Source organism: Enterococcus raffinosus (assembly GCF_018917525.1).
GTDB classification, from domain to species: domain Bacteria; phylum Bacillota; class Bacilli; order Lactobacillales; family Enterococcaceae; genus Enterococcus_A; species Enterococcus_A raffinosus_A.
In genome coordinates this window covers 57,672-173,014 of sequence record NZ_JAHLOS010000003.1, presented here as the reverse complement: position 1 = coordinate 173,014, position 115,343 = coordinate 57,672, and the positions used below count along the sequence as shown (strand labels likewise).

Here is a 115,343-nt window from a genome sequence, read left to right as displayed (position 1 = left end):
CCCTTATCTTTCCTCTTCAGCCCCATAATAAACTTCGAGATGCTGAGGTAATACTTTAAAGCTTAATGGCAGTCCTGGTCCTTCATCCCCATCAACACTCGGATGTAAGTCGACTGCTTCCTTCACTGTCAAACGTCCCTCTTTAAATGGCGTATACCCGATATTCTCGCTCGCCTGATCAACACCCTTGATAATATCTGGTACACTTTTCAATCGATCTGTAATACTTTGGTCCTTCAGATAAAGCAGATACAGCTGGCCGTCATTAATCTTAGCTTCAGGAACAATGTGTGTAAAACCGCCAATTGTTCGTGTCAACACGATAACAACTGCACTGCTTTCGACCTCGGTCTTTTCTCCGTCTATTTCTAAAGTAAAATGATAATTCTCATCATTAAAGACTTCTTTGACACCATTCACAAAATAAGCCAATTTACCAAATTTAGTCTTCTCTTCAACATCAACATCACTGATGGCTTCAGGAATACTTCCAACGGAAACAATATTCATAAAGTAATCATCATTGATTTTTCCAATGTCTAAAGACGTCTTACGTTCGATGGAGAAAGAATCAATGGCTTCTTTAGGATCCATCGGGATTTTCAAAGAACGTCCTAGATCATTGACCGTACCTAATGGGAAAAAACCAAATTTCGGGCGATAATCCTGTTCAGCTAATCCACTGATGGCTTCATTAACTGTTCCATCTCCGCCCATCGCAAAAACACTATCGACTTTTTCCTCTGCCGCTTTGCGAGCAAAATCTGTTGCATCGCCTTCTTTTTCTGTTTCCTGTACAGCCACCTCATCAAAAAACTGTTCTAATTTTTCTCGTGCTTGTCCGGCATATTCTTTTGCTTCCTCATTCCCAGAGCTGGGATTGACAATTAAGACTGCTTTTTTCATTGTTACACGCTCCCCTTTTCATCTATCTGGAAAAATGTTTCGTCGCTTTTTCTATTTCTTCTTTAGTATAACAGGCAAAGAACGTTTATTGGTTGAGGACGCTTTGCGGACAGGTGATGAAAAGCTGCTGGAAAGAAAAAAATCCTCCATTGACGTCGGAGGATTTCTTTTAGTCATTCAAATTGTAACGTAATTTCATATGTTCTGAGCCGGAGATGACCATGTCACCAAATAATTTGGTTTGACGCTTCAAGGATTCGTCTGCTAGTTTTTCATTGGCAGCTTCCAAGAATTTTTGTACATCAGATTGATCAGCAACCGCCTTATCCGTTTCATTTTGGATACCGCGATAAGCCGACATTGCTTCTAATTCGAAAGTATTACGGAAATCCACATAGAAATTATAATCCGTATCACCTAAGAGAGCAGTCGCACAGCTTAACCAGTACATATTATTTAGATCAAAGGTACCTGTCGCATCTTTGTAGCAAGCAGGTGTGTCGTTAACGTTTGAATAGAATGGTACGACCGTGTTAAAGGTATTGGCACCATAGGCTAACCAATGAACGCCAGCGATTTCAGCTGAAACATTGTTGCGAATTTGTAAAATGTGGACATTATGGTTCCGGTTGATACCGATTGGACGGATCAAGGTTTTTTCTGCTTCTGTACCGTCACCGTAAGGATCGTATTTGGTATTTTCAAAGTGAGAGCTTAACACGAATTTTACGTCTTCAATTGTGATCTTGCGGTTTGCTCGACAAATGAATGGCAGATCTTGATCCATTGGGTCTTGTTCTACTTCAGGAGTGAAGTATTTCTGACCGTACCAAGCCCGCGGATTGTTATAGACCGTATCCTTGATTGAAGAGCTGCCGAAAATATGACGCAAGTTATAGCCTTCAAAGTCTGGATTTAAATGATTATCATCAATCAATGCTTTTAAATCATCTGAACAAAGTGTATCAGCTGAGTCAAAATCAAAATCATTAATATTCATGCGGTTTGGCGCAACTACGTAAGCATCGTCTGGGATACGAACTGCTGCCCAATGATGTCCGCCAATGGTTTCTAACCACCATACTTCGTCCTTGTCAGAAAAAGCAATACCGTTTGGTTCGTAGGTTCCGTATTCTTTCAATAAAGAACCGAGACGTTCTACGCCTTCTTTGGCGCTGTGGATATAAGGTAAAACCAATGTCACGATATCTTCTTCGCCGATACCGCCTTCGACATAAGGATCAAGTCCTTGGATTCGTGGATTTGTGGTGATCGTTTCCGTTGCGGACATCGCAACGTTTTCGCTGTTAATCCCAGCCGCAGGCCAAATACCATTAGTTAAAATTGAATTAGGCATTGACGTGTAGCGTAATGGATTGTCAGGCAAGTCTACTTTCACGCCGCTGATTACAGCTTGATAGTTTCTTGGTTGATCTTCTGGTTGAACTACCACAAAACGTTGTGGGTCTAATGCTTCATGCCCATCATCGTTCCTTGAAATAATAGTTGAGCCATCAATTGATGCTTTCTTTCCGACTAGTACAGTGGTACATGAACCTTTTACTCTTTTTGTCATACTTGAAACACTCTCCCTTTTCATGGTAACTCAAGTATAACGCTAAAAAAATTAAACACCAAATGAAATCTTATCGCAAAATTTCTGCCAGCAATTCTCCGGTTTTTTCGGTTCCTTGTCTTTCTAGAGAGCTGACGATTTTAGATCCGATAACAACTCCATCGCAGACCTGCTGAAAGTTTTTGACATGCTCCTTCGTTGAGATACCAAAGCCAGCCAAGACGGGAATCTTACTGAAGGTTTTGACCTTCGCCAGATGCGTCATTAGATCATTGCGAAAATCTTGATCTGTTCCAGTAATCCCATTGACGGTAACGGCGTAGATAAATCCTTCTGCATTCGCTACTAATTCCTTAATCCGTTCTGTTGGACTAGTTAAGGATATTAACGATAACAAGGCCATTTCACCCAAATCCGAAAGCACCAAATCACGATGTTCATAAGGCAAGTCAGGAATAATGAACCCTTGGACATCGGTTCCATCTAAATCTTCCACGAGTTCCTTGATTCCATAATGAAAGAAAGAATTACTATAGCCCATCAATATTAGCGGGGCACCTGAACGAATCTCCTGCAATTTTTCGACCAGCTTCTTAAGCGTCACCTGTTGTGCAAAGGCCCGTAATCCGGCAGCTTGAATCGTCGGACCATCAGCGACTGGATCAGAAAATGGTACACCTAATTCGATCGCGGCTGCTCCTTGATCTACCAGCATTGCTATTTCTTCTTCTAGCTTATCTAATCCCTGAGCTCCTGCCATAATATATGGAACAAATAATTTTTCTGTTTCTGCTCTGCTTTTTAATGTTTCCGTCAAAGGTTTCATTGTGCTGCCTCCATTCGTTCTTTGATTTGTTGGACATCCTTGTCGCCGCGTCCTGAGAGATTCATTATGAGAATTTGATCCTTATCCATCGTCGGCGCCACCTTCATGACTTGTGCCAACGCATGAGAACTTTCTAGTGCTGGAATGATCCCTTCTAGTCGTGATAAATAATGGAAGGCCTCAACTGCTTCCTCATCATTAATCGCCGCGTACTCTGCTCGGCCGATGTCATGTAAGAAAGAATGCTCTGGCCCAATACCTGGATAGTCTAAACCGGCAGAAATCGAGAAGGCTTCTAAAACTTGACCATCGTCATCTTGCAGCAGGTGCATCTTCGCCCCATGTAAAATACCAACACTGCCTTTATTGATTGATGCCGCATGTTCTTCCGTATCCAACCCATGCCCAGAGGCTTCCACTCCCATTAATCGAACCTCTTTGTCCTCTATAAACGGATAAAACATGCCCATCGCATTACTGCCGCCGCCAACACAAGCCATTACTAAATCAGGCAGACGACCTTCAGCTTCCAGAATTTGTCGACGTGTTTCGATCCCAATAATACTTTGATAATCACGAACGATCTCAGGAAATGGATGCGGACCTAAAACAGACCCCATTACATAGTGAGTATCCTCCACTGTAGCGACCCAGTAGCGTAACGCCTCATTTACCGCATCCTTCAAGGTCTTACTGCCGGAGGTCACACTTTCGACTTTTGCACCTAACAGCTCCATGCGAAAAACATTCAGTGCTTGACGCTTCACATCGACTTCACCAATGAAAATCGTACATTCCATACCAAATAATGCCGCAGCCGTGGCTGTTGCGACACCGTGCTGACCAGCCCCTGTCTCAGCAACAACCTTACGTTTGCCCATTTTTTTAGCTAGCAGCACTTGACCTAAAGCATTATTAATCTTGTGTGCTCCTGTGTGATTCAAATCTTCTCGTTTTAAATAAATCTTAGCGCCACCCAAATTTTTCGTTAAGCGTTCTGCATAGTAGAGTGGGTTTTCTCGTCCTACGTATTGTTTCAAATAGTAGTTCAGCTCTTTTTGAAATTCTGGGTCATTTTTTGATGCTTCATAGGTTTCCTCTAGTTCTTGAATCGCGTACATCAATGTCTCAGGGACAAATTTCCCACCGTATTCTCCGTAAAAACCTGCTTTGTTAGGCTCTTGATACATATAATCGCTCCTTTTTTGATTGCATATTTATTTATGTAGCTTCATTTGTCTATCTATTGCCTTAACCGCTTGGCAAAAGGCATGAATCTTTGCGATATCTTTTTCTCCGTTCGTTTCAACACCGCTGGAAACGTCTACTACCCGTGGTTCGAAGTACTGGATTGCTTCGCCAACATTCTCAGTTGTCAGGCCCCCAGCCAACCAAAGTTTATCTTTAGGTAGATGGCGTTGATCGACTAAGTGCCAGTCAAACGTTTGACCATTACCACCCATCAGCTTGCCAGGTGGTGCATCCAATAAAAGATGCGGGTATTGATAGAAGTAAAAGATTCCTGATCTTTGATATTGAAGGCGCGAATGATTGGACGTGAAAGCTTGGTTAGATTCTTCTTACCATGAATTTGGATCAAGTCTAAACCAGCGATATCTGCGGTTTCTTCTACCTCGTTCTGTTTTGGTGAGACAAAGACACCGACTTTTTTTATCCCCTCTGGTAGATCACTCGTCAGTTTGCGCACTTCCTCTGGGACCATCTGTCGTGGACTCTCTGCAAAGACAAACCCTAGGTAAGTTGCTCCGGCCAACACTGCCGCCTCAATTGTCCGACGATTTTTCAATCCGCAAATTTTGATCATTGTCATTTTCTGCTCACCTGCAATTCAGCCACTTTGGTCGCCGGGTCCTTTGACCTCATCAATGTTTCTCCTACCAGCACCCCATGATAAGAATGCTTAACCTTTTCAACATCCTCAGCGGTCTTAAACCCGGATTCGCTGATGTAGATTCTCTCCCCTTCTGGTTGAGCTAATTTAAGACTAGTTTGTAAGGATACATTGAAGGTCTTTAGGTTACGATTGTTAACACCGATGATTTTGGCGCCGATTGCTTGTGCCTGTTTCATTTCATCTTCGTCATGAACCTCCACCAAAACTTCCAACCCACGTTTTTTTGCTTCTTGATAGAGCTCTGATAATCTTACAACAGAGAGTGCTGCAACAATCAGCAGTACAATACTAGCTCCGGCTTGCTTCGCCCGATCAAGCTGTCGTTCATCAATGATAAAATCCTTACATAAAATAGGAACCTCCACTACTTGGGCAACTGCAGCCAAATCATTGATGCGACCTTTAAAGAAAACTGGATCGGTTAAGACTGAAATGGCACTAACGCCAGCCTTTTCGTAACTTCTTGCCTGCTGTAAGATATCTACATTCTTATTAATCACTCCTTTTGAGGGAGAGGCCCGTTTAATCTCGCCGATCACATGCATTTTCTCTGGCTGCTCTTTGACAATATGATAAAAAGAAGGTCGTACTTTAGTTTTTACCGCTTGAACAGCTGTCAAGTTCTCTACCTCTTTTTCTTTTTCTAATAAAATTCTGGTCAAAAAATCCAACTATGCCACCTCCTGTTGTTTTGTGATAAGTTGCTGCAATCGATCATAAGCCGCTCCGGAAAGAATCGATTGTTCGGCTTCGGCGACTCCATCGGTCAATGTCTTTACTCGTCCGCTAGCTAGAAATCCTAATCCTGCATTCAAAAGTACCGTTTCATAGTGGGCAGACGGGATACCTCGTAAAACAGAAAGTAAAATATCTTTGTTTTTCTCAGCGGAGCCGCCAACGATACCTGCTAGTGGCACGCGTTTGAAGCCGGCCTCTTCAGGATCAAAAGAAAACTCTTCGACTGCACCATTTTGATAGATAGCGCAGTGAGTTGTCCCGGCTAGGTTGGCTTCGTCCATGCCGCCATGTCCATGAACAACGATTGCTCGTTCGCGCCCTAATTGCCCCAATGTTTTAGCAGTTTCAACGATAGAATCGCCAGCATAAGTGCCCATCAGCTGATGATCTAATGGGTAAGGATTGATAATTGGTCCTAGCAGATTAAAAATTGTCGGTGTCGCTAATTCTTTACGAATATGCATCACCGCGCCCATCGCTGGATGCAAATTTGGAGCGAACAAAAAGGCGATACCTGCTTCTTTCAACAAATAATCAATTTTTTCCGGACTAACAGTTAATGTAATCCCTAAAGCTTCTAAAATATCGGCACTGCCAGATTTGCTGGAAATACTGCGGTTACCATGTTTCGCCATAGGAATTCCGCCGCCAGCTAACACAAATGCCGCAGTAGTACTAATATTGAAGCTGTGAGAATGATCCCCGCCCGTACCGCAATTGTCCATAACCCCGACTGGTGCCGTCAGCATCGGTGTGCCTTTTCCCTGCATCACCTGTGCTAAGCCGGTCAATTCAGCTGCCGCGACACCTTTAATCTTCAGCCCAACTAATAAGGCGCTAATTTGACTGTCTGTTAATTGTTGTTCAAAGATCGCCTTTCCGATCTGCTTCATCTCACTAGTAGTTAAATCGTTACCACGATAGACTTTTTCAAATAACTCTTGCATTTATATCCCTGCTTTCTGTAAAAATTGATTAAGGTAACTGGTGCCGTCCTCTGTTCCGATAGATTCAGGATGGAACTGCAGCCCGAACACCGGATAACGTTTGTGACGAATCGCTATAATACAACCTTCTGCTTCATCTGTAACTTCTAAATCCTGAGGAATCCGCTCAGGATCGATCATCAGCGAATGATAGCGCATGACCTGCCTTTCAGACTGTCTTTGCAGGCGCGACTGCTTACCGTGCATGATCGTCGGTACACTGATAATTCTTCCTCCGAAAACTTCGCCGATCGCTTGATGCCCCAGGCAAATGCCTAAAATCGGTTTTCTGCGATAAAATCGACGAATCAGCATTTCGATCATCCCGGCTTCTGCCGGCCTGCCTGGTCCCGGAGAAAGGACGATTGTGGAGGCTTTTTCCGCTACGGCAAATAACTCTGGATCATCGTTTCGTAAAATCTTGATATTCTCTGGTAACAACTGAACCAAGTTATAGGTAAATGAATCATAGTTATCGACTAGTAAAATCATCGTCCCACCTCCATCAATGCTTTGGCTTTTTGCAAGGTTTCAAAATACTCGCTGGTCGGTTCAGAATCATATACAATTCCGGCTCCGGCCTGTACGTGGGCCTGCTTGTCCTTCACGACCATTGTACGGATCGCGATCGCAAAATCGGCCTGATCGTTCATGCCAAGAAAGCCAACTGCTCCGGCATAAATCGAACGTTTGACTGTTTCCCATTGATAAATGCGAGTCATCGCTCGGATCTTCGGCGCACCGCTGACTGTTCCAGCTGGTAAAGTTGCTTTTAAGGCATCCATCGCTGTGTGTTCCGGTTTTAGTTTGGCAGTCACTACTGATACAAGATGCATCACAAATCGATAACGCTCGATCGTTAAGTATGTCGGTACGATTACTGATCCACGAACAGCAACCTTTCCTAAGTCATTTCTACCAAGATCTACCAGCATGCGATGCTCCGCGATTTCTTTTGGATCAGTTCGCAACTCTTTGGCCAATGCTTCGTCTTCTTCTTGATTTACGCCCCTTTTTCTAGTTCCTGCGATCGGGTTTGTCGTAACCAGCTCAGCTTCGACAGTCACTAAACTTTCTGGTGAACTCCCAATTACTTGAACATCAGGGAAATCAAGATAATAGAGATAGGCGGAGGGATTGCTTTGCCTCAGCTGGCGATAATAACTAAAAGGATCAGTCGTAAATTTCGCTGACAAGCGTTGTGATGGGACGACTTGGAATAAATCACCTTCTACAATGCGTTTCTTCGCCTGTTTTACGATTGCTTCAAACTCTACTTGAGAGAAATTACTCGTAAAATGCAAGGAGCTCATTTCTAAATCTGGCAGCTGGGTTTCCTGAAGAAGTTTCTGCTCTAAATCTGCCATTCGTCTGTCCACTTGTACTTCTGTATCTTTGCTATAGCTATTTCCAACGACTAAGGTGGTGATTTGCTTTTGCTTATCAAAGATCACATAAGACTCATATAGGTAAAATTGCATATCCGGAACTCCTAGTTGATCCTTTGGAATCTCTCCGATAGCTTCGTAACAAGCGGCCACATCATACCCGACATACCCTAAAGCCCCACCTTGAAAAATCAAGCCTTCTTGTTCTTCTTCATCTACAAATACGTAGTTTTCTAATTCCTTCAGCGGATCGTCGCAAGGGTAGCTCTCATGACCGTTGTGAAATGATCCATTTTGAAAAATCAAATGCTTCACTGGATCAAAAGCGATGATTGCATAATCCTGAGCTTCAGACCTTCGTTCAAATAAACAGGTTCCGTGATTTTTCAAGTAGTAATAAATCGTCACTGGGGTTAAATGTTTTTCGAATAATTCTTTCGTTTTTCTCATTGTCTGACTCCTTAAGGGTAATTTTTAATGATGGATTGCTTAGCCTTTGGGGATTTAAGCTTGTTTGGTTTATCATTTCATTTTTTTCAAAACCATAAAAGATGAAATGATTTTCTTCCTACATAGAGTTTCACAGCGCTACTAAAAAACACAAAAAGCCCCCAAACCAAAATAAACTCTGGTTTGAGGGCGCAAGTAGCACGGTACCACCTCTTTTTACTGTTCGCAAACAGCAACTCTAATCGTCCAACAACGATCGTACTCTGTAACGGGAGTTCCCGTCGTTCCCTACTATGGTTCAAGAACGCTCCAATAAGTCCATTCACTAGGGAAAAAATGTTTCTTCTCATCAGCCGAAACTTTCTGTGATTTTTTCTATCCTAGCTACTTCTCTTAAAGACGATTTTTTTGATTTTCTAAAAAAATCCTGTCGTAACCAATGTTTTGTTCCTTTCGAACAAAAAAAGCCCTCAAACCAAATAAACTTGGTTTGAGGGCGGTTAATCCACGGTGCCACCTCAATGGTATGCCAAACAAGGCATTTCTCATTCAGTCGTCCAACAACGACCTTACTCTGTATCGGGAGTTCCCGGAAGCTCCTACTAGGTTTCAAAGCTTCGTCCAAAAGTCCATTCGCATAATTCATCCCTACTGATTCGCAGCACCATCAGCTCTCTGAAAAGGCTCATTTATGTTATTTCTCTTTTGTATGACTCTTATTTTTTTGAATATTACCCGTTTTTTTTCAACATGTCAACATTTTTTGGTAAAAAAATCGATTTATCTGAATTTCTTTGACTGTTCGTAAGGAAGATAAATTGCTAAAATAGAGACATTGGAGGCGAAATCGATGAAAAATAATCTTTTTAAATTAATTATTTGGTTACGCCATTTTTTAACAGGTTCATTTTACAATCATAAAAGCATTTGGCAAGCCTTTCCTGAGTTTTTCAATGCAGCTACTGAATCAAGTTTTCCCGTTCCAGGATTAAAAAAGGCGAGCTCTTTGAACTTAAGAAATGAAAAAGAACATTGCACATCGATGACACCGCAAGGCTTAACTTTGACAGAGGATTATTTGTTAATCTCTGCCTATTGTCACACACATCAGCATCATTCTATTATTTACGTCTTGGATCGTATTACCGGGGTCAGAATCAAAACGGTCATTCTTCCTGATTCACCACATGCTGGCGGCTTAGCCTATGACCCGTTTCATCGAAAAATCTGGATTAGTAATACTGCGGAAAAACACGCAGCGATTGCGGCAATCCGTCTTTCGGATATTGAAAAATATACAAAAGACCCAATAATGGTTGCTTATCAGCAAAAAATCGCTTTAAAAGAGTTACCTCGCGCTTCCGCTTTGACATACGATCAGGGCTATCTATATGTTGCTCTTTTTTCTTTAAATGAGCCCGGAAAATTCTGCTGTTACCCAATCAATGAAAATGGTGATCTGAAAAGAGACGAGGGCGATTCGTTGGTGAAGTCCCCTTTTGACACCTTGACGATTCCGCAAAAAATTCAAGGAGTGAGTATATACAAAAATTTGTTATTGCTGTCTCAATCTTGGGGAAAACAACCAGGAAAAATCTTTGTTTTCGATATTGAGAATACAATTGATTTTTCTAATTCTGAAGAAGCAATAAAAATTATCGAAACACCACCCTACTTAGAACAGATTTATGTTAAAGGCGGTCAGCTTTTTGCTCTATTCGAAAGTGGCGCTGCGGCTTACAATAAAAAAACTCCTTATGTGATGAAAGATGTATTACAAGTAGATTTGATGAAGCTGTTAGAGAAAACGTCTAAATAAACCGTTTCAAATAGGATAGGATGGCTAGTTCGCAAAAAAGTCCTCAAACCCATACGTGGTGGGCTACCCGTCAATAGGACAATGAAATAATGAATGATTTTTAGAACTACTCTTTCATCTTTCGAGAGTAGTTTTTTTTTAAAGCAATAACTACCGTGCTACCACTTGGTTGGCATGCTTTTCAAATACAAAACGAAAATTGTTTTGCGTTTGAAAAGCATGAGTGATTAGGCTGCTTCATAATATAAATGATGATATTCCATAGGCGTCAATACATGCAATTTTCGTTGATACCGTCCATTGTTGTAATAGTCCATATAATTCTCGATCATTGTGACTAACTCTGTACGACTCGTAAATTTCTTGCCGTAATACTTTTCTCGTTTAATCATTCCCCAAAAACCTTCCATCGGACCATTATCGATACATTTTCCAACACGAGACATGCTTTGGGTCATTCCAGCTTCATTGATTCTTTTATAAAAGTTCTGATGCGTGTATTGGAATCCACGATCACTATGAAAGAGTGGGTGCGCCTCTGGTTCTGCTTCGATTGCTTGATCGAAGGTATCAAAGGCAATATTCAAGTCATTGGTATCGCTAATGACATAAGAAACAATTCGACGATCATAGAGATCTAAGATGGCACTTAAATACACTTTATGGATTTCTGGTCCTTCATAATACTTAAATTCTGTCACATCAGTCAGCCATTTTTGATTCGGTGCTTCGGCAGTAAACTTACGATCCAAGATGTTTTCAGCAGTGTGGTACGGTTGATCTGCTCGTTTTGTAATACTGTTGGCAGAATGCTTGATGGTTGACTGAATCCCTTCATGTCGACAGATACGCAACACGCGTTTATCATTGACATGGATATCGTGTTCTCGATATAGGATATTGTTAATACTGCGGTAACCGGTTTCGGGAAGCGCATCATGGATGGTTCGTATGACTTTGGCTAACGCCATATTTTCTAACGCTCGTTCACTATACGGATGCTTGATCCAATGAAGATACGCAGAACGAGTGACGTTCATGATTTTGCACATTGGAAGAATCGCATAGCCTTTTTCTTCGTGAAGCTGTTTAATGGCTTCGTAAGCGACTATTTTTCTGACCTGTCCTAGCGATCCCTCCTTTCTAATTCCTTTACTTTTTTTAATAGATCAATTTCCATCTGTTGGTATTTTACTTGTTCTTCAAGTTGAGCGATTCTGATTTGTGCTTCTTCTTCTGGCGTCCGACTTTCTTGTTTGGCTTTTCTTTGTCCGCGACGATCTTCTAAACCAGCTTTGCCGTTTTCTTCATACCGCTTTACCCAATTGTAGAGATTGGTATATTTCACTTGGTATTTGACAGCAGTTCCACTGTAATCATAGTTGTTGGCAATGCAATAGAGGACCATTTCTACACGTTCTTCTAAACTGAATTTTTTTGTTTGACTCACTTTACTTCCACCACTTTCTGATTTGAAGTCTCCATGAGTAGTATATCTCTTAATCCAGTCTCGAAGTTGTGTTCTATTTCTTAAGCCATATCTTTTAGCGACTGTTCTTAAACCATCTGTACCATTCAGATAATCAAGTACAGCTTCAAGTTTCAATTCTTTGGAGTAGCACTTATTCCTTTTGGTAGGGAGTAATCCAGTAGGTCCTTCATTTTCATAAAGAGCGCACCAGTTCAAAATAGTAGTCTGGTCAACACCAACTTCTTTACTTGCTTGCCTTAATCCAACTTCTCTATTAAGAACCTTTTCTACAACACCAACTCGTTCTTCAACACTAAGCTTCATTTTTCTTTTACCCATAATAAATACCCCTAACTAGGACTTCATTATTTCTTTGTCCTAGTTAAGGGTAGCGTATCAACGTGTTTGAGGACTTTTTTATTTCACAGTTCCTACATAATGATGGCCATCTGGTGCAGCCGGCGCACCCTTACTGTTTACAAATTCAAATGGCTTTCCGCTATGCTCAGTCGCAACTGCCAAATGACAAAGGGCGATACCAATGTCTAATTCCGTCAGCTTGTACATCATTCCAGGAAGTCCGTTGATTTTTTTCTTTCGATAAACATAAATGGCTCCATTATTTGCGATGAAATACCACGGTTGTCCGTTCAAACCAGAAGGTGCTAAACGTGCAGCTTCGATTCTCGAATCCTTCCCCTCGGATATCTCTTTCAGAACCTTTCGATCAAAATCCTTCACTGTTCTACTACTTGGTTCAGCCGGTTCACCGAAAGCCAGTCCGATAATATAATCTTCATCTGGTTCCGCTGGTTTCATCATTCCAACCCAACGAGATGCATAACCTTTAGAAAATAGGAATAGATCGACATGCTGAAAAAGAAAGCCAGCACAGGTATCTCTTAAAGGCTGTTCCTTGCCATAAATCAAAAGATAGTGCGGCGCTTTTGGCGTTCCAATTCCTTTAACGCCTTCAGGACCGACAAGCTTATAAGTGATCTCAGCATTAGGCAAAAGTGGTTGGACTGTTTCGATAAAGTCCTTTATTTCTGTGAGTGTATTATCGGAGAGCGGCGCCATATGAAAGTTACGAGTTGACTTTCGAGTAAAAATACTTGAATACAAATCCATACAATAAACCTCCTAAACTAGAATACTTAATTTAACTATAGGTGCATCAGCTACCAATCGCAAGAAAAAACGTCAGGGATTGCTCCCTAACGTTTTTTAGTCAACATATTTTGAATCGGTTTTATTCAGCCACGCATAACCTAGTCCCATCACCAATCCACCACCAATGAAGTTTCCAATCAAGGTGAAGAACAAGTTATGAGCGACATTTCCTGCGGTCATTTCAGCGATCGTGCCATGAGAAGCAAAATACGCTAAAGAAAAAGCTGGGAAGTTAGCGATAACGTGCTCAAAGCCTAAGAAGGCAAAAATAAAGATGATAAAAATAATCGCCATTACTTTTGCTGCATCGTCCTTCATCCGTAAGCTGACTAGCACAGCAGTATTTACAACGATATTAGCAAACATTCCCTCAACTAGAATTTGACTTGTTGATTTTGTCAGCTTCGAAGCGATTCCAGTAAACATATAATTATCTGCTTCTAGGTGACCAAACGGTGCAGTCAAGGATAGTAAATATCCGCACAATACTCCGCCAATCAGATTGAATAAAATACAGGTGAATAATAACTTGATGGCAAATGATACCGACATTTTCTTTTTATAGACACCGATTGTAGTATATAACATATTTGAAGTTCCTAATTCTGCATTCATGAATAAGATCATGACTAGCGACCAACTAAACATAAACGCATAAGCCATTTTTTCCAAGCCGGGAATTGCTTCCTGCATGCGAATGGCGATATAAAAAGCAATAGCTGTTCCTAACGCTAAAAATAAACAAGCGAACATTGAACGTACTGCATAACGAGGCAAACTCGAATTAAACAAATCAATTTTTTTACTGATCGAATACTCCAGCTGAGACATTAAACCTGAATTGGTTTTCACATGCTTTTCGCTTTCAGTCACAGGTGTTTCCTCAATTTCCATAAATAAATCCGATTTCATAGGGTTCCTTCCTTCTTGGCAAAAGCCATAATGTACAGGTATCATACAAGATTTCCATACTATTTTCAATGAAAACTTGTAAAAAAATGAAATATTGAGAAAAATTGCACAAGTTATTTAATTTTTCGACCAAAAATCGTATGATTAAAGTAACAGATTGGGAGGGAAATGGATGGTTAAACAAATTTTGAAGGCAGAAGTAGAATCTTTAGGCGGTCTACAGCTGAAATGTACAGCTCGTGGCTTTGAATTCATTATTGATGAACCAGAAAATGTTGGCGGCACTAATGAAGCGATGAATCCGCTTGAGGCGCTACTCTGTTCCTTAGGCGCTTGTAAAATGATGGTGGTTCGTTTCTTTTATCAAGCGAAACAGTTTAAGCTGAATTCAATGCGTGTAGAAATCTTAGGAGAGATTGACTCTGATCGGCTAAAGGGAAAACCAGATGTAAAGGTAGGTTTTTCAAAAATCATCACGAATTATTACATTGACGCTGATAATACTGATGAAGAAATCAGAGATTTAGTGGCCTTTATTGAGCGGACCTGCCCTGTTAAAGACACCATCGTCAATGCCCCAGAGATGGAGCTGCATATCAATCCATAGAAAAGGGGCTGTGACAAAAGTCTTGTCACAGCCTCTTTAACCTTTTAGCAGTCCATCTTCATTTCAAATTGATCACAAAAATGATTAAAACCTAACTCCTCCATTTTTTTGATCCACAATTGATCGGTAAAATTAATATTATGCAGGTGAATGTTGCGATAACGTCCACTCAAATTAACCATCAACTCGCCCAACTCTGAAAGTTTCCCCTCACGTCTGCCCCACTGCTTTACATGGCCATTATCCCTTTGGTAAATAATAAAGGCATTGCATTCTTTCTCAGTGCCAGTATACATAATCTGATAATCATCTGAAAAAGCCTGTAGAATCTCTGTTCGATTTTCAAAAGAAGGGGCATCATGTCTCAGAGGTTCTAATGACTCTAGCGGAAACTCAGTGATAGGTAAATCTTGAAAATCCTCAGTTCCCTTCATTGATTCTTTTGCATTTCCCCGAAAACAAGCATACTCTTTAATAATCTCCAAGCCCATTTTACGATACGTTGCAACTGCCGGTTTATTGTTTTGAATCACTTCCAGACCATAATAAGCAAAGTCATGCTGTTTCAATATTTCCATACAAAAGTCCATCATCTGAGAATACAATCCTTTGCGACGATGCGCTGGAACAACACCAGTTGCAGCATCAAAAGCAACCTTTTCCCCATTGTATTCGCCAACTGCATTCAACAAAACGGCCACTAACTCATCCTCAAAAAAAGCCCCGCAGGACAAATCATACCGAACATTTTCACTCTGAAAACGATGATAGAGGGCTTCATCGCCTAGTTCCATTTTCACATAATAATCAGAAAATGCCTCCCGCATACAGACAGCGATTCGGGAAAACTCAACCTCTGATAAATCCTTGATTTCATACATCTTATTACCCCTTTCTTGATCATTCGATTAAATCCAGCATATCATGGAACCGTTTTATATAAATTTAAATGAGGAGTTTCTTAGCATGAGAAAAAGCTGCCTCACAAAGCGAGACAGCTTTTCATAATTAGAATCAAACAGCTTCTTTTTCAGATATTTTTGCTGGACTACTACCTTTTTTAGAAGCAAATGAAAGGATAATCCCTAACGCGATCGAACTAAATGCCGCCACGACAACTCGAATATTCTCTGGTAGTAAAAATACGATCGTGTGGACTGGAATCCAGAAACAAATGCCAACTTTCAGCCAATTGAAAGTTACAAAAGCTGTCCAATCAATTTTGCCAATCAATCTCTTCAAACTCACTGGTTCTTTAGCGGCTGCTGTTTCAATCCATAGCTCCATAATTCGATGAAAAGTATTCATCGCTGGTGCAAAGGTAAGATTCATAATACTGCTTCCAAAAAAAGCTTGTGCCAGTGAAACACCAGCAAAAGGCAGCAGTTTTCCAGCCTGTGCTAAACCAGCACCTCCCATGAATACTGGAAAAACTAGCGTCACCATACAACCAATAATCCCCCATACAACTGCTCGCAGAGGAACTTGAGCTGAAAACTGATAGTCACCAGAAGCAATCCGCTTTCCAAAGAGATCACCCATCGTCGCCAAAATCGCAAATTGAATGAAGCCTCCAATATAAGGGTGGGCAGAGCTTGCTGCCAAGATAGAATCTCTAGTAGCAGGGATAACAAAAAGCATTAACAAACCTGCCAGCAAAAGCCCCCAAACAATGTCCCCTCTTTTCATTTGATTTCCTCCAATCATTTAGGCGGCTGATAATCTTTATCCATCACAACGACTGCTTTAATGACTTCTCCGCTGATAGAATCTGCTTCGGCTTGATTGATGTTTTCAAAATCATAGTATTTGATAAATTGATCAAATGGAAACTCCCCGCGCTTGTAGAACTCGATTAAGTTTGGCAAATGATATTTTGCGATAGTATCGCCAATCAAAACACCGCGAACTTTTTTGTTTCCAAAAACTAAATCAAAGAAGGTGTTTACTTCGAATTTTTTCTGAGTCACTGCTAACGGTACGAAGGTTCCTGAATTGCTTACTGAATGAAGGGCCTTCGTCATGACAGGTCCAACACCGGTCGAATCAATCACATAATCCAAGCCCTGACCATCCGTTAGATCCATAATGAATTTCTCTGGATCGTCTTCTTTGCTGTTAAAAATGTGACTGGCGCCTAACTCCTTCGCTTTTTCTAGACGTTGATCGTTGATATCAATCGCAACGATCGGATAGCAGCCGGCGATCGTTGCGGCCATAACTGCGGAAAAGCCAACCGCACCAGTGCCAAAAACAGCAATCCCTTCGCCTACTTTTGGCTGCAAGACACTCAAGACCGCACCACTTCCTGTACCAAGACCGCAGCCTAATGGACCAAGCAGACGTAAGTCAACATCCTTATCCACTTTTACAACATTTGATTCTTCCGTCAAACTATACGTAGAAAAGGAAGATTGATTAAAGAAATTGTTGACCTCCGTACCATCTTCGGTGTGCAGAATAAATTCTCCCCGCGGATTCTTTCCAAGGTTGTTAACTGTAAACCATTTCTCACAAGAAGACGGATGACCTTCGACACAATGTTTACATTCACCGCAATAAGCGTAAGATAAAATCACATGATCCCCCGGCGCCACGGAAGTCACCGCGCTGCCGACTTTTTCAACGATCCCGGCGCCCTCATGACCCAAAACGTTTGGGAAATTGATACTGTTCCCATTTCTTTCACCATAATCTGAACGACACAATCCAGAGGCGACAATTTTCACCAATACATCCTTTGAACCTACTTCTGCTAACTCCAATTCCGTAATTTCGTATGGCGCCCCTTTTTCCTTTACTAATGCCGCTTTGATTTTCATTCGTGTTGCCCCTTTCTTATTAAAAAAATAATTGTTTAGTTAATTTTTTTCTAGTTTAGTCTGTTGGATCAACAAACTTCTTCAGCTCTTCTTCTCCTAGTACAACGCGCTCTGCGCCTTTAGATAAAGCGATCATTTCATGCTCACCTGGTACTGCTATAATTGGCGCAATAAAACCGACTCTTTTTTTTAATTCCGTTACGACGACCTTTGAATAAGCCACCCCACCGGTCAAAGCAATCCGATCAACCGCACCATTGGTGACAGTCGCTAAACTCCCAATACCTTTTGCAATCTGATAAATATAGCCATCATAAACGATTTTCAGTTCTTCATCTCCAGCCAGAATACGTTCTTCAATTTCTATTGCATTGCTGGTTCCAGCATATGATTTCAACCCGCCTTCTCGTTTATAAAGTCGCAGCATTTCTTTTAAGCTATGCTCATAGCACAGCGGCATTAAATATTTCAACGGTAAACCACCCGTACGCTCCGTTGAGAATGGCCCTTCATCATCAGAGATTAAATCAATCATTTTGCCGTTATGATGAATACTGATTGTATTTCCGCCTCCTAAATGAGCGACGATCAATGTTGAATGGTGATAATCAAACCCTTCCTCACGTGCTACTTTCATAGCCACTGCCCGCATGTTCAATGCGTGACCAATACTTTTTCGTTCTATCCCGTTTAAGCCGGAGATACGAGCTACTTCTTCAAACTCATCTACTGATACTGGATCGTAAATCAGCGCGATGGTTTTTTCACTGCCCTGCTCTTTAATTTCATAGGCCAAAATCGCCCCCAAATTTGAGGGATGTTCAATTTGTGTGACGTTCTTCAAATAATTGATCATGTCGTCATTTACTTCGTAGGCACCGGATGAAACAGGGGGAAGACTTCCTCCTCGACCAGCTACAGCGTCTAATTCCTTAGGATCGATTCCCTCTTTTTTCATGAATGCCAGTAAAATATCCCGGCGAAATTCCATTTGATCTACGACATTTTGAAATTTCCGCAATTCTTCTGTTGAATGCGAGATTCCTTGTTCTTTGACAATCTCTCCATCCACATAATAAGAAACCTTGGTTGATGTCGATCCAGGATTAATTGCTAAAATTTTCATCTGCTTCACCTCTTGCTGCAATACATCGCGACTAAAATCGAATAGACTTTTTCTTCTTCTGTTGATCCGCGTGACACCATCACAATTGGTACGCTGGCACCCATGATCAACCCAGCCATTTTCGCCCCGGCTAAGATCGTTAAGCTTTTGCCTAAGACATTCATGGTAGTGATATCAGGACCTACTACGATGTCCACATCACCTGCGACAGGACTTTCGTAGTGTTTGATTTTGGCTACTTCCTTACTTAACGAAAGATCTAACGAGATTGGGCCATCTATCCAACAACTATCGGGCTCCTGCCGCTGAAGCTCCTGCATAATCTCTTCTGCCTCTAAGCTAGAAGCAATTTTCGGATTGACCTTTTCCGCCGCGGCTAGCAATCCGACTTTTGGTTTAACAACACCAATCTTATTCATCACTTCGATCCCATGTTGAATCAGAATTTTTTTGTCTTCCTTACTAGGCGCAGTTACCATTCCGCCGTCTGTTGTCAGCAGTAGTTTATGATAGGTGGGGATCTCATTTAGAGCTACATGACTCAACAACTTGCTAGTGGCAATTCCCTTTTCACGATCAACTACCGCCTTCAAAAATGTCCTTGTTTGAATGTGCCCCTTCATCAGAAAATCGATTTCATTATTTTTGACCATCTTCACACCAATCGCTGCACACTCTTCTTCCGTTTCCGCGGAGATAATTTGTGCTGAAAAATCATGCTTCGCTAAAATGGTCCTGATCTTGGCCTCATTACCAATCAAGATCGGTTCGAGATACTCTTTGACCTTTTCATTAAAAACCGACTGGATTGTAACTTCATCATTGGCACAAACTACCCCGATCCTAATCCTTTGATTACTAGTAAAATTTGCGAGTAATTCTTCAAATTTTCGCATGAACATCACCTAATCCCAAGGTTTTCCGTCGTGTTTTGGCGTGATCGGCATCGCGATTCGCGAAATATTAATCAAATGTGTATAAGTTAAGTTCTCAGAAATTATATTGTTTCCCCATGACCCACAGCCAAGTGAAACAGTTGGATTCAGACCGTTTGCTGGAGATCCACCAGCATCAATCGTCGGTTGGTTAACCACTAAGCGACTGACTGGCAATACTTCTCCTGCGTAAAGTTGATGTTCTTTGCTATGGCTGAATAGGCCCGCTGAATGTCCGGAGCCTTCTAATAAAAGATTTTCCTGTGCGAAAGCCACTCCTTCTTCAAAGTCATCGTAACTTTTCAACGCTAGTACCGGCGCCATTTTTTCCTTACAGAACAATTCTTCGCTGCCAACTGCATCGACTTTCACTGCGATAATCTGACTACCTTCAGGAATTTCGATGCCTGCCGCTTTAGCAATCACGAGCGGATCTTGCCCAATCATTGCTGGATTGGCTTTACCATCAATGAATAAAGTATTACGCAGTTTCGTCAAATCCGCTTTCTCAGTAAAGACAGCCGCTTGTTTTTCACGTAATGCATCAAGAACTTCGGCTTCTTTTTCTTGCGGATAAATTAAGCTTTGCTGACAAGCACAAACAATCCCGTTATCAAAGGAACGACCAATAACTGAAAGTTCCGCGGCTACTTCCACATCAAAATCACGATCCAAAATCGCCTGCACATTTCCTGGTCCTACACCATAAGCAGGATGCCCACTGGAATAAGCTGATTTCACTAAGCCAGGACCACCTGTTGCAACAATCAAATCAACTGATTTCATTAATTCTTGCGATAATTCGATACTTGGCTCTTCGATCACCTGTAGTAAATCTCTAGGTGCTCCCACACTAACAAGTGCTTCCCGCATCAATTCAATAGTTTCTTTCGTGGTCTTTTTCGAACGAGGGTGTGGCGATACGATCATGGCATTTTTTCCTTTTAGCGCCATCAAGCCGTTGCCTAAAGGGGTAATTGTTGGATTGGTTGTTGGCGTTACCGAACCAATTACGCCTCTCGGGTGCGCGATCTCTATTAAACCTTCTTCAGGAATTTCTCGAATCACCCCAACAGAAGCCTTATTTTTTAAACTAGCAAAAATATTCGTTGCCATTCCCTGATTTTTCCCGATTTTATGATCCAATCGTCCCAATCCTGTTTCTTCAATCGCTAACTTCGCTAATGGTTCCGCTTGTTCAAAAACTGCTTTTGAAATTGCATGAAGCATCTTATCTACCTCTGCTTGATTGTATCCATCAATTTCCTCCATTGCGACACGTGCTCTTTGTACCATTTCCTCGATTGCCATTTCCTTAAGCCCCTTTCATTTTTACATACACGAGTGTATGTTTCTTACAGTCTCAATATACACAGGGTATGAAAGCGCTGTCAAATTCGTGAAAAAAAGAACTTGCTTGCAAAATGCTGCTGCAAACAAGTTCCCCTTTTTTTTAAGCGTTTTTAAAAATAATCGAAATACTGCGTCTAATGGCTTCAGACGTGTAATTTTTTGTAACTTCATCAGGAGTTCCTGAACCATACATTCCTTCGAAATAATTATAAAGCATACTGGAAACAGCCATCGCATCCCTCTCCTCGAAGCCTTCCTTTTTTAATCCAGTTAGAAAGAAGTTATACAATCGAGCTCGCGTTTCACGAAAAGTTTCAAGCAATTTGGTGAATTCTGGATAGACCTCTAATGTCTTTAAAGATTGCTGCATAAACTTGAAGCCCATCTGGTTTTGTGACGGAACTACCAATATTTGCACGACTTTCTCTTGAAAGCTCATCTCTTCATCTAACATAATCTCTCGTTTTTCAGACTTGATTTTTTCAATTGTCATTAAGACAACTTCACCAAAAATTTCTGATTTATTTTTAAAATGCCAATATGCAGCACCACGACTAACATTCGCATCCTTTGATATTTTATCCAAAGAAGCATTTTCAAAGCCAACCTCATAAAAATTTTGAAACGCGGTTTCCAGTAATCGCTGCTTCGTTAATAAACTGTCTTGCTTCCGTTTCATTGTCATCTCTCCTGTTTTAAAAAAACAAAAATTGACTTATTTAGCCCTATTTTTAATTTTTTTCAGTTGATTAATTAATTTCACGAAATCTTACGTCTTGTGAAATTTCTCTTTATTCATTTAAAAAGAATACGATTACATTCTCACATAAGTTAAGCATTTTTAAAAGAAAAAAACTACCAAGTTTTTCACTTGGCAGTCTCTTATTTGCAAAATTATTTCATTGGTGGGATAACCGCCAGCAAGCCATTACTTAAAGTAACATAGATCGATGAAGCAGTAGGAATGGTTTCTGTTTGACTCTTCTTCATCGGTAATGCTGTTGCAGCCAGTGCAATCAAGCTCTCGCCACGGAAAAGATTAACAAAATGTTTCGTTGACATCACCTGCGGAATCCGCGGACTATTAACAATGCTAGCAATTAATTTTGATTGAATCTGATCATTCACATCAAATTTTGCTTTCGTTACTGTACTTTCTGGCCCAGTTGTTTTTTCTTTGGTTTCTTTAGCGTGATCAAATTCAGTTAAATCATATGCTTTGATGATTGCATTTAGTTTCTCTGCATATTGTTTATCTGTTGCATAGCGTCCTTGTAGATGCTCAGTCGCATCTTTATAAGATTCTGTTTGATCTTTCCAAGTTGCTTTGTAGAAATCAGTATTCCCTGAAATTCCTTTTTTGATCAGTTTCGCATAATCTTCCAGTGATTCTTTATAGGAAGGATACTTTCTAAATTCAGAAGTAATTTGGAAGCTTGCTCCATCTTTATCCTGTTCCAATGTTTGGAATGTCACACCTTGATCCTTGAACTTCCCTTTAATTCCAAATAAATTATAGTTTGGTTCGCTGGCCAAAGAACTATTACCAGAACCACTTTCCAAAATCGCTTGAGCAATCATAACAGATGAATAAATGCCGTTCTTTTGTCCAATTTCTCGAGACGTTTCCCCGATTTTCTTGATAAACTGATCGGTTGTTTGATTTTTATTAAAAATGAATGGCTGATTCGTACTATATTGACCAAACGCATTGGATAAAGAGCCTGTTGCTTTCGGTAAGCCTGCAACATTTACTCGAAGGGCAAAGGTTGGTGCAAAATCAGCGATACTGCCGATTTTTACAACATCACCAGGTTGTGGTGCATGGATATATTGTCCATTACCGATATAGATTGCAACATGAGTCGTCACGCTTGTTGGCGCTCCCCAAAATAGCAAGTCACCAGGTTGTGCTTCACTAACGGGAATTTGCGTTCCTGCGTATTGCTGATCGCCTGTCCAACCACCGATATTATGACCAGTAGCATTGGCATAGACAACATAAGCAAGTCCTGAACAGTCAAAAGCATTCGGGCCTTTAGCACCCCAAACATATGGCTTTCCAAGATGACGATAAGCTTCCTGAACGATTGCCGTTTGAACCTCATTACTGAAAGTTGGCGCGTTCTGATTTGAAGGTATACGAACATCGGCTGTTGCTGCTTCTGGTTGACGTGCAGCTTGTTGCTCTTGATTTGTCACTGATGAATTTCCAGCAGAATTAGTTGTACTTGATGAATTATTTGCTGGTTTATCCTTACTTCCATTATTTGTATTCCCTGCGTTGCCACTTGGTTTTTCTGTTGGTTTTGGCGTTGGTGACGGTTTTTCTTCTGACTTCACAGGAGTCACCTCAAACTGAATGGATACATCTGAGTCCGGCATTGCGAACTGACCATTAATAGTTCCACTCGTTAAAACAGCCGCTTGAGACGTTGTGTTTATAATCTTTACTTCTTTTAATGTATATCCTTTAGCTAATGACACAACGTAATGAACGGTCGTATTGGCAACTAGTCCTTCAGTCGACGCATATTGGAAACTAATTTGGTTTCCTTTTGCGTCAGCAAATGTATTGTTTGCGATTGGATTTCCATTTGCTAATAAACTATATTGTTTCGCTGGTTCAGGAGTAGGATCGGTCGGATCAGGATCTGGCACTTCAGAACTTTCCGTACCCCCTGTACTTGAACTTTCTGTCGTTTGTTGACTTGATGAAGTCGCAGCTGAGTTGCTGACAACAGTACTACTTTCTTCAGCGAAAGCTTGTTGTGAAGCCAATAGAGTTGGTCCGAAGAGACTGCCCAGCGCTAATAGACTTACAATTTTATTGTACTTCATCCCTATACCTCATTTCTAATATAAATATATTTTCACATATAATTAATTTCCTTAATTACTTACTATAATATCATTAATTTAGAGACCTGTCTAAAGACTAGGTCAGAGTTCATAAAATCTTCAATATTATCAAAAATCAGAAAAAAATATTCTCTTCTTTACGTGTTTATTTATTCATAAAGCTTGTTAAAGCAGTCATGTATATCCACAAAACGTACAAATCACATATTTTACCATAAACAATAATTAGTCCTCAAAATGGAGTCCCAATCAGCATTAAATTATTTTTTTAATGAAATTCCAAAAAAATGTTTGTTCTAAAAAATTATAAAATAATTGTTTTATTAATATAATATACGTTAAAACACACAAAAATCTTGGATCATCGATAAAAAAATGATAACCCAAGATTTTTCTATCATTATTTATATCTCTAGCAGTTCCAGAACAAAGGTCTTCACTCGCAAACATATTCTATGCAATAGGATTTATTAGAGATACTAACAGCCTCATAGAATATGTCAAACAGACTTTCCCTACCTATACTTAAATCACTTAATATAAAAGCATCCATGTGTTCCTATAAAAAAGAACCCAGCAGCACAAGCCGGTTAGGTCCTTCTTCTAATTAAACATTAGCCTTTTCTTTATCTTTAATAATTTTCTGCATTAATTTCGAAATCGAACGTTCGTGGAAATGAGTCATTCGTACACTTTCGCCGCTTTCTGTCCGCCAAATTTTATTTTCATAAAATCCAACACTATCACGTTTTCCGTCCATCAGTTCTTTGGCATAATTAAGGACTAGACGAATTGCTTCACGGGTGGGTTCGTCACTTTGGAAGTAACCTGGGTAGCTCCGTAAATATTCATCAAGATCACTATTTCTTGAAGCTTTCCAGTCTTCAATGAAATCTTCCAGTGCTGTGACTACATTGCTTGTTTGAATCTTCCATAATGTTATGTCTACTTGATTCTCCATACTCATACCTCCCATTTTTGAATCCTCTTACATAAATAATTATAAAGTGTTTACATTTTAATTAGCTGAGATATCTACAAAAATTTTATTAAAAAACTTCGAAAATAGACTAATAATAAAAGTAAACCTCAAATGTTTAGGGTTTACTTTTAATGTTTGCCGATGGATTTGGCTTCTTTCTGTCACTTTTTTCGGTTATACTAGTAATAATTGATTGATAAGGATGAGTGTTATGCTAAATTTTTTTATAAATAAAATTACAAGTCGTTGGAAGGGAAATAAAAGAACCAGTGTTGGGATCTTAGGAGGAATTTTAGGTTTAATCTCGAATCTTCTTCTCTTCCTCGCTAAATTCTTTATCGGTTCACTCTCTGGCAGCGTCTCGATCATGGCTGATGCAATGAATAATCTTTCAGACACGGCTTCTTCGGTTATCACCCTCGCCGGTTTCAAAATTGCTGGAAAACCAGCGGATGAAGATCACCCTTATGGTCATGAACGGTTTGAATATATCAGTGGATTTGTCATTTCGATTTTAGTCACTTATGTTGGGATTCGTTTTTTAGACAGTTCTTTTATCAAAATACTACATCCTAGTAGTGTTTTACTCTCTCCCATCGTTTACATCGTTTTGATATTATCTATCCTAATGAAATTTTGGCAGTCCTTTATGTATCGAAGATTGGGAAATGAGATTAATTCTGATACGTTGAAGGCAACTGCTCAAGATAGTATTAACGATGTTTACACTACGATCGCTGTGTTGATTTCCGCAATTATCGAATGGTTCAGTGGCTGGCGTATCGATGGGTATATCGGATTCTTGATCGCCTTGTATATCATTTACTCAGGGGTCAAAATGATTATGGGCTTCATTAATGATTTAATGGGCGTTCGGCCACGTGATGAAGAAGTCTTAGCAATTCGTAAACATTTGGATAATTATCCAGATATTATTGGCTACCATGACCTGCTGATTCATAGCTATGGGCCAAATAGTGTTTTTGCTTCTGTTCATATTGAGGTTAATCAAGATTGGAGTTTGCCTCATGCTCATGAAGTAATAGATGCGATCGAATACGATGTAAAACAAAACTTGGGGGTTGATTTAGTTTGCCACCTTGATCCCTATCCGATTGATGATCCTGATTTTAAGCGGATAGCTCCGGAACTAAAAAGAATTTTAAAGGATATTCATCAGCATTTGCGTTTTCACGATCTCCGCGTTGATAAGACGACTACTCCAGAAACTATTTATTTTGATTTAGTCGTTCCTGAAGATCTAAAGAAAGTCACAAATTCACAGCTACAGGATCAGATCAGCGAACGTTTTGTCAGTCAAAGCGAACCTGCAAAGCTAAGTATCACTTTTGATCGAACCTATCTACTGTAAGCAAAGAAGCATTGGTCAAATGACCAATGCTTTTCTTAACTTTTCCGTTCAACAAGTTGATAGTAGCTTCGTGCGGTTAAGCGATAAACGACAAAATACAGGATGGCAAAGATTATTGTTACGATTACACAAACAAGCAGAAACAGTTTCCAATTCACCAATCCAAATAGCACCAACAACTTTTTGATTAAAGGAAATGCAAATCCCAGATGGATCACAGCCACGACTAATGGGAAAGAAAATACCATCATCACTTGACTGCGAATGACTTTTCTAACCTCATGATGGCTCATTCCGACCTTTTGTAGAATTTCAAAGCGTTCTCGATCATCTATCCCCTCAGAGATTTGTTTGTAGTAGATAATCAAGGCAGTTGCTAAGATAAAGGTTGCTCCGAAGATGATGCCTAAAAAGAAGAAACCGCCGGTAAAGACTTTGTTTTCAGACACAAAGGTATACTTATCATCAAACCTAAACTGAGCATCTCCCAACTGCTGGTTCAGTTGACTACGCAATGTTTGTGCGAAATCGATTTGCTTCTCTTTTTCTTTTAAATCAGTGTTGAACATAAAGTTGTACTCAGGATAGTTTTCTGCGGCATCCGCTTTTTTCGGAAACCAGTTTGTCAAACACTGTTCTAGGACTGACTGATTAGCTAAAACAACTACAAAAGAATCTGTTAGCTCGATCTGTTGATTGATTCCGGGAAATTTATCGATCCGTTTTTTGATTTTAAACTTCTGATTCTCAATCTTCAGCTGATCCTCATCGATATCACCGCTAACTGGATAGAAATAAATTTCGTCATCCTTCAAATTTACGGATGCCTTTGTATGTTTTTCATACTCTTGAGCAGTCATAAAGTTTATTAAAGCAACTGTTGCTGATTTTGAGCTGTAATAATCATCCTCACTTGTCAGCTGATAGTTGCCATTTTTGGGTTGAAACATGATGCTTCTGGTTGAAGTCAGGTAAACTTGCTTCGTAATTGGCGCCTGTTTCTCTGCACTCACCGTTTCAATCGCAGTTTTCACTTTCTCTGGTTGCTGGAACGTTGAAATCATCACGTCACGTGGATAGCGTGTATTCTCAACGTCCTTTTGACCAAAGAACAGACTGCCAGTGGTCGCCGCGGTTACTAAAACCATTGTTGAAAGAATACAAATACTGGCTAAGCCTGCTGCATTTTGTTTCATTCGATGCATCATACTTGAGATTGAAATAAAATGATTCGTCTTATAATAGAATCGTTCATTCCTTTTAAGCAGCTTCAGTAGAGCAATACTTCCGGCGATAAATAAGCAATAAGTCCCAAGGATTACCAAAATAATTGCCACGAAAAACAACGTCAAGGCATTCAACGGAGAATCGATCGTAATGGCGATCCCGTAGCCGCTTCCTAAAAGAACCAGACCCAAAATAGCGATGATCCAACGTGCTTTTGGTTCCTGTTCCCCCTTCTTACTTCCGTGCAGGAGCGAAATAGGATTGGTTCTTTTGATTTGCCAGCAATTAATAAGCAGCAGTAAAAAGAAAATTCCTAAAAACAACATTGAAACAAAACCTAAGCTCTCAGGAAAAAGCTGAAAAACAAACTGGTTTCCAACGCCAATCAGTCGATGCAATATCAGGAAAGCTAGCCTTGATAAAACAACTCCCGTAATCAACCCCGTGATAATCACGAGTAAAAAGCTGAGAAAATTTTCCCAAATCATTAACTGATACAGTTCGCGTTTTCCTAAACCAAGAATATTGTAGAGACCTAATTCTTTTTTTCGCTGCTTAAGCAAAAAGCTATTCGTATAAAAAGAAAAGATCACGGTAAAAATCATAATGACGATGTGCCCTAAACCAAACATCGCACTGGCAGAACCACCACCAGGCAGCGTGCGCATTCCTTCGTTATTTACAATTACCTGTGTCATCGTATTGATAGCGACTAAAAACAACATTGAAATTAGAAATGGTAAATACCCACGATGGTTTTTCTTTAAATTAGTAGAGGCTAATTTTAAATAAAACATTTTTTAAGCCTCCTTCGATAACAAGGCTGTCAAGGTCTCATTGATTGTTTCAAGAAACTCGTAATTGTCCTTGTTGCCACGATAGAGTTGATGATAGACCTGTCCATCCTTGATAAAAAGGACGCGTTTAGCATGGCTGGCCGCAATTGAACTGTGTGTCACCATTAAGATCGTCTGACCATTGAAATTCAAACGTTGGAAAATCTGCAACAACTGTTCAGAGGTTTTGGAATCCAGAGCTCCTGTTGGCTCATCCGCCAGCAATAAATCTGGATTCGTAATAATCGCTCTTGCTACTGCAACCCGCTGCTTTTGCCCCCCTGATAGCTCATAAGGATACTTTTCTAATAATTTCTCAATGCCTAATGCTTTTACTACCGGTTTAAGTTCTCCCATTAACTGCTTGACTGGAGTACGAGATAAAACCAGCGGCAGTAAAATATTGTCCTTAACCGAAAACGTGTCTAATAAATTAAAATCTTGAAAAACAAAGCCTAAATGATCCCGTCGAAAAGCTGCCGCATTTTTTTCCTTAATAGTATTCAAATCCATTCCATCTAATAGAATCGTTCCTGAAGATGGCTTATCCAAGGTTGCGATCAAGTTCAGCAAGGTGCTCTTACCAGACCCTGACTCGCCCATGATTGCCACGTAATCGCCCTTTTCAACGGACAGATCAATACTTCTCAATGCTTCAACAGGCATCCCCTTGAACTGGGTTTGGTAGATTTTTTTGATATTCTCCACTTTTAAAAGTTCATTCATTGTGAAATCCTCCTAGTTCATTTTTTGTAGTTTCGCTAACGAATTGTAACTGGCTAGCTCTCTACTACATCATAGAATCTTGCCTGTAAAAACACTACTTACGAAAATAAATCCAAACTTACAATCATGAAAGTTTGGATTTATTCAAATGCTGCAATCTCCTCAGGGAAAACGATGATGACCTTCGTCCCCTTTTTGACCTGAGATTCAATATACAATTGACAACCTAATTTATTGGCGGCCTGTTGACTGAGATATAGGCCTAATCCACTGGCTCTTTGCTGCTCGCGGCCATTCATTCCGGTGTAGCCCTTCTCAAAAACTCGAGGCAGATCCTCCGCTCGAATCCCCAGCCCAGTGTCTTGAATCGTTAACTGATTCTTTTCAAAGGATATGCTGATCGTGCCATTTTCCGTGTATTTGATTGCGTTAAAAATGATCTGCTCAAGGATAAAGATCAACCATTTCTGATCTGAATACACTGTGCCAGTTAAATTTTCGAGTTCGAGACTTAGATTCTTTTGAGAGAAAAAAGTGGCGTATTTCTTTACAACGGTTTTAATGACCTTGTCGATTGCAAATTGCTGAAAGACCAAATCTGTTTGCTCTAGATTTTGCCGCATATAATTTAGAATCATCTGCAGATATTCATTAATTTTAAACAGTTCATTTTTCATGGTACGGGGGTCTAACTGACCAGATTGGATCAGAAGATCTAATGCTGCTACGGGCGTCTTAATCTGATGCAGCCATAAACCGAAGTCATCTAACATTTCTTTCTGACTCTGCTGCAAAGCTTCTTGTTGCTGATTTTTGGCATCTAAAACTAAGTGCAACGCATCCTGATAGGTTTTCTCAGATAACGTCTCAGCTTTAGGAAAGAAGATTAAACTATTTAATTGTAAATCCTTTGTCGCTAAAAGCTCCAATTGCTTTTGTTTGCGAAAATAGCGATAAAAAGAAACAAAAGAATACACAAGCAGTACAAAAATCGTAAATAGAAACCCATCCCAAAAAGGCATAAGACTAAGTTCATAAAGATAAAAAGTTAGAAAAATCAGTCCCCAAAAAACAAGGTACATCCCGTAAATAATTCGCCTTTCAAATAGAAAATTGAGTAGTAGTTTCATTATTTATCCTCAATCAAATAGCCTTTGTTTTTAACCGTTTGAATCAAACTGTCAATGCCAAAGTCCTTCAATTTTTTACGTAAACGTGTCAAGTTGACTGCTAAAGTATTGTTATCGATAAAATCATCGCTTTGCCACAGTGTCTCAATAATTTGTTCTCTTGGCACGATCTGCCCTCTTGTAGCAAATAGAACACTTAAGATGCGTGATTCATTTGGAGTCAACGGTAGATGATCATTCACAGATTGAATCTGATTGATTGCCGGAACGAATTGATACTCTCCAAAGGAATAGCTTAATTGCTGACCATATTTATAACTGCGGCGCAGCAGCGCTTGAATCTTCGCTAACAGAATCGTTAGTTCAAAGGGTTTCTCGATGAATTCATCTGCTCCCATGTTTAAGGCCATGACCTGATTCATCTGATCTTTGGCAGAAGAAAGAAAAATAATCGGCACCTCTGAAACCTTACGAATTTCCTGACACCAATAGAAGCCATTAAAATACGGCAAGGAGATATCTAGGATCACCAAGTCAGGTTGGGTTGTTTGATACTCCTCGAAAACATGTTGAAAGTCTTTTGCTATTTCACAATCCAGCCCCCACTGAGTTAAATGCTGTTGAATTACAGAAACAATCGTTGCGTCGTCTTCTACAAGAAAAATTTTATTAGTCATTACAGTTCCTTCTACTTTTTCTTTTTATTATACTAGAAATTTGCAGAATTTCGGAATCTTTTCTGATATCTCTTTATAAGAATTACAATTAGCTCTTATATTGTCTTTCCACTGAACAAAATGACCGTAGACACCCTCTATAAAAATAAGGTGTCGACGGTCTAGTATTTCTGATTAGAATGCGCGATAAACATATTGATTTTTTGGCGCACTCACGATTTGAGCATTATTAACTGAGACAGATGGTATCTGGCGATCGAAGGGCTCGAAGAAATCCAAGGTAATTGTCCCTTCCACATGCAGCCATTGATTGTTTTTTACAGTAAAATTAGCTGGCAGCTTAGTCATTAAACCGAATACACCAGAATCAGCGACACAATGAATAATTCCGAAACGGAAAAGAAAATCGTATTTCTGATTGTTCTTGTTTGCCTCATAAACAAAGCCATTAAATGAAATGGTTTTTCCAACAAAGGAATTAGGATAATTGTAGATTAGTTCCATCACTTCTAAATAATTCTCATCCGTGATTTCCAATTTTTGATCCGTTTCATATTTTTTCATAAGCTGAGTCATTTGTTCGTTGTAGTCGCTCTTATTGTAATAAATACTTGTATCAGGCTTTAAATATTGGGTATTCATTTCAGGATCTCCTACCGATTCTTTACTCACTGGGAAACTGAAGCCCTTTGCTTCAACAATTGTCGTATCTAGACTAATCGTTGGAAATAGCGTCCCGACTATTAGTGGTAAAGTCAGCAGCAGATAAGCAATCACTCGCTGATAGGATTTGGTCAAGCCGTGATCATGCCCGTGATGGTGCGTATGATCGTCGCTTTTCTCACCACCGGCCCAGATTTTCAACTGAACTAAAGCAAGTATTAGCGATAGTGCCATTGTCAGAAAGATGAGATAGCGATAATGGACATTAATATATTGATCCAATCTGCCAGAAACCTGCAAATACATCATTAATTCAAAATAGCCCGATAAAATCAAAAAACGTATCATTCATCTTCCTCCTTCTATATCACTAGCGCGTAAATCGTTACAACCACACTGATCAATGCGATCAGCTGTAGGATAAATTTCCCGTGAAAACTTCGCTTCATCATCATCAAATTCTTGATATCAACCATCGGACCAAAGACCAAGAAGGCAACGATCGTATTCGTACCAAACAAGCTTAATAAAGATGACCCCACGAAAGCATCCGCTTCTGAACAAAGTGACATGGTAAAGGCCAAGATCAACATCACTAGGATTCCGATGATTTTTGAAGAAGTCAGCTGGAGCATGAATTGTGTCGGAAGAAAGACCTGCATTCCGCTGGCAATCAAGGTACCAATTATTAAATAACGTCCAGTGTCGAAAAATTCATCAATTCCGTGAACAAGCACAGACCAAATGTTGTTTTTTAAGCTTTTTCTTATTTCTTCTTCAACATGATGATCGGAATGCCCATGTAATTCAGCTTTTAAGATTGGAGAACGATTAAAATAGGCAATCCATGAGCCTATAATCAGCGCCACGATAAAACTCCCTAAAGCTCTTAACAATGCAAATTTCATACTATTGCCAAAAGCAATATAGGTTGAAAATAGAACGATCGGGTTAATGATTGGTGCAGTTACCATAAAAGCAAATGCCGTGTGTTCCGGTACGCCCTTTCGCATGAACTGTGTAATAATCGGTACGATACCGCATTCACATGACGGAAAAAAGAAGCCCAGAAAAGAACCGACAAGAATTGCTAGAAATTTATTTTTAGGCAGAATTTTTTGCACACGCTCAGGAGTTAAAAAGACCTGTAATGCACCAGAAATTAGGCATCCTAATAGAACAAAAGGAATCGCCTCAATGACGATTGATAGAAAAATCGTGCCCATTTGCAAAACCGAATGTGGTAGAAAATTAAACATGTGACTCCTCCAAATTTTTTACTGTTCTAAGATATACTCTTTTTCGGTAAAAGACACAAGATTTTTTCAATTCACAAATTTTTTTTTACACTTTTTTTAGTTTTTAACTATTAAACACAAAAAAAGCCCACTCATAAGAGCGGGCAATCATCAACTATTTTACAGCGTCTTTTAATTGTTTACCGGCTTTAAAAGCTGGTGATTTGCTTGCTGCAATGGTAATTTCTTCACCTGTTTGAGGGTTGCGACCTTTACGAGCTGCACGTTCACGTACTTCGAAGTTACCGAAGCCGATTACTTGAACCTTTTCGCCATCTTTTAATGAAGTTTGAATTCCGTCAAACAAAGCATCTACAGCTGCTGTTGCGTCCTTTTTAGTTAATCCTGTTTTCTCTGCTACTTGTTCAACTAAACTTTGTTTATTGATCATAATGTATAGCCTCCACTATCTTTTTTAATGTATTCCAAAGATAATTCTATTCGTTCTTGCGGGGAAAGGCAACACTTAACACTCCTTTTTCTATTTTTCTCTTTTTTTAGATTTTTTATTTTTTTGTTTAACGGAAATTAAAAAATAAAAAAATTATTCAAATTTTTTTAAAATAATTTGTACTTTTCCTTATTAAATTGGTATTCTAAATTATAATATTTTATATTGATAATTAGTTAAATAACAAATATAACAAATAAATAAGGCTCCCCCGCTTGTTTTATCAGCTTTTTAAGATTATATTAAATAAAAAAACATTTTGAGGGGTATTAAATTATGAATGTGAGAGGATTAATGAAGAAGGAGACAAATCGTCGTTTGCAGTTGGTTGAAGAATTATATTATGCAAAGGAGCTCCTTACATCGGAACAATTAATGGAATTGTTGGATTGTTCACTACCAGCATTGATCACCGATGTTCGTTTTCTTAATGGGGAGAATTTACCGTTTAAAATTACTAAAATCAAAGGTCTTTATACCATCGACTTTGATTCATACGCAACGATTGATGTGGTTTATGCTTATATTTTGCGTACCAGTTTAGAATACCAAGTAATAAATAGTTTATTTTTTGAAAAAAGTCGTGGCATCCAGCCCGCTGCTGATCGATTGAACTGCAGCTTCTCAAATATGCAACGCTACTTGATCAGCGTCAAGAAAGAAGTTACTAAGTGGGATATCACGGTTACTCATCGTCCTTTGCAGATGGTTGGCGATGAGGCAGCCATTCGTCACTTGTTTTATCTTTTCTTTAAAGAGTCGCGTATGGAATTTGCTGACTATGAGTTTTCTCAGCGTCTGTTGAATTCTGTTGACGAACTAATACGTAATATTTTAGAAGAAAACCAGATCACGAATAATATGAATGTTCACTTCCAATTAATGCATAGCTTTTTGATTGGACTGCAACGTCAAAAACAAGGCCATAATATGCACAGGCTTTCCCGAGATAGCGGGCTAATCATACCCGATGTGAAACAACTTGATTCACTAGTACGATTAATTAAACGTGAAACATCTTTAGTGTTTACCAATACTCGTTTAAAAGAGTGCCTGTGGCCGTTATTTTCACATCAACTAATTTTAAGTCGTAAGCAACAAGCAATTGCTCATAAAAAAAATAGACGCCTGTCCAGTTTCTACCACACTCATTATTTACTATTAGAGGGGGTTAGCGATTTATTGAGTACCCCACTTTCGCAAAATGAAATAGTCGATGCTGCACGGCTGCTAGGTAATGAACTATTCTGCTACTATCCAGAAAAGCATTCAATTGAAATTTTACAGGAAACAGAGAAAATCATGTTGCATCTGATTGATAAAAAATACTATCGAGAAATCAAAAAACTTGAGAACGTTGTTAGCAAATTCTTGGATCCACTTCAACAGGAAGAGTTTGTCCCGTTGTATATCAGCTATTTGATAACAACGATAGACAATCTTTTGCAGCGTTTGATCGATTCGGACAGACCAATTAAAGTTCTCTTGTTGTCGGATACTTCCACCACTCATGAACGATTTTGGAATTCTGTTTTTCCTGATTTCATTAAAGGTTCAGTCAAATATGAACACTTTGAGACACCCTTCATTATGCAAGAACAATTGACCGAGTTAACGCAGCAATACGATTTGATTGTTACGAACGTTACTATGAAGGATTTAGTGCCTGCCTGTCCATTGATCGCGATCAATGCCTTTCCAACGGCAAAAGATTTCGATCGGATTCAACAATTTATTAATCAATTTGATCCACTTTTATCACGAAAGGAACTTTATCATGAACTTACGCCGTCTACTTAAGCGAGATAGTCAGCGACAATTACACCTAGTCGAAACACTGTATTACTCTCAGCAACCACGTTCAAGTGAGGAATTAGCAGCGATCACTCGATGTACAATACCTGCATTTCTAAGTGATATTCGCTCGATCAATAATCAAAGCGACTACTACAAAGTGGTGCGTGAAAGTGGTGGACTTTATCATTTGGAGCTTAACGACAACGCCACAATTGATGTCCTTTATTCGACATTGCTTAGCAATTCAATAACTTTTAAACTGCTAGAGGCGATTTTTTTTGAGGAGTCTTACACCCTATCAGAGCTTTCGAAAAAACTGTTTTGTAGCCTGACCACAATTCAGGCATCCATGAAAGACCTGCAAGAAACACTAAAACGCTGGAAAATGACTATCCAGCGTCGCCCTTTCCGCATAACAGGTGATGAGATAGCAATTCGTCATTTGTTTTTCTTATATTTTTCTGAAAAGAAAGAAGCTCGTGAAAACACGCGTTTCAGTTCAGAATTTTTCTATTTTGGTGATGAAGTTGTTCGTTCTATAATCAAGGAGAATGAGTTATCGGTATCACTGGCTCAGTACAACCGTCTGTCACTTACTTTTTTTATCAGTCTTGTACGAATTTCCAGAGGGCATCGCGTCATTTCAAAACGATTGCAATCACCTGCGATTAAAGCTCCTAAATACCGCACTATCAATAACTTTACTCCTTACCTACGTAGAGAACTAGGAATTCTTTTTTCCGAAGACATCATGAGGGATAGTTTCTGGCTGCTTTATTCCGATTTATTCATATTAGGGGAGAAACAAAAGAAAAAAGCGCTGAAAAGTAATTCTTCCCTAGCCTATCATTACCAAGTGCATTATGATTTAACAGAAAAGTTGAGTAATATGCTGGTCGTTCCACTAACTAAGGAACAAAAGGATCGAGTGGCAACCATCTTGATTAATCAACATCTTTTCCATGAAAAAACAAAGGAAATGATCAGCATTCTCCAGGATCGGAAAAAGGATTGCTTGCTTCTGCTGGATAATTTTCACGCGCTTTGTGTCCATCAACTACGAAAACTCATACTCGAGTTCACTAATGAGTATCGTCTCTTTAATTCAAAAGAATTTATTGACAACTATATTTATCAGATCGTAGCTGCTGTTCCTAGTTTTTTAAACGGAATGAGACAAGCAGAGAAACCTGTTAGTCTTTTAGTCGTGTCCAATGATTCTGTGATGCAGGAAAGCTTATTAACGGAGCTTTTACGTTTCTCTCTTAGAGGAAACTACATGATCCAACAAATAAATGCTTCGCAATTGCACGGTAGAAGTTATTTGGAGGTTTTTGAAGAACACGACATTGTTATCAGTACCTCCACATTTGATGTGCCAAATTGTCAAACACCGGTCATAGCAGTTGAACTTTGTCCTAGTTTGCATTCTTTGAATAAAATTCAGAATTTGGTTGATCAAATCAGTAATAATAATAATCTGTTACTACGAATCTAACAAAAAAATGGACTTGAGTACCTTCACTCGAGTCCATTTTTTACAGTGGCTAAACGTTTCAGTTCTTTTTCCATTGATGCCTTTTCTGCTGTTAAACTATCAATCATTCGTTGATATTTTTCAGTTCCGTTCTTTTTTCGGAGTACATTCAATTGAATCGCAGAAAAAAGAACCACAATCAAAGCTAAAGCGATGATTACCATTGAGATAACGCTTAAATCCATTCTAAATAGTGTGTATAGTAAAACAATCAAGCCAATCAAAATTTCGATAAGGCTAAGCTTCGCTCGCCGTCCCCCGCCAAAGATAATCCGCTTTAGTACCGAGCCGTGTAATAATTCTTCATAACGAGTCAAGCGCGCCTCTAAAAAGCTGACCTGCTCTTTTAATTGATTAATTCGTTGTTTATCTGGCATAGTGACTTCGCTCCTTAATATCCTTAATCTATTATCACCAGTAATCTCTATTTTCGCAAATATTTTATTTCTTAATTATAGAAATAATAATTTTTATCAGGCAACCCTGATCAATAAGAACCGTCTAAGCAACTTTGATGAAAAATTAAAATATGTAAAGGATTTCATTTGGTCATAATTGTTCAACAGGAACAAAAACTTTGCAAATTCTTATTTGAAATTGTTCGGAATTCCTGTACAATTGTTTTGTAAGCGAATCCACTTCGTATACGAATCGTTAAGAAGGAGTGTGTCAAATGATTATTGGAATTCCCAAAGAAATCAAGAACAATGAAAATCGCGTTGCCCTTCCCCCATCTGGTGTATTTGATCTAACCAATCGTGGTCATCAAGTATTAGTTGAAAAAGATGCCGGCAAAGGTTCTGCCATTACCGACGAAGAATATGCTGCAGCAGGTGCAACCATCATCGACAATGCCGCAGATGTTTGGGCGGCTGAAATGGTCATGAAAGTCAAAGAACCTCTACCTGAAGAATATCAATATTTCCGCAAAGGGTTGCTACTATTTACCTATTTGCATTTAGCAGCAAACAAGCCATTGACCGAAGCTTTAGTCACTAGCGGTGTCAATGCGATCGCCTATGAAAATGTCCAACCAGCAGATAACACTCTACCATTACTTGCTCCAATGAGTGAGATTGCAGGGCGTATGGCGGCACAAATCGGAGCGAATTATTTAGAACGTGTCAACGGTGGAAAAGGTATTCTGCTCTCTGGCGTTCCTGGTGTGCGTCGCGGGAACGTTGTTGTAATCGGCGGTGGTGTGGTTGGATTAAATGCCGCAAAATTAGCATTAGGTTTAGGCGCCAATGTAACCTTGCTAGACGTTAGTGTTCCGCGCTTGAAGGAATTGGATATTATTTTCGGCAACAGCGTACAAACCATGATGTCAAATAGCTACAACATTCAAGAATGCATGAAAACTGCTGATTTGGTTATTGGTGCTGTATTAATTCCAGGCCATAAAGCACCAACTTTGGTTACCAGAGAAATGGTTGCCCAAATGCCTGATCACGGAGTAATCGTCGATGTCGCCATCGATCAAGGCGGAATTTTCGAGACAGAAGATCGTGTGACGACTCATGATGATCCAACCTATGTGACTGAAGGTGTCGTTCACTATGCAGTAGCAAACATGCCTGGTGCCGTTCCGCAAACAGCGACTTATGCTTTGAGCAACAGCACGATGGCGTATGCGAATCTATTAGCGAACAACCCATTAGAAGAAATCTTGAAAAACAACTTAGCCCTTCGCCGTGGTGTCAATACCTACAACGGCAAGCTGACAATTGAGCCAGTAGCTAAGGACTTAAGCATGGATTATACCCCGATTGATGAAGTTCTAAACGAAGAATTAATGATGAATTCATAAAAACAGGAAGAACCTGTCAGCGTAATGCTGGCAGGTTTTTTGCTATAATGAAAGAGATTCTTTTAATATAGGAGGTTCATCATGCTTTTTTCTGAAATTTCATATCAAAGACCTGATTTAACGCAATACAAAACCCAATTTCATCAAACCAACCAAGAATTTTCCGAAGCTCCAACTTACCATGATGCAAAGGAAGCGCTGGAAAAGCTTAATCATTTACGTGCTGAGATGACTAAAAATATGAAATTGGCCTATATCCGCCACTCGATCAATACGAAGGATGATTTTTATCGCGTGGAGAACGATTTTTGGGATCACCATAGCCCATTAGTTGATCAAATCCACAATCAATTTTACGAAAGCTTGCTCTCCTCTTCTTATCGTGATCAATTAGAAAAGGATTTCCCAGCAACACTCTTTCTTTTCGCAGAAGATCAACTGTGTCTTTTAGATGATTCCGTCATTGGATTGAAGCAACAGGAAAACGAAGTCGTTAGTCAGTATACGCAACTGATTGCTTCGGCTGAGTTAATGTTTAACGGGAAAAAGCATACCCTGTCAGAATTGTCCGCCTTCTTTACAGATCCCGATCGGAAGACCCGTAAAGAAGCGCACGAAGTCTACGAAAGCTTTTTTGTCACTCATGAACAGGAATTTGACGAAATTTATGACCAGCTGGTACAACTGCGCCATCAGCAAGCACAAAAATTGGGCTTTAAAAATTATGTTGAATATGGCGATCGTTTAATGAATCGTTGGAGCTATGATCGGCAGCAATTACAGGATTTCCGCCGATTCATCAGTGAAAAAGTTGTTCCCATCAATCAAAAGCTCTATCAACGACAGGCTGATCGTTTAGGCATTGATTCGCTTTCACACTATGATTTGCCACTGGTCTACCCTGATGGCAATCCGCGACCAGAAGGCAATGGCGAAGACTTAGTTGCAAATGCCCAAGTGATGTACCATGAACTCTCTGACGAAACCGGCAACTTCTTTGATTTGATGTCACAGCAGAAATTTATGGACCTAGCCAGTCGTCCGGGAAAACAAAGCGGCGGCTATTGCGAATTCATTGATGAAGTACAAATGCCCTTTATTTTTGCGAACTTCAACGGTACTTCAGACGACGTTGATGTGCTGACCCATGAGACAGGTCATGCCTTCCAAAGCTATCTGTCTCGTTGGATCAAAGAGCCGGAGCTGGTCTTTCCCACTTCCGACACCGCAGAGATCCATTCCATGAGTATGGAATTTTTAACTTGGCCTTGGATGAATAAATTTTTCGGAAAAGCCAGTGAGAAATATAAATTTGCTCATTTAAGCAGCGCGCTGCAATTTTTGCCTTACGGTGCTTTAGTCGATCATTTCCAAGAGGAAGTTTACCTGCATCCTGAATGGACGGCTCTTGAACGGAAAACTTGCTGGAGAGAGTTGGAACGCCGCTATTGTCCAGAACGAAATTATCAGGAGTCCGAAGCGTTGGAGCGGGGCATCTATTGGTATCGTCAAGGGCATATTTTTGAAGTCCCCTTCTACTACATTGATTATACTTTGGCACAGGTTTGCGCGTTGCAATTCTGGCAACGCCGAATCGTTAAAGAAGATCCGACAACTTGGACAGATTATCTCGCCATTTGCCGAATTGGCGGAAGTAAGACCTTTTTAGAAACAGTCGAATTAGGTCATCTCGCCTCTCCTTTTGATGCTGAAAAAATGACGGATCTATTAACAGCTGTCGATCAATACTTGGCGGCTATTCCCGAAACAGCCTTAGGGTAACTATTAAACAGCCTGCTGAAAAAATTCAGCAGGCTGTTTTTGTTATATTTCTTTTTTTAGTTCTAGCGCAAAAAACTTTCCCTTTATTCTTCGTTACTCTTTCTTTTTACAATGAATAATCCTGACAAAAGTACTAGGCAAGCTCCGCCAAGAGTTGTAAAAATGGAAGCTTTCTTCTCGTTCGTCTGCGGCAATGTTGGTTGGTGGACCTCTGTTGTCTTTGCTTTTAAGGCCACAGCTGTTGACGTTAAAATCGGCTGTTGTGTTGTGTATACCAGCTTCGTCTTTTCTTTGATGGCAACGCTAGTGAGGACTGGAGCTGGTGCCGTTTTTTTGGGTGCTTCTTTTTCAGTCGTTTCATCGGCTTTTGGTTCTTGCGGTTCTTGAGGCTCCTGTGGATCTTGTGGTGCGAGTGGTTTCTCAGGCTCTTCGGGTTCGACAGAAGGTTTTTCTTCAATTACAACCGGTGCCTGATAAGTGTATCTAAACACCGCCCCTGTTTCGTGATCCTGATTATATCGTACATCGAATTCCGAAATGTTTTTGTACGTGTAGGTCAACCAATGATCCATATTATTTTCATTCGAGCCGACGCCATTGATTTCACCAATTTTGATATAGCCGGTATGCACCTTGTAATAAAGTACGTTGTCCTTAGTAACGTAGTAATTCTGTACGTTATTGCTATCAAAGAGATCAATACTTTGATTCAGATCGATATCTGTGAAATTAAAAAAGCCGGATAGTGAAACCGCGCCACCGGTTAAATGATCAATGAAGGCATAATTCAAACGGACATCTTTGATTCCATACATCGCGATCCCGTTGGTTTTATAGATTGTCAACGCACTAGAATAGGGACTACTGGCAAGTATCGTCCAATCCTTGACTGTTACCTTCATATCGATCACTTTTCCATTATAAGTACCGACGTTTTTATAGGTTACTGTGATGGTATTTGGTGTAGCCGAGGTTAAATCAAATTCAAAACGCCCACTGTTCTCTGTATAATTCTTCGTTCCTCCGACTTCGATTCCCTCTAGTTTTTCAAAATTAGGCATGAAGTTGTATTCGGAACTGATTTTAGCATTCTCATCTGAAGTCGCCTTTCCATGATCAACGATTTTACTGTCATGATCCTCTTTCAGCGTTTGGCTTGCTGCTTGAGGAGCGGCCAACTTTGTCGTCTTTATCGGAACATCTACCGTTGGCTCTGTCGTTTCAGAAGGGGATTCTTGAACTACTGCTTGCGTAGCTGAGCTTGAGGTTTCCTGCTCACTATTTGTTTCAACTTTTTCTTGTGCTTCTGGACTTTGTTCAGAAATCATTTCAGTAACCGATTCGGGAGCCACTTCATTATCAGACTCAACTGTTTGAACGCCTTCTGTGATTTCTTGGGTTTCTGCTTGTGAGTTTTTCTCCTCAGCGGATTCGGTCGTTTCAACTGGTTCGGTCATATTGGCAGGACTCTCTACAAATTCGGCGGTCACATTGGGTTCAACAATTTCTGGCGATTCATCAGCGAATACAGAACTGGGACAAAGGGACGGCCCGAGCAATGCCACTGAAAATAAATAGACACTTTTCTTCACAAATAAAAGCCTCCTTCTCTCATATAATTACTATAATTATAACATCGAACTCATCCAATAAATGATTTTAAATAGCTAAAAAACACGGAGAAAATGAGTTCTAAAAAGTAATTTTATCATCTATGTAAACAATTATTTGAAAATTATTTCTAACAACATTAAACTCTATAAATAACAGTTTCACATTTTTCCATAGCGCATCTGATATACTTTGCTTACTTAGAAAAGAAATCATCTTTAAAATAATCTCAAAAAAACGAAATCTTAAGTTGATGAAATTTGAGAAGTTTCAAAAATCAAATAGTAAATAGCGTAAATGACTTGAGGACTGAATTTAACTACATCCGATTATCTTTCAAGAGAAATGTCAGATATCTCTTTTGCGATTTTTTTATCTCTTTAAAAACAAAAAGAAAATTCCCCAAAAAGAGGAATTTCGAAATACTTACTTAGGAATAACCATCATCCGATCATCGTTCATCTCGTGAATTGTGATTGGTCGTTGATAAAAGTCGTTTAAGACCTCTTCTTGTAACAGTGTCTCCCGCTGACCTTGTTTGAAGATTTTACCTTCGCGGATCATCAACACGTGGCTAAGCAGCGGCAGGATTTCTTCGGTATGATGCGTCACATACAATAAGCTTGGCGCATCTGCCGCCTGCTTCATCTGTTTGATTCGTGCCAATAAATCTTCCCGTGCAAACAAATCCAGCCCATTGCAGGGTTCATCAAGAATCAACAGCTCAGGCTTTGCCATTAATGCCCGAGCAATCAAAACGATCTGCTTCTCGCCTTGCGACAAAACCTGATACACTTTGCCGATTAATTTTTTGGCCCCAAGTGAAGCTAAAAGTTGTTTGGCTTCGTCTAAGTCAGCAGCTGAATATTTTTGATAAATTCCGATGCTGGCAAATTTCCCAGATAATACGATGTATTCTGCCTGCTCCTCACGATGGATTCGTTCCTGCAGCGACTGACTTACCCAGCCGATTCGTTTTGTTAAGTCAGGAATCGACGTTTCTCCGAATAATTGTCCTAGAACCGTCAGTTTACCGCTGGTGGGCCATAGGCTGCCTGAGATCATATTCAGCAGCAGGCTCTTTCCTGCCCCATTCAATCCCAACACTGCCCAATCCTCGCCAGACTTGATACGCCAGTTAATATCCTGCAACAAGGCGTTTTGTTGGCGAATAAACTGAACCTGTTCAAAAGCTAAAATTTCCATACTTTTTCCTCCATGCTAAAATCCCTTTTTAACAATCTTAGCAAAATCTCACAGAAAAGATACGAGAAATGATATAATTTTGGCAAATGTTTTTGAAGGGAGTCTTACCTATGAACTATGAATTATCAGCTAGTACCTTTGCCCCGATCGCGAAGGTTCATTTACAGCGAGGAGAAAAACTACGGATCGAACCAGGCGCAATGGTGTATCAACTTGGCGATATCGAATTAGAAGGCCGCATGAACACCAACGGCAAGAAAGGGCTCGGCGGCGCCTTGAGTGCTTTAGGCCGCTCTGTAAGCAGTGGGGAAAGCTTTTTTATCAGCACAGCTACCGCTCATTCCAACGATGCGATGATTGCGATTGCTCCAGCTGTACCCGGAAAAATCTTTGCATTAGATGTCGGCGCTGAGCACTGGCGGTTAAATACTGGGGCATTTCTTGCCAGTGAAGAAACTGTCAGCTATCAAATGCAGCGGCAAAAGCTCTCTGGTGCTCTTTTGGGCGGGACCGGCGGACTCTTTGTTATGGAAACCACTGGACAAGGACAGCTTTTAGTTTCGGCCTTTGGTGATGTAGAAAAAATCGAGTTAGATGGACACGCGCCAGCCATCATTGATAATCAGCACGTGATCGCGTGGACCAGCTCGTTAGACTATAACATTCGGGTGGCTTCTGGAACATTTGGTTTTAAAACTGGCGAAGGCGTCGTCAATGAGTTTCACGGTCGCGGCTCAGTCTATATCCAAACGAGAAATTTAGAAAGTTTCGCTGAACATATCGATACCTTCATACCCAAATCTTAAAGATTGTCACACAGCATTGTAACATGGGGAAAGAACAGGTAAAATATGGGAGATACTGTTGCAGAAAGCTGGTTTATATGACTGAAAATACTAGAAAATACGGCGAGCTGAAGCAAACCCCTTCTAGGGTTGCTCGCTATCATCGCGACGCGGCCGTGCCGCAAAAGAAAGAACATAAAAGAAATACCGCAAACGTTCCTGAAAAGGAGCCGATCGCGGCAGCCTCACCTACTGCGAAGAAGCAGTCGAATGCTCAGGAAAAAATGGTTCAAAGTACCGCTTGGTTGACCGTCGGCAATATCTTTTCTCGCCTATTGGGGGCTGTCTATGTCATCCCATGGATCGCCTGGATGCAGCCTCATGGGCTGGAAGCGAACTATTTATATACAAAGGGCTATAATGTTTACGCATTATTTCTGATGATCTCGACTGCCGGGATTCCCGCCGCGGTGGCGAAACAAACTGCTCGCTATAATTCGATGAATGAATATGGCTTAAGTAAAAAATTACTGTTCTATACAATGCGTCTCATGACCATTGGAGGAATTATTTGTGCTGCCATCATGTATTTAGGCGCACCCTATCTGTCTCAAGGAAATGCCGATCTAGTGCCTGTTATGCGCTCACTAAGTGTCGTGCTGCTGATCTTCCCGGCGATGAGTGTGATTCGCGGTTTCTTCCAAGGAAACAATAATATGAAGCCTTACGCAATTTCTCAGATCATCGAACAAATCGCTCGCGTCTGCTATATGCTGGCCTCTGCCTTCATTATCATGCAGATCAATAACGGCAGCTATAAAACAGCGGTGGTCCATTCAACCTTTGCGGCCTTTATTGGGGTAGCTTTTGCGATGGGGGTTCTGCTATTTTCATTACTCAAGGAACGCTCCGCCTTTCGTGAGCTGATTCGAGAAAGCGATAATCAGATTACTTTCTCAGGACGACAATTAGTTCTTCAAATGATCCAGCAGGCGATTCCCTTTATTATCGTCGGCAGCGCCATCAGTATATTCAAATTGATCGATCAATATTCCTTTGAAAAAATCATGTCGATCGTGACGGATTACTCTGCCGCCAAAAATGCAGATCTGTTTGCGCTAATCTCCGCCAACCCGGATAAATTGACGATGGTGGTAATCGCACTTGGAACTGCGATGGCTACAGCTGGTCTGCCGCTGATTACAGAACGCTTCACGAAAAAGGATCATGACGGCTTGGCAAAATTAGTAACGAACAATATCCAGCTACTCTTCTTTGTGATGATGCCAGCAACGGTTGGAATGATCGTTTTGGCTTATCCATTGAATACGCTGTTCTACTGGCCTAATCCCCTAGGAGCAGAATTATTAGCAGCTTCCTGTGTGGTGGGAATTATGATGGGCTTGTTCATGGTCTGCTCGACCATGCTGCAGGGCCTTGATGGCAATATGCAAGCGGTCTGGTACTTGTGTATCGGAATTTTTGTGAAAATCGTCGCGCAATTTCCTTTAACATATCTATTTGAAGCTTACGGTCCATTGATTGCTTCTTTTGTCGGATTCTTAGTGGCGAACATGTTCCTGTTGGATCGAATTCATGTGATCACACAGTTTCCATTCAGAGAAACAATTGCTTCTATTGGGAAAGTTACAGCAATGTCGCTTTTGATGGGTGTTGTCGCCTTTATTGTGAAATTCGGTTGCGAAATGTTTTTAAGCTCCGATTCTAAAGTGCAGTCCATGATCATTATTTTGATCGTAGCAGCCTTTGGCGGATTCACTTACATGGTGTTGGCCTTAAAAACGCGAATCGCTGATAAATTATTAGGTCCACGGGTCGATGGTATTCGCCGTCGATTACGGATTTAAGCCAATTCCCCCTGCAGAATAGTGAAAGTGCAGGGGGGATTCTGTATTTCTCACCATCGGAGACTCAACGATAATTACCCCAATTGATAGTAAAAACAACCCGACGTTTAAAAACGTCGGGTTGTTTTGTAGGAATAGTTAACTAGCTAAATTAGCCAATTTTGGACAAAACTCCAGCTTCTTGATTAGATCGTTCCTGACATCAATCACTAGCGTAATCTGATGGTTCGATAATGTTATCGGTATCGGCATATCTCGTTTACCCTTATTAAGGCTAAAGATAGATATTGCTCACCGGCTTTGCTTCAAGAAATTACGCCAATCAATGATCGTTTTGTTGACATGATTCAACACTTCTAATTCCAGCTTCTTCGTATCCACCGCTTCTTGTTCTTGAAACGATGACAACTTCTCATAATTTTTTTGCAGCAGCTCATGAATCGGCTCGTTCGTTTCTGAAGAGATCAAGCTGTTGGCTTCAGCCTTCAATTGTTCAATCACGATCGGTGTCGTTTCCTGAAAATAGACATAGCCATATTGATTCAGATTATTTTTATACGATCGCAGCGTTGCTAATGACGCCTCCAAAACGGCCTTTCCATCAGCCGTCTGCTTCGGAATCTGTACAGTTTCCTTTTGTCGCTGCGGTTTTTTCTTTCGTTTAAACGCCCAGCGCGTAATCAAAAAAGTCACCAAACAAACAATGACGTTTGAAAGCAAGACTTCCGGACGCAAGAGATTTTCAAGCATGACTTTCACTTCCTCTAAGAGATGATACCATTATACCGAATTAGTACATGATAAGGGTATCCTTTTTCTTAAAACAGTGAAAAAGACACGTCAGGAAAACGCCCAACGTGTCAATGCTATCTATTTTACCGCTACACGAACCTTGGCTAATGCCTGTTCCAAATCTGCAAGTAAATCTTCGGTGTCTTCGATTCCTACCGACAGCCGCAGCAAGCCTTCTGTTACGCCCTGTTTCTCTCGTTCTTCCTTTGGTACACAGGCATGGCTCATCGTTACTGGATAGGATAAGATCGATTCTACTCCGCCGAGACTGACAGCGGCAATTGGAATCTGTAAAGCATCCGCGAAGGAATAAACTGCCGTCTGATTGGCTAGCTCAAAGGACAACACCGCGCCACCCGAGGTCGCTTGACGTTTATGAACTTCGTATCCGGGATGACTCGGTAAGCCAGGATAGTGGACATTCTTTACGACTGAATGATTAGCCAGCATCTGACTGATTTTTTCTGCGCTGTCAGCGCTTTGCTCCATCCGCAGCCCCATCGTTTTCAAGCCCCGCATGGTCAACCAGCAATCTTCCACACCTAAAATGCCGCCGAGTACCTTTTGCTGCAGTCGGATTTGGTTGTGCCATTCCTCATCGTTGGTAACGACTAATCCAGCCACAACATCGCTATGTCCATTGATGAATTTGGTGGCACTATGAATCACGATGTCGACTCCCAAAGCTAGTGGTTTCTGAAATTGTGGTGTCATAAAGGTATTATCAATCATCGTCACTAAATGATGGGCCTTCGCGATCGCCACAACTCCTGCGATGTCAGTCACTGAAAGCAACGGATTCGACGGTGTCTCTAAATAAAGCCCTCGTGTATTTGGTCGGATGGCGTGCTCCCATTCATTTAAATCAGTCTCATCGACAAAGGTCACTTCGATCCCAAAGCGCTTCATGACTTCATTGACTAATTGGAATGTGCCGCCGTAAATGCTCTTGCACATAACTAGATGATCGCCTTGACTAAAACTCAGCAAGACCGCTGAAATCGCACCCATTCCTGACGCGAAGGCGGTCGCATATTCCCCATTTTCCAGTGCCGCAACCGCTTCTTCTAACGCGGTACGGGTTGGATTGCCAAAACGGGAATAGGTATATGGCTGTCCATCCTTAATAGATGCCTGTTTAAAGGTCGAACATTGATAAATTGGAATCGATGAAGCGCCGGTTTCTTCATCAAATGCGTGGTAGCCATGAATCATTTTTGTCTTATCATTCATCTCAAAATCCCCCTTGCTCATTTCTCACAAGGCTAGCTTAACACTATTTAAAGCGTTTTCAGTGTTTTTGGATGAATTCCCATAAGAAACTTACCTGATTTTTAGGAATTCTTGGCACTTTCTAATGGATGAAAAAATAAAAGATTGTACCTAAAAGGAATAGCAGCCCGAAATTGACGACACTAAACAAACCTAGAAATTTTTTTGTCTCATCAGGATAATAAATCCGAAATAGATTGTACCCGATCAGATTGGCTAATGAAGCCAATAGCGTTCCTAATCCACCAATATTTACTCCTAAAATGACGGCCTGCTGATTGCTTGTAAAGGGGGCGATCAAGAAAGCTGCCGGTACATTAGAAATAACCTGGCTCAAACCTAAACCAGCTAAATAAACCTGTTTTCCATTCAACGACTTCAAAAAATCTTTAATGAAACTGGCTTCACCGATGTTTCCCACGATGATAAAGAAGCTGACAAAGGTCAATAAGAGTCCATAATCCACCTCTTTGAACAATTCACGACGATAAAACAAGATCACCAGTGCTACTAGAGGAATCACCCATTGATAGGGCAGAACGCTCAGCACCACTAAAATCATAATCAGCATCAATCCGGCTAAGAGCATCGTTTCCTTACGGTCAACTCGCTCCTCCTTTAAATCAATCGCCTCCAAGGAATCCTTGTCCACCAGCAAGGTCAAAAGTCCCAATAGCAGCAAACTGACCAAAAGCACCAACGACATCCAAATTAAAAACTGTCCCAATGGTACATGATAATAATCATACAAAAACAAGTTTTGCGGATTACCAAACGGGAAAAAGCTGCTTCCTAAATTTGCCGCGACAATGATCAAGACACTGCCCAGAAAGCGGCCTTTAAATTTCGGCAGCATCGACAGCAGTTTCAAATAAATCGGTAGTAAAGTTAAAATCGCCACATCATTGGTCAAAAACATTGAACCAACTAAAGCTAAAAGAATCATCAGTTGAACCAACTGACGGCTATTCTTTGAAAAATGCAACAGCTTCTCAGCCACGAAACGCAAAAGTCCTACCTGCTCAAAGCCTTGGATCAGCAACATTAAACCAAACAAACTAAAGATTACTTTGTCATCAATAAACGCGATGGAAAAGCGGCCGATCAAACAACTAATAATTGCTAAAATTAACGAAATACTCATTAAACGATTGTCTTTGAAATAATCTATTACGCGATTCATACTTTCCCACCTTCTTTCACTTTTGATTAACGCTCATTTGAGAACACACCTAGAACGTCATTTTTACTTAGTTATATCCTTTTTGCTAAACCGTTCGACAAAAGTATAACATTTAGTGTTTATATTCCTCTCGAAACAAGCTTAGCTAAAACAAAAGAAAAAAATAGACCCTCCATGCGAGAGCCTATCTGCCGGTTTCCATTATAGTTGTTCTTGATTCACATAGCCTGAATAGTGGCTTCGTTTACTTCGGTTATAGAGCACTGAAATAATTTGAATGGCTGAGACGACCACAATGATCAGGCTAATTATCAAACGAATCGCTGCTGTATCTCCTGTAGAAATATAATGCAGAACATCTCCACTAGACCACGTTTGCTCCTGAAGCAATTCGACTAATTCCTGGCTAAAAATATTATTGTGCATCAATAAGAAGACCCACATAACTGCCGAAACTGCATTATCAATAATCGACCACAGACACACGCGATTCGTCCAACGGCGATCTACTAATTTCAATGCACCAACGATTACTGTCAATAAAGTACCAATGATCAGTACCGGAATCAAAAATGTCGTAAAACTATTACTAAACAAGGGTACATTAACGATCGTATGACCGGTCGTTGAAAAAACTTGCGGAATCATGTTCAACGCCCCAAAGGTTAGAAAGACACCAAATACTAACGCTGCAATAATTTCTGCTACTGGATCAGAAACTGGAATCAGCTTTTCCGTATTCAACGCTGGCAAGTCTGACACTTTCCAATCGTCTTGCTTCTTGCTTTTCAATACACCTGTCCGTTCCGCGATCACAAAACCGATTGTTGTCCAAACCAATGTTTGAAGGACACCAGACACCCCGCTTTGAATTCCTGATTGAAACATCACCTGCAGGACCCGACTGACTTGAGGGCCGCTCTCCTGAAGGGTTTCGAAAACTCCTGAAACTGCGCCGACGATTAATGTGATAATCCCGACAATTGGAACCAAGAGCTTCAGTAAGCGAATGTATTCGTCATAGACCTGCGGAGAAATGAGATATCGGGGATTCTGACGATATTGTTCCGCCAACTTTGCCGGTGACCCCATTGATTCCAATACCTTTTTGATTTCAGCATCGCTTGGCTGCTCCGACAGCATATCATAAATATTGCTGCGTAATTCTCTAGCGACCTCTGCTCTTTCCTTTTCTGGCAGCTGCTGAACAACTGCCGCTATATAGCGTTCGATTAGATTTTCCATTTTTTACCCCTCCGAATAGATACCAATTAAACTTTTTTGCATTTCCTTCCATTCTTCAAACAACTTTTCCCTAACTTCTATACCCTTTTTACTGATTTTATAATACTTACGAGGTCTGCTTTCCGTTGTATCCCAATCACTCTCCAGCAGATCCTGCTTCTCCAGCCTTCTCAGCAAGGGATAGAGCGTATTAGCCTCGATCTCCATTCCCCTGTCCTGCAAAGTTTGCAGCAGTGCATACCCGTAGTGAGGCGTATTCAAGCTGCCTAAGACAGCCAAAACTAAATTTCCTCTTTTTAATTCCGTGACATAGTTCTGAATAATATCCTTATCTGGCATATGATCACCTCTTCAATATCATTATACTGTGTGGCACACATTATAGTCAATAGAATAATATTATTAATTTGCTAAGTCACAAGTAAGAATCCTTCTTCAAAAAATGACCCTCGCGGCTCTTATACGCTGCTCATCATCCAAAACAGCTTGTGGAACTACTGGTTCAAGCAACTGCTGAATCCCTGATTTTTAAATGACCATGAAACGCCTGACGACAAAAACTCTCGAAATTACTTTCGAGAGTTTCCGGTTTATTTCGTTTCTAAATCATGTAGGAACAATCCGCTCAACAGCTTCGGTTCAAACCAAGTTGATTTCGGCGGCATGATTTTCTTCGCATCTGCCACGGCTAAAAGATCGGTCATTTGCGTTGGATACATGGAGAAGGCCAATTTCCAATCTCCTGAATCGACTAATTTTTCTAACTCTTCCGTACCGCGAATCCCGCCGACAAAATCAATCCGTTTGTCCGTGCGGATATCCATGATTCCGAAGATCTCTTCCAGCACAAATTTCTGCAGCAAGGCCACGTCCAATTTTTCTACTGGATCAGTCGGAACTTTTTCTGGTTTGATACTCAAAGTATACCAAGCGGCTCCATCATAAAGCTGACATTCGCCGGCTTTTTCAGGTTTTTTAACGCCTGTTTTAGTTACTTGATAGTTTTCGGCTAAACGCTCCATGAAATCAGCCGGAGGTGCTTCTTTTAATACACGGTTGTATTCCCAAATAGCCAGTTCATTTTCTGGGAAGATGATCGATAGGAACTGCTCCGTTTCTGGATTCTGTTCACCGGACTCACGTTTTTCCAAACCGATTTTCACCGCGGATTCGGTTCGATGATGTCCGTCAGCGATATATAAAGCATCCACTTTGATAAACAATTTAGCTAGTTGATCAATCGTATCCGCTTGGTCGATCACCCAAACACGATGAGTTACTTCATGGTAGCTGGTAAAGTCATATACCGGTGCATGTGCTGTTTGCCACGATTTAATGATTGTCTGAATCTCCGCTTGGGGACGATAACTCAAGAAGATCGGACTAGTGTTCGCATCACACGTTCGAATGTGATTCATCCGGTCGATCTCTTTTTCATGCCGCGTAAATTCGTGCTTCTTGATTTTCTCATCAATATAATCCTGAATCGACGTACACGCGACAATTCCGGTCTGGCTTCGACCATTCATCACTAACTCATAAAGATAGAAGTAAGCCTCTGACTCTTTGAAAAGCCAGCCTTTTTCTAAAAACTCGGCCAAATTAGCGGCTGCTTTTTGGTAAACTTTTTCATCGTAGGGAGAAAGATCTGCTGGCAAATCGATTTCCGCCTTGTCGATATGGAAATAGCTGTAAGGATTATCCGCTGCTAAGTCTTTGGCTTCTTGTGAATTCACTACATCGTAAGGTAACGCCGCTACCCTATCTGCCAAATCGGCTGCTGGACGAATTCCTTTAAAAGGATGAACTTGGACCATTAAAATTCACTCTCCTCATCCCGCTTGATCGCGCGGACACGGACAATGCCTTCATTTTTACTTAACTGCTCAACGATCGCCGCGATTTTATCGGGATTTGTTTCTGAAACATCCACCAATGTATAAGCGTGATCATCCTTCCCGCGATTGACCATGTTGTCAATATTGACATCTAAAGAGGCGATCTCAGACGCGATCAACCCTAACATATTCGGTACATTGCGGTTAATAATTGTAATACGATAGGGTGATTCGAAGGCCATTTCAACATTCGGGAAATTGACCGAACGCTTAATCACTCCGGTTTCCAAGAAACGTTTCAAGCCGCGAGCAGCCATTTTGGCACAGTTAACTTCCGCTTCCTCGGTTGACGCACCTAAATGCGGCAACACCGTGATCTTATCGTTATGCAGTAATTTTTCCTCCGCAAAATCTGTGGTAAAACCAGCAATTCGATCTTCGTTAACGGCCTTCACTACTGCGTCAGTATCTACAATCTCACCACGCGCAAAATTCAACAAGCGAGCAGTTTTTTTCATTTGCATCAATTCTTCTGTCCCAATCAAATGATGCGTTTGTTCAGTTAATGGCACATGAATTGTGACGAAATCACAATTGGTCAAGACTTCCTTTAGGTCCTTTGCCCGTTTCACGCGACGAGAAATACTCCAAGCCGTATCGACTGATACGTATGGATCATAGCCGGTAACTTCCATTCCTAAACGATAGGCATCGTTAGCGACCATCGCACCGATTGAGCCAAGACCAATAACTCCAAGCTTTTTGCCTTCTAACTCTGTTCCGGCAAATTGTGATTTTTGTGCTTCGGCCTGTTCATCAACGTTCGCACCTTCTAATGTCTGCACCCAGCTGATCCCTTGAACCATCGGACGAACAGACAATAGTAAACTCGCGATTACTAATTCCTTTACCGCATTGGCATTCGCGCCGGGAGTATTAAAGACCACGATTCCTTTTTCTGTACACTCTTTCACAGGGATATTATTCGTACCTGCACCTGCCCGTGCGACTGCTAAAACTGACTTGGGAAAGTCATAATCATGCAGTTTTTGACTGCGTAAAATAATGCCATCTGGTTCTTCGCTTTCATTGATACGATAATTTTCTTTATCTAAACGCGCCATTCCTTCAGGAGCGATCGCGTTGAATGTTTTAATCTGAAACATTTATTTCCCTCCATTTTCCTTTTCAAACTCCGCCATAAATGCGACTAAGGCCTCGACCCCTTCGATTGGGAAAGCATTGTAAAGACTCGCCCGCATCCCGCCAACAGAACGGTGACCCTTTAAGTTTTCAAACCCTTGAGCTAAAGCTGCTTGATTGAAGGCTTTGTCCAAGTCTTCATCCCCTGTGACGAAAGGAATATTGGTGATCGAGCGGCTGGCTTTTTCCACTGGACTAGTGAACAGGCTTGATTTTTCAATCGCGTCATATAATAGTTGCGCCTTTTCCTGATCTTTCGCCGTAATTCCAGCGACCCCGCCTTGTTCCTTCACCCATTCGAAAACCAGCTTCGCAATATAAATCGCATAAGTCGGTGGCGTATTATAAAGTGAATGATTTTTCGCCTGCAAGGCATAGTCTAGCATCGGTGCAAAGGCTGCTTCTTGATTGAGCAAATCTTCACGAATGATCACAACTGTGAGCCCAGCCGGACCAATATTTTTCTGTGCACCAGCATAAATTACACCAAAGTCTTCAACTTTATAATCGTTGGCTAAAATATTTGAAGACATATCCGCCACTACTGGAACCTTGCCGAAGTTGGGAATCTTAGCGTAAGCGGTTCCTTCTATTGTATTGTTCGTCGTAATGTGCACGTAGGCGGCCTCTTGATCGACCGTTTCTGGCAGTTCAGGAATATAGGTAAAATTCTTATCTTCACTTGAAGCAATCACTTCTACCTCAACATTATCGAGTGCTTTGGCTGCACTGATGGCTTTTTTCGACCATGAACCGGTATTTACATATAAAGCCTTCTTTCCTTGCGCCAAGTTCAACGGCAGCATGGTAAATTGCAAGCTTGCGCCGCCTTGTAAAAACAAGACCTTGTAATTGTCGGGAATCGCCATAAGTTCTCTCAATAAGCTTTCAGCATCTTGGATGATTTCTTCAAACAAGGAGGAACGATGACTCAGCTCCATCACCGACATGCCGCTATTTTTGTAATCAAGCATCTCGGACTGTGCGATCTCCAACACAGCTTTTGGTAGTACCGCGGGACCTGCAGAAAAATTGTAAATCGTCATACTTATTCTCTCCTTTTTTTCTATTATGAAAATTAAAATCTTCTCTTTAAGCCTGATACCGCCGCCTGTCAAAGCAGGAAAAACAGAGGATAACTTGCTTTAAGATGTGATGACAATTATAACAGATGTATCTAAATGATAAAAGCCTAATTTTAAATTAATTACACTGTAATATGCAAAGGTTTCAGAAATTTGCACATCATCTTACAGAAACCGAGCACAAAAAAACGCAGCGATGATCCGCTACGTCAATTGCTCTTCTGCTCGATTCAAAAACTCCATGAACTGCTGCTTCTCTTCTTTTGAAAAAGCAGAGTCGACTTGTGTTCCAAGTGTTTGAAAAATCGCTTGGACTTTCTCCACCATCTGATTGCCGGCTGCTGTTAAATAGATTTTCTTCTGCCGCTCATTGTCCTTTGGTATCTCGCGATAAATAAATTGTTTTTCTTCTAAAACTTTTAAAATATTGGTCACCGTCGCTTGCTGCTTGCCAAGGTAATTTGCCAAATCTCGTTGGATTGTTCCTGGATTCATGGAAATGTAGCTAAGACTACGAGATTGCAGACCATTCAAATGCAATGCTTTTAATTTTTCTGTGACAAAATTCTGCTGCAAAACCCCTATCGCATATATTTTTTCCGGTAGATCTTTTCTTTGCGAAATCATGTGCACCCTCTTTTCTCTATCAATAGTTTAAATCACAACTATTTATTTGACAACTATTAGTAAAGGAGGTATGCTGCCGATAGTTAAAATTACAACTATTCATTTTTAAAGAAAGAAGTGTGTTTTATGTCTTTAACTCCGCAACAAGTACACAACACAAAGAAAGAACTTCAAGAAAATTTTGAACGTACCGGGCTGGCCATTGATCAAATCGCAGCTGATTTACAGACAACAACTGATGTGATCAAGGACACATTGGCGCTTGAGGTCAATCAGATTGAAGACCCTTGGGTTTTGAAAAATTATTTGGAAGACATGCTTGAGCAGCAAGGTATCGCCAGCGTCCCCTTCACTGCCTTAGTCGGTGATTATCATCGCTATTGGTTTTTAAACAGCCGCCGCATCGATAAGAAAAAGATCGGATAGGAGTTGAAGCATATGAAACTTATTACAATAGAAGAACATTTTATTTCAACAGCTGTAAATAATGCTTATACTAAAGTAAAAACTCAAGACGCAACGCCGGAAGAAAAAACTAAGGCACAATTCATCGCTAATTTTATCGCTAAGGACGACCGTATTACTGAAATCGGTGAAAAACGCTTGGCTTATATGGATAAAAGCGGGGTTGATGTCCAAATCATTAGCTATGGCAACAATAACCCAATGGACCTGCCAGCAGAATACGCGATCCCCCTTTGTCGACAAGCAAATGATGAGCTAGCAGAAAAATGCCAAGCCTATCCAGAGCGTTTTTATGGATTAGCCTCATTACCCGTCGCTGATGTTCCTGCGGCTGTCGCCGAACTCGAGCGTGCGGTATCAGAACTTGGCTTGAAAGGCGCGCAATTAACCGGAACGTTTAACGGCGAGTTCTTCGATGACAAAAAATACTGGCCGATCTTTGCCAAGGCCGCTGAACTGGACGTACCCATCGCTTTACATCCCGGCGAGGTTGTTCCGCAGGTGAGTGAACACTATTATCAAGGTGCATGGTCCTCTGCTGTTACGACTGTTTTAGCAGGTCATGGCTTTGGTTGGCATGCGGATACGGGTATCCATGTGATGCGTTTGATTCTTTCAGGAATATTCGATCAATATCCCAGCTTGAAAATCGTATCTGGACACTTTGGTGAGCTGGTTCCTTATTTCTTACAACGTTTGGATGAGAATTTGCCGACACAATTGACCGGCTTAAAAAAGAATTTTGCGGATTATTATCGCGAGCATCTTTATTTAAGCCCCAGCGGTATGTTTTATGATGCCCCTTTCCAGCTTTGCCTGAACGAAATGCTGGAGGATCACCTGCTTTGGTCGATGGATTATCCTTATATAATGCGGGAAAACACACGAGACTATTTAGAAAACTTTGCTATTAACGACGAACTAAAACAAAAAATCGCTCACGAAAACGCCGAAAGAATCTTTCATCTTACTTAATCATGCTAAAAACCCATTGATCCTCTTGGAGATCAATGGGTTTTTAAATATTTTTTTGTTACATATTGTCACAAACCGCCATTTGACAGTCGTTACAAAAAGTATCTTTATGCCTCAAAAAAAATCGTGTACACTGATTTTAACCCAGAATAGACGTTACAGAAAGGCGGGGATTTTATTGAAGATAGGTAGAAAATTGAAAGAACTTCGCACCGCTCATGGATATACCCAAGAAGAATTATCCACGATTCTAAATGTTTCCCGCTCTACGATTTCAAGTTGGGAAATCAATCGTACGTATCCAGACCTCAGTATGCTGGTTTCATTGAGTGAGCTATATAATATTACAGTTGATCAGCTGCTCAGTGAAGATGATCAATTGGTGGATACTATGACAATGCAAGCAAAGAAGAATCGTCTCTTTAAGAAAATTATCTTTACTCTGGTAATTACCTTAATTTCATTTGCCATTATCGTTGTTTTTCTTCTAAAGGGAAATAGCACACCCGATGAACCAAAAATCACACACTATGAATTCTCGGATTATTCAAAGATAGTGACAAAAGACCAAAGTGAAGAGAATAGCGCTTATTTTTATAATGGGAATTTTGTTGGTGAAATAATTGATACTTTACCTGACGGGACAGAAACAACTCTCATACAACCCGCCATTATAAACAGTATGTACAATAAGGAAGTCACTTTAAGAATCAAAAGAGATGAAAATCATAAAATCAAAAAGGTTACAGTCGTTGACGCAAAAAATACAATTCAGTTACTCCAAGAAGAATATGGCGGACAAATACGAATGTTAGAATACGACTCTTGGGAAGAACTAGAACAGGCAAAAAAAGTGATCGAAGCCTCTAATTCAGAACAGCTAGTATTCATGAAAAGTGACGACGGCACTAAGGTTTCCGCTTTTTTCAAAACTGATAAAAAGGAAAGGTGAATCAGTTTTCTCTGATTTATCTTGCTTATCAAAAGCAAGTAATTTGATTCCTCTGCTGATACTTTTTTTACTACAATAATTGAAGGATACTCTTCTATCGACAAAGTGCATCCAAGCTCTTTGTTGATAGAAAAATTTTTAGCATGACAAATAGGGCTCCTTTAATAAAGCGAAAGGTCTATTTCTTATTTTTTCCTCTTTTCCTTTTTCGACTGCTGCTGTTTTTATCTTTTTTCGTTTTTTTCGTGCTGCTCTTGGCTGTATTTGACGTTTGTTTTTCTTTATTTTTACTCTTGTCAATCAAGCTCATTGCGGACAATTGGCTGCCGCTGAGATGACCAATATTGTTTGAGCGTGATTTCTTTGGTGCTTTTTCCTGAGGAACGGCGATTCCAACAGCGGCTTGATTTTCTGGTGAAGTCTCCTCTGCCGGCTCAGGTAGATTTTTTGTTATGTGCTCAGAGGCAAGCAGCGGTGCCGGTTGCGATTCCTCATCTTCCGGAAACTCCGCTGGACGCTCAATAAAGAAAACATGGACATCTGAGATAGTTTTCCCTTCTGGCAAATATGCCTGAACCAAGACCATTAATTCTGTCTCGCTCAAGGTTCTAGGGTCAAACCCATGAGGTACCATAATTTCCAGTTTTTCTCTTCCCTCTTCAATATTTTTTTCTACGGACGTTTCCAGCTGATCTTCTTGCGGTTCTTCATAATGTCTGATATTCGCTGTTTTAAAATAGTCAAAAGTCATCAATTGTGCAAATTGGCGAACTTCTTTATTTTTGAAAATACTCAACTCCGTTAATAGCTTCAGCAAGGTTGCTGTTTCCTCATCCGTCTTTTCAGGATCTACGTCTTTCAGTGTCCATTTATGCTTTTTCCCATTTGCATCTTTAAACACCGAGATAAGATTATAACTATTTTCGTCTCTCTCATCCTTCGGCATATTCACAGCATAAAGGTATTTAACGGCTAAGCGGAATCGCTCGGAGGACTGGTGGTATTCTTTTTTATTCGTAAACAAGCGCTGGATCACTGTATCCCAATCCCCGCTTTTTTTGAAATAGGGTTTAAAGATACTGCTAAAACGCCGCAGTACATCATTGGGTTCAGCAGTTAAATAAATATCCGTCACAAGCTCCTGACAAATAAGAGAAAAGTCACTAAAAATCAACGCATTGCGCACTAAGATCGCGACCAGATTTTCGATGATATTCGTTACATCCTGTGTATCTCTATAATATTCGTTCACTCTTTTCTCTAAACTAGCTCTCTTCATAGTAAAAATCTGGCGTTTTCCTAGTGGTTTAATGTGTGATTTTTCAGTCATGCGTTTTCGCTCCCCTTCTCCGTACTCATGTATTCGTTTACATAAAAATTCTACCGCTATTTCCTGAAAAAGCCCAACCCCGATTTTTTTGTTTTTTGAAGAAATTTTGCAACCAATTTTTGTTAAAAAGAAGCAAAAAAAGCGTCTAAAAGCTTATAAAATCAAGCCTTAGACACCTTTTCATAACTATTTAAAACTTGCCACTAATCCACAAACTTGCTAATAATACTGCCATTACAATCGCTGTAAAAACAATAACGATCACTGTTTGAGAAAGAAAATCTTTCCCGAAACTCCGCTCTTTTCGTTTCTCCTCTACATCTTCACATTCCATATAAGCGACAATCTCTTTGTAGGTTTTGATATTTTTCTCTTTTTTTATTTTCTCGATTTTTAACGCCGCCCACATGCCCACCAGCCACAAGACGAACGGGATCAAAAGTCCTACATCCCCAAATAACTTCCAGGCAGGTCCGAACAAAATCGCTGCTGCCCCGATTGTTCCCAACATAATGTAGCTATACTTGTTCATCTCATCTTTTTTAATCACATTCTTCATTGTTTCCACGTCTCCTTTGACAAGTTCGTCTAAAGTCACGTTAAAAAGAACACTCAGCAATAACAGGTTATGAATATCAGGATAGCTCCTTTCATTCTCCCAATTTGAGATTGTTTGGCGAGATACGTAAATTTTCTCGAATAATTCCTCTTGAGAAAATCCTGCTTCTTCCCTCAATCGTTTAATCTGTTTGCTTAAATTCATTTCATCCGCTCCTTCATCCTCACCATAAATCTTTCGCCTACTTCCCACCAGCAAAACTCTTTATCATGAGGCTTTCCCCCTTGTCAAAAGTCTTTATCATATATATAAACGTTGATTTAACAGTATTTATCAAAAAACAGTTATCGCCCGAAAATATTCATTACTCCATGCAGCAACATGGTCGAATAGCAATTTCCACTCTTCCAGCGCAGCAATCCTAAAACCAAGCCATAACCTAAACCCGTTATCGCTTTCCAAATCAGCGCCTGCAGAAGACTTGATTCCACTCGAAAGGCCAAAGAATCAACATAGCCCAGATGCCAGATGCTAAACAAAATCGAGGACCATAAATAAACACTGATGGGATGTTTAAAAATAACAGATAGTCGATTCCAGATATACCCGCGGAAAATCAACTCTTCATAGATTGGTGTCACCACACTGCTATAAATTAATAGCATAATCGTCTGTAAGCCTCCGACATAAATCGAAGGCGCCGATGCTAATAATAGTACAAAGACAATCGTTCCGACTACATATGATTTGCCAAAGTTCGAGGGAAAAATAGATAAACGTATTTCTCTTTGTTTTGAGATAAATAGAATCATCCCTGACATCAAAATCATGGCAACCATTGATGCCAAGTGATCTAAGAAATTTGTTCGTTCAATATGTGTGAAGATTAGTTGTTTAATCACTAATCTCGCTATCTGAAATAGCGCTAACAGTCCGAAAATTTTTAAAATGACTTTCTGTTTCATTTCGTACCCCTTGTTCTTTAGTCATAAATAAGTTTATCAAAAAACTAACTAAGTCTAAAAACAAGTTTTAAAATCAAAAATAGATAAATCTTGCCTTTAGCAAAAAACTAGAAAAACGCAAAAATATTTTTCACGTTTCTCTAGTGTTCTATTCAGGTATTTCCTACTTCATATACCTTTTTGCATCTCTAATAATGTCACATTGTTACGCAGTCGATTGGCTTCGTCCCATTCGATTCGCCCTGTTTCATACATATTCTGAATCTGCTCACGTTCTAGTTGCAAGCTATATGCTGTCAATTCTGATAAAGCTGCACTATTGAATTCAGGGCGTTTCCCATTATTGAATCGTTCTCTACTTCTTTTATCAGCAAGCGAATTTTCAAAATGATTAATCATTTCAAGAACAATTCCACTCTCATCGTAAGATTGTTTTTCCCTAAGTTTTTTTAGTACATATTCATCATTTGAAATTAATAGGTCAGAAAATTGTTTCTTCATCTCCAGAGCTTCTTGAGTGTCCTTGTGTTTTCCTACCCGCATATAGATAATTAACTTAATTCGTTCAGAAAAATCCTCAATAATATTATGTGCTTTTCTTCTTTTTTTGTGTAATTGCTTTTCTAAGAGTGCCAAATAATAGTTCCCAAGAGCTTTATCTAACTGATTACTTTTTATAAGAAATTCAACATTCGCCATTTTCCATTTTATCGTTTCATTCAATAAACGACTTGTTTCATCAGCTTCTTCATTAGAGGAATTTTTACTTCGTTCAAGTTCTTTGATTCTATCCTGATAACTCTTTAATACCATCCCAATTTCGTTCTGGTTTTCAGCATTTGTTAGTTTTTGTAGGTCAAGTACGATATTTTGCAGCATTTCCAAATGAACTTCAGCAGATTTCAATCGCTTATCTGAATCTTTCCGCTTAATAAAGAACGGCAGAACAAAATACGCAAGAACAATGGAACATAAAATGACGCCCATAGTTATAACAATCATTAAGCTACGCTGAGGAAAAAGATCGCCATTTCCTAATACTAAAGGTATTGAATAAACACTGGCTAACGTAACCGCTCCGCGTGCGCCAGAAAGGCTGAAAATAAGCGAAGCCTTCCATTTTGAGATTGGTAGCTTTTGATCTTGATAAGCCTCCTGAGGCAATGTTAAAAAAGACCAGATAAAGCGGAGCAATGCAAGTACAAGTGTAATAAGAACGATATATAGCAAAATATATTCTGTACTAACAATAAATGATTCCTTCACTAATGAGTTGATGATGTCGGGAAACTCCGTCCCTAGAATTATAAAGACCATCCCCTCAAGTACAAAAGTTAATACCTCCCATAAACTTTCAGAAGTCAAGCGCTGATTAATTGTATCCGGAGTTTCATTCTGCTTTTCAAACGAATACAGTATTCCTGCTGTAAACATTGCTAAAATACCGCTCATTGAAAACAATTCGGTAACATAAAAAATTAGAAAAGGAACGGTGAGGCTGATCAATACATGAATCGTTTCATTGACAATACCCAAGATTCTCAACTGCTTCAATAGCAAAATTTTTAAAAGTGAAAAGGTATTAGCAATGATAATACCACCTAAACTAAAGACAAAGAACTGCACGATCGATTGCTTGACGGAGAATGACCCAAAAATAATAATCGACAAAGTGATTTGGAATAGAAGAATACCGCTGACATCGTTAAAAATCGATTCACCTTCTAATAATTCCATCAATTTTCCTGGTACTGAATACCGTTTACCAACAGATGCTACTGCGACATCATCCGTTGGTCCTAGTGAAGCGATAAGCATGATTCCTGCAGGCAATGAAATAGCCGGTATTAAAAAATGCACTAGAGAACCCACAATCAAACTCGTGATGACAACAAAGACAATCGCCATATTTAAAATTGACTTTCTCATATCCCACATCGCCAGTTTGTTAGCCGTCATTCCCCCATAATAGACTAATGGAGCAATAAAAAGTAAGAAGAACATCTCTGGGTCCAACTCCAACTTAAAGCCCAGCGGAAGTACAGCAATCCCCACCCCCACTAGAATTTGTATGATTGGGATAGCCAACTTCGGGATAAATCGATTGACAATATTAGATAACAACACCCCGACAATCATGATGATTACATATAAAAATAAATTCATAACTCCTCCTCCTAACTGTTTCGACTGTTAAGTTAGGTACCTAACTTTTTATTTTATTATAGTTCGGTACCTAAACATTGTCAATAGTTTCCTCATCTTTAAAAAAAAAGACAGTGCGTATTAATTTAGTTTTATTAGCAGGCATTGTTTGTCTTTAATTAATCTATGTAAAAAAGAGACCGACTCATAAGTATTCAGCACCAAGAAATAAGCAGGAAATTACGAAAATTACCAAGCTTCCCCTGACGTAGGAACAAATATTGAATGGTACCTACTCGGTGCTTCTCAAATTTTTGTCTATTTACGCTTAATTTCGTATATGCTACCTATGAGTCGCCGTTTATTGGTAAAAAGAAGCTGCCCCAAAAGTCTATTAGACTTTTGGGGCAGCTTCTTCATAATCTCTTATTGTAAATTAATTATTTTTAGCACGACGTACATAGTTTTGGTAAAGAATAATCCCAACTACGGTAAATCCAACTGGACCAGCAATCATCCATAATGTATCGCGAGCGCCAGCACCTTCGATGATTGGTTGGAAGATCGTGAAGACATTCGCACCCAATACCAATAGGAAGACGACGACACTGATGATCATTGTCATACTCTTAGATTTGTACACTTCAAACGGACGATCCAATCCCTGTTTTTGTTTGAATTTAGGGAACGCATAGATCAAGAACAAGTATGGTAATGTCATTGAAACGTTCGCCATCAAAGTCAAAATATTGTAGAAAGCTGATGGATCTGGTGTAGCAAATGAAGCGATCAAGATAATCGCAACAACGATCGCACATTGTACCCACATAGCAAAGCTTGGCATACCATTTTCGTTCAATTCAGTAAATTTCTTAGGCCATAATTTTTTCGGTGTTCCCATGATCAACGTCTTCAATGGAGAATACGTCAATGTGAAGAACGCACCGCTATAAGCCAAGAACATTCCTAAACCAGTATAACGAGCAAACCAGTTACCCATACTGATGGCAGCGCCGTGACCTAGTCCCATAGCGTCACCTAAAACGTATCCTAAGTTGTTCATCATTACGTAGGAAATATTTCCTAAGTTTGTTGAATCACCAGATAACACATCTTGCCAGTTCGTACTTACACCCCATAAGAAGATCCCTAATGCATAACCAACAGAGATGATCAATGCAGAAAGAACAACACCTTTAGGGAAGGTTTTTTCAGGGTTTTTAGTTTTATCAACCATTCCCCCAACAGCTTCCAAACCACCATAAGCAAAGATTGCAAATACCGCGAAGCCTAAAAGACCGATTGGGCTTTGATAGCTAGGATTTGGTGAATGTAAAATATGGTTAAACGGTTGAGCCAAATGCCCCCCATTTAATACCAAAATAATGCCAGAAATCACGATTAAAACAACGTTTAAACTCGTTACCGCAATCCCACCTAAGCTAGTGATTTTAACGATTCCTTTGACCCCTTTGATTGAGACCAACGTTACGATGATCATCCAGACACATGCTAGCAAACCAACTACTTGAGTAGAATTCATTCCGAACATATGTAGTTTTTGTGTTTGATCACTCCCAGCAAATGCTGTAGTAAAAGGAATCCAAACTTTAGATGATGTAGAAACCATCCAGACAACGTAAGAAGCAAACCACATGAATGTTCCGATAAATGCGAAACGTGGTCCTACGCTGACCTCCAGCCATTTGTACATCCCGCTGTTTTCGCCTTTGATCGTTGAACCGAACTCCGCCATCATCAATGCAAATGGAATAAAAAATAGAATTGCTGCGACAACGTAAAAGACGATCGACCCATAGCCCATTAAGTAAAAGGCTACTGGCCCATTAGCAAACCCAAATACCGAGGTAAAGATCATCATGACTAATGCAACCAGCGTCATGCCTTTCTCCGATTTGGCCATTGAAACCACTCCTATTCAATTTTTCTAGGGCTTTTAATTACGCTTGTGTTTCGATCTTATAATTAGTTATTAATTGAACAAGAACACTTTAAATGTAAGAAATCCCTAAGTGTTACTTTACAATGAAAAAAGACAGAGCGCAAGAATGGCGAAACTCATTGAATATTCTGACAAATTGCATGAAAACAATTACGAAAGCTGAACTATCCTCCAGCATGTTAAATGATAAAATAACGAGATTTAAAGATGATCTGAATGGTGATTTTAATTTGTTTTTTTATTATATTTTATCGTCTTTAATAAATCACGTTATATCAAACTAAAAGACAATACCAAAAAATTAGAAAGCGCTACCTATCTAACTCGATTTCTTTATTTAAATTTAAAAAAATACAGGGAATCAGTTACAAAAGATCGTTTAACACCTCTGTTAAATGAGCATTAATTTTGAATCCTATATTTCTACCGACTATTTATGATAATTTCATTTGAATTATTTTATTTAATTACCACTATACGCCCATTAATTTTCATCTAAAAACTAAATACAATCTAATTTTCCCGAAGTTCTTCTTGAACAATAATATCTTTATGTAAATTACAGATTAAAAAAAGAACCTCGATTCGAGGCTCTTCTATCCAGCTGTAGTCAGTCGCCTAACTTCTTCCAAAAATTGTTTCGATTGATCCATAGCCATGCCGTAGACATGATTGCTAACCAAATCATGACACCGCCATTTAATAATACTGGATTAAGATTCATCGTAACAGCAATCACATATAAAACGATTAAGATCGCACCAACAAAAAGTGAGCCAAACATCCACAACATCAAGCCGTAATTCCCCACTCCTCGCGTGAAAAGCTGACTAACATTGGTCCAGGTCACGTTCAGCAAACGATAATCACGGCTGAAAAAGTGCAGGGATAATAGATAGGTTCCCCATAATATTCCCACGATAAATGGCACTGAGAGAAACAGTGGAAATCGCAATACTACAGCAATCAGCACGCCTACCCCACCAGCGATCAGCATCTGAATCTTACAGCCAACCCAAAATTTTTGGCGAAGATATTTTTCTAATGACAGGGGAAGCGACTGAATAAAGGAAAAATTCTCGCGATCTAATGAAATCAGATTGCTGACAAATGAAGTTTGATTCAACATAATCGTCGCAAAAACGATTCCTGCAACAAAGAATACCCCCATAAATTTTGGCGTCAAAGTTTGTAAATTGATGGGACTCGTTGTTACCATCGTTCCAATCATCACAATTGGCATAATCAAAGATGACGTTAAGACCTGCATAATCAAGTTTGGATTTTTCAGTAATTGGCGATTATAGCTTGCCAACAACTGCTTCAACGATTGATCGGTTTTCCGTTTTCGCTTTATCGCCACAGTGTGCGAACCTTCATCGCTGAATTGTTCATATAAGCTTGGAATCACAAAAAATCTCAATGCCAGCAAAAGCAGACCAGTCAAAGCCAACAACACAAGTAAAGTAATAAGTCCACTTACCGAAAACAACTCATGCATAACACGATAAAACGGCATGAAAGCCGAAAATGCATGTCGGTCAACCATACCACTCGTACTCGAATGATCCACAGAATTTTGGGTGAAATTGATTGCCAGAACCCCGCCTACAGAAACAATCATGGAAAATCCCAGCATCAGGCTAGTGAACAGCTTTTTATGTCGCCGGAACAGCTTGGTTTTTGTCATTCCAAAAACAATCAAGCTACATAAACTGAATAGTAGTGTAAAGAAAATAATGAAAAGTAGGATGGCTCCGATTACCGCAATTATTACAGAATAGCCGCTTTTATAGGCCGTCAAGAAAAATAGAATCAACAGTGGCAATAAAAAAGGTACAATTGTCATCCCAACTGCCAAAAACTTGGCGACAAAGACCTCCCCTTGCTTGATTGGCAAAGGCAAATAATCCTGTAAATCTTTACTTTCAAAAAAGACATTAAAAATCGCTGAAAGTGATTGGGAGAAACCAATCAAGGCAAACAGCATCATATAATAAGTAAAAAAGCCAGGCAATTTTGAAAAATCAATCATCACCATAGTTGCTCCATAAATTACTAGGAAGATTACTCCAGACATTAAATACTGTTGAACGATACTACGAATAACTTTTTTGCCCTTATGGCCTTTTTTTCGAATTTGATTGGTGGAAGATGGATTGACATACAGCATGTTGACTGCAATCAAGCGTTTGATGATTTGACTATTCATGGGCAGGCTCCTCAATTTCAGTAATCAAGTCCCCATCAGCTTGGCGTCCAGCCATTTTGAGGTAGACGCTTTCTAGCGATTCATTTGGATAATCCTGCAATAAATTGTCCACGGAACCGTTATAGATCAGCTCGCCTTTTTTCAAAATTGCCAGTTCGTCGCACAATTGCTGTGCGGTGTCTAAGACATGCGTCGAAAAAATCACTGTGTTGCCCTTTTCGGCATGGCGTTTAATCATTTCCTTCAAATCAAATGCTGCCTGCGGATCTAAGCCTTGCAACGGTTCATCTAAGATCCAAATATCGGGATCTGGCAGTAAGGCTCCAATAATGATCGTTTTTTGCCGCATGCCGTGAGAAAAGCTTTCCAATGTTTCATCTTCGTGACCAACTAAATCAAATAAATCGATCAGCTCTTGTCGGCGATGCTCCTGCCCCTTCAGATCATAAGCAGCCGAGATTAAATCCCAATACTCATTGGCTGTTAATTGTAAAAACATATCTGGCGAATCCGGTACATAGGCGATCTTCTTCTTAATTGCTAATCGATCCGTCTTCAAATTCTTTCCATCAAACAAAATCTCACCACTCGTAGGCTCAATAATACTCACTAAACTTTTGATCGTTGTCGATTTTCCCGCCCCATTATGGCCTAAAAAGCCGAAAATCTCACCGGCCTTAATCGTTAAACTTAAATTATCTAACGCTTTTTTCTGATCATATATTTTTGTTACACCTTTTAATTCAATCATTTTGTCGCCCCCTTATTCATTCACTATACGAGAAAAGCTTCGCCATGACAATAAATGAAAAGAAAAAAACACTCAAAAGAGTGCTTTAAGCTGCGACCTAATATCTTTAAAAAATAGATACATCTATACGTAATTTAACGCAAAAAAATCTGAGAAGCTAATTTTAAAACACCCAAGTTCATTTGAGTCACGTTACTATGAAGGACATGAAATCTAAAGGTGAACAACCGTTACTTGATTTTCATGCTCTTTAACAATCGCGACTAAATCCTCTGTTTTTAACCATACGGTTGCTGTATTATCGTTCGGATGAACACCAATAAGTCCTGGTTCTTCAAAGAAGTCGGCATCAATAAAGAAGTGTACTTTGTGTTCTGAATCATTTAAAATTCCAAAAGGGCTCACCGCGCCTGGAACTAATCCCATCACTTCCATTAAATCATTCTCTGATGAAAAAGATAATCGTCGCGTGTTGTTTTCCTTCTTAAACTCTTTAAGGTCGACCCTTTTGTCGCCTTTAACAGTAATTAGATAAAAATTTCTTTTTTTATCATCACGGACAAAAAGATTCTTCGCATCAGCTTCTGGGTATGGCAACGCAACCTCGGAAAGTTCCTCCATGTTGTATACAGCCTGATGTTCTGTCACTTCAAACCAAATATCCTTTTTGCTAAGATAATCCAAAATCTCATTTTTATTCACAATGCTTCCTCCTAACGATCAGTTATGAATAGTTAAAGTATATCATATCCAAATACAGATAAAAAATGAATATTTATAAATACAGCTTTAATTAGACCCTTTAGTCTTTTAATGGAATCCAAAGCTCAATAATTGAACCGCTTCGATTCCAATGAAATCTTTCGTCATATTTTTCAAAATGTAAAAAGTTCGTTTGTTCCAAGTTCAAACCAAGCTTGGGAATCAGCTTCTGGTAAATCTCTTCATATGTAGCGTAGATTTGGTCCATCGCACCTTGATGCTCCACAACCAAATATTTCCCCGCAGGAATATCCTTCAAAATGAATTTTGTTGGATTCGCCTTCATTTTTGGGATGGCACAATAATAATAAAGCTGCCCATCTCGCCGTTCCATAAACGCATACTTAGTCCAATTTCCAGTTTGTTGGTTCAATCCATTGCTTTTAAGCTGATAATTAAAACGCGGCCAAAATGATAGACTGCGTTCAAGATTCTTGCTTTTTTGATTTGTCAGCGCCAGTTCTAGACCAGCAACAGAAAAGGACGCTAATTCTTTTAGCTTATACTTGATCATATCACGACAATCCTTTAATCGTTTTCAATTAGTTTAACTGAAAGATCCGAGAAAAGAAATCGCGAAAAGTAAAAATAGATCTTAAAGCGCCCTTCAAACTTGATTCATAGTAAAATATTAAGTGAAGACCATTATAGAAAAAAAGGGTGAGGAAATGGTAGGAAAAGTGGAAAAGCTGCACCGCGAAATACTCGATTATTATGGTTTATTGGAGCATGAATCGATTTGTGAGATTCGGCATTTTGGTACGGGAGAAGAAATATATAGTCAAGGTGTGGAATACAAGTATTTGATGATCGTAGTTTCAGGAAAAGCCAAAGTTTGCGTCAGTGCTCCGAATGGCAAAGACTTGATTTTAGCTCATTATCTTTCTAGAGGGTTGATCGGACACGCGGAATTAATGACTGGAACGAAGTATGCGACCGCCTCCGTCATGACGCTCTCGCCTTTTGAATGTATCCTGATCCCTTTTCAGAGTAAACAGGACACTCTCTTTAAAAATCTGACCTTCATGACGAGAATGACCGAGGATTTAGCGTTGAATATGATCCGAGATTCCTACAACTTTACTTCGAATGTTTTATTTAGCGGTGAGCAGCGACTATGCTCCTATATTGCTCAAGGGGCTTATAAGGATTTTTTCTTTGATCGTTTAACAGATGTCGCCGCGACGGTGGGAATCAGTTATCGGCATTTGATGCGTTTATTAAAAAAATTAGCTGAGGATAACATTTTAAAAAAGGAAAATGGCGGCTTTCAGATTATTGATATGACGCAATTGAAAGCTCGCTCGGCTGAAGGAATACAGGCTAGGTAGTGTTAACTAGCCTGCTTCCATTTGCAATCAGCTTTAGAGTCAGTATTTTCTTGTTGCTGCATTTTGATGGCAGTCGCTAAGATTTGTTCTTTTCGTTGTGCTTCAAGTTCATTGATATGTGCCCAATAGTTTACTTTCGCTTGGGCTTTTTGTTGCTTTCTAACAGCCATAAGACCAGCAGCAATAAGAATCAATAGTATAAGAATTATCATTTTCAGCACCTCCTATACCCTTATTTTATGGCTTTTGGCGGAAACCAATTAGGACATATGTCACATTTTGCAGGATTTTTCAAACTTGATGGAAATCTTTTTTTAAAATCAGAAAAATCACGCATACGATTCTGCTGAAGAGTCTGTTCACTATATTCAAGAAAATCAATAATTAGAGCTCAAGCCTAACAAACTGGGAAAAGCAGACCTCGCAAAAAACTGCCTAACAACAGCTAGGCAGTTTGAGATTATTTATATAACGGTTCTTTGGTTAGCTCGTGGTCACTGATCCAAAGAACGAGTTCGTCCGCAAGTTCTTCTGTCATCGGAAACGATGCTTCGATCTGTTCTTTTGAGATATGATCCACATGTACGCCTGCTGTAATGACACAATTTCCCGGAATTATTGATTGAATCCTTCCCAATAATATCTTCGCCAGAACATCATCTTTGTGAAATCGGCCATCATGACTGGGAAAACGCTGAAGCTGTGTATCGCCTGAAAAAGTCGTTACCGTACCGATATGCGGCGTATCACCGCCATAAAGACACAGCAGCAGATCATTCCCAATCCATTCGGCTTTAAGTGTGATTTCGTAGTCGGCTTTTTTGATAGTAAAGAGTTTACTCACTGTCTTTCCACCGCCTCGAAACGTGGTTTTCGATGCCTAAAGCGTCCATCAGCTTCATTGATTGATGGGCCACGAGATCATCGATTGTTTTTGGCTGACTGTAAAATGCTGGGATTGGCGGGATGATTTGAACTCCTAATCGGGCTAATTTGGTCAGGTTTTCAAGATGGATCGCATTCAGCGGTGTTTCTCGCGGCACTATGACCAATTTTCTTTGTTCCTTCAACGTCACGTCAGCAGCTCGCGAGATCAAGTTATCGCCAAACCCCATCGAAATACCTGCGACAGTTTTCATACTGGCTGGCACGATCACCATTCCATCCGTTAAAAAGGAGCCACTGGCGACCGCAGCACCTAAATCACGATTGCTGTAATGATAATCCAGCATCTCTTCAAATTCTTTCAAGCTGACATCGGATTCCAACTTCAGATTTTGCTTTGCCCAATCACTAATAATCCCATGCGTCTCGATCGTTGGATCAGCTTTTAGACGTTTGATCAAATCAATGGCGTAGATAATGCCAGATGCACCGGTAATTCCAATCACGATTCTTTTTTTCATCTGCTTCACCTACTCCAAATATTTTTTCCAATCCGCAACTTCTTTGAATTCCGCCCGAATAAAATCATCCTTCAAATCAAATGGCACCGTACCGTCCAAGATCGTTTTACTGCTCATACCGCGGAAACGAATCGACGCCGGATTATACTCTGGCCGTTCTGAAGGATCTAACGGATGATTGCGCATTCCCGGCAGCACGATAATGTCCTTGTCACCTTGGAAACGAGTATTCAAAGTCCACATCACATCGTTCATGTCGAAAATATCGACATCGTCATCAACCAAAATGACGGTTTTTAATTCTTTAAAAGCTGAAAGAGCTAAAATCGCCGCTTGGCGTTGGATTCCTTCATCAGCTTCTGTTTCTTTATGGATCTGTAAAATCGACATTAGCTTGCCTCCGCCTGCTGGAGGATTATAGACGTTCGTTACTTTCCCGGGAATCGCCTTGTCAACTAAATCCAAAATACTGGCTTCAGTAGGAATTCCCGCCATCGATACATGTTCTTCGGATGGTCCAATCGTCGTTTGCATGATTGGTCGATCTTTGCGATGCGTGATCGCTTTGACTTTCACGACATTGACAGCTGGATTGGCATCGCCGTTATAACCAGGAAATTCCGGCATCGCCTTGCCAGTATTCGTATTGATATCCTCTTGGATCCTTTCGTGAGGTAAAATCTCTGCTTCGATAATAAATTCCGAACGGGCGATCCCAACTTCATCCACTGCAACGCCATCAACTAACTGAACAGGCTCTTGACGCAAAGCCCCGGCGATCCACAATTCGTTGTAGCCCAGCGGTGTGGTTGGCGGCTCGAAGGTCGTGCCGATGGAGATTGCTGGATCTAATCCAATATTGATCGTGATCGGCATCGGCTTGTTCAATGCTTCATACTGTTTTTGAAAATGTCCGATGTGACGGCCGCCAGGCATGATATACATCCCGATCGTGTCTTCATCCTCCAACACCATCCGATGAATCGTAACATCGCTCATACTTTTATCCGGATCAGAGCCAAAAACAACGCCCATTGTAATATAGGGTCCAGCATCATATTCTGTATTGGTGGGTGCTGCTAAAATTTTGCGAATGTCAAAGCCTTCATCACTGGCTAAATGTACAACTTCTTGAGCCGGTGCTTCAGCTTTGGTCACTTTTACTGGCTTAACTGGATTTTGAACAGAATCCTTCAACAAACGCCCTAGATGTTTCGGATCGTGATGTAGGATCTTACCGACACGGTCGCGGCTGGCGATAATGCCGATCAACACTCGGGTATCTGGGAACCCCTTGACATTGTTGAACATCATGGTTGGTCCTTCTTGAGTCGGGCGTTTGACCGTGCCCCCCGCTCCGATATAACGATAAACCCCGGAAAGCTCTGCATGAGGATCGACCTCTACATTCGTTTCGTGATACTCTCCCGGCATTTCCTGTAATTCAGCTAAAATCTTTCGTAAATCATAAGGTGTCGACATAAAAAAAGCCTCCTTGTATTGTTTGATTCAATAAGCTAAGTTTAGGCTCATCAAAGACACAATACAATTCAGCTTTTTGTTTTTATTATTCCACATTGGAATATTTATCTTGCAAATACCTTAAAAATAATTTAGGTGCCGGAGCATCGGCTTCTTCTGAGAGATAAAAATACAGGTAACTTTCCTGCGTCGGTGCGATTTCGCGTAGAACTAATTGATCTGACAGCGAATTACCTAATGATTTTTCCATGATTAAGGAGATGCCCAATCCTTGCTCGATCATTTTCAAAATCAAATCGATCCGTGTTCCCTGATAAGTAACTTGCGGTTCAAACCCGACGCTGTGACACAACTCCATCACCGAATAATAAGCTTTAGATGCTTGGCCCAGCAGCAAAAAGTTTTCAGCCTGCAAATCAGAAAGAGTGATTGTCGAATTTTTTGCTAAAGGGTGTGCTTTCGGCAAGACCGCCACAAAATGATCCTCTTCTGTTGTGATGTAGTTCTGAGCATTTAATTTATCTAATGAACGAAAGAAATACACACTATTCTTTTCTTCCAGCGGGATACGATCCATCGCCATTGCTTCAGATTCCTGCAAGTTCAAGTGAACCTCGGGATGCTGCCGCAAAAAGCTCGTTAATAGATCAAAGCCCAAATAGTTCGGCATCGTCGGAATTGTGTGAATTGTTAAGACCCGCTCCTTTTTCTCTCGATGTTTAGTTAAATTCGCTTCTAAAATCTGATAATCAGTCACGATCCTTTTGACATCCTCCAAGATCAATTGTCCGTCTTCTGTCAGCTTAATCTGGCGATTGCTGCGATCAAAAAGCTGGATTCCCAGTTCCTTTTCCAATGCGTTGATCTTTTTTGAGACATTGCCCTGTGTCATAAAATTGCGCTCCGCTGTTTCCGTATAGTTCAAGGTTTCAGTTAGATCGAGAAAAAGCGTTAATTTTTGCTGATCCATTTCGTCACTCCATTCCATTCAGGAATATTTTAACGCAGACAATCACCTATGCCAAATGGCTGGGTAAAAGAATTATTTTTTGAGCGATAGAGCCTTTGCCACCATCTGATGATAATAAACCTTCATCACCTCTTCAGTAACTTTCTGGTCAATATCTTTAACAGCGATCCATTTCACATCACTGTTTTCATCTTCTTTGATTTTGAAGGTTTGATCCTCCTGCGCCATAAATAGATAGGTCGTATTAATATGATTATGCTCCTTAATATACTGACCATTTTTATAATGCGCCGGAACTGGTAAGATATTAAAGGCGAACAAGCCATCGTGCAGTAAATGGTACTCCTTGATTCCAGTCTCCTCTTCTAATTCCTTTTGAGCTACCAACAACAGGTTTGCGCAGCCATCCGCATGTCCGCCTGTCCAAGAATAAGACTGATAGATATTATGATAGACCATCAACACCTTGTCATAAGTCGGATTAACTACCCAAGCTGAAGAGGAAAAATGATAGTCTGGATTTTCCCGCGTCAACAACTGCTCTTGAAATTGCAGTTTTTCCATAAACAGCTTTTTGTCCGCTGCTTCTTCCTCTGTATACGGTTCATATGCTTTGATTGTCTCAATGATTTCTTTCATTTTCCTCTTCCTTCCATAGTCATTCAACTAATTATAACAAGTAAAAAGCTGTGACTACAATTAGCCACAGCCCTTTATTACATTCTATTTTGGTCGAACCGGCAGCCAAACCTGAAATTGCGCATTTTCTGGATTGGCAGCCAAATACAATTCAATATCCGGCAACTCATCGTATTCGAACCCAGAAGTTGGCAGCCATTCTTGAAATACTTGCTGCTGCAACTCTTGAATCGCTCCTGGCATTGGTCCAGTTCCTGAGAAAACCGCCCATTTTGCAGCCGGAATTTCATATTGCGCGAATTTCTCGGTCGCTTCTTCACTGACAACGCCAATCACATATTCCCAAGCGTCCTGAACCTCCGAGGTCATCAAGCTTACACCTAAAACGCCTGGCGTTTCTTGATCCATCAGCGGCAGCAGCTTTTGCAGATCTCCGCTAGCACTGACTTCATTCCAAAATTCCGGAATACGCTTTTGCGCTACCTCCATGTCCTGCTCGATTTTCAAACCAAACCCTATCACATGAAATGCTTCTTTGTCGATTAATTGATATTCCATCGCTTGCACACCCTTTACGGTCAATTTGAAGGTCAACATCGGATAGCTAGTCAATTTTACGCCTGATTGCTTGGCTTCCTTAGGTGTGATTCCGTGCACGCCCTTAAACACACGATTAAAGGAAGTTGGAGAATCGTAGCCATATTTCGCAGCAACATCAATGACTTTTTCACCTCGCTGCAAATCTACTCCTGCCAGACTCATCCTCCGGCGGCGAATGTATTCTCCCAACGTTACACCAGCAATATAAGAAAACATCCGCTGATAGTGATAGCTGGAGCATTGAGCTAATTGTGCTGCTCTGTCCAAGTTGATCTCAGCAGCTAAATTCTCCTCCACATAAGCAATACTATTATTGAAATGATCTAACCATTCCATCCATCTTCCTCCTGTTTCTACTATAGTCTGACCAGTAAAGGAATACCTCTTAGAACGTGCCCGCTTTTGCGAGCTAAAAGTTTAATTTTTCTAAGCGATCAAAGGCTTCGGCTAAAACTTCCAACGACTGAGTTGCGGCCAATCGGATATAATTGTCGCCAACGGTTTCTCCAAAGGCTTTTCCCGGTACGAAGAGCACACCGCTTTTTTCCAAGACCTGTTCAACGAACGTCACTGAATCTAGGCCGCTTTTACTGATATTAATAAAAGCATACATGCTTCCAGCAACAGAAGGCAAGGATAAATAAGGAATTTCAGCAACCCTTTTTTCAATATAAGCCAAACGTTCCTTGAACACTTCAACGGTTGGCGGTACGAGTTCCTCATAATGTTTCAACGCATAGATTGCACCGCGCTGTGAAGCTGTTGGTGCAGAATACGTAATACTCTCATTGATCATTCCAGCAATTTGATTGATGTAAGCTGGCGCGATCATATAGCCTAAGCGCCAACCCGTCATCGCAAAGCCCTTCGATACACCGCTGATAGTGATGGTGTTTTCTGGAGCCAGACGAGCCATGGGTACGAATTTTTCTTTGAAAGCAAAATCCTCGTAGATTTCATCTGAAATAATAAAGAGCCCCTTTTCAATCGCAACTTCAGCGATTTGTTTTAAGGTATTCTCTGAAAAAACCGCTCCCGTTGGATTGTTTGGTGAATTAATAATAATCGCCTTGGTCCGATCAGTGATAGCCGCTTTTAAGTCCTCAACATCTAACTGAAAGCCATTTTCTTCATAGGTAGGAACAAAAACAGGTTTACCTCCTGATAATACAACCTGTTCACGATAAGGTGAAAAATAGGGTTCATGAATAATCACTTCATCACCAGGATCAAGGAGCACCTGCATGACTAAATACATGGCATGCAATGCGCCAACAGTCGCCCGAACTTGATTGAGTTGGACGTGCACCCCGTATTTTTTTTGATAAAAATCAACGACCGTCATCAGAAATTCTTTGCTGCCATCTGGTGCTGTGTAGTTGGTTGCCCCCTTTTTCACGTCAGCATAAGCTGCTTCGATAATTGCCGGATCAGTAATCAAATCCGGATCGCCAATTGACAAATCAATAATGTTTTCCTTTTCTTTAGCTAAAACGGCGATCTTCATCAGCAAATTTTCTGCCGTCTGCTGGAAGCGTCGCGCGAGTTTACTTTTGTCCATCCTGTGTCCTCCGCTTCTGTTTACAATACTTTATTTAAGAAATCTTTTGTCCGACTGTTTTTCGGGCGCTCAAAGATCTCCTCAGGGGTACCCTCTTCTTGAATGATGCCGTCTGCCATGAAGATCACACGATCCGCCACTTCCTTGGCAAAGCCCATTTCATGAGTTACCACTACCATGGTCATGCCTTTTTTAGCCAAATCCTGCATAACTGACAGCACCTCTCCGACCATTTCCGGATCAAGCGCTGAAGTTGGTTCATCAAAGAGCATCACATCAGGACTCATCGCCAATGCACGAGCGATCGCCACCCGCTGCTGCTGCCCGCCAGATAAACTAGCAGGATAACTAGTAGCCTTTTCCTTCAAACCAACTTGATCTAACAAGGCTAAAGCTTGTTCTTTGGCTTTTTCAGGGTCTTCTTTTTTTATTTTTACTGGTGTAATCGTTAAATTTTCTAACACACTCATATGGGGAAAGAGATTAAAGCTTTGGAACACCATCCCCATTTTCTGACGAATCTGATCAATATTGCTGTCGGGAGCCGTGATATTTTGCCCCTCAAAAAAGATCTCACCAGAAGTCGGCTCCTCCAGCAAGTTCAAACAACGCAGGATCGTACTCTTCCCGCTTCCTGAAGGCCCGATGATGACCACCACTTCGCCTTCTTTGACCGTCAGATCAATCGCCTTTAATACCTCGTTATCGCCAAAGCTTTTTGACAGTTGCTTTACATTAATCATTCAGACCCATTCTCCTTTCAGCAAAACCTAATAGACGAGAAGTGCAGAAGGTCAGTACAAAATAAATCAGCGAGACCAGCACATATGGCAGGAATGGCTTGAAGCTGGCACCTTGTACTACACCTGTTTGGAAGATCAGCTCCGACACTCCGATAACGGAAACGACAGAGGATTCCTTGATGATCGTAACGAACTCATTTCCCAATGCTGGCAAAATATTCTTAATCGCCTGCGGAAAGATGATGAAGCGCATCGCTTCTTTTTGATTCATTCCTAAAGAACGTGCTGCCTCCATCTGTCCTTTATTGACCGCATTAATCCCAGCTCGAACAATCTCAGCAACATAAGCCGCGCTATTCAAAGATACAGCGATACAACCAGCTAGTAATTTCGACAAATCTAAGCCTAAAACACCAGTACCGAAGTACACGATAAAAATTTGAACCAATAGCGGGGTGCCGCGGACGTACTCGATGTAAACCACTGCAAGAGCCTTTAAAAGCTTGCTCTTGCTTAGCTTCATCAACGCCAGCAAGCTACCAAAAATCAAACCGAACAAGACACCTACAAAAGCTAATAAGATCGTATATTTGGCGCCATTTAGATAATAAGGGCCATACTTTTGCAGGAAGGATTGCTCATCTTGGAACATCAATTCATTGGCTTCCTTTTGATAGCCCTTCAACAGATCCTTGTCATTGATTGTTTTGATGGATTCGTTGACATGCTTTTTCAATTCTGGTGTATTTTTCGACATCGCAATGGCAGTGACCTTTTCACCCTGTTCAAACTTGACAGGAGCTAAAGCTACGTTGTCGCTTTGCTGGACATAAGCCTCCGCGACAGGCTGCTCCAGCACTACCGCTTCGACTTTTTTATTCAATAAATTATTGATCAAGTCAGGAACCTTCTGAAGTGAAGTCGGTTCGGCACCAGTCATTTCATTTTTCACTAGATCTTCTTGCGTCGTTTGTTTTTGTGCACCGACTGCTAAACCATCAAAATCAGCGGTCGTTTTAAATTTATTCTTGTCATCTTTACGAACCAGTACTTTTTGTTGTACGACAAAATACGGATCAGAAAAATCTACTTCTTTTAGGCGTTCCTCAGTAATAGACATACCAGAAATAACTAAATCGATCTTGCCGGTTTTCAATGCTCCTAATAATGCGTCAAAACCAAGCTCTTCAATTTTTAATTTGACGCCCATATCCTTTGCGATTTTTTCAGCAATCGAGACATCAAAACCAACAATTTTATCCTTGCCATCCACATCCGCATGGAACTCATAGGGTGCATAATCTGCGGATAATCCAACAACTAACTCCCCGCTTTGTTGAATTCGTTCATAGATTTCATCCTTCTCTGCTCCTTGTGCTTTTGCCGGTAATAAATTCAGCAGCATTAATAGCACTGTGAGTAATGCTCCAACTTTCTTTTTCATTCATTTCGCTCCTTTTGAATAATAATATAAGTATATGAATAATAAGAGAATAAATATTCAAAAATAACTTGCTCTCATACTACCATAACTATTATAATAAAAAAAGATTAATCTAAAAAAATGATGAAAGAAGTTTTTCTATGACAAAACAATTGATCGTGCGAGGCGCCCCGCAAGAATATGAACTGAAAGAAAATGCTTGGGATTCACTTGAATCTCATCTCAATAGAAGAAACATTGAGAATGTCTTGATTCTCCACGGCAAAGTATCCTGGCAGGCTGTAAAAGACTATTTCCCAGATTTATCAATAACAAAAACTCTCCAATATTATGGCGGACAATGTACTGATTCAGCTGCTGAGGATTTTGCGTCTTTATGCAAAAAGGAACAATTTGACGGGATTATCGCTGTTGGTGGTGGAAAGGTCGCCGATCTAGGCAAATTCGTGGCATATAAGGTGAATCTGCCGATTATTATTTTGCCAACCCTAGCCGCAACCTGTGCTGCCTATACCCCGTTAAGTGTGGTCTATAATGAAGAAGGTGTGATGCTGCGCTACGATATTTTTCCTAAAGCCAGCGATCTAGTATTGATTGATCCAGAGATTATCTTACACTCTCCCCGTGAATTGATGATCGCCGGTATTGGGGATACGTTAGCGAAATGGTATGAATCCCATGCGATTATTTCACAATTAACAATCAAACCTGTTGAAGTCCAAGTGGCTGAGTTTGCGGCACAGAAATGTCGTGAAATTCTTTTAACAAAGAGCATGGAGGCATTAGCAGCGATGGATCAGAAGCGACTCAATCAAGCTTTTGTCGATGTAGTTGAAGCCAATATTTTATTAGCTGGAATGGTGGGTGGTTTTGGTGATGAATATGGACGAACAGCTGGTGCCCATTCGATTCATGATGCACTGACGGTACTACCGGACAGTCATCAGCAGCTTCACGGAAACAAAGTCGCCTATGGCATTCTAGTACAGCTGATGATTGAAAATAATCTAACGGAGATTGAACGTTTGCTTCCTTTTTATCGTCAATTAGCTCTTCCGACAAGCTTAACCGATATGCACCTACAATTGACCGAGAAGGACTATCAAGCTGTTGCTGAACGGGCCAGCATTCCTGGCGAAATGATTCATCTAATGAAAGAAACAATCACACCAGAACGAATTATTCGCAAAATGAAAGAATTAGAGATGTTAACTAGCAGCTAAATAAAATCTACAGCAAGTTAAAACATCGATCAGGGTATAAGACAAAAAAGACATTCTAAACGACTCATCTGGTCGGTTAGAATGTCTTTTATCAATACTTGCCGAAATATCCTTATTAAAATATCTTTCCCGTTCGTATAGCATAAATAGTTAAGGAAATCAGGATGAACAACGCCAACATCTCTAGTAGAAAGTCGGTGGTTTTTACTTCGTTTTTCGAAGTGTTCTTCTCTCGTTTCATTGCGCTATTAGGGGCCTCCTTATTTTTACAATGCAAGGATAGCAAACCATTGGTATAGGCGCGTAACAATTCATAATGAATTTCATTAGAATATCATTAACGAAACCTAATCCGATTCGACTTTATTTTCGAACAATTTTCCTTTTGCGTTTCTGAAAATCATCGTTACGCTTAGTAGTTCAATTACTTGCATCAGCGGTACCCCTGCACCTGTGTAGAAAAACATAAATAAGCCTCTTCCTCCGGGGGCCCAGGTCGCAAACCATGAAACGCCAAATAGATACACGGTATAGGTCAACAATAAACCAAGGAAAATAATCAAATAATCCGCTAAAACCGGCCGATTTCTTTTCTTTTTAAAATAAGCAATTGTGAACAATAAGATAGCGCCTAAGCTCGCAAGCAATAGTATTGGTGAAATAATCCGATAAATCCAGATAATCCCATTTATCAGAAATACAAACGGTTTTGTTCGCCGCTCCTCTGCCTCCATTCCCTCTTTTAAAGTAGAAACAGATTTGACATTAATTAAGTCTAGAACAACTTCAGCTGGTTGATTTTCTACAAAGATTGATCCACCATAGCTCGTTTGATAGCTTCGATAAAATGTGGTTTCAATAACACCTGCCCCAATATAGTTACATACCTTTCCCATATCTTCAAGCTTTTTCCCATTGCTTTGTTTCGAGACAAAGAACATATTTTTCCTATTTAACTTGCCTGACTCAAAACCCTCTTCCAGCTCCTGGGAGATTTTTTTAAAGACTTTTTCATTTGCTTTGCCGTCCTTGTAGAGACCTTCTCGCTGAAACATTTCACGTAAGCCCCAAACAAACATATCACCAGGCAGCTCACCATTTTTTACTGGCCAAGAATCCGGCCAAATTGATTCACTATAGATCCAATTGATTCCCCTTTTGTATTTGGCAAATGTTGGGGACACTTTTTGTGCCTTATCAAACGTCTTTTTTGACACCCAAATTCCGCTGTCTTCAGCAACCACTTCAGAATCAAAGCTGCTATTGTCAATTTGAATCAGATTTTCTGTCATTCTGGCAAATGAGGTCTTTGTCCGATCATTGGTGGTAAAGATTCCATAATGCTCATAATTGATTTTTGAAATGACCAAAGATTCGCCTGCGGTTAACAGCACAGGTGCTAGTAAAAGTAGGATATTTCCAATTAATCTCGTTTTACTCGTTTCTTTAAGCAGCATCCAAAAATTTCTAAAGCCCTCTTTGAATGAAGAGCCAAGCGAGGAATGCTTTACAGTAATTCCAAATAACGTACAAATGGTCGCGACAGCATATAAGGGCACTAGCCAAATAGAATCCTCACGCAAAAACCAAAAGAAAGGAAAAGCCGCCATCAGTATGACGGCCCATGGGAGACGTTTTCTGAGTGCTTCTTTTCTTCGTAAGAAATGACCAAGTATTCCGGCTAATACGAACAACACAACTGCAAAAACCAAACTATTTCGATAAACCCTTAATGAAAAATCTGAGGTAAATGTAGCCGGTGAATAGCTGAAAAATAGAAAGCCTAGTCCGCTTAAGTATCGATTCTTGATCAACGGCGCCAAAGCCTTCACAATCGCAAAGGCCGCTGCCATATTCACTAAACACAAAAACAGCGGATAAGACAATTTTGAAAAATGATTCACAATAAGGAAGAAAGTAAAAGACAACCCTTTAGTCAAAGTCCCCGTACCATAAGGGCCTAACCATTTTCCCGCTAAAATAGTTAATGCTTGATTGATAGAAAGTGCATCGTCATACCCTGCCTGCATATAAATTTTGACTGGCATTTCCACGGCTAACACAACACGCACGATTATAGCAACAATAATGAGAAAGGCAAATAATCTTCCTTTTGCTAGTGTACTCAGTGTGAATTGGTTCTTTCTGCTCATAATTTAGAGAAAGGGATAAAAGGCGGCATCTCCCCTTTTACCTCCGTTAAAAATTTTTGCAGCCAAATGACATCCAGCCATTGATCAAATTTATACCCGATTTTTGGGAAATTAGCCACTTGCTGGTAGCCAAGCTTCTTATGGAAATCAATACTGGCTTGATTGCCGCCAGTAATACACGCTGTTAAAATCGCGACATTCTGCTTTTTCAAGGTTCGTTCTAATGAGCGGTACAAAAGCTTTCCCGCTCCGTTACCGCGTTTTTGCCGATCAACATAGACACTTACCTCTACTGCCCAATCATAGGCAGCGCGTTCTTTATACGCATGGGCATAAGCATAGCCTGAGATTACGCCGTTGTCTTCGGCTACAAAGTACGGATATGTAGTCACCGTTTCCGCTATTCGCTGGGCAAAATCTTCTTCACTGGGGACAGCATAATCAAATGTGATCGTTGTTTCCTTCACGTAGGGCGCATAAATTGCTGCTACTGCTGTTGCGTCTGCTGGTGTTGCTAATCGAATTTCAATCATCCTAGACCTCCTCGCTGGTTCAATTCTATCACTCTGATAAATAAAAAACACCCTCTCTATAAAAAATTACCGCTAGACAGGTATTATCCTTCCTGTTTCTGTAGTAACTTGCGCCTATATGAATCATTTACTTCATTCGAGCATCATACAAAACTGTTAACAATAACATAGCTAGTTTCTCTAGTAACGGCAATTTGTTCTACCAGACTGTTTTCTGCCGTATTTATCTTCGATTTAGATTAAAAACAAATGTCGATTCTTTAATCTGTTAACCGTTAGTTTTATTCCCTCCTAATGGTTATTTTCAACTGAGTATGCTTAGATAGAAGAAGTGTGTCTCAAAAAATTCAATTTCGGCTTTCCCCCTTCTTGAAACGTTTAGCGAAAATATTTTTATTGAGATAAAAAACACGAATCTAAAACAGAGGTAAATTTATGGAACAGAATCAACCACCTGATAAGCATACGAAAGAATTAAGTTTATTGGGCTTAAGTATGATCGTTATCGGTTCAATGCTTGGCGGCGGCGTCTTCAATCTACCTAGCAGTATTTCACAATCCGCTGGCGTTGTTGCATCTTTGCTTGCATGGCTGATTACCGGTGTCGGTGTTTTCTTCATCGCTAAGGTTTTTCAGACCCTTTCAAAGGAAGAGCCTGAAATTATCGGCGGAATCTACTATTACGCCAAAGACGGATTTGGCGATTATATTGGCTTTAACTCCGCTTGGGGCTATTGGCTAAGCAATATTATCGGAAATGTTTCCTTTGTCATTTTATTTTTAGATGCGTTAAGCAAATTCATCCCCTCCATCGGCGGCTCTGGTGGACAAATCGGATTGCTTTTAGGAACCTTCATGATTTGGGGTGTAATCTTTTTAGTCGCTCGCGGAATTCGGACTGCCAGCATTTTGAATACGATCGCTACCAGTGCAAAAGTCATTCCGATTTTAATGGCGATTTTTCTTTTGTTCGTTCATTTTAAGTATCAAACCTTTTCAATCGATGTCTTCGCTAAAAATATGATGTTGAACGGTAAACAATTAGGCTCTGTCCCTACTCAAGTTCGACATGCGATGCTGCAAACTATGTGGGTTTTCGTTGGGATCGAAGGCGCGGTAGTATTATCTGGGCGAGCAAAACGTGCACGGGATGTCGGGCGAGCAACCTTGATTGGGTATGCAATAACCTTAGCAATCTACGTATTAATCGTAATGCTAAGTTTTGGATCATTACCGCAGGAGCAATTGGCTAATCTTCCAAGTCCCTCTTTAAGCGGTGTCCTTCGAGCCTCTTCTGGTGCTTGGGCAGCTAGTATGATTGATATTGGTGTCATTATTTCCGTTTTAGGCGCATGGATTTCTTGGACAATTTTGGCTGCAGAGATTTCCTTTGATGCAGCACAGGACAAAATGTTCCCAGCTTTCCTTGGAAAAGCCAACAAACAAAATGCGCCAGTTAACGCCTTAGTATTAAATGGTGTTATCATGCAGATCGTCTTCATGATCTCTCGTTGGGCAATGGATGCCTTCCAGGCTGTGACAGATACAGCCACAACGATGGTACTCGTCCCTTACGTCTTGTCTGCTGCTTTCTTATGGCAAATTGCCAAAGGAAAAAAACATAAAGGGCAGCAATTTCTAGCCATTGGCGGGATCATTTACGGAATTTAACGGAATTTATATGCTGTATTCCTCAGGAGCGCTAAACCTGCTTTACTGTATTGGCATTTACGCATTGGGCATGGTCTTTTGGCTGTGGAACAGCCATACCTATCATCGACCAGTTTTTACCACCAAACGAGATAAGCTGCTTTTTGCAATCGTGACAGGGTTAGGTCTGATTAGTTTAATCGTTTTTCTGATTCAATTAGGATAAAAATAAACCGGTGATTTCGGATCACCGGTTTTTTCTTCTATACAAACTGTAAAATCATCGTTACTAATAGTCCCAACGCGTAACAGCTATTAAATACGATCAGATTTTCCACCGCCATCGGAAATGTTTTGTACTTGATTTGTTCCTTAGTAAAAATTTGAGTTTGTGGTACTACTTTAAACAGACTGATAAATATCAGTAGAATCGGCCATTGATAAATACCAATGATCAAACCAACAAGGATTGCTCCGTAGCAGCTGTACATCAAAATATTGAACAGCCTCACACTCCACTCTCGCCCAATATAAAAGGGCAATGTATACCGATGATTTTCGATATCCTGCGCTAGATCACTGATATTATTTGCCAGCATGATATTGGCGATTGTCAAGATTAGCGGTAATGCTGCCCAAATCACTGCCAGTACCGCCATAGTATTGCCAGTGATCGCAAAATGATTGAAATCCAGTTCCATGTAAAAAAGGCGTTGATCATAGGTATTTAGATAAATCGTAATAGCAAAAATTCCCAACCCTTCAGTAACTCCGCTAAAAATCTCACCTAAAGGCATGCGCGAAAGCGGGATCGGACCATACGTATAAAACACGCCGACAAAAAAACACGCTGCTCCCATTGGCAACAGCATCCAGCCAGTTTGAACGACTAAGATCAATCCAACAATTGCCGCAAAACCTACTAGTCCTATAATCAAACGCTGTATCTGTTTTTCCGACAAATTTTCTCGTCCAATCAGATTTTCTTCATATTTGTAAATCTCCGAATGAGCCTTTTTAAAATCCATATAATTATTGATTGCAGTGATTGCCAAGTCAAACGCAAACATCCCGAAAAAGAAAAAAAGGGTTTTTCCCGGATGAAAGGAATGAAAATACGTGTTAGTAAATAAAACAGCAATCACAAAAGGAAAGATTCCGGCAAACTTTGTACGAATTTGCACAAGTTCAAAGAAATGTTCTTTGGTCATTTTTTGCTGCGTAGCTTTTACCTTCTTCGTACTATCCATAAATAATCCCTCGTTCATTATTTTTTCAACAAGCAGACCCGCCTCATAATTATAGGGGCGGGACATCCGATTTATCAGATAAGCTGCCAAAACAATGTGACTAATAGTCCTAATGCATAGCTGCCATTAAAGGCGACTAAATTTTTAATCGACATTGCAAAGGTCTTGTGTTTAATTTGCTCTTTAGTAAACGCTTTGGTTTGTGGATAAACCTTTAGCAAACTCAAGAACGTTATCAGAATAGGCCATTGATAGATACCTGTGATTAGACCGATCACGATCGCCAGATAAGAACCATACATTAAGAGATTAAACAAGATCACCGCATTCTTTTTACCTAAATAAAAAGGTAATGTATAGCGATGATTTTCAATATCCTGTTCCAGATCACAAAGATTGTTCGCCAACATAATGTTTGCGATTGTGGCTATTAATGGAATTGACGCCCAGACAACCGCCAACGCCGCCGTTGTACTCCCAGTAATCGCAAAATGTTGCAAATCCAGCTCCATGAAAAAAAGCTTCTTATCATACGTGTTCAAATAAACCGTGATAGCAAAGATTCCCAGCCCCATCGTCACACCGCTAAAGACTTCGCCCAGCGGCATGCGAGACAATGGGATCGGACCAAAGGTATAAAAGACTCCGATAAAACAGCAGGCACAGCCCATCACCAGCAACAGCCAGCCAGTTTGAATCGCTAATGTGATCCCAACAATGGCCGAAAACCCAATCAATCCAAAAATAATCATTACAACCGTTCGCTCCGAAAGTTGAGCTTTTCCGATAATATTTTCTTGATATTTATACTCTTCTGAATGGGCTTTGCGGAAATCCATATAGTTATTAATCGCCGTCGTCGCCATATCAAAAGCAATCATGCCAAAGAAGAAAAAGAGCGTCTTTCCCCAATGAAACGAATGGAAATACGTATTCGTAAACAGCACAGCAATTAAAAAAGGAAAGAAGCTTGCCAATTTCGTTCGAATTTCTACTAGATCAAAAAAAATCTTTCTTGTCATATTATTTCAGATCCTTATCATTGCCCATTTTATAGCCAGCCTCTTTATTTAATTCAAAAATATCCTTCAATCCAACTGTGACATAAACCTTATCGTCTCGCGTAACAAAGATCGCTTCTGTATCCTTTAAGCCCTCTACATATTTCAGACCTTCTTTGACCCCCATCGAAAAGACCGCAGTAGATAAGCCATCGCCGTCGATTGATTTTTTCGAAACAATAGTTACACCGGCGATATCGTTGTCAAAAGGATAGCCAGTCTTTGGATTGAACAAATGATGATAAGTCTTCCCATCCGCCTCTAGATAGCGTTCATATATCCCAGATGTTACCAGTGACATATTACTTTCTGGCACACTTCCTAAAACAACATTCCGTGCTTGATTCGGATCTTGAATTCCGACTGTCCAATCTTCTTTTTGATTTCCCCGCGGACTATGACCCATAACATAAACATTGCCTCCAAGATCAATAATCGCCGTCGTTACGTCGTTTTCTTTCAAAACCTTGACGACTTCATCGGTGATATAGCCTTTTGCAATTGCTCCTAAGTCTAATTTCATACCTTTTTCTTTCAAAAAGACAGTCTTATTCTCATCGTTGAATTCGACCTCATGATAATTAACCAGCTTCAAGGCTTGATCAATCTCATTTTGAGCCGGCTTACGCGCATCGGGGAAACCAATCCGCCACATCGATGTAATCGGACCAATTGCCATGTCGAATCCGCCTTTTGAATCTTGGCTATATTTATAAGCTTCCTTTAATAGAAAGAACATGTCATCTGTCACTTTGACTGGCTTTACCCCAGCCTCTTTATTGACTGCGTCAATCTCTGACCCCTCTTGATTAACCGTAATCTTATCTGCCAGCTCCTTCACTCGCTTGAAAGCCGGTTTCAGAGCAGCTTCCTTTCCATCATCATAAATACGCATTTGGACATATGTACCCATTAAAAATTGCTTATCCTCATATGGCTTTTCATTTATTTTTGGTTTGTTGCTGCCGCAAGCTGTCAGCAGAACCATCAATAACCCGAAAGTCATGATCACTATTCTTTTCTTCACTTCGCTACTTCCTTTGTATTCAAAATTTTGTCACCTTATCATAGCGTGTTTAAGACAAATTTTCTATGTTGATTTATTTAAAAACAGCTAATTTCCTGATTGCTATCGATTATTTATGAATAACTGCGAAAAGTTGGACTGAAAGCTACCTCATTTGAATGAAATCATTTTTCCAAACCCTTGAAAAATGAGTCGGATTTTCGGCACGCATACTATTTTGCTAAACAGTTCAACCGTTTTTTTACTATCCTCTGTTAACCTGACCTTGATTCACATAAACTGCCAAAAGCAAAACTAGCAAGTCATCTCTTATCTTAGGAAATAAATTTTTGACAAAATTTATTTTTAAGTTCGCTGACATATCATCCAACTACACTGTACTATTACTTTAAAGATTAAAGATTTTTTCAATCTACTATTGATTTATAACTGCGAAAAGTTGGACTGAAAGCTACCTCATTTGAATGAAATCATTTTTCCAAACCCTTGAAAAATGAGTCGGATTTTCGGCACGCATACTATTTTGCTAAACAGTTCAACCGTTTTTTTACTATCCTCTGTTAACCTGACCTTGATTCACATAAACTGCCAAAAGCAAAACTAGCAAGTCATCTCTTATCTTAGGAAATAAATTTTTGACAAAATTTATTTTTAAGTTCGCTGACATATCATCCAACTACACTGTACTATTACTTTAAAGATTAAAGATTTTTTCAATCTACTATTGATTTATAACTGCGAAAAGTTGGACTGAAAGCTACCTCATTTGAATGAAATCATTTTTCCAAACCCTTGAAAAATGAGTCGGATTTTCAGCACGCATACTATTTTGCTAAACAGTTCAACCGTTTTTTTTACTATCCTCTGTTAACCTGACCTTAATTCATATAAACTGCCAAAAGCAAAACTAGCAAAAAAGAGCTGGGGAAACCCCAGCTCTTCTAAGATTCCCTAAAATAAAGGAATTATTATTTAGTGACGATGTTATCAACTTGAATTGCAGTTGTGTCGCCTTTTTCAGCTGCGTTTACTAATTGTGCAGCGTATGTTTGGAATGCGTGTGAAGAATGTGTCGCGCCTGTTACCACTTCAACGTCTGCAGGAGCACCTTTTTCAACTAAACCTTTGTTTAATTGTTCGATATATTCTTTTGGACCAACACCGCTTTTAGCTTTCATATTCTTTTCGTAGTCCGCATCATCTTTTTTAGATTTGCCGTCTTTGTCTACCATATCAAAGTTAGATTCAGTAATTTTTCCGCCAGCTACAGTCATGCTGAAGATTGTACGGTAGCCATTTGAGTAATTCTTTTCTTCTAACTTGTAAGTGCCGTCTTTCAGATCAGCGCCATTGTCGATTTCAATTGTTTTCGTATCGCCAGCTTGAGCTGCTTGGACTAATTGTTGAGAATAGTTTTTGAAGTTTTCACTTGAATGAGTGGCACCTGTTACTACTTCAACTGCATCTGGATTTTGTGTTTGTTCTAAAGATTTGTTCAATTCTGGAATGTATTCCTTAGGACCTGTTTTTGTTTTTTCTTTCATGTTCTTTTCGTAATCCGCGTCATCTTTTTTAGATTTCCCGTCTTCATTTAGATAATCGTAGTTAGATTTCGTGATTTTTCCATCCTTAACGGTCATATCAAAAACAACACGGTAGCCGTTTGCATAATTTTTTTCTTCAAGCTTGTAGGTACCATCTTTTAAATCCCCACCTGCTACTTTTTCCGCTGGTTTAACTGCCTCAGAAGAGCTTGTTGAAGAACTAGCTGCTGTATCTTTATCATCATTTCCGCCACAAGCAGCTAACGCTAGTGTAGAAAAAGCTACCACTGCAAATCCAGATACGATTTTTTTCATTTTCATGATTAAACTCCACCTTTTTATTTTTTTGTGATTCTTTAAACAAAATCATTCTAAAACATCCCTACGTTTTTGTACATCAAATACTATATATAACTATTGTTTTTTAATCGTATTATCAGAAAACCGTTAATATTACTTTAGAATAGTTCTTATAGACAAAAAAATGAACTATATGTATAATGTAGTCGATTGTTCAGGTATTATCAATTTATTATAATTGTGCAGTCATTATCATTTAGAAGGAGCGGATTATCAATGGCAAAACAGAAAATTGTTGTTGTGGGTGCAGGGTATGCAGGTGTTTCAGCAACGAAGTTCATGGCCAAAAAGCTAAAAAAAGATGATGTTGAGATCACCTTGATCGATCGTCACTCTTACCATACAATGATGACCGAATTACATGAAGTAGCTGGCGGACGCGTAGAACCAGACGCAGTCCAATACGATTTACAGCGGTTATTTGCTCGTCAGAAAAATGTTTCATTAGTTACAGATACTGTTATTGGTATCGATAAAGAGAAAAAAATCGTCAAAACCAAATTAGGCAAATACCCTTTTGATCAATTAATTATCGGTATGGGCGGCGAACCAAATGATTTTGGTACACCTGGTGTTAAAGAACACGGCTTTACCTTATGGTCAATGGAAGATGCAATTAAGATCAGAAAACACATTGAAGATACCGTAGCAAAAGCTGCCTTGGAGCCCGATGAAGCTACACGCCGTGCTATGCTCACTTTTGTGGTTTGTGGTTCTGGTTTTACCGGAATCGAAATGATCGGCGAATTAATGGAATGGAAGACTGTTTTAGCTAAGGAACACAAATTACGCCCTGAAGAGTTTACTCTAATGGTTGTTGAAGCCCTTCCTACTATCCTAAATATGCTAGACCGTAAAGACGCGGAAAAAGCAGAGCGTTTCATGATGAAAAAAGGTATTCAACTGAAGAAAGGTGCTCCAATCACTGAGGTAACTGCTGATTACATCGTCCTAAAAGATGGTTCGCAAATTCCAACAAACACTTTGATTTGGACTGCTGGTGTCAAGGGAACCTCCGATGCGGCGGATTTCGGTTTGGAAACTGCCCGCGGTCAACGCTTGTACGCCAATGAATACATGCAAGCAAAGGGTTACGAGGACAAAGATATCTATATCATCGGAGATTTGGTTCATTATGAAGAAAACAACGATGGCAAGCCAACCCCGCAAATAGTTCAAGCTGCTGAACAAACTGGACATACAGCAGCTGCTAATATCGTTGCGAAAATCAAGAACACACCGAAACACGAATTTAAGAGTAATTATCAAGGATTTATGGTTTCAATTGGATCTAAATGGGGTGTTGCTAATTTGATGGATAAAATCCATCTATCAGGCTTCTTAGCGATCGTGGTTAAACATTTAGTCAATCTGCTGTACTTCTTTACGATTCGTTCAGGCTACTACATGTTCCAATACATGATGCACGAATTTTTCCACATCAAGAACGATCGCAACGTAACTCGCGGACATTCTTCTCGTTACGGAAACGTATTGTGGAGTGTTCCATTACGGGTCTTCTATGGCTCTATGTGGCTAATCGAAGCCTCAAAAAAAGTTGTCGGCGACGGCAGCTATTTGAATCCAAGCTCTTGGTTTGGAAGCGGCTCATGGTTTACTGACAATGTTGTCTTCCCCTTCCCTTGGTTGCAAGAGCAAGTAACAACGGGTGCATCCGCAGCTGGATCACACGCAGCTGAAGCAACGACCGCAGCAACTGGAGCGGCTGGCGGCGCGACTGACGCGGCTGCTACTGCTGCGACACATTTTGGTTTCAGTTATGCTTTTGGTGAAAATCCAATGCCGGTTTTTGAAAAAATGCCTCACTGGTTTTCAAATATCATGGAATTCATGATGCCAAATAGAGACGTTGCATTATTTATGCAAAAATTTATGACTTTTGTTGAGATTGGTATTGCATTAGCCTTAATCTTCGGACTATTCACATGGTTAGCAAGTGCTGCAACGATTGGTTTGACCGTAGTCTTCTGTCTATCTGGCATGTTCTTCTGGGTAAACATTTGGTTTATCTTCGTAGCGTTTGCTTTGATGAACGGATCTGGTCGAGCGCTTGGTCTTGATCGCTGGGTGATTCCTTGGATTCAACGAACTGTCGGAAAATGGTGGTATGGAACACCAAGATCAATCTACGGAAAAAAATAAGTCAAATTTATTTGACGAATAGTGAAGGAAAGTTCTAAAGGGCTTGATTTTCTCTTTAGAACTTTCTTTATGTTATGATAAGAAAAAGAAGCAAACATTAGTATGAAATGCTCAAGTGAGGATAAATGAGGTGTATAATTTGAAGCTGAAGGATTTTGCAAAAAATAGTTTGCTGCGGCCTTGGGATGGCATCATCGTTCTCATTCTAGTCGTGCTCTCTTTTGCTCCCGTTGTGGTCTTTAGTCTCAATCGCACTGCCAGTCCAATGCAAGAGGCGGTTCTTTCTGTTGATGGACAAGAAATCAAGACCTTTGATCTTTCAGATAAGTCACAGAGCTACACTTATCGCTACGAAGATAAGGATGGCGACTATAATTTGATTGAAATCAAAGAAGGTCGAATTCGGATTAAAGAAGCGAACTGCGGTGACCAAATCTGTGTACGTCGCGGCTGGATCGACCAATCAGGTGAAACGATTGTTTGTTTGCCTCACAAATTATTAATTGAAATCAAATCCTCAGACGGAGGGGAACCCGGCAGTGTCATCTATTAGCTGCTTTTACTATGAATAAAACACAAAAATTAATTTACATAGCACTCCTAGTAGCCCAGGGTGTCATCTTGGGGTTGATTGAAAATATGTTTCCTTCCCCCTTCGCCTTCGCGCCTGGGGCAAAACTAGGACTCGCCAATTTAATCACCATCGTTGCGATTTTTACGATGCCCAAAAGAGACAGTTTTCGTTTGATTTGGATGCGTCTGATTCTAACAACCCTTTTAGGCGGAACCATCTCAACCTTTTTATATAGCATGAGCGGATCATTGTTGAGCTACTTCGGTATGCTTCTAGTGAAGAGTCTTGGACCTAAACGTGTTAGCATCATCGGAATCAGCGCTGCCGGCGGTTTTCTCCATAACGTTGGCCAGCTCTTCGTCGCCAGCTGGATCGCGCAATCTTGGACCGTTATGCTTTATTTGCCAGTTATGTCCCTACTTGGCATTCTTGCCGGTATCGTCATTGGTATCGCCGGTAATTATTTGTTAGTTCACGTACGTGCATTGCAAAAATTCCAATTAGATTATGAATCGAAAAAAAATCTGAAAAAGGATTAGAAGGATAGCCAAAATGAAACTTCATCCCATGTGGCAAGATTATCCTGATCTTGCTAAGCAGTTAACCACGACCCTCCAATTAATGGAGGATGTGGTGAAATTAAAAAATAAAAAAGTCGAATCGGCTGTGTTGGATATGATCCATGCTGGTGGCAAGCTTTTGCGCCCTGCTTACCAGCTGCTGTTTGCTCAATTTGGTCCAGAACAAGATGAAAAGAAAGCCACCTCTTTAGCGGCTTCCATCGAAATGCTCCATACGGCCACCCTGATTCATGACGATATCGTGGATGAATCTGAATTACGCCGCGGATTACCGACGATTCGTTCCACCTTTGGTAACGATACCGCCGTTTACGCTGGAGATTATTTATTTATCTGCTGTTTTAAATTATTATCCGACTACTCAACCTCACTAAAGAGTCTGCAACTGAACTCTCGCAGTATGGAAAAAATTCTCGATGGCGAGTTAGGACAAATGGATGATCGCTACAAACTTGATCAAACTGTTGAAGAGTATTTGGAGAATATTTCAGGAAAAACAGCAGAACTTTTTGCCTTAAGCTGTTCAGTTGGTGCCTTTGAAAGCGGCAATAGTGAACGCTTTGCTAAAAAGGCTGGCATGATTGGTCATAACATCGGAATCGCCTTTCAAATTATGGACGATTTATTGGACTATCAAGCAGACGCTGCCACATTAGGTAAACCCGTTCTAGAAGATGTACGTCAAGGCGTTTATTCCCTGCCGTTGATTTATGCGCTCAATCAAGATAACAGTCAATTACGTCCTTACTTAGAAAAACAAAAGCAGATGGCTCTTGAAGATACCTTGCAAGTACAGCGTTTGGTTCAAGAATTAGATGGCGTAAACTACGCACAGCAGCTGGCAACCGAGTATACTGAACAAGCACTAAAGGATATCCGAAAACTACCAGACAACTATTTCAACACAAAAGAAAAATTAGAACGTCTGACCAGCCAAATTTTATCACGGAAAAGCTAGCAAAAAATCCGACCAACATGTATTGTTCGTCGGATTTTTTACTATTTATTTTTCAACTAAACCAAAACTCATACCGATAACTAAGACAATCAGCACAATGATCGTAATGAAAACATACAAATAATCCTTTTCCTTCGCAAATGCAAAGATTGATACCACTACTCGTAAGACGGGTGTTAAAATCAAGCAAAAAAGCCCCAACATAACAAACGCTTCTCCGTTTAATTGAACCAATTCATGAATAATCAGTGTCAAACTATTCAGTGGCACTTGACCGGTAGCCGGTTGAAAGAATAATAAAATCATGCCAATCAGAATAATCGTAGCAGAAACAATTACTCCAATTCTCAGAATATAACCGATAGAACGTTCGATTTTCAACATTTCCTCTTTGTTTTCCATTACAGAATCACCCCGAATCCTCGCAGAACCATTTGAAGTCCCATAAACAATAGAATTGGGATAAAAATCATTCGAATCACAATTGGTTTAAGTCGTGTCATAATCCTAGAGCCTACCGTTGCTCCAACTAACACACCCAAGGCTAACGGCGCCGCAATTTGTGGCAAGATGGCCCCACTGAAAAAATAAACCATCGCAGAAGCCGCCGCTGTCACACCCATCATCAAATTACTGGTGGCACTTGATGGCTTTAAGGGCATTTTCATGATGGTATCCATTGCCGTTACCTTAAAAACACCGCTTCCGATACCCAATAATCCTGAAGCAATTCCAGCTCCAAACATCATAGCAAAGCCTCCTGGCACCTTCTCTACTTGATAATTAATTTGTTTATCCAGCACCTTATCATAGTATGAACCATTCAGCTTTAACTTTTCAGCCAGCGAATCGCCTGCCGATTTATTGATCGTTTTATCTGTTTTACCGCGTAATTTTTGAATCATATTCAATACGGAAAACAATAAAAAGCCACCAAACAAAATAAATAGAAACCCCGTCGGAACCACTCCCGAAAGCAAAGCGCCAACAATGGCTCCGATCGTTGTCGCAATCTCTAAAAACATCGCGACTCGTAAATTCAGCATGTCATCCTTCAGATAAGCGATCGTTGCACCAGAACTTGTTGCAATCACACAGACAATGCTAGCAGCGATCGCATACTGAATGTCCAAGCCCATCACTAACGTCAAAAAAGGCGTTAAAATAATTCCTCCGCCGATTCCCAAGATTGACCCTAATATTCCTGCCAACACTCCAACTACAAGTAATAAACCTATTTGACTAAGCATAATTTCCCGCCTTCCTGTTGCTATTATAGCGCAAATTATTTTTTAATTAGAAAATTTAGATCAATAAATTTAAAATTCAAATAGATGAAATCACTAAAATGAATCATTGTTTACTTTCTTCTAAAGCTAATTGCTTATGCAAGAGCTTCTTTACCCGATCCGATTCTTCTTGTGGAATCTTTTGATAAGAAATACCCTCTTCACCTGTGAATCCATCACCGATAAAGCCTTCTCCTTGTACCTGCTGACTATCAATCTCCGTCAGACAAGAATGATAACCAGTCAAAATAGTCTGCATTTGATGAAAGGTTAGATCCGTCTTTCCGTTTTCTCCAATTCCATCTAAAATTTTCTGATAACTAAAAATACTTTTCGCCGAAAGAAGCTTATTGATCAATAATTCCATCACTTCGCGTTGCCTTCCTTGACGACCATAATCTCCGGTTGGGTCTTCGTATCGCATCCGTGAATACTGCAAGGCTTCCCAACCGTTCAAATGTTGTTTTCCTTTGGGATAGTCAATCCCTTCAGCTGAAAAGGCAAAATCATTATCGACTGTGACTCCTCCAACTGCATCCACCAAGGTCTGCAACCCGTCCATATTAACCGAGACATAGTGATGAATCGGAATGTCCAAAAATTTTTCTACTGTATCCATCATCATTTCTGGTCCTCCAATCGAATGCGCATGATTGATTTTGTCCTCATAGTCCGCACCCACAATTTCAACAAAGGAATCTCGCGGAATACTCACAAGCGTTGCTTTATTCAGTTGATTGTTCAGAGTAGCTACCATGATCGTGTTCGCTCGAAAATCTGTCTTTCTCTTTGCATCGTTTGCAATTCCTAAAATTAAAATGCTTATCGGTTCGGAAACTGCTGGTGACTTTTGCTTTTTCTCTCGTTCAATCGGAGAATACATTGAATCCGCCATTTTTTGTGAACCCTGATAAACTTTTAAAGCAAAAACACTTACACCCGCAGCCAGTACAACTAACATTGCCAAGATGCTTAACAACACCTTTTGCCATGTCATAAATTTAACTTTGCGATCCTGCACTGAACTCTTTTGTCGTAAATAGGGGTAAAAAAGACTGGCTGTGCCAAAAGTAATTCCTCCACCAAGAAAGAGTCCAGCAATAATATCGCTAAAGAAATGTACGCCCAAATAAATTCTGCCGCCTGTAATAGTTATCAGTAAAAAGATTAATAACGATTTTATTATTAACGGTGGCTTCTTTTCTATAAAAAAATAAATCAGTAATACGGAACACACGAACGTCATGACCAAAAGCGAATGCCCACTAGGAAAACTATACGAAGAGCGTGAGATATATTGTATTTGATCAGGCCGCGATCGTTGGATGAGCTGTTTCAGCAAGTATCCTATTCCACTTATAAGGATCAGATTTCCAAGACACCAAATAGTCAACGCTTTAAAATTGCTTCGCAGTAAAAAAATACTAATAAGGCTAAAAACTACAAGCATTGGACCAATCGTAGCGAATTTAGCAATCACACCCACAAAAGTTGTTACGGCCGAAATATCAGGCAATCGATATTGAATGAATAGCTGATCTAAATGAGTCAGCCATTGCGCATTCAGTACAACTGCCATGGTAAAAAGAAATACTATGATCAACGCACTCGCGCTACTTAGCAAAAAGGTCTTTCGCATATTCATGTTTGTCTCTCCATTCAATTTTTCTTAAATCCCATCATGACCCCAAAACCGATACCTAGAACAATTAAGGATGTTCCCCCTTGACTCAAAATCGGCAATGGGATACCCGTTAACGGCAGTATGCCGATCGCCGCTCCGATATTTTCAAAAATTTGGAACAGTAAACTAAAAACAAAAGCGGCGGCAATATATAAGTTCGCTTTATTATTCGTTTTGATTGCTGCGTAAAGGATTTGATAAAACAAGTAGAAATAGAGAAAAATAACCAAGGTTCCTCCAATAAAGCCAAAGCTCTCTCCAACGACTGTAAAAATCATATCCGATTCCCGAACAGGAACATAAACTGACGCTTGTCCTTCCCCTCGTCCAAATAATCCGCCAGAACCAATCGCATAAAGACTCTGTACTTGTTGATACGCGATGGAATCGCGATATTGAAAGGGATCGACCCACGCTCGAACCCGATCTAATTGATACGTCTTAAAATGCAGCCAATAAAGCAGTTTATTTCCCCACTCGCTAAATACTAAAATCAGTAACGCACTTCCTAAAGCTGCAGCTGCGCCAGTGATCGTAACAAGAATTTTCCAGTGAACACCAGAAATAACAAATAGCGCCCCTAAGATCGCAATAAAGACCAAACTTGTGCCAAAATCTCGCTGCATAAACATCAGTAAAAACGTCGGTAAACTATATAGTAAGATTTTCCCTATATAGCCAAGATCATTTCTCAAGCTTCGTTGCGGCTGATTCATTTCGTCGATCAATGTTAGTCGAACCATAAAAAGAATGAAACTAAGCTTCATTAATTCTGAAGGCTGAAAAGAAAAGCCACCGATTCGCAGCCACCGTTTCGTGTTTGTCACCGCAAACATAGCGGGGTCATGAAACCAATATAAAAGAGCCATCAAGCCCAATGAAAGAACATAAAAAAGCGGGGCATATTTCAATAAATGAGACGTTGTAATGCGACTCACTATCCCCATTGCCGCTAATGAAAGCAAGCAAAAAAGAATCTGTTTCATCATTACACTTTTCACATCGACACCATCCAGCTCAGCTGCCAATGATTGAATACCGATACTAATTAGATAAAACAAGAAAAGCGGTAAAAATAGAGAATAATTAAATTCGTTGCTCAAACGTTTCATCATGTGTTTGGACCTCCGAAGATAATTTTAAGCAGATACCAAGAGCTGCAGAAAGAATCAAATAGCTAGTTCCGCCATAACTAATAAAAGGCAGAGGCACGCCCGTCATGGGTATCAGACCTAAAATACTTGCGATATTGATGCTTGTTTGGAACAATAACAAACTTCCCACACCGAAATAAATCAAACTAACTTGCTGGTTGCCTTCCTTCGATGCCAATACAAATAGACGAAGCGCAATCAAAAAAAGCAACGCCAATACGAATAACCCAACAATCACGCCTAACTCTTCAACCAAAATCGAATACACAAAATCCGTTTCGGCAACTGGAAGATAGCCCTTTTTGGTGATACTATTTCCTAGACCTCGACCAAAGAAGCCGCCATTATAAAGAGCATAATAGGAATTGCTCATTTGAAATCCTTTTCCATAAGGATCTAAAAATGGATCTCTGACTAATCGAATACGATCATAAGTATGAGCGAACAATTCAGGCAATAGATGATGACTACCCAGAAAAAGAATCATGCCGCCTGTCAAAACAATCCCCATAAAAATCGTTAGAAAGAGAATCACCGACAACTGATATGGTAATTGCGCAGTAGTTATGATTATTAATGCGATCCCCCAAATAATAATTGCACCCGTTACCTTTGGCTGGAGCAAAATCAATAATCCACTAAGTAAGACAAGGCCACAAGGAACCAACATTTCATGTCGTGTCCGTTTCACTCGGAAAAAGTAAGCTAAATAAAGAATTAATGCAACATTTGTCACTTCCGATGGCTGGAATTGGATTCCTAATATAGACACCCATCTCTGTGCACCATTAATGCTGACGCCCGCTATTTTTGCCAGCAGCAGACTAACTAACCCGATCACTAGCAATCCTTTTGCTAGTATTCCCTTTGTCAAAACATTGCTTTTCACATGAAAAATGAACGCAATAAGTAACCAACTCAGCCCAATAAAAATCGCTTGCTTACTAAATAATGTTAACGGGTTTTCTCCTTCAGCCATCAGGCGATAGGAACTCGCACTGAAGACAATTAAAAGACCGATTAGACTAACTCCCAAATAAGGTAGCAACAATAGCCAATCGATCTTTCTTTTTTTTATCATGTATAGCTCTCCCTTCATCAAGTAATTGTTTGAGACGAGAGAGTCCACAGTAAATAACCTAAAAAAAAACACCAAACGTTAGCAAAAAAACTAACAAGTCTGGTGTCTCACACAATCAATCTCATCGTCTGAGTTTTAGCACTAAACAACGTAAAGAATTCCTTCTTAGCTATTTTATGAAAAGCCTTAATCCGACAATTCCTGTTTTACACATTGGCGTCTTTCGACGTTTCTGCGCAATAGCTTATATTTGTTTAGGAGCCTCACCTAACAAGTTTACTTATATTTACTTTCACAAAGAATACTACTTTTTTTATACGTAAATAGCAAAAAAAATCGTCATACCTTACGTCATCTTTAAAATCGCTTATGAAATCCTTTACTAAAAATTTACTAGGAAAAATATTCTTTTTATGATATTCAAATCGAAAAAAAAGTATCCTAGCTAAAATTAACTAGGATACTTCTTTTAAATACTCTTTTTCAACCATTCCTGATAAACCTGCAACTGCTTTGTCGTATGGAAGAAATGCTCTCCTTCGTTAAAAACAGTTAATGAACTATTGGGTGTTTCAGAGAACTTTTCAATCGTTGCTCTTGAGGTCAGATTATCTTTGCTGCCATAAAGAATTTTTGTTGGAGCTGTCCAATTAATCGGATGCTCAACAACATACTTATAGTAGTTCCATTCCAGTGTCTTGATCGGCGTTTCGATAATCTTTTCCCGTTGCAGATCGGCTTTGGTTAATCCCGACCAAAGCAGCATATTTTCGATCAATTCCTGCATATCAACGATTGGTGATAGGAAGAGACTGTGTTCGATCGGTTTATTTTGACACGCTAACATACCAAAATAGGCCCCTATACTGCAGCCAAATAACGAAAATGTTTTTGTTTGCTCTTCCAGTTCATGCAAAATTTTATTCACATCGGCTACAACATTTTGCGGGTTTAACGCATAGTCAACTCCCTTTCGGTCGCCGTGTTCTGGCAGATCAAAGCTCCAAACTTGATATCCATTTTGTGTGGCAATCTCAGCCAACAATTGAATGACGGTATCTTCCTTATGAGATTGATCGCCGTGAAATGCTAAGATTATCTCATCGCTTGATTCTCCCCAACAAATAACAGGAATCTTTTTGATATTCTTTTTTTCTCTTTTCATCTAAGCCTCCTCAATTTGTAAACCTAATCCAGCCGCAATGGTCATAGCTTGATAAGAATTCACTTTCAATCCTTTTAGATGCTCCATCGAAAAAGCTATCTTGCTAAATTGATTCGTAGTAAGATCCAATCCAGATAGTTTTGTCCGCATCCAGTTGCTATTATCCAATTCATTATTGGACAAGAATAAATGCTTCCAAGTCACTTCAAAGAATTCGCTGTCCGTCATTTGACAATTTTCAAAGGCGACATTTTTTAAATTCGTCGCACTATATGAGCCGAAATTAATCACACAATCCTTGAACTGACAATCCCTTAAATAACTCTCTGCGAAATTACAACCAGTCAATTTACAGCTTTCAAAAATAACCTGATGAAAGCTGCCACCGATCCATTCCAGATTTGAGAAATCACAATTCTTAAAAATTACATTACTCGCTTCAAATCGATATAATTTAGTCCGCTGCATCGTGATTTTCTCTAAAATCGAACGACGTAACACTAAATTTTCACAGGTTAAATAACTATAATCAAAATCCGTGCCATGGACATCCTCAATGGTTGCTTCATCTTCCAAGTAAAAATCCTCAGAGAAATTTTTCGGTAAAATCGGTGGTGCAGGATAATTCTTTTTCATTGTCTTGCTCCTTGTTCATTTTAAAGTATTAATTTTTTATCAAAAATTAATTTTAGTTTCTCGCCGTATATCATTCTGCTAAACTGCTCATTTGTGATCATCCTCAGAAACGCATTTTTCTTTTGCATTCTTAGACGCTGCAAAAAGCAGAACTGACATCCTTGTTCATTTTAAAGTATTAATTTTTTATCAAAAATTAATTTTAGTTTCTCGCCGTATATCATTCTGCTAAACTGTTCATTTGTGTTCATCCTCAGAAGCGCATTTTTCTCTTGCATTCTTAGACACTGCAAAAAGCAGAACTGACATCCTTGTTCATTTTAAAGTATTAATTTTTTATCAAAAATTAATTTCAGTTTCTCGCCGTATATCATTCTGCTAAACCGCTCATTTGTGATCATCCTCAGAAGCGCATTTTTCTCTTGCATTCTTAGACACTGCAAAAAGCAGAACTGACATCCTTGTTCATTTTAAAGTAATGGAATTACACCATAGATCATTCTTCTAATGCTTAAAATTTACAGCTACATCTATCCTCATTCAGGACTGCTTACAGTTTCCCACATTCATACAAAAATCTCTACCCTCAATCGCCCTTTTTCTTTTATTAGAAGCAAATAAGAGCTTTTTGTTTTGAAGAATGATAAAATTTAGCAATGAGGTGAATCTATTGAATAAAATAATCAAGGAATGGCTTCCTGTAGTCATTATCATAGCATTGATATTTTTAGCCAGGATGTTTGTTTTCTCTCCGGTAAAGGTTGAAGGACATTCGATGGACCCAACGCTTCACGACAAGCAGCGTCTAGTCACATCAAAAATATCTAATCTAGATCGACAGGATATCATCACTACGAAGGAACCAGACAATCAAAATATGTATGTAGTAAAGCGAATCATCGGCTTACCTGGAGATCATGTGCAGATGAAAAACAATGTACTTACAATCAACGGCAAAGAATACGCCGAACCGTATCTTGATGAATTTAAGGAAAAGTTCAAAAAGGACAAGCTTAATGAGGAATATTCCTATAATACTGCGTTTCAGGAACAAGCAGCTAATGCTGACAGTTTTACCAACGATTTTGAAGTAACTGTTCCAAAGAATCAGTATTTCGTTTTAGGAGACAATCGCTTGATTTCTAAAGACAGCCGAATTTTCGGCTTCGTTGACAAATCCTTGATCCAAGGAAAAGTGGTTGTACGTTTCTGGCCGTTAAACGAAATCAAATTATTCTAACTATTTTCCGAAAAAGCCATGTCGATTTCTCGTCATGGCTTTACTTCTTACTTTGTAATCTTCTGATTAAGAATTTTTTTCGGACCTAAAATCTCAACATGATGAATTTGCTCAATCGTCAAATGAATTGCGCCTCGTTCCTCTTCATTTAAATAAATTTGTTCTTCTTTTTGTCCAATAAGCCTACCTACCAAATCATCTAAATAGTTTCCTTCATCATCTAGAGCCTCCAGCTGGATAGTGATTCGTTTATTTTGCAAATATGCCTGCTGCAAAACTGCCCCGATTTCTTCTAAAGACATTGGTTCTTTTTCACTATTGATGTGGTTTCGTTCTTTCGACTCTTTATTCAGTACGGCGGTATGATCAGAAAGATAAAAACCGATCCATTTTATCATTCCGCGATCCTGATAAACCTGCTTTGCCTCCATAAATAACCTTTCGGCACTTTCATCATCATAAATCATCCCTAATCCATTCCTTCCATTCCACCGGCATGACCGCCAACCAAACCGGCTCGTTTGATTGCTGTAGCTCCTTCATTTAACGAATGTGCCCGCACAATCGAGCTGAATTTATAACGACTGCGTATTTGAGCGATAACTTCATCAATTTTTTCTTCTTTGATCGTTTGCTGCGGATCTTCGAACAAATTTAACTGTAGATTTCCTGCTGGTCTCAAAGAGGAAACTGTGATAGAAATATTACGGACTTCAGAATGATCCCAGTATTTTTCAAACAACGCAAAAGCTACTTTTGTTAGTTCGCGCGCTTGATAGGTCGGTGGAATTTTTAATTGATGATGAAACCCTCCGCGTTTTCCGCTGCCAAAATACGCATAGGCAATTCCTAGATGCAGTGTACCGCCTAATACATCGTTCTTTCGTAATCGTTGTGCGACCTGTTCGCAGATTTCAGCGATAACAGTTAGAATATCACCTTTATGAGCATAATTTTTTGGTAAAACCTGTGAGTTGCCAATCGATTTTTCCTTAGTAGGATACAAATCCTTTTGCGAGAGAACAGAACGATCAATCCCCCAAGCATGCATATAATGCTGCATCCCCATCACACCAAAATGATTTTTCAAGACAAAGGGGTCGGTATGAGCCAAATCACCCATGGTATACATACCCATCATTTGGTAGCGACGCTCCATCCGATTGCCGATTCCGCAAAATTCGCTTAAGCGAAGCGGCCAAATTTTCTCAGGCACATCTTGATAATGCCATTGAGCAAACCGCTCTTTAGTAAGCTTGGCCTCATTATCCATCGCGATTTTCGCTAATAAAGGATTGTCTCCCATCCCTAACGAAGTATAAATACCAACTTTTTTAATAATTTCGTTTTGAATCATTTTTCCAACTTCCGCCGAACTTTTGCCAAATAATTTCCAGCTATGGGTCAAATCCCCAAATTGTTCATCAATGCTGTAGGTATGAATGTCTTCTTCTGCCATATACGAACGAAAAATCTCTTGGATACGCATGTGATATTGAATATAGAGTGTCATCCGCGGCGGTACAATGTGAAGTTTGGGATGATTAGGAATTTCAAATCCCCGACTAACATTACTGATGCCTAAAACTTTTTTCGCCATCGGGCTTGCTGCTAAAACCAACCCCTCATTCTCGCGATCCCCACTCATTACAACTAGCAGATCATTCAACGGATCTAAGTCATGCTCAATACACTCCACACTGGCATAAAAGCTTTTCGAGTCCATACAGAAAACATCTCTGACAGGCTCCCCTTCGTACACATTCATCAAAACCACCTCCTTAAAAAACAAACATACGTTCGCTTTAAGTTTAAATTTATTCTGAATTTTTGTCAATCGTTAACCTATGAAGATTTAATAAGAAATTTTCCAAAGGATTTTGACTGATAAAACAGATAAAAAAGACGTTCTAAGCATCTTAATCATGCCTAAAACGTCTTTCAACGTATAAATCTTATACTACTTTTTTACAAAAATGGCCTCCAAAACACTGTAGAAAATGCCAGCCATCACAAAAATCATCCAGCTCATACCCCATGCCCCGCTCAAAAACGACCAGCCTAAATAGATCATCACAACAATTGGCCAATAGACTCTCTCCAGCAAATGCTTCGTACGTGCTGAGTCACCATATTTTGCCTGCATCGCATTGGGGCCTAATTCATCTTCATCAGCGATAAAGTATTTTTCCTTAATAAATTTATCAAAGCTATTGTAATTGATACTGCCGTAAATAATTAGAAACACCCCAATTGCCAAAAAGAAGAACATCACGGGAATTCCGTATTCCGCGTAGGTAAACATTTGGAAAAAGAAAATCGGCGAGATACTTAATACACACAGACAAATCCCAAATACTAAGCTGACTTGAAAGCTTTTTTGATACCCCTTTTTCAACTTTTGAGCCTCTTTATTCGTGTCAATCGGGATATAACGATCATTTAATTCTGAATTATTTTTTGAAAACTGCATCCCATTATAAATAATAATCCCAACACTGATAGCGATCATAACAAAAAACAATAAAAATCCCATCATCTCAGAACCACGGATGCCCAATCCAATCAATGCTCCAACCGCAAGCAGGCAACCACTGATCCCTAAGCTTAAACCCATTGCATCTTTCTTACGTTCGGTCAAATACTGATACATCTCGTCTTCGTTGATTCCATTTTCCGGTTCTTTTTCACGAGAAGCAAATTCTAATTCTTCACGTAATTCATCAACGGAGCCAAACTCACTGATTACCTGACCAATCGCTTCGTGCTCGCTCTTTCCTTCATCTATTAACGCTAAATAGTGATCTTCCATTATTGTTAAAATCTCTTGTTTTGCTCGCAAGACTTCTTTAGTTTTTGGAAATTCAAGAAATAATGTCTCTACATAATTTTTGATCGTATCCATTTTTTACCCTTCTTTCATAAATCGGTTCACAACTTTTTTGGTTTGCTTCCATTCATCTCGCTTTTCTTCCAAAAAAGCCAGTCCTTTATCTGTAATCTGATAATACGTTCGTTTTTTACCATGGGTAATTTCTCCAGGATAAGAATGGATATAGCCATTTTTCTCCAAACGATTGAACGCCGAATACAGTGTCGTCTCCTTGATGACATAGATTTCTCCGCTTACATCTCTAATTTTCTGGGAAACAGCATATCCGTAGGAATCGCCATCCTTAAGTACGGACAAAATGATGACATCATTGTATCCGCGAATCCCATCGCTAGAAATCATTTTGCCACCTCCTGAAATTACTTCATCTGTCGTTGTAATCATTGTACGCTAATTACTACGACAGGTAAAGTAAAATATTTTTGAATTTTCGAAAAATATTTTCAAAACAGTAAAATTAATCAATGAAAGCGTTGAACTATCACTATTCTTCCAGCAATGATCTAAAAAGCATTTTTTTCAATCTAGTGATATGATCTTACTGACTATATAAATTTTAAGATAAAAAGGAATTGAAACTTATGCAAAAAATCGCAATCATTGGCGGCGGCATCATTGGGATGACACTGGCAAATTATTTAGATCCAAAAAAATATCAAGTAACGCTTTTTGATGATCCTACTGGACAAGCAACAAAAGCCAGTGCAGGGATTATCTCTCCTTGGCTGTCCAAACGCCGAAATAAGCAGTGGTATCGATTAGCCAAAGATGGTGCGGCTTTCTTTCCAAAATTGATCCAAGATTTCCAGCTAGATCATACGATCTATCAGCAATCTGGAACATTGCTTTTACGTCCCGAAAAGCAAATAGCAGAGCTACGAGCATTGGCAGAAGAACGCAAAAAAAGCGCACCAGAAATCGGTACGATCAAGCAGCTGACTGGCGAACAGACACAGCAAGAATTACCCTTACTAAAACCCTTGCCAGCTCTTAAAATTAGCGGTGGCGGTCGCTTAGATGGAAAGGCCTATTTGATTCGAATGCGTAAATTAGCGCAAGAAAGCGGCGTTAAGTTTATTTCTCAACGTGTTCAGTTAGCAAATATACAGTCCCTCACCTATGGCGATAACCAAGCAGCTTTTGATCAAATTATTTTAACTGTCGGCCCTCATTTAAAAGGATTATTAGCTCCTTTAAACTACCAAGTCGATTTACGTCCACAAAAGGGGCAGCTCTTAGTATTTGAAACGGTTTTTAACTCTAGCGGAAATTTCCCGGTAGCCATGTTAGATGGCGAAGCAGATTTGATCCCCTTCTTAAATGGAAAAATTTTACTGGGCGCAACACATGAAAATGAAGCGGCTTGGGATTTGTCAGAAACACCAGAAGCTTTTGAACAACTCACAAATAGTGCACGGGATTTCCTCATGGAACCCGAGAAATTATTAACTACACCCTTTCATTATCGAGTTGGGACACGCGCATATACGTCTGATTATGCCCCCTTTTTTGGTCAATTGGATGATCATTTATTGGTTGCTAGCGGGCTTGGCTCCTCTGGGTTGACGACTGGTCCGTATATTGGCTATTTATTGGCTCACTATTTGAATACAGGTGAAGCGAACTGGCAAGTTTACCAAAAAGAATTGTCAACTTATATTCAGCGCAAAGAAACGCCGGAATCAGACTAAGATTCCAGCGTTTCGTTACATTGGTCTTAAGTTTTTCTCTAATCGATCAATCATCCAGGCTAGTCGTTTGGTTCTTCCAGCCTTAGTTTTAGCATCTAAGTAGGCTCGGGTATAGGTTTTCTTAACCGAAGGCGGCATATTTTCAAAATTCTTTGAAGCCTCGGCATTTTTCTTCAGCAACGCTGCTACTTCCGCAATTTGTTCATCTGTAATCGCTGATGGCTTCGTCGCATTCGCCCACTGGCCATTTTGCTTTGCTTCTGCGATTTTTTCTCGCCCTAAATCTGTCATTAAGCCTTGCTGCTCCAGCTTATCCACAATTTTTTTATTTTTTTCAGACCATTTACTATTTTTACGTCGTGTAGCAAAATATTTCAGATAAGAGTGTTCATCAACCTTTTTCATCACCCCATCTATCCAGCCAAAACATAGCGCTTCTTCCAATGCTTCCCCAGCTTTTAGACTTTTGACTTGCTTTGTCTTACCAAAAACCAGCCATACACCGCCGCTGGTTGTCGCATTTTCCGTGAGCCACGTTCGAAAGTCTTCTCGTTTTTCAAAAAGTAGGTTATTCTCCATATTAATTATCCATTCCTAAAACGACTGGTGTGGATTTGAAGCCGATACCCATTCGGTCAATCCCCATATCAATTAGTTCTAAGAAATGCTCCCGCGTACGAATACCACCGCTTCCTTTGATCTTGATTCGACCTTTGCACTGGTCCATCATGATCTGGATCACTTCATTAGTTGCTCCTTTACTCTCATAACCCGTGATAAAGCCAGTACTTGTTTTAACAAAATCAGCATTCGCCGCAATCGCACATTCGCATGCTTGACGAATTTGATCTTCATTTAATGTATCCGTTTCAAAAATAACCTTCACTGCTGTCCCATGAGCATGGCACGTCTCCACGATGATCTTCAGCTCTTTGGTTACTTCATCATATTTTCCACTACGAATCCAACCAAAATTCGCGACAATATCTAACTCATAAATATCCTCTCGCTGACAATACGTCTCTGCCTGCAACACTTTGGAGGCAGTCGTACTCGTCCCAAATGGAAAATCACAAACGACACAAATCTTGGTATCGGTTCCTTCTGTCATCTCCGCTGCGATATCCAAAGAAGATGGGTTTACACAAACCGTTGCGCAATGATAATCAATGCCCTCTTGAATGTATTGTCGAATCTCTGCTTCCGTAAAATCCGGCTTCAATACGGACTGATCAATATACGCGCCCAGTTCCTCAACGGTCATTTCACTCGCTTTTTTCATGGTTGGATCCCTCCCGTTTATTTTCACCATATCTGCCATACTTTTGGATAATTAAAAAATAGGTATCTTCCCCAAAAAGGCAGCTTAGGCATTTTATGTAAAAAAACTATACTTATAAAATAAGTATAGGATAACCTCAAGGCTTTGTAAACGCTCACTTAGCTAAGTTGCTCTATTTACCACCGCTTGTTTTTTTAATTGATTTTTTAAATCATCTAACGATACATTTTTAAAATCTTCATTTTTCATTCGTTTGCGATAAGCTGTTGCTGTTTCTCCAGTCAATTTTTTAAACATTCGGCTAAAAACCACAAGACTATTGAAACCAACCTGCTCAGCAATATTCTCGACGGACTCATCTGTCATAGAAAGTAAAAAAGCGGCTCGATTGATTCGTACCCCCAGTAAATAATCTCTGATACTAATATCCATGTGATTACGAAAGACTCGTGATAGATGACTGCGATTAACCGCTAACCGCCGGGCGATCTCTTCAACGGTCACATGCTCTGCGTAATGAGCTTCAATGTATTCGACAGTCGCTACCGCCAAAGGTGAATAAACCTTTTTATTACCTAAGTGACTCTTGCCACCATCTTCTAAGAGAATTGCTAAAAAACGATAGGTCAATTCATTTAAATGCAGCTCATTCGTGAGTGTTTCCTCCACAAATGGCAAACAAGCTAGGATAGTATTGATATATTTTTGCGTATCTGAAGATACCATCGTGTATTGATCCTTTTTAAACTGTGAATGGTGAATAATCTCGTCCGCTGCGGCTCCGCCAAAAGAAAGCCAACCATACATCCACGGATCTTCCCCATCCGCCAAATAAAAGGTTGAGTCACCAGGACGAATCAAAAACAAATCACCTTTTTTTAAATGATACTGTTGATTTTTCACTTGATAGGTTCCCTTCCCCTCCATTACGATATGCAGTGTATAATTTTGCCGAATCGCAGGTCCAAAAGCGTGAAAGGGCAGCGTTTTTGAAATTCCGCAATAATCAAAATGCAGATCGGTTTTCAACTGACGCTGTTCCTTTTTTAAAAAAATTGCCTGTTCCATCACCAGTACCTCCATCCTAATCTTCACTCTAAAGTATACATGAAAATAGTATATTTTTTGATAGTATTCACAACTATTGAATCACATCCAGCTACTTCTGGTTTGCTGCTAAAGGAAAAGCACAAAAGAATGATTCCTTTAGAAAATTCTTTTGTTATTCTTGATTGTCACGATACCCTTTTTACTCACTTGGACGCTGAAAATTTATCGAAGCACATGGTGAGCTTTGATTGCATGTTGCAGTATGAATTGAGTATTGTATACTAAGGATATTTCTATCTTATGAATAAGGAAGGTTTAACAATTTGATTTCAGGTATTTTTATTTTATTAGGTTTTTATTATTTCTATTTGGCAAGAAAATCCAGCACCTTAACCAGCTCAGCGAGAACAAAGAAAATCGGCATGTTTCTTACAAAACTCACAGTAATTGTGCCATTGATCGCTCTTGCAGTTTTTGTCATTTTATTTATGACTATTTTATCTGGTCGCCTGATCGAAAGAAGTTCCCATGCATTAATTTTACTCGTCTTATGGCTAATACTTACAAATTGTTACGCTTGGCTTCTCACCTATTCTGGCGATAAGAACTTTTTAATCCAAACCATTGCAGCAGCAATGTGTTCTTTGATTTGTATTGTTCTAGTAACACCATTGGAAAGGTATGATTTACTTGTTTATGATTCTATTGGCAACTTTTCCTTTGTAATTGGTTTTTCTGGCTTACTTCTTTTTTATCTTAGCCATTATTTTAGAAGACCCGCTCATTTGTAGAAGGCCTTCTATCTATTTTTGAGAAAAAATGCAACAAAAAGTTAAATAGTCGTCACAGAAAGGCGTTTAAAAAAAAACGATTTCTTGATAAATTGATTTCAGGGAATGATGATGCTTTTCTTAGAACTTGTCACTTAATCAAGAAATCGCTAAACTTATTAAGACACGAGAAATTTTCCATTACACAAAAAAAGCGAGGTTTTTTTATATGCAAATTACAGAAAAAGATTTTGGTCAAGGTTATCACTTAATTAGCATCGAAAATGAATCCGGTTTCCACTTATCAGTAACTGATTTAGGCGCACGAATCGTCAGCCTTGGACGTGACAAAGAACTAATTTTAAACTTTGATTCAGCTGAGGAATATCTAGAAAAGGATGCCTTTATCGGCGCATCAATCGGTCGAACGGCTGGTCGAATCGAAAATGGCCGCTTCACACTTGATGGAAAAGCATATCAAGTAGCAATCGATCCGGAAACTGGTCATTCTCTTCACGGTGGTAAACCAGGATTTGAAACGAAGAAATGGGACTATACGATCGAAAATGGCGATCAGGAGTCATCCGTTATTTTCACGATGACTAGTCCTGATGGCGAACATGGTTTTCCTGGAAATGTATCGGTCGAGGTTCGACATACCTTGACACAAGAAAATGTTTGGCGCGTGACAACAAAGGCGGTCAGTGATCAGAACACCTTGTTCAACCCCACCAATCATGTATATTTCAACCTGACAGGCGATCCTACTCAAGCAATCGATGAACACAAGCTCTGGCTAAATAGTGACTCTGTTGCTGTTCTGCGACCAGATACCATTCCTACTGGCGAGATCATGGCTGTTACTGGAACTCCTTTTGATTTCCAAACAGAAACGACTTTAGCGGGCATGTTCACTAGTGACTTTGAGCAAAAAAATCTATGTAACGGCTTGGATCATCCCTTCTTCTTAAAGGAAAGCGATTTGAACAAACACGCAGCAAAACTGACTAGCCCTGATGGAACCGTTGAACTAACTGTCTCAACAGATTCTTCTAGTGTTGTCATCTTTACCGCCAACTTTGGTGAAGATGGACCGATGATGCAAGGAAAACAACTCGCTCATCACGGCGGCATCACTTTTGAAACACAGGTTGCACCAGGAGCAGAACAATTTTCTGAATTCGGCTCCATTAAACTGCCTGCGAACACGCCATTTGAAACGATTACTGAATATAAAATAAACTTGAAAGAAGCGAATACACATGGAAATTAAACGCGAATTAAACACAAAATTTGCTGAAACTTTTGGTCCCAAAGAAACGACCCAATACTTTTCACCCGGACGGATCAATCTGATCGGTGAACATACCGATTATAATGGTGGTCACGTCTTCCCTGCTTCCATCACTTATGGAACCTATGGTATAGCGGCTCCTCGCGAAGATAAGAAAGTTTTGGTTTATTCCACTAACTTTGAAGATATTGGTGTCATCACCTTTGACGTCGATCAATTGGACTACGATAAAAAAGACAACTGGGCCAACTATGCAAAAGGCATGGTCTTAAAACTGAAGGATGCCGGTCATAAAATTGATCATGGCTTCGAGCTATTAGTAGAAGGGACAATTCCAAATGGTGCTGGGCTGTCCAGCAGTGCTTCCTTAGAATTATTAGTTGGAGTTGTTTTAGAAGATTTATTTGATTTGAAGACCGATCGTCTTGAGCTAGTAAAAACAGGAAAAAAAGTCGAAAATGAATTTATCGGTGTCAATTCAGGGATTATGGATCAATTTGCCATTGGCTTTGGCGATATCGATCAAGCGATTCTGCTGGATACCAACACGTTAAAATACGAAATGGTTCCAGTAAAGCTTGACGGTTACGCAGTGGTGATCATGAACACCAACAAACGCCGTGAATTGGCAGATTCCAAATACAATGAACGTCGCAGCGAATGTGAGGAAGCACTTGCTCGTCTGCAAAAGAAACTGGACATTCAAGCATTAGGAGATCTAGATGAAGCCACTTTTGAAGCAAATATTGATTTGATTGGCGACGACACCTTGATTCGTCGCGCACGCCATGCTGTAACCGAAAATCAACGAACTTTAGAAGCAAAGGCAGAATTAGAAAAAGGCAATTTGGAAGCCTTTGGAAAATTGTTGAATGCCTCTCACTATTCACTTCGCCATGACTATGAAGTAACAGGAATCGAGCTGGACACCTTAGTCGATGCGGCTCAAGCTCAAAGCGGTGTCTTAGGTGCTCGAATGACAGGTGCCGGCTTTGGTGGATGTGCGATTGCTGTTGTCAAAGAAGAAAATATTCCAACCTTCAAAAACAAAGTCTACGACAAATACATGGAAATTGTTGGTTACGCGCCAGATTTCTATGTCGCACATATCGGCAGTGGAACAACAAAGATCGGTTAAACCTTAAAGTAATGAACGCCTCTATCCATCGTTTTGGGTAGAGGGCGTTTTTTGTTATCAAAGAATTTCGCCTTCAAACTATCTTTCGTCTACAATTATGGAAAAGGAGTCTTTCCCATGTCGAGCAAACGATCCATCTTAGAAAAGAAACGGGTTTATATTCCCTTAGCAATTTTTCTCGGCGTTTTAGGATTCACCCCAATGCTCGTTTCCTTATTAGGAGTAAAATCTGAGGATAAACTAAATAAAGACTATTACTCAAATGCTGAAGAACCATTTTTTCAATCGATAGATAAAGACTGAACTTTACTATATTAAACTAAAAAAATTGGAGCTTATGATGATTAGACGGATTGAAACAATTACTGACGCAGATTTAGAAACCATTTCATCTATTTGGTTAAGGAGCAATTTGGAGGCTCATGCTTTTATTGACCGGAATTATTGGCTCAAAAATTATCAAACAGTTAAGGCGTCCCTCACTACCGCTGATCTTTATGCCTACTATCATAACGAGAAAATCATCGGCTTTCTTGGCTTGATTGACGAGTATATTGCTGGAATCTTTGTATTGCAGGAATACAGATCATTAGGAATTGGTGGGCAATTATTGGCAAGAATAAAAGAGAAGCATTCAAAATTATTATTAAGCGTTTATCAAAAAAATGAACGTGCTGTTCAGTTTTACTTAAAACAAGGTTTCACGATTCTAAAGGAAACAACAGATTATGAAACAATTGAAGAAGAATTTTTGATGGAGTGGATTCTTTGATCCTCTCACAACTAAAATCACTGTAACTTGTAAAAAGTGAAATTTTTCGGATAATCTTTCATTCAACGACCGTTTCTCCTCTTTTTTTCATTTTGGGTTTCTTAATAGAACTCCTACAATTCTATTCCCAAGCTTAGCTATAAAGATTTCTTAACTTCTATATTACAAAATTTCAGAATACGATTTTTTTCAAAACATCCATTTTGACGCGGTTTCCTCAAAAGCATATACTTTCTTTAAAGAGGTGATCCTTTTGAACCTGAAAAAATTCAATAATATGTATACCTATATCGCTATTTCCTATTTTTTCGTTTCACTTTTCTTCGCCTTTCAATCGGGTGCGGTCTTAAAACTAGCAAGCTTCTTCTTTCTAATTTCATTTGGTATCAATGCCTTCAAATCAATCAAAGAAGCTCAAAATCGTTAATCTGATTTTCATAATCTCATATTATTTATAATCATCTAATCCCTTTTTTTCAAATTATCTCTCAATTGTTTGTGTTAAAATGGTAAAATACGATTCAAACAAGGAGGTTCTGATGAAAAAAGATTCTGGGTTAGTTTATGGATTTGGTGCATATATTCTTTGGGGCATCCTGCCGCTTTACTGGAAACTGCTAGGCGGTGTCAGCTCTATTGATATTTTGTTTTATCGAATTATTTGGTCTCTGATTTTTATGTTGCTTTACATGATTGCATTACGAAAGATGCCTACTTTTATTCAAGAGGTCAAAGTACTTTTAAAAAATCGAAAAAAGGTTCTCGCTGTTATTATGGCGGCGATTTTCGTCTCATTAAACTGGGGAATCTTTATTTATACGATGTCAATTGGACAAGTTCAACAAGCTAGTTTAGGCTATTATATTAATCCATTACTAAATGTACTGGCTGGTGCTCTCTATTTAAAAGAGCCGCTGACGAAGCAAGCCAAGCTGGCTAGTCTTTCGGCACTAACTGGAGTGATATTATTGACGCTCCAAACCGGTGTTTTCCCCTTCAATTCGCTTTTTTTAGCAGCTAGTTTTTGTTTGTATGGATTAACAAAAAAACAGTTGCAGTTGAGTTCTGCAACAAGCATCACCTTGGAAACATTGATTATTGCGCCAATCGGTCTAATCTATTTGTTTTTTATTTCACCGACTGGATTCATGAATTATTCAATGAGTACAAATGTATTGTTAATGGGGGCCGGTGTGGTAACGGCAATTCCTTTGCTACTTTTTGCAACTGCTGTGAAGAAGCTATCTTATATAACGCTCGGTTTTCTCCAGTATGTGAATCCGACCATCATGCTAGTGATGGCAATCTTCCTATTCCATGAACCATATGCCTTGCCGCAATTCATTGCCTTTGCCTTTATTTGGTTAGGTATTCTGATTTTTGTTGCCGGAAATTTGATTCAAGTACGAAAAAAAGGGCTTCGTCCATAAAGACAAAGCCTTTTTCTAAACACTATACAAACTTCAATAATCCTATGGTCTCAATGCTTAATAATTGAACTCATGTAATATCTCACCTGATCTGAATACTTTGCTCATCTTAACTTTTGCATAATTTGTTGCATAGCACAGCGCTTCTCGACGAGTATTGAATGTTTCCTCGGTCATTTCTCCGACAATCGTTTCTACCTGAACTAAGTATTGATATTCCATATCTTTTCCCCATTTCTTTTCAAAACACGCAACCATCATTTGTATTATCATAGCGAGTTTTCAAGGGAATTTCAATAACCAATGTAATATTATATGACATGAGATAAAAATAATTTGAAAAAAGCAACATTTCACGTAATATTTCTTTACATACGCTTGGACATTAAAAAAGATTCAAACGACATTACGCTTGAATCTTCATAAAATCTCCATTAATGATTTGCTTGAAATTCCTTAATATTTGCAATGACTTTTTGAGCCAAACGAACTTTTGCCATCGAAGTTAGACCGGCGTTGGTTTTTCCGGCAAAAACATTCGGTAACCCTATCACTTCTTCGCCTAATCCTGCTTCAGTATCACTAAACGCATAGTTCCCAGGTTCTGCCAACCATTTTTTTAGCGCTGGCACTTCATGAGACGGCGCAATCGAAACATTCATCAAAATTTTCCCATTGCCAAACTGATTAAAAGCTACTTCATCTAATAGGACAACATTTTTATTCAGACAAGTAATTAAGATATCTACCTTCTCTAACAGCTCATCTAAGGACAAATAAGTCATATTCAATTCTTTTTCAATTTCAGGTTTGCGCGTTCGACTATAATAATTGACGTTCATACCAAAGAACTTCATCGTTTTCGCCAATAAGCTGCCGACTGTTCCCATGCCCACAATGCCGACTTTGACATCGGTCAATTCCATTGGCTCATCCTTCCACATCGCAGGTCCGCGCCCTTGTAATAAACGAACCAATTCACTGATGGCATATTCCTTCACACCTTCATCGCCATAATCACGAACGCCTGTTACCACGATCCCTTTTTTCTCTGCATGGAGAATATCTACGTTCGCATTTTCTGGCGCATACAAGCTAGCACAAATTCCAATATAACGAATATTCGGGCAAGCATCTAAGACTTCCTTATCAATAAAGCTGGTAAAACTCAACATCACACAATCTGCGTCACCTATTCGATCGATAATTGTCGCTGCATCCGTCGGAATATCCTCATAAAAAAAAGTTTCTTCTGCTAGATCCTTGAGTTTTTCATCCCATTCAGGTAATAATTTGGTTGGCTCGATCGCCACCATTTTTTTAAATTTCTCCATATCGGCCTCCTAAGTAACTCTATTCATCTCATGATACGTCCTAAAAAAACTCTCGTCAATGAAGAAGGATTTAAGACATATAAAATAAGATGATCCCAACAGCAATCAAGTTATTGATATAATGAACAATAATCGAATACCAAATATTCTTTTTCACTAAATAAATTGAGCCAAAAATGATTCCAGAAATAAAATAGCTCACAGTAAAACTGAAACCATGAATCACTGAAAACAAGCTTG

The 115,343-nt window shown here is 39.7% G+C and carries 113 protein-coding genes, 1 riboswitch and 2 other annotated features (1 of these 116 only partly in view); of the genes, 29 read left to right on the top strand and 84 right to left on the bottom strand.

What is annotated here, in order from left to right; all coding sequences use genetic code 11:
- Positions 1 to 3: 3 nt before the first annotated feature.
- From KQI58_RS03895 to trpE, 10 genes are all read right to left on the bottom strand, one after another.
- Entirely contained in the window at positions 4 to 906 is a 903-nt protein-coding gene (locus KQI58_RS03895; RefSeq protein WP_216406624.1) for a diacylglycerol/lipid kinase family protein, read from the bottom strand.
- Positions 907 to 1,075: 169 nt separating this feature from the next.
- Positions 1,076 to 2,482 (bottom strand): C69 family dipeptidase, encoded by a 1,407-nt coding sequence (locus KQI58_RS03890; RefSeq protein WP_216406623.1) that lies wholly within the window; start codon positions 2,480 to 2,482, stop codon positions 1,076 to 1,078.
- A 70-nt stretch (positions 2,483 to 2,552) separates the two neighbouring features.
- Complete coding sequence (gene trpA, locus KQI58_RS03885) at positions 2,553 to 3,308, bottom strand: tryptophan synthase subunit alpha (RefSeq protein ID WP_216406621.1); 756 nt, start codon at positions 3,306 to 3,308, stop codon at positions 2,553 to 2,555.
- The gene (trpB, locus tag KQI58_RS03880; protein ID WP_216406619.1) at positions 3,305 to 4,498 is read right to left on the bottom strand and encodes a tryptophan synthase subunit beta; all 1,194 of its coding nucleotides are present in this window, start codon (positions 4,496 to 4,498) and stop codon (positions 3,305 to 3,307) included. Before trpB ends, trpA begins: the two co-directional genes overlap by 4 nt.
- Positions 4,499 to 4,525: 27 nt before the next feature.
- Positions 4,526 to 4,771: a phosphoribosylanthranilate isomerase gene (locus KQI58_RS23270; protein ID WP_437177487.1), complete on the bottom strand. Its 246-nt coding sequence runs from the start codon at positions 4,769 to 4,771 to the stop codon at positions 4,526 to 4,528.
- A complete protein-coding gene (locus tag KQI58_RS23265; protein WP_437177485.1) occupies positions 4,771 to 5,139 on the bottom strand; it encodes a phosphoribosylanthranilate isomerase in 369 nt (122 codons plus the stop codon). Before KQI58_RS23265 ends, KQI58_RS23270 begins: the two co-directional genes overlap by 1 nt.
- A complete protein-coding gene (trpC, locus tag KQI58_RS03870; protein ID WP_216406617.1) occupies positions 5,136 to 5,894 on the bottom strand; it encodes an indole-3-glycerol phosphate synthase TrpC in 759 nt (252 codons plus the stop codon). Before trpC ends, KQI58_RS23265 begins: the two co-directional genes overlap by 4 nt.
- Positions 5,895 to 6,908: an anthranilate phosphoribosyltransferase gene (trpD, locus tag KQI58_RS03865; protein ID WP_216406615.1), complete on the bottom strand. Its 1,014-nt coding sequence runs from the start codon at positions 6,906 to 6,908 to the stop codon at positions 5,895 to 5,897.
- Entirely contained in the window at positions 6,909 to 7,439 is a 531-nt protein-coding gene (locus tag KQI58_RS03860; RefSeq protein ID WP_216406613.1) for an anthranilate synthase component II, read from the bottom strand.
- Positions 7,436 to 8,785, bottom strand: a complete 1,350-nt coding sequence (gene trpE / locus KQI58_RS03855; RefSeq protein ID WP_216406611.1) for an anthranilate synthase component I — start codon at positions 8,783 to 8,785, stop codon at positions 7,436 to 7,438. The genes KQI58_RS03860 and trpE overlap by 4 nt, the downstream gene beginning before the upstream one ends.
- Positions 8,786 to 8,967: 182 nt before the next feature.
- Positions 8,968 to 9,194, bottom strand: a binding site (T-box leader).
- Between the two features lie 80 nt (positions 9,195 to 9,274).
- Positions 9,275 to 9,505: a binding site (T-box leader), on the bottom strand.
- Between the two features lie 130 nt (positions 9,506 to 9,635).
- On the opposite strand from trpE, the gene KQI58_RS03850 reads away from it, so the two are divergent.
- Positions 9,636 to 10,604: a YncE family protein gene (locus KQI58_RS03850; protein WP_216406609.1), complete on the top strand. Its 969-nt coding sequence runs from the start codon at positions 9,636 to 9,638 to the stop codon at positions 10,602 to 10,604.
- Positions 10,605 to 10,831: 227 nt separating this feature from the next.
- On the opposite strand, the gene KQI58_RS03845 is transcribed toward KQI58_RS03850, so the two are convergent.
- From KQI58_RS03845 to KQI58_RS03830, 4 genes are all read right to left on the bottom strand, one after another.
- A complete protein-coding gene (locus KQI58_RS03845) occupies positions 10,832 to 11,698 on the bottom strand; it encodes an IS3 family transposase (RefSeq protein ID WP_367397915.1) in 867 nt (288 codons plus the stop codon).
- A gap of 32 nt (positions 11,699 to 11,730) precedes the next feature.
- Positions 11,731 to 12,414 (bottom strand): helix-turn-helix domain-containing protein, encoded by a 684-nt coding sequence (locus KQI58_RS03840; RefSeq protein WP_216406607.1) that lies wholly within the window; start codon positions 12,412 to 12,414, stop codon positions 11,731 to 11,733.
- Between the two features lie 78 nt (positions 12,415 to 12,492).
- Positions 12,493 to 13,206, bottom strand: coding sequence for a nitroreductase family protein (locus tag KQI58_RS03835; RefSeq protein WP_216406605.1), 714 nt, complete (start codon positions 13,204 to 13,206; stop codon positions 12,493 to 12,495).
- A gap of 96 nt (positions 13,207 to 13,302) precedes the next feature.
- Positions 13,303 to 14,160 (bottom strand): formate/nitrite transporter family protein, encoded by an 858-nt coding sequence (locus KQI58_RS03830; protein WP_216406604.1) that lies wholly within the window; start codon positions 14,158 to 14,160, stop codon positions 13,303 to 13,305.
- Between the two features lie 172 nt (positions 14,161 to 14,332).
- Between KQI58_RS03830 and KQI58_RS03825 the strand changes: the two genes are divergently transcribed.
- A complete protein-coding gene (locus KQI58_RS03825) occupies positions 14,333 to 14,767 on the top strand; it encodes an OsmC family protein (RefSeq protein WP_216406602.1) in 435 nt (144 codons plus the stop codon).
- 44 nt (positions 14,768 to 14,811) lie between these two features.
- Here the strand turns inward: KQI58_RS03825 and KQI58_RS03820 are convergent, their stop codons facing one another.
- The 9 genes from KQI58_RS03820 to KQI58_RS03780 form a co-directional block, all read right to left on the bottom strand.
- On the bottom strand, positions 14,812 to 15,648 hold the full coding sequence (locus KQI58_RS03820) for a GNAT family N-acetyltransferase (protein WP_216406600.1): 837 nt from the start codon (positions 15,646 to 15,648) through the stop codon (positions 14,812 to 14,814).
- A 133-nt stretch (positions 15,649 to 15,781) separates the two neighbouring features.
- On the bottom strand, positions 15,782 to 16,456 hold the full coding sequence (locus tag KQI58_RS03815) for an Mpv17/PMP22 family protein (protein ID WP_216406598.1): 675 nt from the start codon (positions 16,454 to 16,456) through the stop codon (positions 15,782 to 15,784).
- A gap of 14 nt (positions 16,457 to 16,470) precedes the next feature.
- Entirely contained in the window at positions 16,471 to 17,589 is a 1,119-nt protein-coding gene (locus tag KQI58_RS03810; protein ID WP_216406596.1) for an NAD(P)-dependent alcohol dehydrogenase, read from the bottom strand.
- 55 nt (positions 17,590 to 17,644) lie between these two features.
- Complete coding sequence (gene buk, locus KQI58_RS03805) at positions 17,645 to 18,715, bottom strand: butyrate kinase (RefSeq protein ID WP_216406594.1); 1,071 nt, start codon at positions 18,713 to 18,715, stop codon at positions 17,645 to 17,647.
- 5 nt (positions 18,716 to 18,720) lie between these two features.
- A complete protein-coding gene (locus KQI58_RS03800) occupies positions 18,721 to 19,611 on the bottom strand; it encodes a phosphate acyltransferase (RefSeq protein WP_216406592.1) in 891 nt (296 codons plus the stop codon).
- A gap of 9 nt (positions 19,612 to 19,620) precedes the next feature.
- The gene (locus KQI58_RS03795) at positions 19,621 to 20,961 is read right to left on the bottom strand and encodes an aldehyde dehydrogenase family protein (protein ID WP_216406590.1); all 1,341 of its coding nucleotides are present in this window, start codon (positions 20,959 to 20,961) and stop codon (positions 19,621 to 19,623) included.
- 142 nt (positions 20,962 to 21,103) lie between these two features.
- A complete protein-coding gene (locus KQI58_RS03790) occupies positions 21,104 to 21,682 on the bottom strand; it encodes a TetR/AcrR family transcriptional regulator (RefSeq protein ID WP_216406588.1) in 579 nt (192 codons plus the stop codon).
- A 215-nt stretch (positions 21,683 to 21,897) separates the two neighbouring features.
- Positions 21,898 to 23,844: a glucosaminidase domain-containing protein gene (locus tag KQI58_RS03785; RefSeq protein ID WP_216406586.1), complete on the bottom strand. Its 1,947-nt coding sequence runs from the start codon at positions 23,842 to 23,844 to the stop codon at positions 21,898 to 21,900.
- 628 nt (positions 23,845 to 24,472) lie between these two features.
- Positions 24,473 to 24,826, bottom strand: a complete 354-nt coding sequence (locus tag KQI58_RS03780; protein ID WP_216406584.1) for a hypothetical protein — start codon at positions 24,824 to 24,826, stop codon at positions 24,473 to 24,475.
- A gap of 232 nt (positions 24,827 to 25,058) precedes the next feature.
- On the opposite strand from KQI58_RS03780, the gene KQI58_RS03775 reads away from it, so the two are divergent.
- Positions 25,059 to 26,219: a cation diffusion facilitator family transporter gene (locus tag KQI58_RS03775; RefSeq protein ID WP_216406582.1), complete on the top strand. Its 1,161-nt coding sequence runs from the start codon at positions 25,059 to 25,061 to the stop codon at positions 26,217 to 26,219.
- Positions 26,220 to 26,254: 35 nt separating this feature from the next.
- On the opposite strand, the gene KQI58_RS03770 is transcribed toward KQI58_RS03775, so the two are convergent.
- From KQI58_RS03770 to KQI58_RS03740, 7 genes are all read right to left on the bottom strand, one after another.
- Positions 26,255 to 28,243: an FtsX-like permease family protein gene (locus KQI58_RS03770; protein WP_216406580.1), complete on the bottom strand. Its 1,989-nt coding sequence runs from the start codon at positions 28,241 to 28,243 to the stop codon at positions 26,255 to 26,257.
- Between the two features lie 3 nt (positions 28,244 to 28,246).
- Positions 28,247 to 29,008, bottom strand: coding sequence for an ABC transporter ATP-binding protein (locus tag KQI58_RS03765; RefSeq protein ID WP_216406578.1), 762 nt, complete (start codon positions 29,006 to 29,008; stop codon positions 28,247 to 28,249).
- A gap of 140 nt (positions 29,009 to 29,148) precedes the next feature.
- Positions 29,149 to 30,138, bottom strand: coding sequence for a sensor histidine kinase (locus KQI58_RS03760; protein ID WP_216406576.1), 990 nt, complete (start codon positions 30,136 to 30,138; stop codon positions 29,149 to 29,151).
- Positions 30,138 to 30,815, bottom strand: a complete 678-nt coding sequence (locus KQI58_RS03755; RefSeq protein ID WP_216406575.1) for a response regulator transcription factor — start codon at positions 30,813 to 30,815, stop codon at positions 30,138 to 30,140. The genes KQI58_RS03760 and KQI58_RS03755 overlap by 1 nt, the downstream gene beginning before the upstream one ends.
- A gap of 174 nt (positions 30,816 to 30,989) precedes the next feature.
- Positions 30,990 to 31,826, bottom strand: coding sequence for a TIGR03943 family putative permease subunit (locus tag KQI58_RS03750; RefSeq protein WP_216406573.1), 837 nt, complete (start codon positions 31,824 to 31,826; stop codon positions 30,990 to 30,992).
- A 14-nt stretch (positions 31,827 to 31,840) separates the two neighbouring features.
- On the bottom strand, positions 31,841 to 32,737 hold the full coding sequence (locus KQI58_RS03745; RefSeq protein ID WP_216406572.1) for a permease: 897 nt from the start codon (positions 32,735 to 32,737) through the stop codon (positions 31,841 to 31,843).
- Between the two features lie 154 nt (positions 32,738 to 32,891).
- Positions 32,892 to 33,167 carry an HU family DNA-binding protein gene (locus tag KQI58_RS03740; protein ID WP_010743624.1) on the bottom strand — a complete coding sequence of 92 codons (276 nt, stop codon included), beginning with the start codon at positions 33,165 to 33,167 and terminating at the stop codon, positions 32,892 to 32,894.
- A 336-nt stretch (positions 33,168 to 33,503) separates the two neighbouring features.
- On the opposite strand from KQI58_RS03740, the gene KQI58_RS03735 reads away from it, so the two are divergent.
- Positions 33,504 to 35,027: a helix-turn-helix domain-containing protein gene (locus KQI58_RS03735; RefSeq protein ID WP_216406570.1), complete on the top strand. Its 1,524-nt coding sequence runs from the start codon at positions 33,504 to 33,506 to the stop codon at positions 35,025 to 35,027.
- Positions 35,005 to 36,522, top strand: coding sequence for a helix-turn-helix domain-containing protein (locus tag KQI58_RS03730; RefSeq protein ID WP_216406568.1), 1,518 nt, complete (start codon positions 35,005 to 35,007; stop codon positions 36,520 to 36,522). Before KQI58_RS03735 ends, KQI58_RS03730 begins: the two co-directional genes overlap by 23 nt.
- Before the next feature lie 23 nt (positions 36,523 to 36,545).
- Here the strand turns inward: KQI58_RS03730 and KQI58_RS03725 are convergent, their stop codons facing one another.
- Positions 36,546 to 36,938, bottom strand: a complete 393-nt coding sequence (locus KQI58_RS03725; RefSeq protein WP_216406566.1) for a hypothetical protein — start codon at positions 36,936 to 36,938, stop codon at positions 36,546 to 36,548.
- 296 nt (positions 36,939 to 37,234) lie between these two features.
- Between KQI58_RS03725 and ald the strand changes: the two genes are divergently transcribed.
- Both ald and KQI58_RS03715 read left to right on the top strand, forming a co-directional pair.
- Complete coding sequence (gene ald, locus KQI58_RS03720) at positions 37,235 to 38,371, top strand: alanine dehydrogenase (RefSeq protein ID WP_216406564.1); 1,137 nt, start codon at positions 37,235 to 37,237, stop codon at positions 38,369 to 38,371.
- An 81-nt stretch (positions 38,372 to 38,452) separates the two neighbouring features.
- Entirely contained in the window at positions 38,453 to 40,153 is a 1,701-nt protein-coding gene (locus KQI58_RS03715) for a M3 family oligoendopeptidase (protein ID WP_216406562.1), read from the top strand.
- 83 nt (positions 40,154 to 40,236) lie between these two features.
- Here the strand turns inward: KQI58_RS03715 and KQI58_RS23110 are convergent, their stop codons facing one another.
- Positions 40,237 to 41,745: an LPXTG cell wall anchor domain-containing protein gene (locus KQI58_RS23110; protein WP_216406560.1), complete on the bottom strand. Its 1,509-nt coding sequence runs from the start codon at positions 41,743 to 41,745 to the stop codon at positions 40,237 to 40,239.
- A 445-nt stretch (positions 41,746 to 42,190) separates the two neighbouring features.
- Entirely contained in the window at positions 42,191 to 42,970 is a 780-nt protein-coding gene (locus KQI58_RS03705) for an ABC transporter ATP-binding protein (protein WP_216406558.1), read from the bottom strand.
- A 110-nt stretch (positions 42,971 to 43,080) separates the two neighbouring features.
- Between KQI58_RS03705 and KQI58_RS03700 the strand changes: the two genes are divergently transcribed.
- Both KQI58_RS03700 and KQI58_RS03695 read left to right on the top strand, forming a co-directional pair.
- The gene (locus tag KQI58_RS03700) at positions 43,081 to 43,776 is read left to right on the top strand and encodes a TIGR00266 family protein (protein ID WP_216406556.1); all 696 of its coding nucleotides are present in this window, start codon (positions 43,081 to 43,083) and stop codon (positions 43,774 to 43,776) included.
- A 77-nt stretch (positions 43,777 to 43,853) separates the two neighbouring features.
- A complete protein-coding gene (locus tag KQI58_RS03695) occupies positions 43,854 to 45,623 on the top strand; it encodes a putative polysaccharide biosynthesis protein (RefSeq protein ID WP_216406554.1) in 1,770 nt (589 codons plus the stop codon).
- 291 nt (positions 45,624 to 45,914) lie between these two features.
- Here the strand turns inward: KQI58_RS03695 and KQI58_RS03690 are convergent, their stop codons facing one another.
- From KQI58_RS03690 to KQI58_RS03650, 9 genes are all read right to left on the bottom strand, one after another.
- Positions 45,915 to 46,373, bottom strand: a complete 459-nt coding sequence (locus KQI58_RS03690) for a hypothetical protein (protein WP_216406553.1) — start codon at positions 46,371 to 46,373, stop codon at positions 45,915 to 45,917.
- Positions 46,374 to 46,493: 120 nt separating this feature from the next.
- Complete coding sequence (locus tag KQI58_RS03685) at positions 46,494 to 47,648, bottom strand: trans-sulfuration enzyme family protein (protein ID WP_216406552.1); 1,155 nt, start codon at positions 47,646 to 47,648, stop codon at positions 46,494 to 46,496.
- 121 nt (positions 47,649 to 47,769) lie between these two features.
- Positions 47,770 to 48,870: an SLC13 family permease gene (locus tag KQI58_RS03680; protein WP_216406550.1), complete on the bottom strand. Its 1,101-nt coding sequence runs from the start codon at positions 48,868 to 48,870 to the stop codon at positions 47,770 to 47,772.
- 201 nt (positions 48,871 to 49,071) lie between these two features.
- Complete coding sequence (locus tag KQI58_RS03675; RefSeq protein ID WP_216406548.1) at positions 49,072 to 50,115, bottom strand: HAAS signaling domain-containing protein; 1,044 nt, start codon at positions 50,113 to 50,115, stop codon at positions 49,072 to 49,074.
- Positions 50,116 to 50,118: 3 nt separating this feature from the next.
- The gene (locus KQI58_RS03670) at positions 50,119 to 50,454 is read right to left on the bottom strand and encodes a PadR family transcriptional regulator (protein ID WP_216406546.1); all 336 of its coding nucleotides are present in this window, start codon (positions 50,452 to 50,454) and stop codon (positions 50,119 to 50,121) included.
- 251 nt (positions 50,455 to 50,705) lie between these two features.
- Entirely contained in the window at positions 50,706 to 51,932 is a 1,227-nt protein-coding gene (locus tag KQI58_RS03665; RefSeq protein ID WP_216406544.1) for a DUF1015 domain-containing protein, read from the bottom strand.
- A complete protein-coding gene (locus tag KQI58_RS03660; RefSeq protein ID WP_216406542.1) occupies positions 51,932 to 53,119 on the bottom strand; it encodes a 3-phosphoglycerate dehydrogenase family protein in 1,188 nt (395 codons plus the stop codon). Before KQI58_RS03660 ends, KQI58_RS03665 begins: the two co-directional genes overlap by 1 nt.
- Entirely contained in the window at positions 53,120 to 54,202 is a 1,083-nt protein-coding gene (serC, locus tag KQI58_RS03655) for a 3-phosphoserine/phosphohydroxythreonine transaminase (protein WP_216406540.1), read from the bottom strand.
- Positions 54,203 to 54,445: 243 nt separating this feature from the next.
- The gene (locus KQI58_RS03650; protein ID WP_216406538.1) at positions 54,446 to 54,868 is read right to left on the bottom strand and encodes a MarR family winged helix-turn-helix transcriptional regulator; all 423 of its coding nucleotides are present in this window, start codon (positions 54,866 to 54,868) and stop codon (positions 54,446 to 54,448) included.
- Between the two features lie 126 nt (positions 54,869 to 54,994).
- On the opposite strand from KQI58_RS03650, the gene KQI58_RS03645 reads away from it, so the two are divergent.
- From KQI58_RS03645 to KQI58_RS03635, 3 genes are all read left to right on the top strand, one after another.
- On the top strand, positions 54,995 to 55,294 hold the full coding sequence (locus KQI58_RS03645) for a DUF2316 family protein (RefSeq protein ID WP_216406537.1): 300 nt from the start codon (positions 54,995 to 54,997) through the stop codon (positions 55,292 to 55,294).
- 12 nt (positions 55,295 to 55,306) lie between these two features.
- The gene (locus KQI58_RS03640) at positions 55,307 to 56,308 is read left to right on the top strand and encodes an amidohydrolase family protein (RefSeq protein WP_216406535.1); all 1,002 of its coding nucleotides are present in this window, start codon (positions 55,307 to 55,309) and stop codon (positions 56,306 to 56,308) included.
- 178 nt (positions 56,309 to 56,486) lie between these two features.
- On the top strand, positions 56,487 to 57,260 hold the full coding sequence (locus tag KQI58_RS03635) for a helix-turn-helix domain-containing protein (protein WP_216406533.1): 774 nt from the start codon (positions 56,487 to 56,489) through the stop codon (positions 57,258 to 57,260).
- A gap of 178 nt (positions 57,261 to 57,438) precedes the next feature.
- Here the strand turns inward: KQI58_RS03635 and KQI58_RS03630 are convergent, their stop codons facing one another.
- The 9 genes from KQI58_RS03630 to KQI58_RS03590 form a co-directional block, all read right to left on the bottom strand.
- Complete coding sequence (locus KQI58_RS03630; protein WP_253295761.1) at positions 57,439 to 58,590, bottom strand: hypothetical protein; 1,152 nt, start codon at positions 58,588 to 58,590, stop codon at positions 57,439 to 57,441.
- A 190-nt stretch (positions 58,591 to 58,780) separates the two neighbouring features.
- Positions 58,781 to 59,353 carry a helix-turn-helix domain-containing protein gene (locus KQI58_RS03625; protein WP_216406531.1) on the bottom strand — a complete coding sequence of 191 codons (573 nt, stop codon included), beginning with the start codon at positions 59,351 to 59,353 and terminating at the stop codon, positions 58,781 to 58,783.
- Between the two features lie 140 nt (positions 59,354 to 59,493).
- Entirely contained in the window at positions 59,494 to 60,114 is a 621-nt protein-coding gene (locus KQI58_RS03620) for a CPBP family intramembrane glutamic endopeptidase (RefSeq protein ID WP_216406529.1), read from the bottom strand.
- A 168-nt stretch (positions 60,115 to 60,282) separates the two neighbouring features.
- Complete coding sequence (locus KQI58_RS03615; protein WP_216406527.1) at positions 60,283 to 62,280, bottom strand: cation:proton antiporter; 1,998 nt, start codon at positions 62,278 to 62,280, stop codon at positions 60,283 to 60,285.
- 415 nt (positions 62,281 to 62,695) lie between these two features.
- Complete coding sequence (gene yjeM, locus KQI58_RS03610; protein ID WP_216406525.1) at positions 62,696 to 64,183, bottom strand: glutamate/gamma-aminobutyrate family transporter YjeM; 1,488 nt, start codon at positions 64,181 to 64,183, stop codon at positions 62,696 to 62,698.
- Positions 64,184 to 64,832: 649 nt separating this feature from the next.
- On the bottom strand, positions 64,833 to 66,434 hold the full coding sequence (locus tag KQI58_RS03605; RefSeq protein WP_216406523.1) for an ABC transporter: 1,602 nt from the start codon (positions 66,432 to 66,434) through the stop codon (positions 64,833 to 64,835).
- Positions 66,427 to 67,185, bottom strand: a complete 759-nt coding sequence (locus tag KQI58_RS03600; protein ID WP_102866629.1) for an ABC transporter ATP-binding protein — start codon at positions 67,183 to 67,185, stop codon at positions 66,427 to 66,429. Before KQI58_RS03600 ends, KQI58_RS03605 begins: the two co-directional genes overlap by 8 nt.
- A gap of 213 nt (positions 67,186 to 67,398) precedes the next feature.
- Positions 67,399 to 67,887 carry a prolyl-tRNA synthetase associated domain-containing protein gene (locus KQI58_RS03595; protein ID WP_216406521.1) on the bottom strand — a complete coding sequence of 163 codons (489 nt, stop codon included), beginning with the start codon at positions 67,885 to 67,887 and terminating at the stop codon, positions 67,399 to 67,401.
- Positions 67,888 to 67,987: 100 nt separating this feature from the next.
- On the bottom strand, positions 67,988 to 68,461 hold the full coding sequence (locus tag KQI58_RS03590) for a GyrI-like domain-containing protein (RefSeq protein WP_216406519.1): 474 nt from the start codon (positions 68,459 to 68,461) through the stop codon (positions 67,988 to 67,990).
- Positions 68,462 to 68,615: 154 nt separating this feature from the next.
- On the opposite strand from KQI58_RS03590, the gene KQI58_RS03585 reads away from it, so the two are divergent.
- Positions 68,616 to 69,278, top strand: coding sequence for a Crp/Fnr family transcriptional regulator (locus KQI58_RS03585; RefSeq protein WP_216406517.1), 663 nt, complete (start codon positions 68,616 to 68,618; stop codon positions 69,276 to 69,278).
- 2 nt (positions 69,279 to 69,280) lie between these two features.
- On the opposite strand, the gene KQI58_RS03580 is transcribed toward KQI58_RS03585, so the two are convergent.
- From KQI58_RS03580 to KQI58_RS03535, 10 genes are all read right to left on the bottom strand, one after another.
- Positions 69,281 to 69,490 (bottom strand): hypothetical protein, encoded by a 210-nt coding sequence (locus KQI58_RS03580; RefSeq protein WP_216406515.1) that lies wholly within the window; start codon positions 69,488 to 69,490, stop codon positions 69,281 to 69,283.
- Positions 69,491 to 69,738: 248 nt separating this feature from the next.
- Positions 69,739 to 70,122, bottom strand: coding sequence for a hypothetical protein (locus KQI58_RS03575; RefSeq protein WP_016178280.1), 384 nt, complete (start codon positions 70,120 to 70,122; stop codon positions 69,739 to 69,741).
- Entirely contained in the window at positions 70,115 to 70,684 is a 570-nt protein-coding gene (locus KQI58_RS03570; protein WP_154059872.1) for a UbiX family flavin prenyltransferase, read from the bottom strand. Before KQI58_RS03570 ends, KQI58_RS03575 begins: the two co-directional genes overlap by 8 nt.
- Before the next feature lie 9 nt (positions 70,685 to 70,693).
- The gene (locus KQI58_RS03565) at positions 70,694 to 72,166 is read right to left on the bottom strand and encodes a UbiD family decarboxylase (protein ID WP_216406513.1); all 1,473 of its coding nucleotides are present in this window, start codon (positions 72,164 to 72,166) and stop codon (positions 70,694 to 70,696) included.
- 85 nt (positions 72,167 to 72,251) lie between these two features.
- Positions 72,252 to 73,136, bottom strand: a complete 885-nt coding sequence (locus KQI58_RS03560) for a LysR family transcriptional regulator (RefSeq protein ID WP_048719746.1) — start codon at positions 73,134 to 73,136, stop codon at positions 72,252 to 72,254.
- Positions 73,137 to 73,208: 72 nt separating this feature from the next.
- On the bottom strand, positions 73,209 to 73,775 hold the full coding sequence (locus KQI58_RS03555) for an NUDIX hydrolase (RefSeq protein WP_216406511.1): 567 nt from the start codon (positions 73,773 to 73,775) through the stop codon (positions 73,209 to 73,211).
- Between the two features lie 84 nt (positions 73,776 to 73,859).
- Entirely contained in the window at positions 73,860 to 74,711 is an 852-nt protein-coding gene (locus KQI58_RS03550; protein WP_216406509.1) for an AraC family transcriptional regulator, read from the bottom strand.
- Between the two features lie 73 nt (positions 74,712 to 74,784).
- The gene (locus KQI58_RS03545; RefSeq protein ID WP_216406507.1) at positions 74,785 to 75,936 is read right to left on the bottom strand and encodes a pyridoxal phosphate-dependent aminotransferase; all 1,152 of its coding nucleotides are present in this window, start codon (positions 75,934 to 75,936) and stop codon (positions 74,785 to 74,787) included.
- Between the two features lie 20 nt (positions 75,937 to 75,956).
- Entirely contained in the window at positions 75,957 to 76,679 is a 723-nt protein-coding gene (locus KQI58_RS03540) for an amino acid ABC transporter ATP-binding protein (RefSeq protein ID WP_216406506.1), read from the bottom strand.
- Positions 76,672 to 78,123 (bottom strand): ABC transporter substrate-binding protein/permease, encoded by a 1,452-nt coding sequence (locus KQI58_RS03535; protein ID WP_016178272.1) that lies wholly within the window; start codon positions 78,121 to 78,123, stop codon positions 76,672 to 76,674. The genes KQI58_RS03540 and KQI58_RS03535 overlap by 8 nt, the downstream gene beginning before the upstream one ends.
- A 140-nt stretch (positions 78,124 to 78,263) precedes the next feature.
- Here KQI58_RS03535 and KQI58_RS03530 point away from each other — a divergent pair, with 140 nt between their 5' ends.
- Complete coding sequence (locus tag KQI58_RS03530) at positions 78,264 to 79,346, top strand: iron-containing alcohol dehydrogenase family protein (protein ID WP_216406504.1); 1,083 nt, start codon at positions 78,264 to 78,266, stop codon at positions 79,344 to 79,346.
- A gap of 347 nt (positions 79,347 to 79,693) precedes the next feature.
- Here KQI58_RS03530 and KQI58_RS03525 read toward each other — a convergent pair whose 3' ends face one another.
- Both KQI58_RS03525 and KQI58_RS03520 read right to left on the bottom strand, forming a co-directional pair.
- On the bottom strand, positions 79,694 to 81,418 hold the full coding sequence (locus KQI58_RS03525; protein WP_261982905.1) for a hypothetical protein: 1,725 nt from the start codon (positions 81,416 to 81,418) through the stop codon (positions 79,694 to 79,696).
- A 77-nt stretch (positions 81,419 to 81,495) separates the two neighbouring features.
- Entirely contained in the window at positions 81,496 to 82,032 is a 537-nt protein-coding gene (locus tag KQI58_RS03520; protein WP_176674690.1) for a GNAT family N-acetyltransferase, read from the bottom strand.
- 435 nt (positions 82,033 to 82,467) lie between these two features.
- Between KQI58_RS03520 and KQI58_RS03515 the strand changes: the two genes are divergently transcribed.
- Together KQI58_RS03515 and KQI58_RS22535 are read left to right on the top strand one after the other, a co-directional pair.
- A complete protein-coding gene (locus KQI58_RS03515; RefSeq protein ID WP_253295760.1) occupies positions 82,468 to 83,703 on the top strand; it encodes a basic amino acid/polyamine antiporter in 1,236 nt (411 codons plus the stop codon).
- 10 nt (positions 83,704 to 83,713) lie between these two features.
- Entirely contained in the window at positions 83,714 to 83,908 is a 195-nt protein-coding gene (locus KQI58_RS22535; RefSeq protein WP_253295759.1) for a hypothetical protein, read from the top strand.
- A 37-nt stretch (positions 83,909 to 83,945) separates the two neighbouring features.
- Here KQI58_RS22535 and menA (KQI58_RS03510) read toward each other — a convergent pair whose 3' ends face one another.
- The 4 genes from menA (KQI58_RS03510) to pplA form a co-directional block, all read right to left on the bottom strand.
- A complete protein-coding gene (gene menA, locus KQI58_RS03510) occupies positions 83,946 to 84,932 on the bottom strand; it encodes a 1,4-dihydroxy-2-naphthoate polyprenyltransferase (protein ID WP_216406502.1) in 987 nt (328 codons plus the stop codon).
- Between the two features lie 74 nt (positions 84,933 to 85,006).
- Positions 85,007 to 85,954 (bottom strand): 1,4-dihydroxy-2-naphthoate polyprenyltransferase, encoded by a 948-nt coding sequence (gene menA / locus KQI58_RS03505; protein WP_154059883.1) that lies wholly within the window; start codon positions 85,952 to 85,954, stop codon positions 85,007 to 85,009.
- A gap of 1 nt (position 85,955) precedes the next feature.
- Positions 85,956 to 86,981 (bottom strand): FAD:protein FMN transferase, encoded by a 1,026-nt coding sequence (locus tag KQI58_RS03500; RefSeq protein WP_437177488.1) that lies wholly within the window; start codon positions 86,979 to 86,981, stop codon positions 85,956 to 85,958.
- Positions 86,982 to 87,988: 1,007 nt separating this feature from the next.
- A complete protein-coding gene (pplA, locus tag KQI58_RS03495) occupies positions 87,989 to 88,885 on the bottom strand; it encodes an extracellular electron transfer flavoprotein PplA (RefSeq protein WP_016178264.1) in 897 nt (298 codons plus the stop codon).
- Between the two features lie 255 nt (positions 88,886 to 89,140).
- Here pplA and KQI58_RS03490 point away from each other — a divergent pair, with 255 nt between their 5' ends.
- The 4 genes from KQI58_RS03490 to KQI58_RS03475 all read left to right on the top strand — a co-directional run bounded on the left by KQI58_RS03490 (position 89,141) and on the right by KQI58_RS03475 (position 93,200).
- On the top strand, positions 89,141 to 91,087 hold the full coding sequence (locus tag KQI58_RS03490; protein WP_185937852.1) for an FAD-dependent oxidoreductase: 1,947 nt from the start codon (positions 89,141 to 89,143) through the stop codon (positions 91,085 to 91,087).
- Positions 91,088 to 91,226: 139 nt separating this feature from the next.
- Positions 91,227 to 91,640 (top strand): NusG domain II-containing protein, encoded by a 414-nt coding sequence (locus tag KQI58_RS03485; protein ID WP_034875886.1) that lies wholly within the window; start codon positions 91,227 to 91,229, stop codon positions 91,638 to 91,640.
- A gap of 11 nt (positions 91,641 to 91,651) precedes the next feature.
- On the top strand, positions 91,652 to 92,200 hold the full coding sequence (locus KQI58_RS03480) for a Gx transporter family protein (RefSeq protein WP_016178261.1): 549 nt from the start codon (positions 91,652 to 91,654) through the stop codon (positions 92,198 to 92,200).
- Positions 92,201 to 92,213: 13 nt separating this feature from the next.
- Positions 92,214 to 93,200 carry a polyprenyl synthetase family protein gene (locus KQI58_RS03475; RefSeq protein WP_216406498.1) on the top strand — a complete coding sequence of 329 codons (987 nt, stop codon included), beginning with the start codon at positions 92,214 to 92,216 and terminating at the stop codon, positions 93,198 to 93,200.
- 45 nt (positions 93,201 to 93,245) lie between these two features.
- On the opposite strand, the gene KQI58_RS03470 is transcribed toward KQI58_RS03475, so the two are convergent.
- The 7 genes from KQI58_RS03470 to KQI58_RS03440 form a co-directional block, all read right to left on the bottom strand.
- A complete protein-coding gene (locus KQI58_RS03470; RefSeq protein WP_216406497.1) occupies positions 93,246 to 93,602 on the bottom strand; it encodes a DUF1634 domain-containing protein in 357 nt (118 codons plus the stop codon).
- Positions 93,602 to 94,450: a sulfite exporter TauE/SafE family protein gene (locus KQI58_RS03465; protein WP_181235861.1), complete on the bottom strand. Its 849-nt coding sequence runs from the start codon at positions 94,448 to 94,450 to the stop codon at positions 93,602 to 93,604. The genes KQI58_RS03470 and KQI58_RS03465 overlap by 1 nt, the downstream gene beginning before the upstream one ends.
- Positions 94,451 to 94,553: 103 nt before the next feature.
- Positions 94,554 to 96,134 (bottom strand): phosphatase PAP2/LCP family protein, encoded by a 1,581-nt coding sequence (locus KQI58_RS03460; protein WP_216406495.1) that lies wholly within the window; start codon positions 96,132 to 96,134, stop codon positions 94,554 to 94,556.
- 14 nt (positions 96,135 to 96,148) lie between these two features.
- Positions 96,149 to 97,288 (bottom strand): FtsW/RodA/SpoVE family cell cycle protein, encoded by a 1,140-nt coding sequence (locus KQI58_RS03455; protein ID WP_216406493.1) that lies wholly within the window; start codon positions 97,286 to 97,288, stop codon positions 96,149 to 96,151.
- Positions 97,260 to 98,408, bottom strand: coding sequence for an FtsW/RodA/SpoVE family cell cycle protein (locus KQI58_RS03450; protein WP_070504975.1), 1,149 nt, complete (start codon positions 98,406 to 98,408; stop codon positions 97,260 to 97,262). The genes KQI58_RS03455 and KQI58_RS03450 overlap by 29 nt, the downstream gene beginning before the upstream one ends.
- A gap of 113 nt (positions 98,409 to 98,521) precedes the next feature.
- Positions 98,522 to 98,690: riboswitch (M-box (ykoK) riboswitch) on the bottom strand.
- A 187-nt stretch (positions 98,691 to 98,877) separates the two neighbouring features.
- The gene (locus KQI58_RS03445; RefSeq protein WP_216406491.1) at positions 98,878 to 99,573 is read right to left on the bottom strand and encodes an alpha/beta hydrolase; all 696 of its coding nucleotides are present in this window, start codon (positions 99,571 to 99,573) and stop codon (positions 98,878 to 98,880) included.
- A complete protein-coding gene (locus tag KQI58_RS03440; RefSeq protein ID WP_070504977.1) occupies positions 99,574 to 100,209 on the bottom strand; it encodes a pentapeptide repeat-containing protein in 636 nt (211 codons plus the stop codon).
- 670 nt (positions 100,210 to 100,879) lie between these two features.
- Between KQI58_RS03440 and lepB the strand changes: the two genes are divergently transcribed.
- The gene (lepB, locus tag KQI58_RS03435) at positions 100,880 to 101,449 is read left to right on the top strand and encodes a signal peptidase I (protein ID WP_176675433.1); all 570 of its coding nucleotides are present in this window, start codon (positions 100,880 to 100,882) and stop codon (positions 101,447 to 101,449) included.
- Between the two features lie 47 nt (positions 101,450 to 101,496).
- Here lepB and KQI58_RS03430 read toward each other — a convergent pair whose 3' ends face one another.
- The 4 genes from KQI58_RS03430 to KQI58_RS03415 all read right to left on the bottom strand — a co-directional run bounded on the left by KQI58_RS03430 (position 101,497) and on the right by KQI58_RS03415 (position 104,684).
- Positions 101,497 to 101,916: a hypothetical protein gene (locus KQI58_RS03430; RefSeq protein ID WP_216406488.1), complete on the bottom strand. Its 420-nt coding sequence runs from the start codon at positions 101,914 to 101,916 to the stop codon at positions 101,497 to 101,499.
- A 2-nt stretch (positions 101,917 to 101,918) separates the two neighbouring features.
- Complete coding sequence (locus tag KQI58_RS03425) at positions 101,919 to 103,217, bottom strand: Y-family DNA polymerase (RefSeq protein WP_070503253.1); 1,299 nt, start codon at positions 103,215 to 103,217, stop codon at positions 101,919 to 101,921.
- A gap of 192 nt (positions 103,218 to 103,409) precedes the next feature.
- Positions 103,410 to 104,354, bottom strand: a complete 945-nt coding sequence (locus KQI58_RS03420; protein ID WP_016178245.1) for a permease prefix domain 1-containing protein — start codon at positions 104,352 to 104,354, stop codon at positions 103,410 to 103,412.
- A 3-nt stretch (positions 104,355 to 104,357) separates the two neighbouring features.
- The gene (locus tag KQI58_RS03415; RefSeq protein ID WP_048718059.1) at positions 104,358 to 104,684 is read right to left on the bottom strand and encodes a PadR family transcriptional regulator; all 327 of its coding nucleotides are present in this window, start codon (positions 104,682 to 104,684) and stop codon (positions 104,358 to 104,360) included.
- A gap of 239 nt (positions 104,685 to 104,923) precedes the next feature.
- Between KQI58_RS03415 and KQI58_RS03410 the strand changes: the two genes are divergently transcribed.
- Entirely contained in the window at positions 104,924 to 106,033 is a 1,110-nt protein-coding gene (locus KQI58_RS03410) for an NAD(P)/FAD-dependent oxidoreductase (protein ID WP_216406486.1), read from the top strand.
- A gap of 15 nt (positions 106,034 to 106,048) precedes the next feature.
- Here the strand turns inward: KQI58_RS03410 and KQI58_RS03405 are convergent, their stop codons facing one another.
- The 3 genes from KQI58_RS03405 to KQI58_RS03395 form a co-directional block, all read right to left on the bottom strand.
- A complete protein-coding gene (locus tag KQI58_RS03405) occupies positions 106,049 to 106,612 on the bottom strand; it encodes a YdeI/OmpD-associated family protein (RefSeq protein ID WP_216406484.1) in 564 nt (187 codons plus the stop codon).
- A gap of 1 nt (position 106,613) precedes the next feature.
- A complete protein-coding gene (gene deoC, locus KQI58_RS03400) occupies positions 106,614 to 107,315 on the bottom strand; it encodes a deoxyribose-phosphate aldolase (protein WP_216406482.1) in 702 nt (233 codons plus the stop codon).
- 162 nt (positions 107,316 to 107,477) lie between these two features.
- Positions 107,478 to 108,383, bottom strand: a complete 906-nt coding sequence (locus KQI58_RS03395) for an AraC family transcriptional regulator (protein ID WP_016178240.1) — start codon at positions 108,381 to 108,383, stop codon at positions 107,478 to 107,480.
- 305 nt (positions 108,384 to 108,688) lie between these two features.
- Here KQI58_RS03395 and KQI58_RS03390 point away from each other — a divergent pair, with 305 nt between their 5' ends.
- The 7 genes from KQI58_RS03390 to rarD all read left to right on the top strand — a co-directional run bounded on the left by KQI58_RS03390 (position 108,689) and on the right by rarD (position 113,769).
- Positions 108,689 to 109,156 carry a hypothetical protein gene (locus tag KQI58_RS03390; RefSeq protein ID WP_216406479.1) on the top strand — a complete coding sequence of 156 codons (468 nt, stop codon included), beginning with the start codon at positions 108,689 to 108,691 and terminating at the stop codon, positions 109,154 to 109,156.
- Positions 109,157 to 109,364: 208 nt separating this feature from the next.
- Positions 109,365 to 110,408 carry an aldose epimerase family protein gene (locus KQI58_RS03385; RefSeq protein ID WP_216406477.1) on the top strand — a complete coding sequence of 348 codons (1,044 nt, stop codon included), beginning with the start codon at positions 109,365 to 109,367 and terminating at the stop codon, positions 110,406 to 110,408.
- Positions 110,398 to 111,567, top strand: coding sequence for a galactokinase (locus KQI58_RS03380; protein ID WP_216406475.1), 1,170 nt, complete (start codon positions 110,398 to 110,400; stop codon positions 111,565 to 111,567). Before KQI58_RS03385 ends, KQI58_RS03380 begins: the two co-directional genes overlap by 11 nt.
- 117 nt (positions 111,568 to 111,684) lie before the next feature.
- Positions 111,685 to 111,870, top strand: coding sequence for a hypothetical protein (locus KQI58_RS03375; protein WP_216406473.1), 186 nt, complete (start codon positions 111,685 to 111,687; stop codon positions 111,868 to 111,870).
- A gap of 37 nt (positions 111,871 to 111,907) precedes the next feature.
- Entirely contained in the window at positions 111,908 to 112,339 is a 432-nt protein-coding gene (locus tag KQI58_RS03370; protein ID WP_216406471.1) for a GNAT family N-acetyltransferase, read from the top strand.
- Positions 112,340 to 112,592: 253 nt separating this feature from the next.
- Positions 112,593 to 112,766 (top strand): hypothetical protein, encoded by a 174-nt coding sequence (locus tag KQI58_RS03365; RefSeq protein ID WP_155856972.1) that lies wholly within the window; start codon positions 112,593 to 112,595, stop codon positions 112,764 to 112,766.
- Between the two features lie 112 nt (positions 112,767 to 112,878).
- Complete coding sequence (gene rarD, locus KQI58_RS03360) at positions 112,879 to 113,769, top strand: EamA family transporter RarD (protein ID WP_216406469.1); 891 nt, start codon at positions 112,879 to 112,881, stop codon at positions 113,767 to 113,769.
- 57 nt (positions 113,770 to 113,826) lie between these two features.
- Here the strand turns inward: rarD and KQI58_RS03355 are convergent, their stop codons facing one another.
- The 3 genes from KQI58_RS03355 to KQI58_RS03345 form a co-directional block, all read right to left on the bottom strand.
- Positions 113,827 to 113,991 carry a hypothetical protein gene (locus tag KQI58_RS03355; protein ID WP_016178233.1) on the bottom strand — a complete coding sequence of 55 codons (165 nt, stop codon included), beginning with the start codon at positions 113,989 to 113,991 and terminating at the stop codon, positions 113,827 to 113,829.
- Positions 113,992 to 114,203: 212 nt separating this feature from the next.
- Positions 114,204 to 115,103 (bottom strand): NAD(P)-dependent oxidoreductase, encoded by a 900-nt coding sequence (locus KQI58_RS03350; RefSeq protein WP_016178232.1) that lies wholly within the window; start codon positions 115,101 to 115,103, stop codon positions 114,204 to 114,206.
- A gap of 70 nt (positions 115,104 to 115,173) precedes the next feature.
- Positions 115,174 to 115,343, bottom strand: partial view of a CPBP family intramembrane glutamic endopeptidase gene (locus tag KQI58_RS03345; protein ID WP_216406467.1) — the 3' portion only. The gene runs 400 nt beyond the window's last position; only the last 170 of its 570 coding nucleotides appear in the window; its start codon lies off the right edge, out of view — the gene reads right to left on this strand; its stop codon occupies positions 115,174 to 115,176.

Coding starts and splice junctions, on each gene's coding strand:
- KQI58_RS03895 (WP_216406624.1), bottom strand. CDS start 906: ATGAAAAAAGCAGTCTTAATTGTCAATCCCAGCTCTGGGAATGAGGAA.
- KQI58_RS03890 (WP_216406623.1), bottom strand. CDS start 2,482: ATGACAAAAAGAGTAAAAGGTTCATGTACCACTGTACTAGTCGGAAAG.
- trpA (WP_216406621.1), bottom strand. CDS start 3,308: ATGAAACCTTTGACGGAAACATTAAAAAGCAGAGCAGAAACAGAAAAA.
- trpB (WP_216406619.1), bottom strand. CDS start 4,498: ATGTATCAAGAGCCTAACAAAGCAGGTTTTTACGGAGAATACGGTGGG.
- KQI58_RS23270 (WP_437177487.1), bottom strand. CDS start 4,771: ATGGGTGGTAATGGTCAAACGTTTGACTGGCACTTAGTCGATCAACGC.
- KQI58_RS23265 (WP_437177485.1), bottom strand. CDS start 5,139: ATGACAATGATCAAAATTTGCGGATTGAAAAATCGTCGGACAATTGAG.
- trpD (WP_216406615.1), bottom strand. CDS start 6,908: ATGCAAGAGTTATTTGAAAAAGTCTATCGTGGTAACGATTTAACTACT.
- KQI58_RS03860 (WP_216406613.1), bottom strand. CDS start 7,439: ATGATTTTACTAGTCGATAACTATGATTCATTTACCTATAACTTGGTT.
- trpE (WP_216406611.1), bottom strand. CDS start 8,785: ATGAGAAAAACGAAAGAATTATTCGAAAAACATTTAACCCCAGTGACG.
- KQI58_RS03850 (WP_216406609.1), top strand. CDS start 9,636: ATGAAAAATAATCTTTTTAAATTAATTATTTGGTTACGCCATTTTTTA.
- KQI58_RS03840 (WP_216406607.1), bottom strand. CDS start 12,414: ATGGGTAAAAGAAAAATGAAGCTTAGTGTTGAAGAACGAGTTGGTGTT.
- KQI58_RS03835 (WP_216406605.1), bottom strand. CDS start 13,206: ATGGATTTGTATTCAAGTATTTTTACTCGAAAGTCAACTCGTAACTTT.
- KQI58_RS03830 (WP_216406604.1), bottom strand. CDS start 14,160: ATGAAATCGGATTTATTTATGGAAATTGAGGAAACACCTGTGACTGAA.
- KQI58_RS03825 (WP_216406602.1), top strand. CDS start 14,333: ATGGTTAAACAAATTTTGAAGGCAGAAGTAGAATCTTTAGGCGGTCTA.
- KQI58_RS03820 (WP_216406600.1), bottom strand. CDS start 15,648: ATGTATGAAATCAAGGATTTATCAGAGGTTGAGTTTTCCCGAATCGCT.
- KQI58_RS03815 (WP_216406598.1), bottom strand. CDS start 16,456: ATGAAAAGAGGGGACATTGTTTGGGGGCTTTTGCTGGCAGGTTTGTTA.
- KQI58_RS03810 (WP_216406596.1), bottom strand. CDS start 17,589: ATGAAAATCAAAGCGGCATTAGTAAAGGAAAAAGGGGCGCCATACGAA.
- buk (WP_216406594.1), bottom strand. CDS start 18,715: ATGAAAATTTTAGCAATTAATCCTGGATCGACATCAACCAAGGTTTCT.
- KQI58_RS03800 (WP_216406592.1), bottom strand. CDS start 19,611: ATGCGAAAATTTGAAGAATTACTCGCAAATTTTACTAGTAATCAAAGG.
- KQI58_RS03795 (WP_216406590.1), bottom strand. CDS start 20,961: ATGGCAATCGAGGAAATGGTACAAAGAGCACGTGTCGCAATGGAGGAA.
- KQI58_RS03790 (WP_216406588.1), bottom strand. CDS start 21,682: ATGAAACGGAAGCAAGACAGTTTATTAACGAAGCAGCGATTACTGGAA.
- KQI58_RS03785 (WP_216406586.1), bottom strand. CDS start 23,844: ATGAAGTACAATAAAATTGTAAGTCTATTAGCGCTGGGCAGTCTCTTC.
- KQI58_RS03780 (WP_216406584.1), bottom strand. CDS start 24,826: ATGGAGAATCAAGTAGACATAACATTATGGAAGATTCAAACAAGCAAT.
- KQI58_RS03775 (WP_216406582.1), top strand. CDS start 25,059: ATGCTAAATTTTTTTATAAATAAAATTACAAGTCGTTGGAAGGGAAAT.
- KQI58_RS03770 (WP_216406580.1), bottom strand. CDS start 28,243: ATGTTTTATTTAAAATTAGCCTCTACTAATTTAAAGAAAAACCATCGT.
- KQI58_RS03765 (WP_216406578.1), bottom strand. CDS start 29,008: ATGAATGAACTTTTAAAAGTGGAGAATATCAAAAAAATCTACCAAACC.
- KQI58_RS03760 (WP_216406576.1), bottom strand. CDS start 30,138: ATGAAACTACTACTCAATTTTCTATTTGAAAGGCGAATTATTTACGGG.
- KQI58_RS03755 (WP_216406575.1), bottom strand. CDS start 30,815: ATGACTAATAAAATTTTTCTTGTAGAAGACGACGCAACGATTGTTTCT.
- KQI58_RS03750 (WP_216406573.1), bottom strand. CDS start 31,826: ATGATACGTTTTTTGATTTTATCGGGCTATTTTGAATTAATGATGTAT.
- KQI58_RS03745 (WP_216406572.1), bottom strand. CDS start 32,737: ATGTTTAATTTTCTACCACATTCGGTTTTGCAAATGGGCACGATTTTT.
- KQI58_RS03740 (WP_010743624.1), bottom strand. CDS start 33,167: ATGATCAATAAACAAAGTTTAGTTGAACAAGTAGCAGAGAAAACAGGA.
- KQI58_RS03735 (WP_216406570.1), top strand. CDS start 33,504: ATGAATGTGAGAGGATTAATGAAGAAGGAGACAAATCGTCGTTTGCAG.
- KQI58_RS03730 (WP_216406568.1), top strand. CDS start 35,005: ATGAACTTACGCCGTCTACTTAAGCGAGATAGTCAGCGACAATTACAC.
- KQI58_RS03725 (WP_216406566.1), bottom strand. CDS start 36,938: ATGCCAGATAAACAACGAATTAATCAATTAAAAGAGCAGGTCAGCTTT.
- ald (WP_216406564.1), top strand. CDS start 37,235: ATGATTATTGGAATTCCCAAAGAAATCAAGAACAATGAAAATCGCGTT.
- KQI58_RS03715 (WP_216406562.1), top strand. CDS start 38,453: ATGCTTTTTTCTGAAATTTCATATCAAAGACCTGATTTAACGCAATAC.
- KQI58_RS03705 (WP_216406558.1), bottom strand. CDS start 42,970: ATGGAAATTTTAGCTTTTGAACAGGTTCAGTTTATTCGCCAACAAAAC.
- KQI58_RS03700 (WP_216406556.1), top strand. CDS start 43,081: ATGAACTATGAATTATCAGCTAGTACCTTTGCCCCGATCGCGAAGGTT.
- KQI58_RS03695 (WP_216406554.1), top strand. CDS start 43,854: ATGACTGAAAATACTAGAAAATACGGCGAGCTGAAGCAAACCCCTTCT.
- KQI58_RS03690 (WP_216406553.1), bottom strand. CDS start 46,373: ATGCTTGAAAATCTCTTGCGTCCGGAAGTCTTGCTTTCAAACGTCATT.
- KQI58_RS03685 (WP_216406552.1), bottom strand. CDS start 47,648: ATGAATGATAAGACAAAAATGATTCATGGCTACCACGCATTTGATGAA.
- KQI58_RS03680 (WP_216406550.1), bottom strand. CDS start 48,870: ATGAATCGCGTAATAGATTATTTCAAAGACAATCGTTTAATGAGTATT.
- KQI58_RS03675 (WP_216406548.1), bottom strand. CDS start 50,115: ATGGAAAATCTAATCGAACGCTATATAGCGGCAGTTGTTCAGCAGCTG.
- KQI58_RS03670 (WP_216406546.1), bottom strand. CDS start 50,454: ATGCCAGATAAGGATATTATTCAGAACTATGTCACGGAATTAAAAAGA.
- KQI58_RS03665 (WP_216406544.1), bottom strand. CDS start 51,932: ATGGTCCAAGTTCATCCTTTTAAAGGAATTCGTCCAGCAGCCGATTTG.
- KQI58_RS03660 (WP_216406542.1), bottom strand. CDS start 53,119: ATGTTTCAGATTAAAACATTCAACGCGATCGCTCCTGAAGGAATGGCG.
- serC (WP_216406540.1), bottom strand. CDS start 54,202: ATGACGATTTACAATTTTTCTGCAGGTCCCGCGGTACTACCAAAAGCT.
- KQI58_RS03650 (WP_216406538.1), bottom strand. CDS start 54,868: ATGATTTCGCAAAGAAAAGATCTACCGGAAAAAATATATGCGATAGGG.
- KQI58_RS03645 (WP_216406537.1), top strand. CDS start 54,995: ATGTCTTTAACTCCGCAACAAGTACACAACACAAAGAAAGAACTTCAA.
- KQI58_RS03640 (WP_216406535.1), top strand. CDS start 55,307: ATGAAACTTATTACAATAGAAGAACATTTTATTTCAACAGCTGTAAAT.
- KQI58_RS03630 (WP_253295761.1), bottom strand. CDS start 58,590: ATGACTGAAAAATCACACATTAAACCACTAGGAAAACGCCAGATTTTT.
- KQI58_RS03625 (WP_216406531.1), bottom strand. CDS start 59,353: ATGAATTTAAGCAAACAGATTAAACGATTGAGGGAAGAAGCAGGATTT.
- KQI58_RS03620 (WP_216406529.1), bottom strand. CDS start 60,114: ATGAAACAGAAAGTCATTTTAAAAATTTTCGGACTGTTAGCGCTATTT.
- KQI58_RS03615 (WP_216406527.1), bottom strand. CDS start 62,280: ATGAATTTATTTTTATATGTAATCATCATGATTGTCGGGGTGTTGTTA.
- yjeM (WP_216406525.1), bottom strand. CDS start 64,183: ATGGCCAAATCGGAGAAAGGCATGACGCTGGTTGCATTAGTCATGATG.
- KQI58_RS03605 (WP_216406523.1), bottom strand. CDS start 66,434: ATGAATAGTCAAATCATCAAACGCTTGATTGCAGTCAACATGCTGTAT.
- KQI58_RS03600 (WP_102866629.1), bottom strand. CDS start 67,185: ATGATTGAATTAAAAGGTGTAACAAAAATATATGATCAGAAAAAAGCG.
- KQI58_RS03590 (WP_216406519.1), bottom strand. CDS start 68,461: ATGATCAAGTATAAGCTAAAAGAATTAGCGTCCTTTTCTGTTGCTGGT.
- KQI58_RS03585 (WP_216406517.1), top strand. CDS start 68,616: ATGGTAGGAAAAGTGGAAAAGCTGCACCGCGAAATACTCGATTATTAT.
- KQI58_RS03580 (WP_216406515.1), bottom strand. CDS start 69,490: ATGATAATTCTTATACTATTGATTCTTATTGCTGCTGGTCTTATGGCT.
- KQI58_RS03570 (WP_154059872.1), bottom strand. CDS start 70,684: ATGAAAAAAAGAATCGTGATTGGAATTACCGGTGCATCTGGCATTATC.
- KQI58_RS03565 (WP_216406513.1), bottom strand. CDS start 72,166: ATGTCGACACCTTATGATTTACGAAAGATTTTAGCTGAATTACAGGAA.
- KQI58_RS03560 (WP_048719746.1), bottom strand. CDS start 73,136: ATGGATCAGCAAAAATTAACGCTTTTTCTCGATCTAACTGAAACCTTG.
- KQI58_RS03555 (WP_216406511.1), bottom strand. CDS start 73,775: ATGAAAGAAATCATTGAGACAATCAAAGCATATGAACCGTATACAGAG.
- KQI58_RS03550 (WP_216406509.1), bottom strand. CDS start 74,711: ATGGAATGGTTAGATCATTTCAATAATAGTATTGCTTATGTGGAGGAG.
- KQI58_RS03545 (WP_216406507.1), bottom strand. CDS start 75,936: ATGGACAAAAGTAAACTCGCGCGACGCTTCCAGCAGACGGCAGAAAAT.
- KQI58_RS03540 (WP_216406506.1), bottom strand. CDS start 76,679: ATGATTAATGTAAAGCAACTGTCAAAAAGCTTTGGCGATAACGAGGTA.
- KQI58_RS03535 (WP_016178272.1), bottom strand. CDS start 78,123: ATGAAAAAGAAAGTTGGAGCATTACTCACAGTGCTATTAATGCTGCTG.
- KQI58_RS03530 (WP_216406504.1), top strand. CDS start 78,264: ATGACAAAACAATTGATCGTGCGAGGCGCCCCGCAAGAATATGAACTG.
- KQI58_RS03520 (WP_176674690.1), bottom strand. CDS start 82,032: ATGATTGAAATTCGATTAGCAACACCAGCAGACGCAACAGCAGTAGCA.
- KQI58_RS03515 (WP_253295760.1), top strand. CDS start 82,468: ATGGAACAGAATCAACCACCTGATAAGCATACGAAAGAATTAAGTTTA.
- KQI58_RS22535 (WP_253295759.1), top strand. CDS start 83,714: ATGCTGTATTCCTCAGGAGCGCTAAACCTGCTTTACTGTATTGGCATT.
- menA (WP_216406502.1), bottom strand. CDS start 84,932: ATGGATAGTACGAAGAAGGTAAAAGCTACGCAGCAAAAAATGACCAAA.
- menA (WP_154059883.1), bottom strand. CDS start 85,954: ATGACAAGAAAGATTTTTTTTGATCTAGTAGAAATTCGAACGAAATTG.
- KQI58_RS03500 (WP_437177488.1), bottom strand. CDS start 86,981: ATGGTTCTGCTGACAGCTTGCGGCAGCAACAAACCAAAAATAAATGAA.
- pplA (WP_016178264.1), bottom strand. CDS start 88,885: ATGAAAATGAAAAAAATCGTATCTGGATTTGCAGTGGTAGCTTTTTCT.
- KQI58_RS03490 (WP_185937852.1), top strand. CDS start 89,141: ATGGCAAAACAGAAAATTGTTGTTGTGGGTGCAGGGTATGCAGGTGTT.
- KQI58_RS03480 (WP_016178261.1), top strand. CDS start 91,652: ATGAATAAAACACAAAAATTAATTTACATAGCACTCCTAGTAGCCCAG.
- KQI58_RS03475 (WP_216406498.1), top strand. CDS start 92,214: ATGAAACTTCATCCCATGTGGCAAGATTATCCTGATCTTGCTAAGCAG.
- KQI58_RS03470 (WP_216406497.1), bottom strand. CDS start 93,602: ATGGAAAACAAAGAGGAAATGTTGAAAATCGAACGTTCTATCGGTTAT.
- KQI58_RS03465 (WP_181235861.1), bottom strand. CDS start 94,450: ATGCTTAGTCAAATAGGTTTATTACTTGTAGTTGGAGTGTTGGCAGGA.
- KQI58_RS03460 (WP_216406495.1), bottom strand. CDS start 96,134: ATGAATATGCGAAAGACCTTTTTGCTAAGTAGCGCGAGTGCGTTGATC.
- KQI58_RS03455 (WP_216406493.1), bottom strand. CDS start 97,288: ATGATGAAACGTTTGAGCAACGAATTTAATTATTCTCTATTTTTACCG.
- KQI58_RS03450 (WP_070504975.1), bottom strand. CDS start 98,408: ATGATAAAAAAAAGAAAGATCGATTGGCTATTGTTGCTACCTTATTTG.
- KQI58_RS03445 (WP_216406491.1), bottom strand. CDS start 99,573: ATGAAAAGAGAAAAAAAGAATATCAAAAAGATTCCTGTTATTTGTTGG.
- KQI58_RS03440 (WP_070504977.1), bottom strand. CDS start 100,209: ATGAAAAAGAATTATCCTGCACCACCGATTTTACCGAAAAATTTCTCT.
- KQI58_RS03430 (WP_216406488.1), bottom strand. CDS start 101,916: ATGATTTATGATGATGAAAGTGCCGAAAGGTTATTTATGGAGGCAAAG.
- KQI58_RS03425 (WP_070503253.1), bottom strand. CDS start 103,217: ATGAATGTGTACGAAGGGGAGCCTGTCAGAGATGTTTTCTGTATGGAC.
- KQI58_RS03420 (WP_016178245.1), bottom strand. CDS start 104,354: ATGGATACGATCAAAAATTATGTAGAGACATTATTTCTTGAATTTCCA.
- KQI58_RS03415 (WP_048718059.1), bottom strand. CDS start 104,684: ATGATTTCTAGCGATGGGATTCGCGGATACAATGATGTCATCATTTTG.
- KQI58_RS03410 (WP_216406486.1), top strand. CDS start 104,924: ATGCAAAAAATCGCAATCATTGGCGGCGGCATCATTGGGATGACACTG.
- KQI58_RS03405 (WP_216406484.1), bottom strand. CDS start 106,612: ATGGAGAATAACCTACTTTTTGAAAAACGAGAAGACTTTCGAACGTGG.
- deoC (WP_216406482.1), bottom strand. CDS start 107,315: ATGAAAAAAGCGAGTGAAATGACCGTTGAGGAACTGGGCGCGTATATT.
- KQI58_RS03395 (WP_016178240.1), bottom strand. CDS start 108,383: ATGGAACAGGCAATTTTTTTAAAAAAGGAACAGCGTCAGTTGAAAACC.
- KQI58_RS03385 (WP_216406477.1), top strand. CDS start 109,365: ATGCAAATTACAGAAAAAGATTTTGGTCAAGGTTATCACTTAATTAGC.
- KQI58_RS03380 (WP_216406475.1), top strand. CDS start 110,398: ATGGAAATTAAACGCGAATTAAACACAAAATTTGCTGAAACTTTTGGT.
- KQI58_RS03375 (WP_216406473.1), top strand. CDS start 111,685: ATGTCGAGCAAACGATCCATCTTAGAAAAGAAACGGGTTTATATTCCC.
- KQI58_RS03370 (WP_216406471.1), top strand. CDS start 111,908: ATGATTAGACGGATTGAAACAATTACTGACGCAGATTTAGAAACCATT.
- rarD (WP_216406469.1), top strand. CDS start 112,879: ATGAAAAAAGATTCTGGGTTAGTTTATGGATTTGGTGCATATATTCTT.
- KQI58_RS03355 (WP_016178233.1), bottom strand. CDS start 113,991: ATGGAATATCAATACTTAGTTCAGGTAGAAACGATTGTCGGAGAAATG.
- KQI58_RS03350 (WP_016178232.1), bottom strand. CDS start 115,103: ATGGAGAAATTTAAAAAAATGGTGGCGATCGAGCCAACCAAATTATTA.